Here is a 98,563-nt window from a genome sequence, read left to right as displayed (position 1 = left end):
ACTCCCATACATCGAAGGGAAGGTCGGTAGATAAAATAATTATCTACCTCCTACCCGATTTTATTCAAATGGAGTTTATTTCCAGCTGAAACGGGCATACTCTTTTTAGATTTATGAAAGGAGAACGACAGTATGCCAAAAGGAAAGAAAACAGAACCCTTTGATCCCCGCAACTTAAAACCGGAGGAGATACTTAAATTTGAAATAGCAACGGAGCTTGGTCTTGACCAAAAGGTGATAACCGGAGGCTGGCGCTGTTTAAGTGCAAAGGAGAGCGGCCGGATCGGCGGTCTGATTACCAAGAGAAAAAGAGAAATGAAGAACGACGCAATTGAGAAAAAAGAGGAAGTATAGGTAAAAAGCAGGAAATTCCTTGCACCGGAGGCAAAAATCTCTTATAATATTTTTCAAAGAGGAAGAGAAAAATGGAAAAAAGAGAATTGCGATGCGGATTTACCACTGGTACCTGTGCGGCTGTTGCTGCCAAAGCGGCGGCAGCAATGCTGCTTTCGGGTAACCCGTTACAACATATGAAGCTAATGACGCCAAAAGGGACGGAAGCCGATCTGCCCCTTTTTCATGTTGTCGTGAAGCAGGACAAGGCATCCTGTGCAGTCAGAAAAGATGCAGGTGATGATCCGGATGTTACCGACAAGGCTCTGATCTTTGCATCTGTGGAATTCTTAAATGAAGCTTTAGAAGACGGATCTGCAGCCGGCTGTTCTTTTGTAAGAGAGAAGACCGGTGAATTCGGGCAGCTGGTTTTAACAGCACTAAAAGGTGTCGGCCGGGTGACCAAACCCGGCCTTTCTTCACCTGTTGGATATCCGGCTATTAATCCGGTGCCCAGAAGCATGATCTTTGATGAAGTGGATGAAGTAAGAAGAATGGCCGGTTACAAAGGCGCGCTTCTTATCTCCGTGTGGATTCCCAAAGGCAGGGAGCTGGCAGAGAAGACTTTTAATTCAAAGCTTGGAATTACAGGGGGGCTGTCCATTCTTGGAACAACCGGAATTGTAAAGCCCATGAGTGAGGAGGCTCTGGTAGCAACCATTCGCCTGGAGCTTCATATGAAAGCAGTGGCCGGGCTGAAACGGGTGATTTTAACGCCGGGCAATTATGGAGAGTCATTTATAAAAGAGGAGTTAAACCTTCCGGAGGGGGAAGGTGTTACTGTCAGCAATTTTATCCGGGAATCCTGCAGAATGGTGAAGGAAGAAGGGTTTGAGCAGATCCTATTTGTGGGACATATCGGAAAGCTTGTAAAGGTTGCGGGCGGTGTGGAAAATACCCACTCCAGGTATGGAGACCGCCGTATGGAGGTGCTTTGGGATTGTGCCCGGGCTTTTTTGGGCAGTGAAGAGAAGGAAGCCATCCGTTCGGCCAATACCATGGAAACGGCAGCCGGTATTTTAAAGGAACTGGGAGTCTTAAAACCGGTAATGTCTGAGGTGGTGAAGAGAATAAAGGCATATATGACGGATTGGACAGGGGGAATTCCCGTGGAAGTAATTACGTTTTCAAATACTCTGGGGATTCTTTCCATGACACCGGATGCCCCGGAGATGATTAAGAAATATTTTACGGCGGATACATAAAATCAGAATAACAGACAAGCGAAAGCAGACAGGAGGTTAACATATGGCTGGAATCATGTATGGCATCGGAGTAGGCCCGGGAGATCCGGAACTGATGACCTTAAAGGCGGTCCGGAGAATCCGGGAAGTGGATGTCATTGCCATCCCGCACAGCGATAAAGATATTTGTACGGCATACCAGATTGCAAAGGCGGCAGTTCCGGAGATTGAGGAAAAGGAGTGCCTTTATCTGCCCATGCCCATGACAAAAGATAAGAAGGTTCTTTTAGAAAGCCATGAATCTGCTGCAAAAGCAGTGATGGAACGGCTGGACAGAGAGGAAAATGTGGGATTTATCACACTTGGCGATGTCTCTGTCTATTCCACCTGCAGCTATCTTTTAGACAGGCTTTGGAAGGAAGGCTATGCAACACGGCTGGAAAGCGGAATCACATCATTTTGTGCCGCTGCGGCAAGACTTGGCACTCCTTTGGTTTCAGGAGCAGAGGAACTTCACATTATTCCCGCATCTTATCAGATCAAAGAGGCGTTAAAGCTTCCCGGTGTAAAGGTTCTTATGAAGGCGGGGAGACAGATGAAGGCGGTTAAGGAAGAAATCAGAGCCAGCGGACTTGAGGCTGTTATGGTGGAGAACTGCGGTATGTCAGATGAGCGGGTCTATCATTCTCTTATGGAGATTCCCGATGAAGCAGGTTATTATTCATTGATTATAGTGAGGTAAACATGGTACATATTGTAGGAGCAGGTCCGGGAGCACCGGATTTAATAACAGTAAGAGGAAAAGAACTTTTAGAAAATGCGGACGTAATTATTTATGCAGGTTCCCTGGTAAATCCGGCTCTTCTGAATTATAAAAAGGAAGGCTGTGCTGTCTATGACAGTGCGAAGATGACACTGGAAGAAGTCATCGGAGTCATGGTACAGGCGGAGTCAAAAGGAGAAATGACAGTCCGTCTTCATACAGGAGATCCCTGTATTTACGGAGCGATCAGAGAGCAGATGGATGAGCTTGATAACAGGGCAATTCCCTATGAGGTCTGTCCTGGTGTCAGCTCCTTCTGCGGCGCGGCTTCCGCCCTTAAGATGGAGTACACCCTTCCGGATGTAACACAGAGCGTGGTGATTACCAGAATGGCAGGGCGTACACCGGTACCGGAAAGAGAATCCATTGCCTCTTTTGCCGCTCACGGCGCAACCATGGTGATTTTTTTAAGCACAGGAATGCTGAAAGAACTGTCAAAAGAACTGATTCGTGGCGGTTATTCACCGGAGACACCTGCTGCAATTTGTTATAAGGCAACGTGGCCGGAGGAAAAGACGGTGGTCTGCACCGTCCAGACGCTGGAGGAAAGTGCACAGAGGGAGCAGATACGCAAAACAGCACTGATTCTGGTAGGAGATGCTGTGTCACAAAGCAATTACCGGCGCTCCCTTCTCTATGATCCGTCATTTACCACTGAATTTCGGAAAGGGACCGGGGAGACGGTATGAAAATTGCTGTCATTTGCTTTACTGGGGCAGGAGCCAGTACCGCTCTCAGGCTGATGGAAGGACTTATAAAAGAGGGGGATCTTTGCGAAGGTTTTGGAAAGGGGCGGGGATTAAAGCCACTCACTTCGTCTTTGGCAGAGTGGACCAGGAAACAGTTTCTTGAAAAAGACGGAATTGTGTTTATCGGAGCAATGGGAATTGCGGTCCGCTCCATTGCCCCCTGTTTAAAAGGAAAAGCAGTGGATCCTGCAGTTGTGGTTTTGGATGACGAAGGAAGGTTTAGTATTTCTGTTCTTTCCGGTCACTTAGGAGGAGCGAATGAACTGACTGGGCGTGCAGCCAGAATCACAGGAGGCCAGGCTGTGATTACCACCTCTACAGATATACATGGAAAATTTGCGGTTGATCTGTTTGCAAAAAGACTGGGACTTGCCATAACAGAACTAAACAAGGTAAAGAAGGTGTCCGCGGCTGTGCTGAGGGGAGAAATGGTTGGATTTTTCAGTGACTTTCCAATAGAAGGGAAGCTGCCGGAGGAATTATGTTCAGGTGCAGATGCGGACATAAGTCTGTTTGTTACTCTTTTAAATCTGCCGGATGCAGGAAAGACGGATCATCTGCTCAGGCTTGTTCCAAAGATTCTGATTCTGGGAATCGGATGCAGGAAAGGGACACCTGTTACAGCTATCCGGGATGGGGTATCACGGGTTTTAGAAGAGCATAATTTATCTCCTCTTGCCATAGCAGGATGTGCAAGCATTGATTTAAAGAAAGAGGAAGAAGGTATCTGTGCATTTGCCGCAGAAACCGGAGTTCCTTTTTATACCTATCCGGCAGAGGTTCTTGCCGGAATAGAAGGAGAATTTACCTCTTCCCCATTTGTAAAGCGGATTACAGGTGTGGACAATGTATGCGAACGGGCAGCGCTTTGCTGTGTTAAGGAGCTGGGGGGCGGAAAACTGATTGTAAAAAAAGAAGCGGCTGCCGGCGTGACAGTTGCGGCTGCAGTCAGGGATTGGAAGGTAATGATATGAGAACAACAGGTAAATTGTATGTGGTAGGAATCGGTCCTGGTTCCTATGAGGATATGACAATCAGGGCAGTGAGTGCGTTAAAAGACAGTGAAATGATTGTGGGGTATACGGTTTATGTAGATCTTTTGCGGGAACATTTTCCGGAGAAAGAGATGCTCACCACACCCATGCGGCAGGAACAGGAGCGGTGCCAGATGGCAATTTTAGAAGCACAGAAAGGTAAACGGGTTGCCATGGTCTGCAGCGGAGATTCTGGCGTATATGGCATGAGCGGCCTCATTCTTCAGCTGGCAGAAAATGCGAAGGATCTGGAAATTGAAGTGATTCCCGGTGTCACAGCAGCACTCAGCGGCGGAGCTGTGCTTGGCGCACCTCTTGGTCATGATTTTGCCGTAATCAGCTTAAGTGATCTTCTTACGCCTATGGAACTGATAGAAGACAGGCTGAAAAATTCGGCCCTTTGTGATATGGTCATCTGTCTTTACAATCCTTCAAGCAAAAAACGGGCGGATTATCTGAAGAATGCCTGTGAAATCGTGCTGCAATACCAGAAACCGGAGACTGTCTGTGGGCTTGTGAAAAACATCGGCAGAGATGGAGAAGAGATGGAGGTTTTAACTCTTTCCCAGTTGAAAGACACCAAGGTGGATATGTTCACTACCGTTTACATAGGAAATTCCATGACCAGAGAGATAAACGGAAAGATGGTCACACCGAGAGGATATAAAAATGTGTAGAATTTTGATTTTCGGAGGAACAACAGAAGGACGGCTTCTGGCAGAATTCTGCCATGAAAACCAGATTGAGGCATGGGTCAGCGTTGCCACAGGCTATGGGAAGATGCTGCTTGTGGAAAGCCCCTTTCTCCATATTCATGATACTCCCATGGATGGGAAGGAAATGGAAGCCTTTATCAGGGAAAAAGGAATTACTCTTGTACTGGATGCCACTCACCCGTATGCTGCCGAAGTGAGCCGGAATATTCTTCATGCGTGTACGGCAACAGAGGCGAAACGTTTAAGGGTATTAAGGGAGTCGTTAAAAGACAGCGGTGAGGGAGCTCATGTGGTATGGGTGGACACCATGGAGGAGGCCATCCGCTTCTTAAACAAGAGTCCAGGCAATGTGCTGGCAACGACAGGAAGCAAGGAACTTGAATCCTATACAAAGCTTGAATGCTGGGAGGAACGGGTCTATGCAAGAGTTCTTCCCTCTGTATCCGTACTCACTGCCTGTGAGAAGATGGGATTTAGGGGAAACAGGATCATTGCTATGCAGGGACCATTTTCCCTCGAGCTTAACCAGGCGATGATCAGACAGTATGATATCCGTTTTCTCGTTACAAAGGAAGCCGGTCATGCGGGAGGCTTTTTAGAAAAACTGCAGGCTGCTGCTTCCTGTGAAATAACTGCTGTTGTAATTGGACGCCCCTTAAACGAAGAAGGGACCAGCTTAGAAGAAGCAAAGAAAATTTTAATAAAGAGGAAACCGGCAGAGACATCTTCCTGCAAAGGAGCCATTTATTTAATAGGAACCGGAATGGGCGGACCGGAGCAGATGACGGTAAAAGCTTTAAAAACTCTGCAGAGCTGCCAGGTGGTATTCGGGGCTGAGCGGATTCTTCATGATATCGGAGACTTAAGGCCGGATGTAATAAAGCTGCCTTATTATTTAAGTAAGGATATTCTTCCCTGGCTGAATGAACACAGGGATTATAAGAGGATGGCAGTTCTTTTCTCAGGAGATGCCGGTTTTTACAGTGGTGCGGAAAAAATGGCTGCTGCTCTTTTAAAGGAACCGTATTCAGAACTTTATGAAACGGAGATTCTTCCAGGGGTATCTTCCGTCTCATATTTATGCGCAAGACTTAAGACCGGCTGGGAGAATGTGCGGCTGATCAGCCTTCATGGCAGAGAATGGGATCTTATGGAAGAATTGAAAAACAATCAAAGAATATTCGCCCTGCTGGATAAGCGTAATTCGGTAAATGCTTTGTGCAGTCTTTTGGAGGAGAATGGATATGAAAATGCGTGTCTGTCTGTAGGTGAACGGTTGTCCTACGAAGACGAGCGGATCACCAGAGGAACACCAAAAACGCTTAAGGATCAGACGTTTGATATCCTGTCGGCGGTATTAATTGAGAGGTAGGAAATGAGAGATGAATTGTTTGTCCGTGGCGATGTTCCCATGACCAAAAGCGAGGTCCGGGCGGTTTGCGTATCCAAGCTGGAGCTGGCCCCGGATTCCATTCTTTATGATATTGGAGCAGGTACCGGCTCGGTATCCGTTGAGGCATCAGGGTATTTAACCAACGGAAAAGTTTATGCTGTGGAAAAAAAGCCGGAAGCACAGGTACTGATAGAAGCCAATAAAGAGAAATTTTCAGCAGATTGTATTACCGTGATAAAAGGAACCGCCCCGGAAGCCTTATCCGGTCTTGAAACCGCCACTCATGTCTTCCTGGGAGGTACTTCCGGAAATTTAGAAGAAATTTTAGATCATGTTATAAGAACGAATCCGGACGTCCGGGTTGTTGCTGATTTCATCGCTCTGGAATCCTTATCTGAAATGCTTATGTGGCTGAAAAAGCATTCCATAGAAGCAGAGATTATTCAAATGCAGGTTTCAAGGGCGAAAGCAGCAGGCAGTTATCACATGATGATGGGGCACAATCCCGTCTATATCATTTCCTTCGGAGGGGAAGGAGGAATGTCTTTTGAATCAGGGAAATAAGCGGATCATGCTTGCCGCACCAAAAAGCGGCAGCGGAAAAACCATGATAACCTGCGGGCTTTTGCAGGCGTTTTTGTTAAGAGGCATTACCTGCCGCTCCTTTAAGTGCGGTCCGGATTACATTGATCCCATGTTTCATAAGGCTGTTCTGGGAATAGACGGAGGAAATCTGGATACATTTTTTCTGGATAACGATTCTGTTAGAGAACTTTTAATCAGGGAGTCGGAGGAAGCAGAGATTTCAGTCATCGAGGGAGTCATGGGTTATTATGACGGAATGGGCGGAGACAGTACGTGGGCAAGCTCCTATGAAGTGGCCTGTACAGTGGAAGCGCCGGTGGTGCTTATCCTTGACTGCGCCGGTGCCAGTCTGTCCCTGGCCGCTGTTTTAAAAGGCTTTTTGGAGTTCAGGAGAGACAGCCATATCAAGGGAGTGATTTTAAACAGAATATCACCTGCCATGGCAGAGCGGTTAACTCCCCAATTAGAGGCAATGGGAATCCACGTTTTTGGGTATCTTCCCCAATGCGCAGAAGCAGATTTTTCCAGCCGCCATCTGGGGCTGGTACTTCCCTCAGAAGTGGAAGGGCTGAAGGATAAATTAAAAAAACTGGCTTATAAAATGGAAGAGACAGTTGACATAGACGGACTCCTTAAATTATCAGAAACTGCCCCTGTGCTTTCTTTTGAATCCGAAAAGAGCAGGAAAGAAAAATCAATCCCTTCCAGTGAGAAAGTACCGGTGGGAATCGCCGTTGATGAGGCCTTCTGTTTTTATTACCAGGAAAACAGAAAGCTGTTAGAAGAGATGGGGGCAGAACTGATTCCGTTCAGTCCGCTCAGAGACAGCCGTCTGCCGGCTGGAATCTGCGGGCTCATTCTGGGCGGAGGATACCCGGAACTTTATTTAAAACAACTGTCCGGGAATCAGGATATGCTGAGGGAAATCAGGGAGGCAAACAGGAATAAGATCCCCATTCTGGCGGAATGCGGCGGTTTTCTCTATCTTCACGAAGAACTGGAATCAGAGGAACATGAAGTCTGCCGGATGGCGGGAGTCATTCCAGGCAGGGCCTTTCCAGCAGGGAGATTAAAGCGGTTCGGATACATCGAAGCAGCTGCGAAAGATGATATGCCGTTCCTCAAAAAGGGAGAGTCTGTCAGAGGACATGAATTTCATTACTGGGACAGTACAAATAACGGAACACAGATGGAGGCGCGAAAGCCCGGACGGAATGTGAAATGGGATTGTGTGCTGGCAAAAGATAATGTAATGGCAGGTTTTCCCCATTTTTATTACCCCTCAAATCCAGGTCTTCCAGGAAGATTTTTAGAAGCATGCAGACAGGTTATGAAACGGAAGGACAAAACCCATGAAGGAATTTGAAATATTGAAGGGAAATCCAGAGGATATAGAGCAGATTGCAGAGCTATATGATGCTGTAATTGATCATTTGGAAAGTCATGTCAATTATCCGGGCTGGAGAAAAGGAATTTACCCTGTTAAAGAAGTTGCACAAGACGGTGTAGAAAAGGGAACTCTTTATGTGCTTTGGGCGGATGGCAAAGCAGCAGGTTCCGTGGTTGTCAACCAGTTTCAGGAAAAAGGATATGAAATGATAGCATGGAACCAGGAAGCGAAACCAGAGGAAGTAGCAGTCATCCATACGTTTTTAGTACATCCTGATTTTCTTGGCAGAGGATTTGGGAAAATATTGCTGGAATTTGCGGAGGAGAAAGCCAGGGAGCAGAAAAGAGCCGTAATCCGTCTTGATGTAAATGAAAAGAACATGCCTGCCATAAAGCTTTACAGGAAGCTTGGCTACTGTTTTGCAGGAAAAGCAGACTTAGGTTACGGAGAATATGGAATTCCATGGTTTGAGTTATATGAAAAAAGCTTAACTGGAAAGGCGTAAAAGATGATTGAAGAACTAAAGGATTATTTATCTTTGATACAGCCGCCTGATAAAAAGGCAATGGAGACTGCACGCCTGCGCTGGGCCCATGTAGCCAAACCGTTAAACAGCCTGGGTGTATTGGAAGATGATATTGTAAAAATTGCGGGAATCAGAAAAGATGCTCATGTATCCTTACATAAACGGGGACTTCTGATTCTCTGTGCGGATAACGGGATTGTTGAGGAAGGCGTTACCCAGACCGGAATGGAAGTTACAGCAGTGGTCACGGAAAATATGACAAAAGGCAACAGCAGTGTCTGTATTATGGCAAAACGGGCCGGTGTGGACGTTTATCCGGTTGATATGGGTGTTGCAAGGGATCTGGTATCCGGCTCCCGCTATCCTCTTTTAAACAGAAAAATTGCATATGGTACAAAGAATTTCCGAAAAACTAAGGCAATGACAAGAAATGAAGCTGTTCAGGCAATTAAAACAGGGATAGAACTCATGGGTGAGCTGTCAGAGAACGGTTATGATCTGGTGGCGACAGGAGAGATGGGAATCGGAAATACCACTACCAGCAGTGCAGCTGCCTCCCTTCTTTTAAAGCAGGACCCCGAAAAACTGACAGGAAGAGGTGCCGGATTAAATGATGCCGGATTGAAGCAGAAACGGAACGTAATCCGGGAGGCTGTGGCCGAGTATGGTCCCGGGTGTCAGGATGAAGTGGATATACTGTCAGCAGTGGGCGGTTTTGATCTGGCCGGTTTGACGGGAGTATTTTTAGGAGGAGCCATTTACCGGATTCCGGTGCTTTTAGACGGCTTTATATCAGCTGTGGCAGCACTTGCGGCAGAACGGATCTACCCGGGGTGCAGGGACTTTATGATTGCTTCCCATGTGTCCGCGGAACCGGCAGGACATATACTTCTTGAGGAACTGGGACTGCCGCCTCTCATACAGGCTGGTATGTGTCTGGGAGAAGGGACAGGGGCGGTTGCAGCAATTCCTCTGCTTGATATGGCAGCGGATGTATATGGAACCATGAGCTCCTTTGAGGATATTGAAATCGAGGCTTATAAGCCCATGGAGGATCAGTTATGACTGCCCTCATTATCGGAGGAAGCGGAAGCGGAAAATCGGAATATGCAGAAGACCTGGCAGTCTCTTTCGTTGGCAGCAGGATTTATATCGCCACTATGAAACCATGGGATGAGGAGTGCGCAAACAGAATCTTAAGGCACAGGAAAATGCGGGAGAAAAAGCAGTTTGAGACGGTGGAATGCTACCGCAGCTTAAAAAAACTGATATTTAAGAAAAGACCCTCTGTTATTCTTTTGGAATGTATGTCCAACCTGGTTTCCAATGAACTGTTTGGTTTATGGGAGGAGGGAGACATACCGGTGCTTGATAAAAATACGGCAGCGGCCGAAATTGCAGAAGGAATCATAAATTTAGAGCGCCAGACCGATCATCTGGTTATTGTGACAAATGATGTGTTTTCAGACGGAGATCATTACAGCTCCCAGACCAATGAATACAGGAAGGTTCTTGGCAGCGTCAATCAGCTTGCGGCGAAAAGAGCTCATATGGTGGTGGAAGTAGTGGCAGGAATCCCCATCAAAATGAAAGAAGGAACTAATTGAAAAAAATCCTCAAGTATGTTATATTTATCACATAGTAGCATCCTGATACCAAAAACCAGTTTTGAGGTAGAAGGTTCGGCATTTGAGGAATTGTTTGTTTGCCGCGCCTTTTTGGCGCGGCTTATCTTTTTTCAAATGATGAAGGGAAGACGGAAAGAAGGGGATAAGCATGGAAACAAGAATTGCTGTTATCGGTATTGTCGTGGAAGAGGAAGATTCTGTGGAAATTTTAAATGAAATTCTTCATGAGTACCGGCATTTCATCATCGGACGTATGGGAATCCCATATCCCAAAAAAGGAGTGAGCGTCATAAGCATTGCGGTGGATGCTCCTCAAAGTACCATTTCCGCCCTGACCGGAAAGATCGGGAAGTTAAGTGGAATCAGTTCCAAAACAGCCTATCAGAATGTGAATGCTTAGAAGTACAAAAAAACACTGACGGGAAAGCAGATGCTGACCCAAAAGAAAGGGTGAATCACTATGTATGATCCAAAATCGCCAAAAGCGGAAGAATTCATTTCTCATGAAGAAATTCTAAAAACTCTTGATTATGCGGAGCAAAACAAAAACAATGTGGAGCTGATTGACCAGATTATTACAAAAGCCAGAGAATTAAAGGGGCTTACCCACAGGGAAGCTTCGGTTCTTTTAGCCTGTGATATTCCGGAAAAGATCAATGAACTTTATGATCTGGCAGAGGAAATCAAAAAGAAATTTTACGGAACCCGCATTGTTATGTTCGCACCGCTCTATCTGTCCAATTACTGTGTAAATGGCTGTACCTATTGTCCCTATCATTTAAAAAACAAACATATTGCAAGAAAGAAACTGACTCAGGAAGAACTTGCCAGAGAAGTGATTGCTCTTCAGGACATGGGGCATAAGCGGCTTGCACTTGAGGCTGGAGAAGACCCTGTTAACAACCCGATTGAATATATTCTGGAATGCATTGATACCATTTATTCTATCAAGCATAAAAACGGAGCCATCCGCAGAGTGAATGTGAACATAGCAGCTACGACTGTGGAAAATTACCGGAAGTTAAAAGCTGCCGGAATCGGAACCTATATTTTATTCCAGGAAACTTATCATAAAGAAAGCTATGAAAGCCTTCACCCAACAGGACCAAAGCATGATTATGCTTACCATACAGAGGCCATGGACCGGGCGATGGAAGGCGGCATAGACGATGTGGGAATTGGAGTTTTGTTTGGACTGGAACGCTACAAATATGAATTCGCCGGGCTGTTAATGCATGCGGAGCATTTGGAGGCAGTTCATGGAGTAGGTCCTCATACCATCAGTGTTCCCCGTATTAAAAGTGCTGATGATATTGATCCCAATGCATTTTCCAATGGTATTGACGACGAAACGTTTGCAAAGCTCTGTGCGCTGATCCGTGTTTGTGTTCCTTACACAGGCATGATTGTATCCACGAGAGAAAGCCAGAGTGTGAGAGAAAAGGTAATCCGCCTTGGCGTGTCACAGATCAGCGGCGGTTCCAGAACCAGTGTGGGCGGATATGAGGAAGAGGTACGTCCGACGGATACCGAGCAGTTTGATGTATCGGACCAGAGAACCCTTGATGAGGTGGTGCACTGGCTGATGGATTTAGGATATATTCCTTCCTTCTGTACGGCATGCTACAGAGAAGGACGGACCGGCGACCGTTTTATGAGCCTGTGTAAAAGCGGCCAGATCCAAAACTGCTGCCAGCCCAATGCACTGATGACATTAAAGGAATATTTAATGGACTACGCTTCCGAGGAAACACGGAAAGTAGGAGAAGCGTTAATTGCAGCTGAATTAAATAATATCCCAAAAGAGAAGGTACGGCAGATCTGTGAAGATCATCTGGAGAAAATTGAAGCCGGAATTCGGGATTTCCGGTTCTGATACCACACTGACGACATGAAAAAGGAGAGTAACATGGGATTAAATGAGACGCCGTCATCTGAGAGAATTCACATCGGCTTTTTCGGCCGACGAAATGCAGGAAAATCAAGTGTAGTCAATGCAGTAACCGGACAGGAACTGTCTGTGGTATCGGATATTAAAGGAACCACAACAGATCCCGTTCATAAATCCATGGAGCTTCTTCCCATGGGACCGGTAGTAATTATCGATACACCAGGCTTCGATGATGAAGGTACCCTGGGTGAGATGCGTGTGCGAAAGACAAAACAGATCTTAAACCGCGTAGACTGTGCAGTCCTGGTGGTGGATGGAACTGCAGGAAAGACAGAAGTGGATGAGCAGCTGATCGGATTGTTTAAAGAGAAGAATATTCCTTATGTGGTTGCGTATAACAAGTCGGATCTTGTGGGAGAAGGAGATTATGAAGACGGTCTTTCCGTCAGTGCCCAGACAGGATTTTGCATCCATGAACTGAAGGAGCGGATCGGAGGTCTTGTTAATACAGGAGATATGAAGATGCAGATCGTAGGAGACTTACTAAAGCCCTGTGATCTTGTAATTCTGGTAATTCCCATTGATTCGGCGGCTCCCAAGGGCAGAATTATTCTGCCCCAGCAGCAGACCATGAGAGATATTTTAGAGGCCGGAGCGGTTGCCATATCCGTAAGGGATACGGAGTTAAAGCAGACCATTGAAAAGCTTGGAACCAAGCCTTATCTGGTTATAACAGACAGTCAGGCATTTGAACAGGTAAATAAGGATACACCGGATGATATTCTGCTGACCTCATTTTCCATTCTGATGGCAAGATACAAAGGCTTTTTAGAGGATGCAGTCAAAGGCGTGGCGGCCATCAGCACTCTAAAGGATGGGGACAAAGTTCTCATATCAGAAGGCTGTACCCATCACAGACAGTGTGATGACATCGGCACGGTGAAACTTCCACGGTGGCTGAAAGAATTTACGGGAAAAGATCTGGTGATCGAGACGTCTTCAGGCAGAGAGTTCCCGGAAGAACTTTCCGGCTACCAGCTGATCATTCACTGCGGAAGCTGTATGCTAAATGAAAGGGAGATGGTATACCGCAGAAAGACAGCAGCGGATGCAGGAGTGCCCTTTACCAACTATGGAACTGCCATTGCTTATATGAAGGGAATTTTAAAGAGAAGCTTAGAGGTGCTTCCGGATCTGAAAAAACTCATTTAGGCAGTATAATCTGTAAGGCTGCCGCATCAAAGACCCTGGTGTCTGAGAATGCGGCAGCCTGTATGTTTTAAGGAGTTGTTAAATGAGAAGTTAAAAGCTGTCTGAATGCGCAGATTTCTTCTTCTGATGTAAAAACACGTTTTGGTATTAATGTATAGGAGCGCTTTTTCTGAATAAGGTAAAAATAGTTCTTGTTTTCCCTATAGTGTTTGTAGATATCCCAGGTCATGGTGGAATGCACGGCGTGTGCGTCAAATGTGATTTTATCGTCTTCGAACAGCAGCTTATAAGGATGACGAAGTTGTTCATATTCCTTGTAAATTATGTAAGGCCGAATGATAATGACTGTAATAACCGTGATATTTATAAAATATATCACGAAGGCAAGTATGACATAAACTTCACTAAATCCGTATTGATAAAACAAATAGATCGGAATCAGTAAGGAACATACCAGGATAACCAAATCAAAATTGTTAAATACCTTTGTCAGAAATAAATAGTTTCTCCAGCCGTCTGCATATTCTTCTTTTGTATAAGTGAATTCCAATAACATACATTTCCCCCCTTTGTTTGATTATTCAAGTTTATCATAAAAAATGAAACAGGAAAAGTATAACAGTATATGGATATTATCATTAAACAGAATAGCATACGTCTCGGCATAGGACAGAGTGTTTCCTTCAATTTTATTTGAATGATATGTGCATCTGGTTTTGCTTAGTGACTGTCAATAAATAATATGTTTGAAACTGCTCCATGACATGATTGGAAATGACATTTGCCAATTTTTGTGATATTATATTTTTTAATGACTGCTAAGTGTTGGAACTAAAATGAGAGCTTTCATGATAGGAAAGGGGGCAGGACCATGAATCTTACCGGCAGTATGATGATCGCTTTCTCCATGTATTCCCGGATACCAGTGCCCCAGGTCCAGTGGACAAAAGAGCGGATGAAATATGCCATGTGCTTTTTTCCGCTGATAGGAGCAGTAATTGGTTTGCTGGAGTATGGCGCCATTCTTCTTTTTCGTACTTTTGGATTTCCTTTTTTAGAACAGATCATGCCTGTTGTCATCCCTGTGTTGGTTACAGGTGGAATTCATATGGATGGATTGCTTGATGTAATCGATGCAAAATCATCCCACGGCGAAACTGAGAAAAAGCTGGAGATACTCAAAGATCCCCATACAGGGGCATTTGCAATTATTGGCTGTGGAATTTATTTCCTTTTATACCTGGCATTTTTTATGGAAATGAGGTCTGCCATGATCCCTGCCTATTGCCTGACGTTTGTTATAACCAGAGCCTTAAGCGGACTTGCTGTTGTTACCTTCCCTATGGCGAAAAAAAGCGGACTGGCAGCGGCTTTTTCAGATGGAGCTCATAAAAGAGCGGTTGGAACTGTTATGGTTCTTTATCTTGGAATTTCCTTCCTGGGAGTCTGGATTTTAGCAGGCGCATGGGCATTATTGGTCGTTTCTGCCATATCGTTTATGGTATTTTTGTATTATTACTGCATGTCAAAACGGGAATTTGGAGGAATCACAGGAGATCTTGCAGGTTACTTTCTTCAGATCCTGGAACTGGCTCTTGTAATGGGACTGGCTGTCCTGTCACACATAAAAATATAGAAACGGCAGGAAGGAATTAATGAATATGAAGTTAATTATCGGCGGAGCATGGCAGGGAAAGCTTTCCTATGCCCTGCAGCTTGCAAATATAGAAACGTATGATAAAAAACAGGTTGCAGAAGGGGGCTCAGACTCCTATCCGGCAGCGTTTGAATCCAGAATCATTCACAATTTTCATGAGTATGTCAAAAGACTTCTGAGGGAAGAAAAGAATCCGGAAGAATTTATACGAAATATTCTGGAAAAGAATCCGGAAGTGATTATTACCATCAATGAGCTTGGATGCGGGATTGTGCCCGAAGATCCGTTTGACAGGCGGTGGAGGGAAAGTGCCGGCAGAGCGGCAGTGGAGCTGGCAAAACACAGCGGCGAAGTATACCGGCTGGTATGCGGGTTACCTGCCCGGATTAAATAGAACAGGGAAAAGGACTGACTTATGTTTAACTATCATATAACTGCGGTACTGATTGGCTGTTTTCTGGATGCGTGCTTTGGAGATCCGTTATTTTTGTGGCATCCCGTATGCGGAATTGGAAACCTGATAAGCTGGCTGGAGAAAAAATTGCGGTCTGTATTCCCGAAAGATGAAACAGGGGAAAGACAGGCAGGTGTATGTCTGGTTTTACTGGTGCTTCTTGCAGCAGGTGGTTTTTCCTTTGGTCTTTTGTCTGTTTCCTACAGCCTTTCCCCCATAGCCGGGCTCGCTGTGGAAAGCATTATGTGTTATCAGATGATGGCCTGGCATTCTTTAAGAAAAGAGAGTATGAAGGTATACCGTGCATTTTTAAAACAGGATACGGAAGAAGCGAGGCAGGCAGTATCCATGATAGTGGGCAGAGATACAAAAAATCTTACAGATATGGGTATTACAAAGGCCACAGTGGAAACCGTAGCGGAGAATACCTCCGATGGAGTGATCGCTCCTTTGATATTCATGACACTTTTTGGAGGGACCGGTGTATTTCTTTATAAGGCAGTTAACACCATGGATTCCATGGTAGGCTATAAAAATGACCGGTATCTCTGGTTTGGGCGGTGTGCAGCAAAGCTTGATGATCTGGTTAACTTTGTTCCGGCCCGATTATCAGCCTTTTTCATGCTGGCGGCAGGTTATTTATGCCAATTGTTTTATGGAGGAAAGTATAATGGAAGGAATGGACTCCGTATTTTTAAACGTGACCGTTTTAACCACAAAAGTCCTAATTCCGCGCAGACCGAATCAGCCTGTGCTGGGATTCTACAGATAGAGCTGGCTGGAAATGCATGGTATTTTGGAACCTTATATGAAAAACCTGTCATAGGAGATCCGGTGAGGGCGGTGGAGTATGAAGACATCTTAAGAGCCAACAGACTGATGACGGTTACATACATACTGGCACTTATCCCTGTTGGAATTCTGCTCTTTATCACTTTTTAGAAGATATAAAAATGGGAGAAATAAAAATGGAATATCAGCATGGCGGAGACATTTACACCAATCGCGTTACTATGGATTATTCAGCCAACATCAATCCGCTTGGCCTTCCGGAAGGCGTTAAAAAAGCACTTCTGCAGGCAGTTGATGACTGCTCCTGCTATCCGGACAGCCGCTGCGGGAAATTGAGGACAGAGCTTGGATCATTTCATGGATTTTCTAAAGAGCATATTATCTGCGGTAACGGAGCTGCGGATTTAATCTTTCAGATTGTGCAGGTTAAAAGACCCGGACGGGCTCTCTTAATCGCGCCGTCCTTTCTGGAATACCAACAGGCATTAGAGACTGTTTTTGCAGAGATTGTATGGTATGATTTAATGGAGGCTGACGGGTTTCATTTATCCGTTAAACCATTAATAGAATGGCTTAAATTAAGCGGTCAGGGAATTGAAATGATGTTTCTGTGCAATCCCAACAATCCAACCGGATTTGCACTTGAAAAAGAAGAAATGAAAGAACTTCTGGATTTTTGCGGGGAAAAAGGAATTTTCTGTGTAGTGGATGAATGCTTTAATGAATTTCTTGATGACCCTGAGGCTTATTCCGTACTGGATGTGATTTCATCTGGCGGCTATGACCATGTGTTTGTATTAAAAGCATTTACAAAAATTTATGCTATGGCAGGTCTCCGTCTTGGGTATGGCATATCCGCCGCAGAACAGACGATAGAAGCCATGAACCGGATCAGACAGCCCTGGAGTGTTTCTTCTCTCGCCCAGGCAGCCGGAGAGGCAGCCCTTGGTGAAACGCAATATGTGAAAGAAACCAGGCGGCTCATTATCTGTGAGCGGGAATACTTAAAACAAAACCTTCGTGATCTGGGTTTTCTTGTCTTTGATTCCATGGCAAATTATCTGTTTTTTAAAGATACAAGAAAGAAAGCACAGGATGAGGAAAAGCTATTATACAGGGAATTGCTTGACCGGCAGGTACTGATCCGCTCCTGTTCCAATTACAGAGGTTTAAATCATACCTATTACCGGATCTGTATCAGGCAGAGAAGAGAAAATGATGCATTTCTTGCAGTATTAAAATCCATACTGACAAAAGGAGAATGAGAGCATGGCAAAGACAATCATGATTCAGGGGACCATGTCCAATGCGGGGAAAAGCCTGATTACGGCAGGATTGTGCCGGATTTTTAAGCAGGACGGATACCGGGTTGCACCTTTCAAATCCCAGAATATGGCACTTAACTCCTTTATTACAGAGGAAGGACTGGAGATGGGCAGGGCACAGGTTGTGCAGGCTGAGGCTGCAGGCGTAACTCCTTTGGCAGCCATGAATCCGGTACTGTTAAAACCCACCAATGATACCGGTTCCCAGGTAATTGTGAATGGTGTATCCATTGGAAATATGCCTGCGAAAGAGTATTTTGCATATAAAAAGAACCTGATACCGGAGATAAAAAAAGCATTTGACAAGCTGTCAGAGGAATACGACATTATCGTAATTGAAGGGGCAGGAAGTCCTGCAGAGATCAATTTAAAACAGGAAGACATTGTCAATATGGGTATGGCAAAGATGGCAGATGCGCCGGTGCTGCTGGTGGGAGATATTGACCGAGGCGGTGTATTTGCCCAGCTTTACGGCACTGTTATGCTTTTGGAGTCGGATGAGAGGGCCAGAATCGGCGGCCTGATTGTAAATAAATTCCGCGGTGATAAAACTATTTTAGAACCAGGACTTGACATGATTAAAGAACGGCTTCACATACCGGTCGCCGGAGTGGTGCCGTACATGGATGTGGATATTGAAGACGAAGACAGCCTGGGAAATCATTTATGTAATACAGGAAAGTCAGAGCGGGCCGATGTGGAAATAGCGGTCATCCGTTTCCCCAGAATTTCAAATTTTACGGATTTTTCTGTTTTCTCTACAATTTCTTCGGTGGCGCTTCGCTATGTGGATTCTGTTTCAAGCCTGGGAAACCCGGATCTGGTAATTCTGCCGGGAAGTAAGAATACCATTGAAGATCTTCTCTGGATGCGGCAGAATGGTCTGGAGGCCGGGATATTAAAGCTGGTCTCATCAGGGGTTCCGGTATTTGGAATCTGCGGAGGGTTTCAGATGCTTGGCGAGCAGTTAAAGGATCCGCTGGCAGTGGAATCTTCTTCCGGCCGATCCTCCGTTCGCGGTATGGAACTGCTGCCTGTAAGGACTATGTTCGGAGCAGAAAAAACCAGAACAAGAGTGACAGGTGCCTGTACGGCAGTGGAAGGGATTTTTGAAGATTTATCAGGAATGAATATAGAAGGCTATGAGATTCATATGGGACAGACAGAGCGCGCACTGCCTCCTTTAGCCTATGTGATGGAGAGCCAGTCCGGCTCCCATCTGGCAAAAATGGATGGATGCCAGAGAAAGAATGTATACGGAACCTATATTCACGGTTTCTTTGACAGTGAGAACATTGCAGATACCATTGTAACGGCGCTGAGAAAGAAGAAAGGACTTGCCAGCCAGCCGGGAACGGCTGTCAGCTATCAGCAATATAAAGAAAAACAGTATGACAGACTGGCAGATCTTTTGCGGGAGAGTCTTGATATGGACCGGATTTACAGCCTTATGGGGTTGACGAAAGACAATGGAGGAAAGAATGGAGTTTAGAGAACTGGAACGGGTTCGCCCCGAGGAAATTGAGAAGAGAAGCTTTGAAATCATAACACAGGAGCTGGGAGATAAGAAACTGGATCCGGAACAGGAACTGGTAATCAAACGGGTGATTCATACAACAGCAGATTTTGACTATGCCGATCATTTGATATTTTCCCCCCATGCGGTTAAACTTGGAATAGAGGCATTAAAGGAAGGCGTTCCGGTAATCACCGATACCAATATGGGAAAAGCGGGAATCAATAAAAAGGCATTGGAACGGGCGGGAAGCAGTGTCCACTGCTTTATGGCAGATGAAGATGTGGCTGAAGATGCGAAAAACAGGCAGACCACACGGGCTCATGCCAGCATGGATAAGGCTGCCAGACTTTCAAAGGAATGCATTTTTGCCATTGGTAATGCACCTACAGCGCTGGTGCATCTTCATGAGCTGATACAGGAAGGAATTATAAAGCCCAGGTTAATCATCGGCGTTCCGGTGGGCTTTGTCAATGTGATTCAGTCCAAAGAGATGATTTTATCGCTTTCAGATGTGCCCTATATTGTGGCAAGAGGGAGAAAAGGCGGAAGTAATGTGGCAGCAGCAATTGTAAATGCAATGCTTTATCAGATTTCATAACATCATTGTTTCTTAAAGGGGTAAACAGCATGGATTTATACAGTATTATTTTGGTGGATGACGAAGAGGAAGTCCGTAAAAGCATTATTAAGAAAATTGAATGGCAGTCAGCCGGTTTTAAAGTGGTGGGTGATGCGGAAAACGGGGAAGATGCCATTGAAAAAATCGAAGTCTTGGAGCCGGACGTGGTTTTAACGGATATCCGGATGCCTTATATGGATGGACTGGCACTGGCGGAAAAAATCCGGCAGCGCTACCCTTCCATGAAGGTTGTTATATTTTCCGGATACGACGATTTTGAATATGCCCAGAAAGCAATCAAATTAAATGTGACCGAATACATTTTAAAGCCTGTAAATGTAGAGGAGCTTACTTCCATTTTAAAGAGGATTAAAAACAATCTTGACCGGGAAATTGAAGAAAAGCGGAATATAAGCCGGCTCAGGGAAAACTACAGGAAGAGCCTTCCTGTATTCCGGGAACAGTTTTTTAATGATCTGGTACACAAGAATCTTTCCAATGAAATTGCGGAGCAGAAGCTGAAAGAATATGATATCCCAATCGCAGGCGCCTGGAAATGGATTATAGCGGCGGTGGCTGTGGAAAGAGGGGAAGTGGGCGACACTCTGACGCTTCATAGGGAAGAGGAACTGATTCCGGTTTCCGTCATGCAGATTATCAGGGAGAAACTGGAAGGGTATTGCAGATTTGCAATGTTTCAGTCTGTTTTAGAGGCTGAGATGGTTGTAGTGGTAGCCCTCGATGAGGATTCCATCACCGGTCTGATCGACGTGCTTGGAGATATCTGTAAGGAAACCAGGAGAATTCTGGAGGTACCCGTCACCATAGGTATCGGCCACAGCTGCGAGGAATTATCCAATATCCCGTACGCTTATCAGTCGGCAATTGATGCTCTTGGCTATAAGGCGATAGCAGGAAAGGGCAGTACCATCTACATCAACGATATGGAGCCGGTAGCAAGCGGGAAACTGGAGTTTGACAGCGTCTCGGAGGCGGATCTTATATCAGCTGTAAAATTTGGGCCGGCTGAAAAGATTGAAGCAGCCGTGACACAGATTATACAGAAGATGGAATCTGCGAAAGTACATTTCAGACAGCAGCAGGTATATATGTTTGGTGTGCTGAACAGTGTGATACAGATGGTACAGCAGTACGATCTTGATCTGGAAGATATCATGGGCGGAGATTTAGAGTCCATGACAGTCTTTGACAAGATACAAAAAGGAGAATTTGGGTCATGGCTTTATAAGGCTGCGGAGAAAATCAACCAGGCAATTAATCAGGAACGTGATCTTACCACGAGACAGGTGATTCAGGAGGCGAGACAGTACATTATGGACCATTATCAGAATCCGGATTTATCCGTGGAGATGATCTGCCGCCATCTGCATATGAGCCCTGCTTATTTCTCAACCCTGTTTAAAAAGGAGACCGGACAGGCCTACATCGCCTATCTGACCGATCTGCGTTTGAATAAAGCGGTGGAACTGTTAAATAAAACAGAAGACAAAACCTATGTCATTGCGGCAAAGGTAGGATATCAGGAACAAAACTATTTCAGTTATGTTTTTAAAAAGAAATTTGGCGTATCACCAACTAAATTTCGCGGAGTGAGGTAATGGAAAAAAAGAATAACAGCATCCGTTATACAATTTTCGTTTATTTTACCATAACGGCACTTGCCGCAGGCCTGCTGATTACCCTGTCCTTATACCAGCGCCTTTCCTCGCAGGTCGCAGAGGTGGTCCAGGAGGAGAATCAGAGTCTGATCAATCAGGTGGCGAGATCTGTGGAATCCTATTTGCGGACAGTCATGAAGCTTTCTGATTCCCTTTATTATGGGGCCGTGAAAAATGCGGACCTTTCTTCCCAGTCCATTAATAATGAGATCACCCTTCTGTATGACAACAATAAAGACAATGTGGACAACATTGCCCTTTTTACCCAGGGCGGAGCAATGGTGGAATCCGTCCCTGCGGCAAGGCTGAAAAGCAGTCTTGACATAACGGGCGAAAAATGGTTTGCCAATGCTCTGGAAAAAACGGAAAACCAGCATTTTTCCGATCCGCACGTCCAGTATATATTTGAAAATAATGAAAACCAGTACCGCTGGGTGATCTCCTTATCAAGGGCAGTGGAGCTTACGGAAGGAACATCTACCACCCAGGGAGTCCTATTGGTGGATTTAAGCTATTCCAGTCTGGAACATTTATTTGACGGAGTCACCACAGGGAAGGGAGGCTATGTCTACTTAATTGCCAGTGATGGAGACATTCTTTATCATCCCAGAATCCAGCTCATTGATTCAGGACGGATGAAGGAAAATAACAAAATCGCCTCCGGCTATAAGGACGGAATACACCGGGAGGTTTTTGAAGGTAAAAGCAGAATCATAACGGTGAAATCCGTTGGCTATACAGGCTGGAAGATTGTGGGGGTTACTCCTAAAAGTGTGGTTTCCTTAAATACCATTAAAACCAGGCTTTTTATAGTGTTCATGATTACTCTCATATTGTTTATACTTGTACTGATCAACTCCTATATCTCATCTCGTATTACAAATCCAATCAAGGAGTTGGAAAAATCCGTAGGAATCCTGGAAGAGGGGGATTTGGAAACAGCAGTTTCCATCGGAGGCTCTTATGAAATTCAGCATTTGGGTAATTCCATTAAGAATATGGCAATCCAGATCCGCGTCCTCATGGACGATATTGTAACGGAGCATGAAGCCAAACGGAAACAGGAATTTGACACCCTGCAATCACAGATCAATCCCCATTTTTTATATAATACCCTGGACATAATTGTCTGGATGATTGAAAATGAACAGAAGAACGAAGCGGTTAAGGCAGTGACGGCACTGGCACGTTTTTTCCGGATCAGTTTAAGCAAAGGAAAAAGCGTCATTACAGTCCGGGATGAACTGGAGCATGTGAGAAGCTATTTAATGATCCAGCATATGCGTTTCAAAAATAAATTTTCCTATGAAATACAGGCAGAGGAAGAATGTATGGAATTAACCAGTTTAAAACTGATTCTGCAGCCGCTGGTGGAAAACGCCATCTATCACGGCATGGAATTCATGGATGGAGAGGGGGAGATTAAATTATCGGTGATGCGAAAGGGAGAAGATCTTATTATCAGGGTTTCCGATAATGGTCTGGGTATGACAGAGGATCAGGTACAAAGTCTCTTTTCCGATGCGGTGCATGTTACATCTGCAAAGGGGTCCGGAATCGGAGTGAAGAATGTAAACGAAAGAATCAAGCTTTATTTTGGAGAGAGATACGGTCTTACCATTGATTCGGAGCCTGATGAAGGGACGACCATCACCATTCTCCTTCCGGCAGTTCCCTATGATTCCGTCTTAGAAAGGGAGAAACGGTCATGACAAAACAGGAAAAAATTTTGTGGGTTCTTTTACCGGTGGTGCTTGTGATCCTGTTCCTTTTGTCCTCCACAGATTTGATTATTAAGGAAAAGAAAACTGAAATCTACCCTATTTCCGTCATTATCAGCGATACCTCTGATGATTATTTTGGGAATTTCAGAAAAGGTGTTGATAAGGCGGCGGAAGAATACAATGTTGACGTCAGTTTTCTTACACTCTATGAAAAGGGAGACCAGGATCAGCAGCTGGAACTTGTGAAACGGGAAATTAACGACGGAGCGTCAGCTGTCGTTTTAGTTCCGGTAAAACCGGAAGAATGCGCCAGAAAGATGGATGACATGGTTTTAAACTGTCCGGCTGTTATTGTGGGCAATCTGATCCCAAACGAGAGAGTAAAAAGCGGGATTGCCCCTGATTTCGAAGAGCAGGGACGGCTGCTTGGCCAGGCAATTGCCAGAGAAAATTCTCCTGGTAAGCCGGTATGGATCTTCATGGATGGGATAGACTATGGTTACAACCGGGAGATTTATTCAGGGGCAGAAAGTGAATTAAAGAATGCCGGTTTTACAGTAAAAATTTATAAAAAAACAATGGGAGAGACGTTCCAAAAGGCAATAGAGGGGCTGGTTTATCCAGGCGGCGAAAAAGTAATTATAGCGGCAATTGACGCGAAAAGTCTGGATGAAACAGCGGAGATTATTGCAGGAAGTCCGGTTTATGGCAGTTACGTGGACGGTCTTTACGGGGTAGGAAGTACCACCAGGCTTTTGACAGATTTAGATAACGGGGTGATAAAAGGGCTGGTGGTAAGCGACCAGTTTGATGCGGGGTACAGAAGCATTGAAAAAGCGGTTGAGTCGGTCCACAGAGGATTTGAGAAAGAACAGATTATACTGGATTCTTATTATATCCGAAGAGAAGATTTAAGAGAGAGCAAATTTGAAAAAATCTTATATCCGATTGACTGAATGGGGGAAAAGAAATGAAAAAAAAATATGGAGTGCTGGCAGCTGTTATTCTTTTATCTGTTATTGTTGTGGGATCCTTTTATCTGAATTATAAGTCAGGAAAAAAGGAGGCGAATAAGGCGGTTCGCATCGGAGTGACTTTATACCGGGGAGATGATTCCTTTATTAATACCATAAGGGGGAAACTGGAAGAACAGGCGAAGGAATATGAAAAGGATACCGGAATTAAGGTTGTTATGGAAATTGTGGATGCGAAGGGAAACCAGAATACCCAGAACAGCCAGGTAGACCGTTTTATTTCTCTGGGGTATGATGCAATCTGTGTCAATATGGTCGACCGTTCGGCTGCATCAAATATTATCGGGAAAGCAATGGAGGCAGATCTGCCGGTTGTATTTTTTAACAGAGAGCCGGTGGAAGAGGACATGCGTCGCTGGGAGAAGCTTTATTATGTGGGGGAAAATGCGAAAGAGTCCGCCACACTTCAGGGGAATATGCTGGTGGATGCTTACAAGGCTGATCCCTCTTCTCTTGACTTAAACGGAGACGGTAAGGTGAACTATGTCCTTTTGGAAGGGGAGAGCAGCCATCAGGATTCTCTCATCAGAACCGAATGGTCCATTCAGACTTTAAAGGATGGAGGCGTGCCTTTGGAAAAGATTACAGGTGCCATCGCAAACTGGGACAGAAGCCAGGCATCTGCCTGGATGGAGCAATGGCTGACCCAGTATCCGGATGAAATTGAGGTGGTAATCTGCAACAATGACGATATGGCTTTGGGAGCAGCAGATGCCATTGGGCGGAAAGGAAGTGCCAGACCGGTCAAGGTGGTTGGGATTGACGGAACTCCCCAGGGGATTGAAGGAGTGCGGGAAGGAAAACTATTTGGAACGGTACAGTGTAACAGTGATGAGTATGCCGGAGTGATCTTTAAAATTGCGGCAGCGGAGTCTCTTGGTAAAAATGTACAGGAAACAGTGGAATTAAGCAGGGATAAGTATTATGAATGCAGACAGAATACCCTGACTGCCAAATAGAAAAATGGAAATACTGTCATTTATCAATAAAAAACTATAAAAAAATCGAGTAAATCATGAAAAATCTAAAAAAATCGATACATATACCAAGAAAATTATATGGAATAGTGCACAAAATAAAGCTATAATGTGCTTGTCGATGAGGTAAAAGTACTAATCGAACACAATTATATAATGATAAGGGAGGATTTATCATGAGATTACTCAAAAAAGTAGTAGCAGTAGGTCTCGCTTCTGCAATGGTATTTTCCATGGCAGGCTGCGGATCCAGCTCAAAGGCCACAACAGCTGCATCTGAGGCAGCAACAACTGCAGCAGAAACAAAGAAGGAAGATACCAGCGCAGCAGAAACGACTGCAGCAGCCGTAAAGGATGCAGTAGGCGGGGATTTAGCTGACAAGAAAGTTGGTATTTCCATTTACAAATTTGATGATAACTTTATGACACTTTATCGTACAGAGCTTCAGCGCTACTTAACTGAAGACCTGGGCTTTAAGAAAGATAATGTAGTAATTCAGGATGGTAAGGGCGATCAGGCAGAGCAGACCAACCAGATCCAGAACTTTATTACCCAGAAATATGACGTACTTATTTTAAATCTTGTTCAGGCTTCATCAGCTCCTGAAATCACAAATATGTGTAAAGAAGCAGGAATTCCTGTTGTTTACATCAACCGTGAGCCAGATCCGGAAGAAGAGCAGAGATGGAAAGATGAAAAAATCAATGCAACTTATGTAGGATGTGATGCAAGACAGTCCGGAACCTATCAGGGAGAAGAAATTCTTGAAACATCCAACAAAGGTGATATCAACGGAGACGGCGTTGTAAACTACATCATGATCCAGGGTGACCCGGAAAACGTAGATGCACAGTACAGAACAGAATTCTCTGTAAAGGCACTGACTGACAAAGGCGTAAAAGTAAAAGAACTCTTAAAACAGCGTGGTGACTGGGATCAGGCAAAAGCACAGCAGATTGCCCAGGATGCTCTGACACAGTACGGCGATCAGATCGAAGTAATCTTCTGCAACAACGATGCTATGGCACTTGGTGCACTTCAGGCAATCGAAGCAGCAGGACGTACCGTAAACAAAGACATCTATTTAGTAGGTGTTGATGCGTTAACAGAAGCTGTTCAGAACGTTATTGATGACAAACAGACCGGTACCGTATTTAACGATCATTTCTCTCAGGCTCAGACAGCAAGCGATATGGCTGTTAAGTTCTTAAAGGGTGAATCTGTTGACAACGTTAACATGGTAGACTATATCAAGGTTACCAAGGCCAATGCCCAGGATACTCTTGACAAATTAAAAAAATAATTTCCAGCAGCCCAAATAGCGGGTGTGTCGGTAAGGCACACCCGATTTTTAAAAGTTAGAGGTATCCCTTTATGTCCCAAAAAACGGACGAATTAATGAAATACCTTAACAGGTATCCCTTTATGTCCAAAAAAACGGACGAATTAATGAAAGGAGAAGCGGGATGGCAGAGAATTACAGACTGGAAATGGTTGGAATCAGCAAATCCTTCCCTGGCGTCAAAGCGCTCGATAAAATCAATTTAAAAGTACGTCCCGGTACCGTTCACGCTCTGATGGGAGAGAACGGAGCAGGTAAGTCAACACTGATGAAATGCCTGTTTGGCATATACAAGATGGATGAAGGTGAGGTTCTGATTGATGGTGCAAAGGTGAGTATTGCCAATCCGGATGATGCACTTCATAAAGGCCTTGCCATGGTACACCAGGAACTTCAGCCGGTACCGGCTCGCTCTATTGCAGAGAACATGTATCTTGGACGGTATCCGATATTTAAATTAGGACCGCTTAAAGTTATCGATCACAAAACCATGAATTCGGAAGCGGAAAAATGGTTAAAGGATGTAAAAATGAATTTCAATCCCAAAGCGAAGCTTGGGACTTTATCAATCGGACAAATGCAGTCAGTAGAAATTGCAAAGGCAGTAAGCCAGAATGCAAAGCTGGTGATTCTGGATGAACCTACTTCATCGCTGACTGATAATGAAGTAGAAGCGCTGTTTAGCATCATCAGGGATTTAAAGTCCCGCGGAGTTTCTATGATATATATCAGCCATAAAATGGCGGAAATCAGACAGATTGCAGATGACATCACCATCATGCGGGATGGAACTTATGTCGGTTCATGGGAAGTGGCTGATATCTCTGATGAAGAAATTGTAAAACAGATGGTAGGAAGAGAACTGGGAAATGTTTATCCTCCGAAAGATGATTACCGGACGGATGAAACCGTTTTAAAGGTAAGCCATTTAAGCAGTATTCATGAACGTTCCTTTCAGGACTGCTCCTTTGAACTGAAAAAAGGAGAGATTCTGGGATTCGGAGGTCTGGTAGGCGCCCAGAGAACCGAGCTTATGGAAGCCATATTCGGAATGAGGAATATTTCCGGGGGAGAAGTTGAGGTCCTTGGAAAGAAAGTTGAGATTAAATGCCCAAAGGATGCCATTGGTGATTCCGTCGGAATGATTACGGAAGACCGGAGAGGTAACGGAATCTTCGGATGCTTAAGTATTTCTGACAATACAGCCATTGCTTCTTACCGCAACTATACAACAGCGGGAGTCATTCAAAAAAAGAAAGTAGCATCTGTTGTGAAGGACAGCATCGCTAAGCTGAGTATTAAAACTCCAAGTGACAGGACTCAGATCCAGTCCCTTTCCGGAGGTAATCAGCAAAAGGTGATTATTGCCAGATGGCTGGCAAGCAATCCTGAAATTTTAATCATGGATGAGCCGACAAGAGGTATCGATGTAGGCGCAAAGTATGAGATTTATCAGATTATGATTGAACTTGTAAAACAGGGAAAATCAATCATCATGATATCCTCTGAAATGCCGGAGTTAATCGGTATGTCAAACCGTATTATTGTTATGTGCGGCGGACGGATCACAGGAGAAGTAGAGGATAGTGAGGCAACCCAGGAGAAGATCATGGCATTTGCCACTAAATTTGACATAAACAAAACGGAAAATAATTCCAAACAGGAGGTTAAGTCATGACAGCTAAGAAGATAAATTTGAAGGATTTCCTTATAAATAATGGAATCATCGTTGTCCTCGTCCTGCTTGCCATTCTTACGGCAATTAAGCAACCATCATTCGGATCATTTGACAATCTAAAAAATATTGCCTTAAATGTGGCACCCCGTTTTATCATTGCCTGCGGTGTATCAGGCTGTCTGATTACCAGAGGTACAGACCTTTCAGCAGGACGTATTGTAGGACTTTCCGCCTGTCTGGCAGGTACACTTTTACAGAAACCAGGCTACAGCGGTAAATTTTTCCCCAATCTTCCGGACTTTGGGATCTGGTGGGTGTTTGTAGTGCTTCTGATCTGTATCTTAGTTGCTGCATTCTTCGGTCTGATCAATGGCCTGGTGATTTCCTATCTGCAGGTTCCTGCTTTTATCGGAACTCTGGGTATGCAGCTGATTGTATACGGTGCCTGTCTTGTTTATACCAATGCAACACCAATCGGCGGTTACCGTCCTGCCTATACGGAGGTAGCAAAAGGAAGACTGTTTGGTTTTATACCTTACCTGTTTTTAATTGCCCTTGCTGTGGGACTTGTGATCTGGTTCATTTATAACAAGACTCCTCATGGAAAATACATGTACGCCATTGGCGGAAATGAGCAGGCAGCTGAAGTTTCCGGTGTTAATACCAAGAAGACAAAGATTATTATCTATGTAACAGCTGCTGCACTTTACGCACTGGGTGGCTTCCTGGTAGGAGCAAAATCCGGCGGATCTTCCGTTAATATGGGTATGGGATGGGAACTGGAAGCAATTGCCGCATGTACCATCGGAGGTGTGTCGGTAAACGGAGGCATCGGTAAGGTATCCGGTGTTTTAATCGGTGTTCTTGTTTTTGAAATCTTAAAAACATGTCTCCAGTATTTGGGAGTCAACACCAACTATCAGTACATTGCCCAGGGTATCGTTATTGTAGTTGCGATTGCTCTTGATATCAGAAAATATATTGCAAAAAAATAAATACTTACTAGAAAAGCGTCCTGTCCGGCAAAAAAAACGGTCAGGGCGCTTATTTCCAGTATTAGGGCAGCTGGCTGAGCCGGCTGTTCTGGTATTCCCCTGATAAGGTGACATCTTTTCCGAACCAGGATGGCGGTGTAAAGGCATGAGCTTCCTCCAGACTGTCAAATTCAACCTCAGCCAGCATTAACCCCTCGTAGCGGCCTTCAAAGACATCAAGCTCTATGGTCAGATGCCCGGAGTGCTCCACGGGGATTAAATATCTCTTTTTTGTAAGAATACAGCCGTCTGTTTTACTGATTAAATGACGGTAGGAGTCTTCGTTTAAGGGAAGGTTGTATTCTTCTCTTGCCAGAAGCCCTTTGGATTTATAGGTCAGTATATAGGTCTCATCCTCTTTGCGGACCCGGACAACGGGATCCGTCGATAAATAACCCTGTTCAATGAGATGATGGGGAAATGATTCATAATTTTCCGGCGGACTGGTAACCAGATATTTGCGCTCGATTTCCATGAAAAAAACCTCCTGATTCCATGTGTTATACTCTAAAACAGGGTTAGTATACCACAATCGGATAAAAAATAGAAGATAGTGGCAAAAAGAAGAAAAACGTGGTAATATGGAAAATACAGTAAAAATCAGGAGATTAAAATATGAAATGCTTGATAAGGCGGACAGCCTTCTTTTTTCTGGTACTCGCAGCGGTTCTTGCAGCGGGGGCTGCAGCAGGCTGTGCAGGGGAAAAAAGCCAGTCAAAACCTGCAGAAAGTTCGGATAAAGAAGCCGGTACAGAGGGAATTGAGACAGAAGAAGGACCAAAGATCGGAATCAGCATTTACCGCTATGATGATACATTCATGAAGCTGTACCGGTCCGAACTCAAACAATATCTAGAAGAGACCTATCATGCCCAGGTCATCATGCGCAATGCAGGAGGGGACCAGAAAGAACAGGACCGACAGATCAGAGAGTTTATAGACAGCAAGTGTGCCGGAATTATCATAAATCCGGTGGAAGCTTCGGCAGCGGGAAGAATTGCAGATACTTCCAGCCAGGCAGGCATTCCGCTGGTCTTTATTAACAGCGAGCCGGATGAGTCAGAGAGAAACCGGTGGAAGGAACAGCACATGGCAGTCTCCAGCGTGGAGACAGATTCTAAGCAGGCAGGAACCTATCAGGGGGAGATTATTCTTGAGAACCCGGGAAAGGGTGACAAAAACCATGATGGTATCCTTTCTTATGTGATGATAAAGGGGGAGGCGGGCAGTGATGCCGCCCGCTACCGGACGGAATATTCCATAAAGGCATTAACGGATGCCGGAGTGAAGACGGAAGAGCTGTTTTCCGGTACCGGCAACTGGAACAGGGAAGAAGGAAAAAAGCTGGCTGCACAAGCTTTATCAACATATGGCCCCAGAATTGATGTGATATTTTGCAACAATGATGCCATGGCAAACGGAGCGCTGGAAGCGGTGGAAGAAGCCGGAATGACACCTGGTAAAGATGTTTATCTGGTGGGAGTTGATGCGCTTCAGGAAACAGTGGGCTATATAAAAGAGGGAAAGATTGCAGGAACGGTTTTAAATGACCATCAGGGCCAGTCAAAGACTGCTGCTGACACACTGATCCGGCTAATTCAGGGAGAAGATGCGGAGACGAGATATCTGGTGGATTATATAAAGGTTACGATGAACAGTACATTTCATAATTGGAAAGGAGACGATTAATATGGGTAAGGTTTATGCATTTTTGGCGGATGGGTCAGAAGAGGTGGAACTGCTTGCAGTTGTTGATGTTCTGCTGAGAGGAGGCCAGGATGTGAAAATGGTGTCGGTAACCGGCAAAAAGAATGTGACCGGCTCTCATGGAATAAAGCTTCAGGCAGACTTATTGATTTCCCAGACAGATTTAAAAGACGGGGATGTGCTCTTTCTTCCCGGAGGGATGCCTGGAACCAGAAACCTTGGTGCAAATGAGGAACTGGTCCGGGCACTGATGGAAGCACAGGAAGATAACCGCAGGATTGCTGCGATCTGTGCTGCTCCCAGTATTCTTGGCAGGCTTGGGATTCTGGAGGGAAAAAAAGCAACCTGTTTTCCGGGATTTGAGCAGGAATTAAAGGGAGCAACTGTGGTGAAACAGGGAGTGGTGACAGACGGCAACATAACGACAGCCAGAGGGCTGGGGTATGCACTTGACATGGGAATTGAGCTGTTGGCATTACTTGTTGATAAACTGCATGCACGTAAAATAAAAGAGGCGATTCAATACGACCAGATTCCCATGTAACAGGCAGGTGAACCTATGAAAAAGAGTTGGATGGTACCAATTGCTTTTGCTTCCTGCTTATTTTTGCTTACCGGATGCGAGAAAAAGGATCCCTATGGACTTTCTTCCAGGGACCCTGTTACAATCTCAATCTGGCATTATTATAATGGTGTCCAGAAGGAAGAATTTGACAGTCTGGTCAGATCATTTAATGAAAATGAGGGACGGGAAAAAGGAATTATAGTTAAGGCTTATAACAAAGGAAGCATTGATGAACTGAGCAGCACGATCAATGACAGTATTGAGCGCAGAGTTGGTTCGGACCCGCTTCCTGACGTATTTTCTGCCTATGCGGACAAGGTCTATGAAGTGGACCGTATGGGACTGGCAGCGGATTTAAGTAATTACCTTACCTCCGATGAGATATCAGAATATGTGGATGCATACATGGAAGAGGGCAGATTTGATGATGGCAGTTCTGTTAAAGTATTTCCAATTGCCAAATCTACCGAGATACTTACGGTGAATAAGACTGACTGGGAGAAGTTTGCCGCTGCAACCGGTGAAACGGAAGATGCATTTTCTACCTGGGAAGGAATTACCAGGGTATCGGAGGCCTATTACAAATGGACAGACAGCCTGACACAAAAGCCTTCTGACGGGAAAGCGTTCTTTGGCAGAGATGCATTTGCCAACTATATGATTATCGGAAGTCTGCAGCTGGGTCATGAGATTTTTTCTGTGAAAGACGGAAAAACCACGCTGGATTTTGACAAAGAGGCAATGCGAAAACTGTGGGATAATTACTACATACCCTTTGTAAACGGATATTTTGGCGCTTACGGGAGATTTCGCAGCGATGATGTAAAGACCGGGCAGCTGGTGGCATTTGTAGGAGCTACCAGTGGAATCTCGTATTTCCCAACCTCTGTGACTCTTGAGGATGGGACAAACTATGCCATTGAAAGCAAACTCTATCCCCTTCCCGGCTTTGCAGGGACGGTGCCCTGCGCTGTTTCCCAGGGGGCAGGTATGATGGTTTTTAAATCAGAAGAGAAGCGGGAATATGCAGCCGTCTGCTTTCTGAAGTGGTTTACCGACACAAAGCAGAATATGAAGTTTGCCATTGGCTCCGGGTATCTGCCGGTTAAAAAGGCGGCAGCCGAGGAATCCCTGCTGGAACCTTTTTTACAGGAAGCCGGCGAGAACAGCGGAGTATCCCAGAACCTGCTCATTGGTCTGGATACGGCAAATAAGTACAGACTTTATACTTCCAAACCTTTTAAGGGAGGAGACCGCGCCAGAGAGATTCTTCAGACTTCTATGGCTTCAAAGGCAAAAGAAGATTACCAGAAGATTGAAACGATGATAAGCCAGGGGGCTGACAGAGAGCGGGCAGTTGCAGATTTCACAACGGATGAGAATTTTAATAACTGGTATGAAGACACGAAGGGGCAATTGGAAGCAGTCATCGGAGAGTAGTTTATGAAAGAAAAGAAAAGTGAGTCCATACGAAACCATTTGCTTGGACCGCTGTTGATCCTGCTGGTTGTGCAGGCTGCAGTGATTGCCGGAACGGTGCTTTTCGGCGGTGTTTCTGTTAAATTAAAGAATAATGAAATCCACGTTTTAAGCCGGAATGCAGAGAATACCAGACTGGGCCTGGAAAAGGAGACTCTTCATCACTGGATTGTCATGCTGAATCATTCCGCTTTCGTTTCCAATGAGATTGAGCAGATTCTGAAGAAAAACCAGTGCAGTGCTCCTGACATTTCAAATGATTATATGTTAAACCGCGAAATCGTGGAACAGATAATAGAAAAATCCATTGATATGCTTCATATGAGTTATGCAACGGGAGTTTTTTTTGTTCTTAACGGGCCGGCAGCAGCCAATAGTTCCAGCGGTATGAAAGCAGGCTTTTACATACGCAGTTCCAATCCGGGAGGGTATTTAACAGATAATTCTTCCCTTTTGATGGAACGGGGGCTGCCATCTGTGGCAGAAAAATATAACATACCTTTGGACTCCTTCTGGGAAATCGGATTTGGCAAAGAGGAAGATTCAAAAAACAGTGAGTTTTACCAAAAACCCCTCAGAATGGCTTTGCAGGAAGGAACCAGTGGGGATGATGCGATGAAACAGGCTTATTTAAGCCCGCCTTTCCGCTTAAGCCCCAAAGACATGCCTGTTATTACTTATTCTGTACCGGTGATTTTAGACGATGGAACCGTTGCGGGAGTCTGGGGCCTGGAGATGACGCTGAATCAGCTGGGACAGATTTTGTCAGAGAAACAGACCAACAGCAGCTTTGAAGAATGCTGGCTCCTTGGAATCCGAAACAGGGAGACAAAAGAAATTGTTCCTGTGATTGATTCCGGCTATCTCTATAATCAGTATTTCAACGAAGCAGCGAACATAGCTTATACAGACAACAGGAAGAAATCAATCAGCGAGATTGAATCTTCCGATGGAACAAAGTGGTATGCAAGCATTAACAGCCTTGATGCATATGCAAACAACGGGGTGATGGAAAATGAAGACTGGGTACTTGTGGGGCTGGCAAGGCAAAAGGATCTGCTTGCGTTTTATAATGCAATCCGGCGCATGCTGGTCAGTACCATGCTGGTTCCCATCTTGTTCAGCATGCTTGGAGCGTTTGCCATCGGAAAGATTGTGACGGAACCGATTCGGAGACTTGCAGGTGAATTAAAGGGGAAGTCCGGTAACCGGGGGCTTGCGCTGAAACGGGTTCATATCCGTGAGATTGATGATCTTACGGAAACCATTGAACAGTTAAGCCGTGACGTGGAAATGTCCTCATCAAAGATTTCCAGTATCCTCCGCCATGCCAATGTAATGATCGGAGTTTTTGAATATGCAGACGGTGCAGACCAGGTTTTCTGCAGCCAGTCTCTCTTTGAGATGCTTGGCTGGGGAACGATAGAGGAACCATACCGGTATCTGGAGGTTGAAAAATTTGAAGTGCTGATGGACCAGACATTTACCGGCGTGCGGATTAAGGGAGACCGTGTGTTTCAGAGCCTGGAATTGGAAGGCCGGACACGGTGGGTACAGGTGATCATAGATGAGTCCAAGGCGGGAACTACTCTTGGCGTATGCTCTGATGTGACTGCAGATGTGCAGGAGAAGGAAAAGCTGGAAAGGGAACGTAATTTTGATCTGCTGACAGAGCTGTATAACCGGAGGGCGTTTCGGGAGCAGGTGGAGTTTGTGATGAGAACCCAGAAGGAGAAATATGGGGCAGTCATCATGTGGGATCTTGATAATTTAAAGTATATCAATGATACATATGGGCATGATGAAGGAGACCGTTATCTGATACTGTTTGCGGACTGTTTAAAGAACAGCTTTGCCGGAAGGGGCATTTTAGCCCGTTATTCCGGCGATGAATTTGTGACGTACTTACATGGAGACAGCAAGGAGAAAATACGAAAGGATGTCTGTGATTTTATAAAGTATATTCAGAAGGCAGCTCTCAATATGGAAGGCGGATACATGCTTCCTGTCCGGGTTTCAGGGGGTATGTCCTGGTACCCTGATGATGCAGCGGAATTTGAAACTCTGTTTAATTATGCGGATTTTGCCATGTATATGGTAAAGCATAGCGTGAAGGGCAATGTAAGGGAATTTGACCTTGATGAGTATACCCATAATTCCTATATGCTGACAGGAAGTGAAGAATTGAACCGAATGCTGGAAACAAGAGATGTAAGCTTTGTTTTTCAGCCGATTGTGACACGGGAAGGCAGTATCTATGGATACGAACTTCTGATGCGGCCTCATTTTACAAATTTAAGGGGGATCGGTGAAGTTTTAAACCTTGCAAGGTCCCAGGCGAAGCTGCCCCAGATTGAGTCACTGACCTGGTTTGCAGGCTTAAAGGCAGCAGCAGCTGAACTGGAGAAGGGCCATCTGGGAGAGATGGAAAAGCTGTTTATTAACTCCATTGCATCTGTGTGCATCACCGAGGATGAACAGGCAGAGCTGGAGCGTAATTTTAGCGGTCTCTTAAGCCGGATTGTCATTGAGATGACTGAGGGGGAACCTGCCAGCAGGGAACTCATGGAGAGAAAGATGGCTATGGCCAGAAAATGGCGGGGACAGACGGCTGTGGATGATTTTGGTACCGGATATAACAGCGAATCCGTTCTTCTGCATATGAGGCCGGAGATTGTTAAAGTGGATATGAGTCTGGTAAGGCAGATACACAAGGATACAAAAAGGCAGATGATATTAAAAAATCTGCTTGATTTTGCTTCCAGCAACGAAATCTGTGTATTGGCAGAAGGTGTGGAAACGGAAGAGGAACTGGTATTTTTACTAAATTCCGGCATCTGTTTATTCCAGGGATATTACATTGCCAGACCCCAGATCGAGATTCGTCCTCTTGATCCGTATATCGCCGGAAAAATGAAGGAGTTCGCAGGAAAAACCTGATTTTATCATAAATAATACTGGAATTTAGGGGACGAGTATGGTATAATGCTAAATTGAAGTGTAACGCCCTGTCGGTAAGGCGGTTCACATATATCTCAAGGAGGAACCCATTAATGAGTTTACAAGTGGAAAAATTAGAAAAGAACATGGCAAAATTAACGGTAGAAGTGCCGGCTGAGGAGTTTGAGAAGGCTCTTACCGCAGCTTACAATAAGAATAAGGGCAGATTTAATATCCCTGGTTTCAGAAAAGGCAAAGCACCACGTGCCATGGTAGAAAAGATGTATGGAGCAGGTGTCTTATATGAGGACGCTGTAAATGAAGCTCTTGATGCGACATATGGAGATGCGGCAGAGGAAAGCGGACTGGAGATCGTATCCAGACCGGAAATCAGCGTTGTTCAGGTTGAAAAAGGCCAGAACTTAATCTATACTGCTACTGTAGCCGTAAAACCGGAAGTGACTTTAGGCGAATATAAAGGAATTGAAGTAACCAAAGCATCCGCTGAAGTTACAGAAGAAGATATTGAAGCAGAATTAAAGAGAGTCCAGGAACAGAATTCCAGACTTGTTACCGTAGAAGACAGAGCAGTAGAAGACGGCGACCAGACAGTAATCGACTTTGAAGGCTTCGTTGACGGAAAGTCTTTCGAAGGCGGTAAGGGCGAGGATTATCCGCTTACCATCGGTTCCCATTCCTTTATCGATACATTTGAAGAACAGCTCATTGGAAAGAACATTGGAGAATCCTGTGAAGTAAACGTAACCTTCCCAAATGAATATCATTCCACGGAACTTGCTGGAAAACCGGCTATGTTCAAGGTTACCGTTAAGGAAATCAAGAGAAAAGAGCTTCCTGAGTTAAATGATGAATTCGCTGGCGAAGTTTCAGAATATGATACTTTGGAAGAATACAAAAACGACATCAAGGAAAAAGTTGCTGAGAGAAAGCAGAAGGCAGCAGCTACTGAGAATGAAGATCATGTGGTAGAGAAGGTTGTGGAGAACGCAGCTATGGATATTCCAGAGCCGATGATTGACAGCCAGGTGAGCAACATGGTGAATGACTATGCAAGAAGAATGCAGAGCCAGGGACTTTCTCTTGACCAGTATATGAAGTTTACAGGCATGACAATTGAAACATTAAGAGAGCAGATGAAGCCTCAGGCATTAAAGAGAATCCAGACAAGACTGGTTCTTGAGGCAGTTGCAAAGGCAGAGAATATCACTGTTTCTGATGAAGCAGTAGAAAAAGAAATTGCAACTATGGCTGAAAGCTACAAGATGGAAGTTGGACAGATTAAAGAATATCTTGGCGAAAGCGGCATTGCACAGATGAAAGAAGATCTGGCAGTACAGGAAGCTGTTGATTTCCTGGTAGCAGAAGCAAAATTAGTTTAAGAAGTTTTATTCCCGGTAGATTCCAGACATCCTGTCCGGAGTCTATTCGGTTTTGAGTGAGCAAGAACAGACAGGAGGAAGAAAGATGAGTTTAGTACCTTATGTCATTGAATCAACCAGTAAGGGGGAACGCTCTTACGATATTTATTCCAGACTTTTAAAAGAGAGAATTATTTTTCTCGGTGAAGAAGTGTCTGATGTTTCAGCAAGCCTTATTGTGGCACAGCTGTTGTTTTTAGAGGCAGAGGATCCCACGAAGGACATCAATCTTTATATTAACAGCCCGGGCGGATCTGTGACTGCCGGCATGGCGATCTATGATACCATGAACTATATCAAATGCGATGTTTCTACTGTCTGCATGGGTATGGCTGCAAGTATGGGGGCATTTCTTTTAGCAGGCGGTGCAAAGGGCAAGCGTTTTGCACTTCCCAATGCGGAAGTCATGATTCACCAGCCTTCCGGCGGAGCGAAAGGTCAGGCAACTGAAATTCGCATCGTTGCAGAGAATATACTGAAGATAAAGAAACGCTTGAATGAAATTATGGCGGCAAACACTGGTCAGCCTTATGAAGTAATTGAACGTGATACAGAACGTGATAATTACATGACTGCTGATGAAGCAAAGGCTTATGGGCTGATTGATAATATTCTCTACAGCCACGACCGCTGATAATGAGCCATTAACAAGGAGCCCCCTTCGGGTATCCCTTTATGCTCAAAAAACGTGAGCCATTAACAAGGAAAGTATGAGGTGTGTATATGCCGGTCAGAACAGACGACAAGATCCGATGCTCTTTTTGCGGGAAAACCCAGGATCAGGTAAAGAAACTGATAGCCGGTTCCAATAATGTCTACATCTGTGATGAGTGCATTGATTTATGTGCGGAGATATTAGAGGAAGAATTCGACGGTCATGATGATGAGGCACCTGATTTCAGTAACATTAATCTGATGAAGCCCAAAGAAATGAAGGCATTTTTGGATGAGTACGTGATTGGTCAGGACGAAGCAAAAAAGGTGTTGTCCGTAGCAGTATATAACCATTATAAGAGAATCACATCCGGTAAAAAAATGGATGTGGATATACAGAAGAGCAATATTCTGATGTTGGGGCCTACCGGTTCCGGTAAAACTTATCTTGCGCAGACTCTGGCTAAGGTTCTTAATGTTCCCTTTGCCATTGCAGATGCCACCGCCCTTACAGAAGCCGGTTATGTTGGTGAAGACGTAGAAAACATCCTTTTAAAATTGATCCAGGCAGCTGAATATGATATCAGCAGAGCTGAATTCGGAATCATTTATATTGATGAGATTGATAAGATCACCAAGAAATCGGAGAATGTGTCAATCACCAGAGATGTTTCAGGTGAAGGTGTTCAGCAGGCTTTGTTAAAGATTCTGGAAGGCACGGTTGCAAGCGTTCCGCCCCAGGGAGGAAGAAAGCATCCCCACCAGGAACTTTTACAGATCAATACCACCAATATTCTGTTTATCTGCGGCGGAGCTTTTGATGGTCTGGAGAAAATCATTGAACGCCGTTTAAGCGCAGGATCCATTGGATTTAATGCGGAAATTGTAGATAAGAACAAAACGGATATTGACGATCTCTTAAAGAAGACCCTGCCACAGGATCTGGTTAAGTTCGGGCTGATTCCTGAATTTATCGGACGCGTTCCCATCACCGTATCGCTGGAACTTTTAGACCGGGAGGCTCTGGTTAAGATTTTATCCGAGCCGAAGAATGCGCTGATTAAGCAATACCAGAAATTGTTTGAGCTGGACGACGTAAAACTGGAACTGACCAGTGAAGCAGTGGAACGGATTGCGGAACTGGCTGTTGAAAGAAAAACCGGTGCCAGAGGTTTACGCTCCATTATGGAAAGCGTTATGATGGATTTGATGTATGAGATACCATCAGACAGCAGCATCGGAATCTGCAGAATCACCAAAGAGGTTGTGGATAAAAACGGAGAGCCGGAGCTGGTTTATCGGGATACGGCAGTTCCCAGAAAATCACTGGCTCAGAAATTGAGAAAAGATAAGACAGGCGAGATCGCATAGATCCCTGCATGAGTCGGGAAGGTGTTACAGCGAATCAATCTGCTGGAACACCTTTTTGAATGCAAAGGAGAGAACCATATGGTAGATAAGACAATTACAATGCCGGTTATTGCCTTAAGGGGTATGACTATTCTACCCAAAATGATGCTGCATTTTGATATCAGCCGGGAGAAATCCATCGCAGCAGTTGAAAAAGCGATGGTAGGAGATCAGAAGGTGTGTCTGGTGACCCAGAGAAATCCTGAAGAATCCGACCCGGGAATGGATGACTTATATCAGGTAGGAACGGTAGCTTTAATCAAACAGCTGGTGAAGCTTCCCAACAACGTCATACGTGTCATGGTGGAAGGACTGGAAAGGACAGAGCTGCTGGCTCTTGATAATGAAGGACCGCTTCTTGTGGGAGAAATCGAAGAATTGCAGGTGCCGGATGATATACTGGATCCGATTACCATACAGGCGATGGCCGAGATCGTAAAAGAAAAGCTGGAAGCCTATGGCAGGGAAAACCAGAGGATTGCCAAGGAAGTGGTGCCTGGGCTGCTGGTTATTCTGGATTTAGGGGAACTTTTAGACCAGGTGGCGGTTCAGCTGTCATGGGATTACCGTATCCGCCAGCAGGTGCTTGAAAGCGTGCTTCTGGAAGAACGATATGCTCTTGTTATGAAACACCTGATTACTGAAATTGAAGTGACTAAGGTAAAAAAAGAATTGCAGTCCCATGTAAAGGAACGGATTGACAAAAATCAGAAGGACTACATTTTAAGAGAGCAGATGAAAGTGATCCGGGAAGAACTGGGCGAGGACAATCCCCTCACTGACAGCGATGAATATGCAAAACGTTTAAAGGCTTTAAAAGCGGATAAAGAGATAAAGGAAAAGATTCAAAAAGAGATTGACCGTTTTAAATCCATGCCAGGAGGAAGTCAGGAAGCCAATGTAGTCCGGATGTATCTGGATACCGTCCTTGATTTCCCGTGGAAGAAGATGTCAAAAGACAATAACAGCATCGTTCATGCGCAGCAGGTACTTGACGAAGAACATTATGGTCTGGAAAAGGTAAAGGAACGGATTCTGGAATACCTTGCAGTCCGCATTCTTACAAAAAAGGGAACCAGTCCTATTATATGTCTGGTTGGACCTCCCGGAACGGGAAAAACTTCAATTGCAAGATCTGTGGCGAAAGCGCTGAATAAAGAATATGTAAGAATCAGTCTGGGTGGAATCCGGGATGAAGCCGAGATCCGGGGACATAGAAAAACCTATGTAGGCGCAATGCCGGGCCGGATTGCAGAGGCCGTCAAACAGGCGGGAGTCAGCAATCCCCTGATGCTTCTTGATGAGATAGACAAGGTCAGCAGTGACTACAGAGGTGATACTTCTTCCGCACTTTTGGAGGTGCTTGACAGCGAGCAGAATGTAAAATTCAGGGATCATTATATTGAACTTCCCATTGATTTATCCAATGTGCTCTTTATTGCAACAGCCAATACCATAACAACGATCCCCGGTCCTCTTCTTGACCGTATGGAAGTAATTGAAATAAACAGCTATACGGAGAATGAAAAATTCCATATTGCCAAAAACTATCTGGTGAAAAAGCAGCAGGAAAGAAACGGTCTCATGGGAAAACCGGTTACCATAACGGATCATGCCCTTGAAAAGGTCATTCACAACTATACAAGAGAAGCCGGAGTCAGAAATTTAGAGAGGCGGATCGGTGCCGTTTTCAGAAAAGCAGCAAGAGAATTCCTGGAAGATAAAAACCGGATAATTGAAATAACAGAAAATGAGCTGGAGAAATACTTAGGGAAAGAAAAAGTATCCTATGACAATGTCAATGAAGAAGACCAGGTGGGGATTGTAAGAGGCCTTGCATGGACCAGTGTAGGGGGAGATACCCTGCAGATTGAAGTAAATGTAATGCCTGGGAAAGGCACTCTTCAGATGACAGGGCAGATGGGAGACGTTATGAAGGAGTCTGCACAGACTGCTTTAAGCTATGTCAGATCCGTAGGACCGGAGTATAAAGTACCGGACGACTATTTTGAGAAGCACGATATTCATCTGCATATACCGGAGGGAGCAGTACCAAAGGATGGGCCGTCTGCAGGAATTACCATGGCAACTGCCATGCTTTCTGCCGCTACAAACCAGAAGGTAAGTGCAACAGTCGCCATGACAGGGGAAATAACCTTAAGAGGCAGGGTTCTTCCAGTCGGAGGCTTAAAGGAGAAAATACTGGCAGCACGCATGGCTCGTGTAAAAAAGGTTCTGGTTCCGGATAAAAACCGCCCGGACATTGCAGAATTATCGGAAGAGATAACAGAAGGCCTTACAATTGTGTTCGTAAAGGAAATGCCGGAAGTATTAAAAGAGGCTTTCGTCCAGGAATAGAAAGGAAATCATATGATTATTAAAACCGTGGAACTGGAGACTGTATGCGGCATTACCAGCAAACTCCCGGAAAACACAAAACCGGAATTTGCATTTGCCGGCAAGTCCAATGTTGGGAAATCCTCTCTCATCAATGCCCTTATGAACCGGAAGTCCTTTGCAAGGACCTCATCTCAACCAGGTAAAACACAGACCATTAATTTCTATAACATGAATGACTCATTCTACTATGTGGATCTTCCCGGCTACGGTTATGCAAAGGTAGCCGTGGAAGTAAAAGCAAAATGGGGAAAGATGATTGAAAATTATCTTCATAAATCCCCGATGTTAAAATGTGTATTTTTACTGATTGATATCCGTCACGAGCCTTCCGACAATGACAAAACCATGTATGACTGGATTGTTAACAATGGGTATCAGCCGGTTATTATTGCCACGAAGCTGGATAAGCTGAAGCGGAGCCAGGTAGCAAAAGCATTAAAGGTGGTGCGTACCGGGCTGGGGATCGGACCGGAAGTAACCGTAATTCCATTTTCTGCAGAGACCAAACAGGGCAGAGAAGAAATCTGGGACTTGATTGAGGATTCTGTAAATAGTCTTGACAAGGAGTAAAAATCTTTTTATAATGAACCTATTTATTACATAGAGTTCATTAAGGAAGAAAGAGGAGAAAACAGTTATGAAAAAAACTATGAAGAAAATTGTATCAACTCTCATGGCGGCAGCTCTGGCAGCGGCGGCATTAACTGCCTGTTCAGGCGGAAACTCCACAGCAGGCACTTCTGGTGCAGGAAAAGAAGCAGGAGACAAGAAAGTATTAAAAGTTGCCATGGAGTGCAGCTATGCCCCTTACAACTGGACTCAGCCAACCGATGCCAACGGAGCGGTGAAGATTTCAGGAAGCTCTGATTTTGCATACGGTTACGATGTAATGATGGCGAAAAAGATTGCGGACGAGCTTGGCTATAGTCTGGAAATTGTGAAGCTGGACTGGGATTCATTAGTACCTGCTGTACAGTCGGGTAAGGTTGACTGTGTTATCGCAGGTCAATCCATCACTGCAGAACGTATGCAGTCCGTTGATTTTACAGATCCATACTATTTCGCTACCATCGTAGCTTTAGTAAAAGCCGGCGGCAAGTATGAGAATGCAAAAAGTGTTGCTGACTTAAAGGGCGCAGTTGCGACCTCCCAGTTAAACACCATCTGGTATGATAACTGTCTTCCCCAGATTCCGGAAGCAGACATTCAGCCGGCACAGGAATCCGCTCCGGCCATGCTTGTTTCTTTAAATTCCGGAAGATGTGACGTAGTAGTAACAGATAAGCCAACCGGTCAGGCTGCACTGATTGCATATCCTGATTTCAAACTTCTTGATTTCACCGGTACAGACGGGGAGTTCAAGGTATCTGATGAAGACATTAACATCGGTGTTTCTGTTAAAAAAGGCAATGCTGAATTAAAGGATGCCATCAACGGAGTGCTGAAAAAAATGACCAAGGATGATTTTAATAAGATGATGGAAGAGGCGATCAGTGTTCAGCCGCTTTCAAAGTAATAAAGGATAAAAAGAATCAGGGCTTGCAGGCACGGGATAAGCGTTTTTCCGTGCCCCTTGTTCTGTTTTAACGAAGCTGTGAAAGGGAGAAGGTAGTATATGTCTTTGCCGTCAGATTTTTTTGGAAGAATCGTATTTATACTGCAAAATTATGGCCCGTCCTTTTTAGCAGGGGCCGGCAAAACAATGGCAATCGCCGTTTTAGGTACATTGATCGGCTGTGTGATTGGCTTTGCTGTGGGAATTATTCAGACAACCCCGGAATCAAAGCAGGATAACCTGTTAAAAAAGGTACTGGTTAAAGGAATCAAATTTATTTTAAATGTCTATGTGGAAGTATTCCGCGGAACCCCTATGATGGTTCAGGCCATGTTTATTTTTTATGGATCCTCCGCCCTCTTTGGAATTAATATGTCCATTGTATTTGCCTCCTATTTTATTGTCTCCATCAATACCGGAGCCTATATGGCAGAGACTGTCAGAGGAGGAATTCTTTCCATTGATCCCGGTCAGACAGAAGGAGCGAAGGCCATTGGTATGACCCATTACCAGACGATGTTGAATGTTATCATGCCACAGGCGCTGCGTAACATCATGCCACAGATCGGCAATAACTTAATCATCAATATTAAGGATACGTGTGTGCTTTCTGTCATCGGCGTCGTGGAGCTGTTTTACGCGACTAAGGGTGTGGCAGGAGCTTACTATACCTATTTTGAAGCATTTACCATTACCATGGTAATTTACTTTGTCCTGACCTTTACCTGTTCCAGAATTCTCCGCCACTGGGAGAAAAAGATGGATGGACCCGACAGCTACGATCTGGCGACCACAGATACGTTAGCTTATACCAGCGGAATGGTGAAATTTCCGGATCCGAAAGAGAAGGAGGGTAAATAAATGGCTGATAGCAATGTGTTGAAAATTCGTCATTTAAGTAAGACATTTGGAACCAATGTGGTTTTAAGGGATATTGATTTCAATGTAAATGCAGGAGATGTGACCTGCATTATCGGAGCATCCGGCTCCGGAAAGTCCACTCTTTTACGCTGTATCAATCTTTTGGAAACCCCAACTACCGGTGAGATTTTATATCATGATGTGGATATTACTGACAGGAAGATGAACGTGCCTGAATACCGGACCAAAGTCGGTATGGTGTTTCAGAACTTTAATCTCTTTAATAACATGACCGTACTGGACAACTGTATGGTAGGCCAGGTGAAGGTTTTAAAGAAGGATAAGGAAGAAGCGAAAAAGACGGCGATGATGTTTTTGGAGAAGGTTGGAATGGCTCCTTATATCAACGCCAAACCAAGGCAGCTCTCAGGCGGACAGAAGCAGAGAGTGGCAATTGCCAGAGCGCTTGCCATGGAACCGGAGGTTCTTTTGTTTGATGAGCCGACTTCCGCTCTGGATCCCCAGATGGTTGGAGAGGTTCTTGCAGTTATGAGAACACTTGCAAAAGAAGGTCTTACCATGATCATTGTAACGCATGAGATGGCATTTGCAAGAGATGTGTCCAACCACGTGGTTTATATGGCAGGAGGCGTGATTGAAGAAGAGGGTGCACCGGCCGATATATTCGGAAATCCCCGGAAAAACTCAACAAAGGAATTCTTAACCCGGTTTATGCAGGGATAGAAGAAGACGGAGCTGTTGCAAAATGACTGAAAGATCAGTTGTGGAGCAGGCTCCTTTTTGATATACTGGTAGATAAAAAAAGAAGGATTGACTGAAAGGAGGTTCTTATGAAACTGGTATTTATGGAAACCGATACTCTGGGAGATGATGTGGACTATTCCCCGTTTTATGCTCTTGGAGAAGTGGTGAAATATAACAAATCGGAGCCTGAGTACAATCAGGAACGGGTCAGGGATGCGGATATCATTATAGTAAATAAGATCCCCATGAATGAAGAAACACTGAAATATGCAGAACATGTGAAGCTGATCTGCCTCACAGCCACCGGGACCAATACCGTTGATTTTGATTATGTGAGAAGTAGAAACATAGCAGTCACCAATGTGAAGGGCTATTCCACCCGGTCTGTCGTTCAGCACACCTTTGCATTGCTGTTTTATGTCTATGAGAAGCTTGCATATTATGATCAGTTTGTAAAATCAGGTGAATATGCAGTCAGTGATATATTCAGCAGATTTGATATGAAATTCAATGAACTTTACGGAAAGACCTGGGGAATAATCGGACTTGGAGAGATTGGCAGAGGGGTGGCCCGGGTGGCAGAAGCCTTCGGATGCAGAGTGGTTTATTACTCCACCTCCGGTAAAAATACCAATTCCAGCTGGGAACGTGTGGATTTTGATGTATTGTTAAATGAGTCGGATATTATATCCATTCATGCCCCGTTAAATTCTGCTACAGAATATTTAATTGATGAAGATGCGTTAAAAAAGATGAAAAAATCTGCGGTACTGCTGAATCTGGGCAGGGGAAATATCATCAGGGAAGAGGCTCTTTTAAAAGCTCTGGAAACCGGAGAGATCGGGGGAGCAGGGCTGGATGTAATCAGTGCAGAGCCCATGCTGCCGGATAATCCTCTTTTGGGAATGAAAGACAGTACAAAACTGATTATTACTCCCCATATCGCATGGGCCACGGTAGAGGCCAGAAGACGGTGTCTTTGTGAGGTATACGAAAACATCGTCTCTTACCTGCGGGGAGAGGAAAGAAATATTGTATAACACAAAAAAAGGCGGCTTAAAAGGCCGCCTTATGTGATCAGTCTTTCGGAAGCGGACGGGTAAAAAGTTTCCTTATCTTGATCTGTATGAAGGTACGGAGAACTTCGGCACCCAGCACCAGAATTAAAAATGGAAGAATAACAGTGAGAAACAATTTTGCTTTTAACCGGAACATCTTCTTTTTGTGCTGCAGCTTCAAAGACTTATAATGGTCAGAAACAGAGTGATACCATGTTTTTTTAACCGGAACTTTCTTCAAACGAATTCCCCCTTAATCATATCTGCTGACAGGAATTTTACGATCCGCTCATTAATGATTTCATGGCAAATGCATAAATTTCCTGGCTTTTTAATTTCCAGTGGTCACACATGATTTCTGCCTGATCCTTATCGGGAACGGACAGTTCCAGATTAATGAGACAGTTCTTGCCTTCTCTTACCTCGCAGTGAACAATGTAATCCTGGCTTGTGGATTTATAGTAATCTGCTGTCACGCCCACTTCATTGCGGAGACGGAACTTGTTTTCTTTCAAATATTCATCCATGTCATGGACAATAGCAGGTGAAATCTTATTGCCGAAGAATGAGAGAGTCTCCTCCCCTTCTCTTGTAATATCGTACCGGCTGCTGTTGTGATTGGTCTCCACATGCAGCAGTCTTGCCTCTAACAGTTCATTCAATGCCTGATTCAATGTAAAATATGTGGTATATTCATGCTCCAGAAAAAAGTTAGATAATTGTGCACTGGTCAGGGGGAAGTTAACCTGCTTCAACATGTATAGAATCATCAGCTTATATAGTGTCATGGGTTCTGAGAGCATTGGATAACCTCCATCTTTTTATTACCGGATATGGTCTTTCACCGCCCGGCTGACAACATCTGCCACACGGGGATCAAAAGCCTCAGGCAGGATATTGTCTTCATTTATTGCGGAAGGTGCTACCAGGCCTGCGATGGCCTCTGCAGCAGCAAGCTTCATCTCTTCTGTAATGGCAGCAGCTCTTCTCTCCAGCGCACCTTTAAAAATACCTGGGAAGACAACTACGTTATTCACCTGATTCGGGAAATCAGATCTTCCTGTACCAACGACCCTGGCTCCTGCCTTTTTCGCCAGATCCGGCATGATCTCCGGGACCGGATTAGCCATGGCAAAGAGAATGGAATCAGAATTCATGGAAGAAACCATCTCCTCTGTTACAATTCCGGGAGCTGAGACTCCGATGAAGATATCGGCATCTTTCATGGCGTCGGCAAGACTTCCTGTCTGGCCTTCTAAATTAGTGGAATCCATCATCTTTTCCTGCATCCAGTTTAAACCTTCCATTCCCTTAAAAAGAATTCCTGCCCGGTCACAGAGGACGATATGCAAAAATCCGTAAGACAGCAGAAGTCTGGTGATGGCAATGCCGGCGGAGCCTGCACCGTTTACTACCACGCGGCAGTCCTCTTTCTTTTTCCCTGTCACTTTCAGCGCATTGATGACTCCTGCAAGGACTACGATTGCAGTACCATGCTGGTCATCATGAAAGACTGGAATGGTAAGGAGCTTCTTTAACCGCTCTTCAATCTCAAAGCATCTGGGTGCAGATATGTCTTCAAGATTAATTCCGCCAAAAGCAGGGGCAATGGCAGTGACGGTCTTAATAATCTCTTCCGTATCCTGGGTGTCCAGGCAGATGGGAATGGCATTGACCCCGCCGAATTCTTTAAATAATACTGCTTTGCCTTCCATCACAGGCATGGCGGCAAGAGGGCCGATGTTTCCAAGGCCTAAAACAGCGCTGCCGTCGGATACAACAGCGATGGTGTTGGATTTGATGGTATATTGATAGGCGGCTTCAGGATTATCCGCGATTACCCTGCAGGGCTCCGCTACTCCGGGGGTATATGCAAGGGCTAAATCTTCCCTGCTTTTTACTGCTGCCTTGGAAGTTATTTCCAGCTTTCCGCCCCATTTCTCATGTAGCAATAATGCTTTCTCGTTGGTCGTCATAATGAGTTTGTCCTTTTTTTCAACAGTTTTTATTTATCATACCAATTTTAGGGTTTTAAATCAATAGAAAATATGTTAGAATATAGAGTAATTCAAATGAAGCATACGAAAAACATAAGGAAATTGAAGATACAGGTGGTACTATGAGAGAACGAATCAACAGGCTGGCAAAGGGCATCATTGATTCAGAGATTCCAAAGATAAAGGTTACCCCATCAGGAATTGATGATGTGGTGCGTTCGGGCGGAGCCACGAGACGGGAACTTGTCGTTACCAGTGAGAATAACCTGCACATAAAAGGACTTGCATATTCCTCTAACTACCGCGTTCGGATGATAAGCGGATCGTTTGGGGGTACATACAATCATCTTGTCTATGAGATTAACGGAAGTTTCATGGAAGACGGAGATGTGATTAAGGGATCTTTTTATCTGGTTACCAATGGCGGCGAGAAAGAAGTCCCTTATTCGTTTCGTGTAGAGCTTGGCACGTCAGGGAAGGCACTGAGTGATTTAACGACAGCAGAGAATTTTGCAGATACTGCAAAAAAAGATATGGATACGGCTCTTCGTTTGTTTGAGTACCGCGATTTTGTTACGGCTCCGTTTATGAATGATCTTCATGTAAGAGCAATTTATGACGGATTAAAGGGCAGGCCTGACAGAAGAAAGGAACTGGAAGAGTTTCTTGTGGCTTTAAAGGTAAAAAAGCCGGTGGAGTTGTCGGTGGATACCGGAGAGCGCAGATATGGAGAACTGGAGGAGGCTGCCAGGGACTGGATCGAGATCAGACGAAGCTGCTGGGGCTGCATCAGCCTGGAAGTGACAACAGACTGTGATTTTATAGAACTGCCAAAGAAAACCATTGGCGAACAGGATTTTGAAGATGATATATGTAAGCTGCCTTTTGTGGTACACCCGGAGCGTATGCACCAGGGAGAAAATTATGGCAGAATTCAGATAAACGGAGTGGAAGAGTGTTTCCTGGTACCGGTCATATCGGTAAGCAACCCGGGAGGAGGAATATCGGCGGAGGACGCCTTTGCAAAAGAGGCATTCGGCCGATTTTTGCGGCTTCGCCTGGAGGCGGAGACAGGGAAAGAACGTGCAGAGTCTCTGTGCAGAGAGATGGAGAAGGCACTTGATGAAATCGAACTGATGAAAGGGGAGTCAGGCCTTATAAAGCTGCTTCGTGCAGAATGCTGCCTGTTTGCCGGAGAGAAGTCGAAAGCAGCGCTTTTCCTTGATGAAAGCAGGGATGAGATCCTTTCAGAAAGACAGGAGAAGAAGGAGATCTACTGCTATTACCAGTATCTGCGGCTGGAGATTCAGCCTGATGAGTACCAGCGGGAATCTCTCGTCCGTCTGATGAAAAAATATCTGGAAGAGGATCATCACCTGTTTTATATATTTGGACTTCTTCTAAAAACAGACAGCCGGCTGCTTGAAAATCCGCCGGCATTACTGGCAACACTCAGGCGTCAATACGAAGCAGGGGTAAGAAGCCCATTTTTCTATGTATGGGGCTGCAACGTATTAAACAGTGCGCCGGAGTTAGTGCGGGTTATTGGTCCTGTGGAACTTCAGATCCTGTTTTCTGCTGCGGGGAAAGGGCTCATAGAGAAAAGACTGGCATCACAGATTTGCAGACTTACTCTCGCAGCCAGGCATTATAACCGGCTGCATTACCGGATGCTTTGCAGACTTTATAAAGAGACATCTGAAAAAGAGGTATTAGAGGCCATCTGTTCCCTGCTGATCAAAGGAGAGTGCCGTAATTCAGAAGCTTTTTCCTGGTATGAGAAGGGAATCAGGGCGGGAATCAGCCTGACCAGGCTTTATGAATATTATATTTACGCGCTTCCTAAGAACTACTGCTATCTGCTTCCCAAAGAAGTGCTTCTTTATTTTTCCTACGGAGGCAGTGAACTTGATCTTTACAGCAGAAGTGTTCTTTATAAGAATGTTCTTGTATATTTAGAGCCTTCCGATCCTCTTTATCAGGCTTATGAACGGATAATTGAGAAGTTTGCGACGGAACAGCTCTTTGAATCCAGGATTGACAATTACCTGGCTGCAATCTATGAGCGGATGGTGTTAAAGGAAGTTGTGGATTTATCCATGGCGAAAGTGCTTCCTTCCATTCTGCGTTCCTACCGGGTGGAATGCAGCAATAAAAAAATGAAGTATGTCATTGTCTGTTATGAAGAAATGACGCAGGAAGATGCGTTCCTTTTAGATGACGGCGTAGCCTATGTTCCTCTGTTTTCGGAACACAGCATTCTGCTTTTTCAGGATGCATATGGAAACCGGTACGCCAATATTCCATACAAAAAGGATCCGGTAATGGAGCGGAATGAGCTGGAGGAGAGATGCTTTGAACTGTATCCGGAGCATTCCATGCTTCGCCTTCGTGTCTGTGATGAGATTCTGGCCCGCGGTGCGAAAGATGCCAAAGAGGTGGGGATTCTGGAAAGCACACTGGAGGATCCAAATCTGCGTCCCTATTATCAGAAGCTTTTGTTATCCAGAGTCATTGAATATTATCAAAAGCAGGCAGAAACTGCGCCGGGAGAGGGAGCCGGAGCCGGTTACTTACTGAAACTTGATAAGAAGGTTCTTACCAGGCAGGAGCGGGCAGGTGTCTGTGATACGCTGATTCACAACAATTACATGGAAGAAGCTTACCGGATGATCCGGGATTTCGGCGGGGAAGGAATCAGTTCCAGGCAGCTTCATAAGCTGTGCACGGAGATGATTCTTAAGAATTTATTCCGCGAGGATCCGCTTTTACTGCATCTGGCATATACCGCCTTTTTAGAAGAAGAAAGCGACAGCGTTCTCCTGGATTATCTGTGTGAACATTACAATGGTCTCAGCAGCCAGATGTACCGTATTTTGCTGCAGGGAGTTTCCCTTCATGTGGAGACCTATGATTTAGAAGAGCGGCTGACTGCCCAGATGATGTTCAGCGGCGATATTTCCAGACTGGATAAGGTTTTTCATTTATACCAGAGCAGGAAAGAGCCTGGTGAGAGCATCGTAAAGGCATATTTTACCTTAAAGTGCACGGACTATTTTATGAATGGGAAAGAACCGGAAGAAAAGGTCTTTTCTTATCTGGAAGGAATCCTGCAGGCGGCGTCTCAAAAAGGCCGTTTTCCTACCATCTATTTACTGGCACTGACCAGATATTATTCGGAACTTCCTGCCATTGATGAGAAGCAGGAAGAACTGTTGAAAAGCATGGTATCCCTGCTGATGGAAGAACGCCTGGTATTCCCGTACTACAAAAAGCTGGCTAAGTATATTCCCATGCCTGAGGATGTCATGGATAAGGCGATGATTCAGTACTGCGCAGAACGGGATTCGAAAATTGAACTGGAAATCAGAATACTACCCGATGAGGAAGAGTATCACAGTGAGGATATTACCCGTATGTATCAGGGTGTTTTCGTGAAACAGAAAATATTGTTTGAAGGCGAAATCATGGAATACCGGGTAAAAGAACTGATTGATGAAGAATGGGTATTAAAGGAAGAGGGGAGCGTCGGCTGCGAGGCAGGCGTTGCACCCAAAGATTCGGACAGCAGATATGCCTGCTTAAACGAAATGAGCCTGTCTCTCAATTTAAAGGATGAGACCGGGCTTAAAAAACGGATGCAGGAGTATTTAAAGAAAAATGCTGCTGCGGAAGAAATATTTTCACTGATGTAAGATAAGGGGATGTCAATGGACGGACTGATAATAGGGCTTGATCTGTGTGATGCCTATACCCGGATCTGCTGCCATGACAGAGAAAAATCATGGAGCATTCCTACGGTTATCTGCAAGAAAAAGGATGAAGAAGCCTGGTACATAGGAGAAGAAGCTTATGCCTATACTCTTGTGGGAGAAGGCATCATTGTGGACAAGCTGATAAAGATGGTAAGAAAAGACGGGACTGCAACGCTTGGCGGTACGAAATATGAAGGTCTTGACTTACTAAAATTATTTTTGAAAAAAATCATAAAACTACCCATGGAAGAATTCTTCTGTGAGGAGATTAAACAGCTGGTGATTACCATGCAGAAAGTGGATGGAAAGCTGATGGATGCCCTGATGTATTGTGCAGACTCTCTGGGAATTGAACGGGAGCGGGTTCATATTATCAGCCATACGGAAAGCTTTGTTTACTATGCTCTCAGCCAGAAAAAAGAAGTATGGGGAAACCAGGTGGGAGTATTTGATTTATCTGAGGACTCCTTTCATTACCATGAGCTTAAAGTCCAGAGAGGACTTCGGAAAATGATGGTGATTGCAGAGCATGAGGATTTGGAAGAAAGCTTTAATCTGGATATTCTGGATACGCCTTCCGGCGGAAAGCTGGCGGATAAAATTTTAAGCTCCTGTGCGGACCGGCTATTGCAGAAAAAACTCTTTTCTTCTGTATTTTTAACAGGAAAGGGGTTTGAACGCCATGACTGGGCAAAGGATTCCATGAAAGTGCTCTGTTCCAGAAGAAAGGTTTATATGGAGCCGGAGCTGTTTGCCAGAGGCGCCGCTTTTAAAGGAATGGATTATTTACAGGATAACTCCGCTTATCCATTTATCTGTATCTGCGAAGGCCATCTTCATTCCACTGTTTCCCTGTGTGTGCTTCATAAGGAACGGGAGAGCCAGCTCATAGTGGCAGCAGCAGGTGATAACTGGTATGAGGCGAAAAGCAGCGTGGACTTAATTGTGGACAAACAGGATTATGTGGAATTTATGGTAACACCCATGGATCCCAAGCAAAAGAGACTGGTGAAGATACCTCTGGAGGGATTTCCCAATCGCCCCGACCGGACAACCCGCCTGGGGATCAGTTTTGGATTCCTGGATGAGAAAACCATGGCCGTTGTTTTAAGGGATAAGGGATTTGGAGAACTGTTTCCGGCTACCGATGCAGTCATCAGGCAGGAGGTTATGTTATGAGCCTCATACTGTGCCGGCAGGAACCGGTAAAGCGGCCCTTTTACTTTGAATATCTGGGAATACGGATTTTTTCTTCCCAGGAACTTTGCTATGTGATTTATAATCATCCCCTTCTTGTAATAGACGGATTTATAGATGAAAGTCTTGTGGAATTTATCCGGGAAGATTTAGATATGGCCTTTTTTGCGGCAAAACTTGAAAAATGGCAAAAAAGCGGGGAAGATGAGGATGAGCTTCTGGCTATGATCCTCCATGAATGTGATTATTACAGTGCTGCGGAAGTGGGACGGTTCCGTCAGCAGCTGGCGGCATTTCGCAGGCTGCCGCAGTCAGAACTGTTAAAGGAGAAGGCTGATTTTCTATTCCTGAAAAAACAATACGGAAAAGCAGTATCCATTTATTTAAGAATTCTTGACATGGCAAGAGCAGACAGAGGCAGTGACGGATTTACGGCAAAAGTCTATCATAACTTAGGGGCTGCCTATGCCCGTCTGTTTCTCATGGATAAGGCCTGTAAAGCTTATGAAAAATCATATGACCTTGTTAAAAACGAGGAGGTGCTTAAAAAAATCTGCCACTTAAGCCAGTGGAACCCTTCTGTGACACCGGGAGAGCGCTTTTTAACTCTTATGACGGAAGAATTGAAGCAGATATGCATCAAAGAGCGGGAAATGGCAAATGAAACGGCAGGTAAGGCAAAGAGCCTGCTTGAACTGGAAGACTTATTCCAGAAAGATCCCATTAAGCGTTTCCAGGGAGCGGGAGAGCTGGTTTCTAAGTGGAAGAAGGAATACCGCAATATTATGTCTTGACAAAACGGTGAAAAGCCTCTATCATATACTAGATAACAGGAAAAGGTATGGAAGAAGAGGAGTACGCACATAACCCTGAAAGAGAAAACCGTCCGCTGGCTGAAAGGCGGTTAAGGCAGTGTATGCGGAAGGTAGCTTCGGAACCGGAAGGCTGAATTTTATCATACAGTAAGCTTTCACGCATGGCCCCGTTAAAGGCTCTAAAGATATGGCTGAATCTGCCATAATAAAGGTGGTACCGCGTTTATTCGCCCTTTGTATCTTCGGATGCAGAGGGCTTTTTGTTTTTCCAAAATACTGAACTGATATAAAGGAGAAGATTATGAAAGAGTTGGAGAAAACCTATGATCCTTCAGGGATTGAAGGCAAACTTTATCAGAAGTGGCTGGACAAAAAGTATTTCCATGCCAAACCAAATAAGGATAAAAAACCGTTTACCATTGTGATGCCCCCGCCCAATATTACCGGTCATCTTCATATGGGGCATGCCCTTGATAATACCATGCAGGATATTCTGATCCGCTATAAGAGGATGCAGGGCTTTGAGGCTTTATGGCAGCCGGGTACGGATCATGCAGCCATTGCGACAGAAGTAAAAGTAATTGAAAGCTTAAGAGCCCAGGGGATTGAAAAGGCAGATTTAGGACGGGACGGCTTTTTGGAAAAATGCTGGGACTGGAGAAAAGATTACGGAAGCCGGATCATTAATCAGCTTCACAAGATGGGATCCTCTGCTGACTGGGACAGAGAGCGTTTTACCATGGATGAAGGCTGTTCCGAGGCAGTACAGGAAGTTTTCATCAGATTGTATAAAAAAGGCTATATCTATAAAGGTTCCAGGATTGTAAACTGGTGTCCTGTCTGTCAGACCTCTATTTCCGATGCTGAGGTAGAACATGAAGACCAGAATGGATTTTTCTGGCATATTAACTACCCCATTGCAGGTGAGGAAGGAAGATTCGTGGAAATAGCAACCACAAGACCGGAAACGCTCTTAGGTGATACGGCAGTAGCGGTAAATCCCGATGACGAGCGTTACCAGGATTTAATCGGTAAGATGTTAATCCTTCCGCTTACCGGCCGGGAGATTCCTGTCATTGCGGATTCCTATGTAGACAAGGAATTTGGAACCGGCTGCGTTAAGATCACCCCGGCTCATGACCCCAATGACTTTGAAGTGGGAAGAAGACATCAGCTGCCTGAGCTTACAATCATGAATGATGATGCCACCATTTGTCTTGCAGGCAGTAAATATAACGGTATGGAGCGTTACGAAGCCAGAAAGGCCATTGTTAAAGACTTAGAGGATTCAGGACTTCTGGTTAAAGTGGTTCCCCATTCTCATGCAGTCGGTACCCATGACCGCTGTAAAACCACGGTAGAGCCTATGGTGAAACAGCAGTGGTTTGTTAAGATGGAAGAGATGGCAAAACCGGCTATCGAGGCATTAAAGACCGGAAAGCTGAAGTTCGTTCCGGAGCGTTTTGATAAGATCTACCTTCACTGGCTGGAGAATATCAGGGACTGGTGTATTTCCAGACAGCTCTGGTGGGGACACCGGATTCCGGCATATTATTGTGATAAGTGTCATGAAATTATTGTTTCCAAAGATTCTCCTGATGTTTGTCCCAAGTGCGGCGGTACTCACTTCACGCAGGATGAAGATACCCTTGATACCTGGTTTTCCTCTGCTCTCTGGCCATTCTCAACCCTTGGCTGGCCGGAAAATACAGAAGATTTAAAATATTTCTATCCCACCAGCGTTCTTGTAACCGGTTATGATATTATTTTCTTCTGGGTAATCCGCATGGTATTCTCCGGAATTGAGCAGACAGGGGAGCTTCCCTTCCATACTGTGCTGATTCATGGACTGGTTAGAGATTCCGAAGGAAGGAAAATGAGCAAATCCTTAGGAAACGGCATTGATCCTCTGGAAGTTATCGATAAATACGGCGCAGATGCCCTTAGAATGACACTGATTACCGGTAATGCACCGGGCAATGATATGCGCTTTTACTGGGAGCGGGTAGAGGCAAGCAGAAATTTTGCCAATAAAGTATGGAATGCATCCCGGTTTATCATGATGAATATTGAAAAGGCTCCTGATGCAAAAGCACAGCTTACTGAGCTCACCATGGCGGATAAGTGGATTTTATCAAAAGCCAATACTCTTGCCAGGGATGTAACAGAAAATCTGGATAAATATGAGCTTGGAATCGCTCTTTCCAAGGTATATGATTTTATCTGGGAAGAATTCTGCGACTGGTACATCGAGATGGTGAAACCAAGGCTGTGGAACGAAGAAGATACCACAAAGAATGCAGCCGTATGGACATTAAAAACTGTTTTAATCAATTCCTTAAAGCTGCTTCACCCCTATATGCCATTCCTGACTGAGGAGATTTTCTGCAATCTTTCGGAGGAAGAAGAGTCAATTATGATATCAAAATGGCCGGAATACAGGGAAGAATTTGCATTTGAGGCGGATGAGCTGGCGGTAGAAACCATAAAGGAAGCAGTACGGGGTATCAGAAATGTGAGAACCTCCATGAATGTTCCCCCCAGCAAAAAAGCAAAGGTATACGTAGTTTCTGAAAATCAGGACGTTCTGGATATTTTTGAGAGAAGCAAAGTATTTTTTGCTGCTCTTGGATATGCAGGTGAGGTATGCATACAGAAGGATAAGGCAGGGATCGGTGAAGACGCGGTTTCAGCAGTGATTCACCAGGCTGTCATCTATATGCCGTTTGCAGAGCTGGTTGATGTTGAGAAAGAAATTGAACGCCTGAAGAAGGAAGAGGAACGCCTTAATAAGGAACTGGAGCGTGTGCGCACCATGTTAAGCAATGAGAAGTTCGTAAGCAAGGCGCCTGAGGCCAAGATCGAAGAAGAAAAGGCAAAGCTTGAGAAGTATGCTCAGATGATGGAGCAGGTGAAAGAACGGCTTTCACAGCTTTCTTAATCCTTTTATAAAAAATCGACAATATAATATTGTATGAAAAAACAGTCGAACACGGAAAAAACCACTGTGTCCGGCTGTTTTTTTGCTGTCCGGGATTGGAAGCCCCAATCTCCAGATAAGAGAGAGTAAGACAAAAATATCGGATCCGGACTGTAAAATACTGTCGGGAACTGACACAGCAGGTTGGAAAAAGACGATGAAAAAGTGGAATTTTTTCCGTGGTTTTGACAAATTCTGAATGGATAACTGGCTATAATGTTCCTACAGGGCGGGAGGTGAACGCAGCAACGGAACTTAACCTGTACATAGATGTGTTGTTCTTTATTAATTTTACCATGGATTTTCTGGTATTGTCCATCGTAAGACGGGGGATGAAGTACCGTCTGATCCGGTGGAGGCTGATTCTGGGGGCAGCTTTGGGAGCAGCGTGGGCCGTGTTTGCCGCTGCTTTTCCATATTTGCCTGTTTTGCCTGAGATGGCAGTTACTTATCTGGGAGTCAGTACCCTGATGGTAGTGACGGCTTTCGACTTAAAAAGACCCAAAGATATCGGAAAAGGAGTAATAGCCCTTTATCTGGCTTCCGTGGCTGTAGGAGGAATTATGGAGTTCCTATATCAGCATACGAAGGCCGGCTATTATATAGAACAGATTCTTAGAGGAAATACAGGCAAGGCCATTCCTTTTTACCAGTTGATTTTTTTGGGAGCCGGATCCTATTTTGGAATTCGCGTTTTGCTTCGATGGCTTCCGGGGCTGTGGAAAGCAAAGAGCAATCTATATGAAGTCACCATGCATTACAGAGGAAAGGAAAAGAGGGTGACTGCTCTTCTTGATACAGGAAACCGCCTTTATGAGCCGGTAAGCCGCCGTCCCGTCCACGTTGTGACCTATGAAGCCGTCCGGGAACTCTGTGAAAGTGTTTCTGAAGTGGTTTATATCCCTTTCGGAAGTGTGGGGAAATCAAACGGAGTCATGCCCGGTATTTTTTTAGACGAGATGGAGGTACGCCAGGGGGATGATGTAAAAATAATTGAAAAGCCTCTGATTGCTGTCTGCAAAAAGGCGCTGTCCTCAAGCGGAGATTATCAGATGCTGCTGCACGATGAGTAATTGTATGATGTAAAGGAGAGAGTGTCGACATGATTATAAAAGTATCTGTACCAAATCGTTTTCAGTTTAAAGCAATTCCTACATTCAGAACATTGATGATGCCGTCTCAGGGGGAGATCCATTACATCGGAGGTGCGGATATTCTGCCTGCACCCCTGGATAATGAGAAAGAGGCCCAGATTATTGCACTTCTTGGAGGAGACGAGGACCAGAGAGCGAAATCAGAATTGATTGAACACAATCTCCGCCTGGTCGTTTATATCGCTAAAAAATTTGATAATACCAGTGTTGGCGTGGAAGATCTAATCTCCATAGGTACCATCGGGCTGATAAAGGCAATCAATACCTTTAATCCAACAAAAAATATAAAACTGGCAACTTATGCTTCCCGCTGCATTGAAAACGAGATACTCATGTATTTAAGAAGAAATAATAAGACAAAAATGGAAGTGTCCATTGATGAGCCTTTAAACGTGGATTGGGATGGAAATGAGCTTCTTTTGTCAGATATCCTTGGTACGGATGAGGATGTAATTTATAAAGATTTGGAAACAGAGGTTGAAAGAAATCTCCTGAACACCGCAATCAGCCGGTTAAGTCCCAGGGAACGCAAGATCGTGGAGCTGCGGTTTGGCCTTTCCGATGAGGATGGGGAAGAGATGACGCAGAAGGAAGTGGCGGATTTACTTGGCATTTCCCAATCTTACATATCAAGGCTTGAGAAAAAGATTATGAAGAGGCTGAAAAAAGAAATTGTCAGGTTCGAATAAAAGATTATGTAGCTAAGCCTGCCTTTGAAAAAAGGTGGGCTTATGCTATGTGAGTTTCACATAAAGCTGTTTATGAAAGATAATTTTTCATGGTTTTAAGAGCGTTCTTTTCCAGCCTGCTGACCTGAGCCTGACTGATATGGATCTCTTCCGCGACTTCCGTCTGTGTTTTGCCTTCAAAGAAACGCATATCGATAATATGACGTTCCCGTTCCGGAAGTCTTCTCATGGCCTCGTTTAAAGAGATGTCCTCAACCCAGTTTTCTTCCAGGTTTTTCTTGTCACTGATCTGGTCCATGACAAACAGAGGATCTCCCCCATCTGAGTAAACCGGTTCATATAAACTTACCGGGCTCTGAATCGCATCAAGTGCATAGGTAATATCTTCCTTGCTGACACCGATTTCATCCGCTATTTCCATGAGTGTGGGTTCTTTTAAGTTCTTTTTCATCAGGTTTTCTTTTGCGTAAATTGCTTTATAAGCAGTATCACGCAGGGAACGGCTGACACGGATGGAGTTATTATCCCGAAGATAACGCCGTACCTCGCCCAGTATCATGGGCACTGCATAAGTGGAGAACCGGACATTCTGCGTAATGTCAAAATTATCGATGGCCTTGATCAGACCGATGCAGCCGATCTGAAACAAATCGTCCACATTCTCGCTGCTGCCGGAAAAACGCTGTATGACACTGAGAACCAGTCTTAAGTTTCCCCTGATGTAATCTTCTCTGGCTTTTTTATCTCCGTTAAGTATCCGCTTGAAAAGAACTTCCTTCTCCTCATTGCTCAGAAGAGGCAGTTTGGAAGTATTGACGCCGCAAATCTCTACTTTGTATCCAGACATATCTTTCCCTCCGCATCATTTTAATCTCTTACATAGAAATGATGTACTTATTCGAGGGCTTTTATACGATTGCCGAATTAAAATTTATTTCCAGTTTTTGGGCGCTTTTATTTTACCTGTTTTTTTCATATAAAATCTGCAGACCTTTTAACAGCAGAGCATCGTCATAGTGTATTTTATGACGGCAGAGGGAAATGACCGATGATGCCAGACCACCTGTTGCCACAAGGCTGGCTTTCATCTGTATCTCATCCTGCATTCGGTCAATGATACCGTCAATCATGGCCGCATTGCCGTACAGAATGCCGTTTTTCATGCTGTCAATGGTGTTTTTACCAATAATTCTGCCGGGTTTATCTAAGCCGATATAAGGAAGCTGGGCAGCGCGGCTGCTTAAGGAATCCAGAGAAACCCTGAGACCGGGAAAGATGATACCTCCTGTAAAATTCCCCTGCTGGTCAATCACGGACACGGTAGTTGCAGTTCCCATATCTATTACAATAATAGGAGGGGTAAAATTCTTAAGTGCGGCAACGGCATCTACGATTAAGTCGCTTCCCACTGTCTTTGGGTTATCCATTTTAATGTTCAGGCCCGTTTTCATTCCTGAGCCCACAAGGAGAGGTGTATTGCCCGTCAGTTTTCTGACTGCAGAGAGGATAACCTCAGTGAGGGGAGGGACAACCGAGGATACGATTGATCCTTCAATGGAGGAAAGCGAAAAACTGTTAAGATCCATAATGTCCTTTATATTTACGGCATATTCCAGTTCTGTTTTTCTGTGATTGGTGTTCACCCGTTCAACAAAATAAGTTTTGCTGCTGTCTATGCCGCCTATGACGATATTACTGTTTCCGATATCGATGGCTAAAATCATGGAGAGAACTCCTTTCCAACTTTTTTTTCTTGTGCTATACTGTAGAGTATCATATTTTTAATGGAAAAACAACGGAGGCTTTTATGCTGAAAGGAAAAAATATAATTCTGGGCGTTACAGGAAGCATCGCTGCTTATAAAACAGCCGGGCTTGCCAGCATGCTGGTGAAAAAAGGCTGCAACGTCCATGTAATCATGACTGAGAGTGCCACTAATTTTATAAATCCCATAACGTTTGAATCCCTGACCGGCAATAAATGCCTGGTTGATACCTTTGACCGTAATTTTCAGTTTCAGGTAGAGCATGTTTCCATCGCTAAATTAGCGGATGTGGTGATGATAGCTCCCGCCAGTGCCAATGTAATTGCAAAGCTTGCCCATGGACTGGCAGATGATATGCTTTCTACCACGGTGTTGGCATGTAAGTGTAAAAAGATCATTGCGCCTGCCATGAACACAAACATGTATGAGAACCCCATTGTACAGGATAATATAAAGATCTGCCAGTCCTATGGAATGGAAGTCATCACTCCTGCAGTGGGATATTTAGCCTGCGGAGACGTGGGTGCAGGTAAGATGCCGGAACCGGAAACGCTGTTTGAATACATCGAAAAAGAAGCAGGATATGAAAAAGATCTGGAAGGAAAGAGGATTCTCGTTACAGCAGGACCAACCAGGGAAGCCCTTGATCCGGTCCGCTATATCACTAATTTTTCCACTGGAAAAATGGGATATGCAATAGCCAGGGCTGCAGCTTTAAGGGGAGCTTTCGTCACGCTTGTAACCGGAAAAACAGAGATTAAAAAACCTTCCTTTGTGAAGGTCATTGAGGTGGAAAGCGCCGCAGACATGTTTGAAGCTGTGAAAAAAGAAGCAATGGACCAGGATGCGGTGATCAAAGCGGCAGCCGTTGCAGATTATCGTCCAAAACATGTGAATGCAGAGAAAACCAAGAAAAAAGACGGGGACTTATCTCTGGAACTGGAACGGACGGAAGATATTTTAAAATGGCTTGGAGAGCACAAGCCGGAAGGGCAATTCCTCTGCGGTTTCTCCATGGAAACAGAGAATATGCTGGAAAATTCCAGGGAAAAGCTGAAACGGAAAAAAATCGATATGATTGTGGCAAATAATTTAAAGGTGGAAGGCGCCGGATTCGGGACGGATACCAATGTGGTTACCATTATTACGAAAGACCGGGAGACCGCTCTTGAAAAGATGACAAAAGAAGAAGTGGCACACCGTCTCTTATCTGAGATTTTTCATGCGTAGCAGGAAAAATTCCATATTCCAACTGCCAGAGTGAATCTTGACTTATGGTTGGAATCATACTACAATAGACAGGACTCAGACGTATAATTGGAGGAATTATTTTTGTGAATATTGCAGAAGAAATAAAGAAGAGAAGAACATTTGCCATCATTTCCCATCCAGATGCGGGAAAGACCACGCTGACAGAGAAGTTTCTTCTATATGGAGGAGCCATTAATTTAGCCGGCTCTGTAAAAGGAAGAAAATCATCAAGACATGCGGTTTCCGACTGGATGGAGATCGAAAAGGAAAGAGGTATTTCCGTAACCTCCTCCGTATTACAGTTTAACTACGACGGATTTTGCATTAATATTTTAGACACCCCGGGCCACCAGGATTTCTCTGAGGACACGTACCGTACGTTGATGGCGGCAGACTCTGCTGTCATGGTCATTGATGGTTCCAAAGGTGTGGAAGCGCAGACGATTAAGCTTTTTAAAGTTTGTGTGATGAGACATATACCTATTTTTACCTTTATAAATAAGATGGACCGGGAGGCGAGAGATCCCTTTGAACTGATGGACGAGATTGAGTCCGTTCTTGGAATCAGAACCTGTCCGGTGAACTGGCCCATTGGCTGCGGAAGAGATTTTAAAGGGGTTTATGACCGTTTTAAGGGTACCATTACCACCTTTAAGGCAGCCATGAACGGTCAAAAGGAAGTGGAATCCACGGAGGTTCAGTTAGGCGATGACCAGGTGGACGCTTTAATCGGGGAATCCTTCCACAGACAGCTGATGGACGAGATCGAGCTACTTGACGGAGCCAGTGACGAACTGGATATGGAACGGGTCAGCAGAGGAGATTTATCCCCCGTTTTTTTCGGCTCTGCACTGACCAATTTCGGTGTTGAGACATTTTTACAGCATTTTCTTCAGATGACCACCTCACCTCTTCCCAGACTGACAACAACCGGAGTGATTGATCCTTTTGACGAGGATTTTTCTGCTTTTGTCTTTAAGATTCAGGCAAATATGAATAAGGCTCACAGAGACCGGATTGCTTTCATGAGGATTGTTTCCGGAAAGTTTGATGCCGGTATGGAAGTGAATCACGTGCAGGGAGGGAAAAAACTTCGTTTATCCCAGCCCCAGCAGATGATGGCGCAGGACAGAAAGATTGTGGAAGAGGCGTACGGCGGAGACATCATCGGTGTATTTGATCCCGGAATTTTCTCCATTGGAGACACCCTCTGTAAATCAAATGAAAAATTCCAATTCGAAGGTATTCCCACCTTCGCACCGGAGCATTTTGCCAGAGTGCGCCAGATTGATACCATGAAGAGGAAACAGTTTATAAAAGGTGTGAATCAGATCGCCCAGGAAGGTGCCATTCAGATCTTCCAGGAGTTTAATACAGGAATGGAAGAGATTATTGTAGGCGTCGTGGGAGAACTGCAGTTTGAAGTGCTGACCTACCGCCTGGAGAATGAATACAACGTGGAAGTGAAGCTTGAAAAGCTGCCATATGAATATATCCGCTGGGTAGAAAACAGCGCTGAGGTGGATGTAGCAAAGATTCAGGGCACATCCGATATGAAACGTATTAAGGACTTAAAAGACAACCCGCTTCTGCTTTTTGTTAACAGCTGGAGCGTGGGAATGGTACTGGACCGCAATCCAGGCCTCAGACTTTCTGAATTCGGACATAACTAATCAGGAAGAGAAGGACCTGGGAATGTATAAAAACAAGGAGGCAGCAGACAATGAGTAGAATTGATGAAGTAAGACAGGCAATGGTAGAAGCGATGAAGGCTAAGGATAAGCCAAGAAAAGATGCGTTATCCATGCTTCTTTCCGCTCTTAAGAATTTTGAGATTGATAAGAAGGATCATACTCCTATTACGGAAGAAGAAGCAGATGCAGTTGTGAAAAAAGAACTGAGACAGACTCAGGAGACACTTGAACAGGCACCGGCAGACCGTACCGACATAAAAGAAGAAGCTTCATTCCGGATTGCAGTATATAAAGAGTTCGCACCGGAGGACATGGGAGTAGACCAGATTAAGGAGATCATCGGCGGCGTGCTGGCGGAACTGGGAATTGAAACACCCACTGCTGCAGACAAAGGAAAGATCATGAAGGTGCTCATGCCTAAGGTAAAAGGAAAAGCAGACGGCAAGGTAGTAAATGATACACTTGCAGCCATGATGAAATAGTAAATAGTTATAAAAGCAGAAAGGGGTGCGGATTTATGTATAAGAAAGAGATTGGCCAGTACATCGATTCTCATAAGGAGGAGATGATTGAAGATATCTGCAGGCTCTGCAGAATCAACAGTGAGAAAATGCCTTACAAAGAGGGAATGCCTTACGGTCCTGGCGCATTTCATGCACTGGAGGAAGCCCTTGATATGGCGGACTCTTATGGATTTACCATTACCAATTATGATAATTATGTGGGAACAGCCGATTTAAATGATCAGGAACATCAGCTTGATATTCTGGCTCATCTCGATGTGGTACCGGCAGGAGAGGGCTGGAAAGAGACGGAACCCTTTGAGCCGGTTGTAAAAGGAGATAAATTATTCGGAAGAGGAACTTCCGATGATAAGGGACCTGCTGTAGCGGCACTTTATGCCATGAGGGCAGTGAAGGAGTTAAACATTCCTTTAAAGAAGAATGTGCGCCTGATCCTTGGCACAGATGAAGAATGCGGCAGTTCCGATATTGCCCATTATTACTCCATTGAAAAGGAAGCACCCATGACGTTTTCACCAGATGGTGCATTTCCTGTAGTGAATACGGAAAAAGGCGGACTGAATGGTCATTTCACTGCAGACTGGGAGCCGTCCGATGCCCTTCCAAAGCTGGTGAGCATCAAAGCAGGCCTTAAGGTAAATGTTGTACCGGGCAAGGCGAATGCTGTAGTTGCCGGTTTTGACAAAGAAATATTAAGCCGTACAGCAGCTGAATGTGAGAATGAAACCGGAGTCCGTTACGAACTGGCTTTTGATGGTGATAAAGCTCACATAACCGCAGTAGGGGAGAGTGCACATGCATCCACACCAAAAGAGGGCAATAATGCATTAACCGGTCTTTTGGTTTATCTAACCAGACTTCCTTTTGCAAAATGTCCCCAGATCACCATGCTCGGCCGTCTATTGGAGCTGATTCCTCATGGAGATACAGAAGGGAAAGCCCTGGGCATTGCCATGAGCGATGAAATCTCAGGTGAATTAACTCTGGCTTTCAGTCTTTTGGAAGTAATAGAGACCGGCCTTTCCGGAACCTTTGACAGCCGCTGCCCCATCTGTGCAACAAAGGAAAGCGTGCTTGAGGTAGTAAGAAAGAATATGGAAGATAAGGGATTTACCCTGCATAATGATTCCATGCGCCCGCCTCATCACGTTGACGGAAATTCAGTATTTGTAAAAACACTGCTGAATGCATATGAATCCTATACCGGTTTAAAGGGAGAGTGCGTTTCTATGGGAGGTGGCACCTATGTTCACGAACTTAAGAACGGTGTTGCATTCGGAGCATCTTTGCCGGGAACGGACAACCGCATGCATGGTGCCGACGAGTTCGCTGTGATTGATGAACTTCTGGTGAGTGCAAAGATATTTGCCCAGGTAATCGTGGATCTCTGTTCATAAGTAAAGTTTTCCGCATATTAAAAAAACTATTGACAAATCGGATAAGAGAGCGTAAAATACGCCTCATAAAGATATACCTACTATATCCGTAGGATTTAGGGAAAGGAGCGGCTGCCATGAGACGGTTAACAGCTATGCAGATGAATATGGATCAGATGAACGGCATGTGTATGATGATGTGTTGTTTCGCCGGATGCGTAAAAAACCGATAAAGGAATTCATTTGTATAGAATGTGATTGGAGTTTTCTGGAAACCGCATATGCGGAAGTTTCAGGTCGCAGGTCTGTGCATGGCTTGCGGCCTTTTTGTACATAAAAAGAAAGGAATTGACACATGCAGTCAGTAGAGCCTATTATTCAGCTGGTCGGACTGGGGAAAGAGTTTCAAACCTCAAACGGTCCCATTAAAGCATTAGATGATATCAATCTATCCATTGAACGGGGGGAGATATTTGGAATTATCGGTTTAAGCGGAGCCGGTAAAAGCACCCTCGTCCGTTGTATCAATTATTTAGAGGTTCCCACATCCGGCGATGTGCTTTTTGAAAACCAGAGTCTTTCAGCCATGAGTTCCAGGCAGCAGAGGCTGGCAAGACAATCCATGGGCATGATTTTTCAGCAGTTTAATTTACTTGCCCAGAGAAATGTGCTTCAGAATGTATGCTTCCCTCTGGAAATTGCCAATGTTTCGAAAAAGGAAGCAGTGGAAAGAGCCATGGAACTGCTGGAGCTGGTTGGTCTGAAGGAAAGGGCGAAAGCCTATCCCTCCCAGCTTTCCGGAGGCCAGAAGCAGAGAGTTGCCATAGCAAGAGCGCTGGCCACAAACCCCAAGATTCTGCTTTGCGATGAGGCCACCAGTGCGCTGGATCCCAATACCACAAAGTCCATACTGGGGCTTTTAAAAGAAATCAATAAAAACATGGGAGTTACCGTTGTGGTGATCACTCATGAGATGACGGTTATAGAAGCGATCTGTGACCGGGTTGCAATCATTGATCAGAGTCATATCGCAGAAGTTGGCTGCGTCACTGACATCTTTTCCGGACCCAAATCCAAAATCGGAAGACAGCTGATTCTTGGAGATGCGGCGGAACAGGTAATTGGGTTTGGAAATAACAGAAGAATCCGCATTTCCTTTGACGGACGTTCGTCCTTTGAACCGGTTCTTTCCAATATGATACTTGCCTGCAAGGTGCCGGTGAATATTATGCATGCGGAAACAAGGGATATTGGAGGCACCGCCATGGGGCAGATGGTGATTCAGCTTCCCGAAGAAGAGATTGACCAGAACCGTATTTTAAATTATTTGAAGACTGCAAAGATTAATTTTGAGGAGGTGAAGGATTATGACCTTTGATGCTGCGACGATAGAGATGCTGAAATTAGGAATATGGGAAACTTTATTCATGACATTTACCTCTTCCTTTTTTGCCTATTTAATCGGAATTCCGTTAGGAATTGTTCTCATTGTCATGGATAAAGATGGAATTTATCCCATTCCCTGGCTGCAGAAAACGCTGGGGCTGATTATTAATCTGCTTCGTTCCGTACCTTTTATTATTCTTCTGATTATGGTAATCCCCATTACCAAAGCGATTGTGGGAACCACTCTCGGGGCAAAAGCGGTAATTCCGCCTCTGGTGATCGCTTCTGCGCCCTATGTTGCAAGAGTAGTGGAGTCCTCTTTTAAAGAAGTGGATGCAGGGGTGATTGAGGCTGCCAAGTCCATGGGAGCATCTGCCATGCAGATTATCTGGAAGGTTCTTCTGCCGGAGGCAAAGCCTTCTCTTTTAGTAGGAGCAGCTTTATCCATCACAACCATTCTTTCCTATTCTGCCATGTCAGGCTTTGTAGGCGGAGGCGGTCTGGGCGATATTGCCATCAAATACGGATACTACCGTTATCAGACACAGATGATGTTTATAACAGTAGCCATCCTTGTCCTCATTGTCCAGGTTATTCAGGAGGCAGGCATGAAGCTTTCCAGAGTGAGCGACAAGCGAATAAAATAGTAACTGCCACAGGCGTTATTAAATAAATTTTCAGGAGGAAATCATTATGAAAAAATCTTTTTATGCTTTAACCGCAACCCTGCTTTTGGCAGGAGCACTGACCGGCTGCGCAGGAAGCAAAGAAGCACCGGCTACCACGGCTGCAGCAGATTCAAAAACAGAAACTACGGCTGCTGAGACAAAGGCAGAAGCAGAAAGCAAGACAGAGGCTTCAGGCAAGCTGGAGAAAATCGTAGTAGGAGCCACACCCGCTCCACATGCAGAGATTTTAAATGCTGCAAAAGATATCTTAAAGGAAAAGGGATATGAGCTGGTTGTAAAGGAATATACCGATTATGTACAGCCAAACGTAGCACTTGACTCCGGCGATTTAGACGCAAACTACTTCCAGCATCAGCCTTATTTAGATCAGTTCAATGCAGAAAAAGGAACCGATTTAGTCAGTGCCGGATCCATACATTATGAGCCATACGGAATCTATGCAGGAAAGAGCAAATCTCTTAACGATCTTGCAGAAGGCGCACAGATCGCGGTACCTAATGATGTATCCAATGAAGCAAGAGCGTTAAATCTTCTGGCTGACAAAGGTCTTATACAGCTGAAAGAAGGCGTTGGTCTGGAAGCAACCAAGAATGATATTGTAAAAAATGACAAGAACTTTAAAATTGTTGAGGTAGAGGCAGCCCAGCTTCCCCGTTCTCTCGGTGATGTGGATGTAGCGGTTATCAACGGAAACTATGCCATTGATGCAGGTTTAAAGGTTTCAGATGCACTTGCCGTTGAAGATGCATCCTCTGCAGCAGCGACCCGTTACAGCAATATTATTGCAGTCCGCAAGGGAGATGAAGCAAACGATAAGACAAAAGCTCTTGTAGAAGCTTTAACCAGTGATACCGTTAAAAAGTTTATTGAAGATACCTATGACGGAGCGGTTGTTCCTTCATTTTAATCAGTGAATAGTGGTAAGAATTATTATGCAGCGGGGATGAATAAACCTGCTGCATTTTTTTTGGTTAAAATTCAAATGAAATTGAAAGAAAAACTTCATTTTACATATAATGGAAAATAATGTATAATGCCTTTATTATGACTTAAAGGAGATGATAATTCATGGATCAGGATAATCAGATGAATTTAGATGATCCTTCTGTTACGCAGAAGAATGAGATACAGCCTGTTTTAGAAAATTCCGGCGGTGAACAGAATAACAGTAGTTACAACACGGTATACCAGCAGCCTCAGCAGAAAAAGCAGAATAATATGGCACTTGCCTCTCTTATTATGGGAATCATCGGCATTGTAACCTTCTGCAGCTGTTACGGTGGCCTTATTTTTGGCAGTTTGGGTATTGTGTTCGCCCTGCTTTCCAAAACAGAGGATCATTTCGAAGGGAATGCGATAGCGGGTTTAATTACTTCAATAATTGCCCTGGTACTTACAGTGATTGTGTTTATCCTATTTGTGGCATTTGGATTGCCGGATAAATTAACTGCAGGAGGTGTATTTTATTGAAGGTAACATCAAAAGAGCTGAAAAAGCGCGCAAAGCAAAAATTGAAGGGCAACTATGGAATCTGCGTAGGTGTTCAGTTAATTGTAGGCGCAGTAATGTCAATTATTATGATAATGGTATTTTTTGCAACCTTAATAGGGGTGATACTGAGTACTGGCGGTAAGCCCGGATCAGGCGGCAATATGACAGAATATATCATCATCATAACAGTCGTGGGAATTGCAGTGGTACTTATGCTTGTTCTGATATCCTTATTTACACCGGGCATGATAAAGATGTTTTTAAACATCAGTGACAAGGAGCCGGCGAAGATTGCAGATCTGCTATTTGGATTTAAAAATAAACCGCATAAGTTTATTGGCCTGAATTTTATTATATTTCTGCTTATGATTGTCTGGGCAATTCCATATTATGTAGTACTGGCAGTGGCTGCTATTACGAATTTTATTCCCGTTATGGTAGTTCTGCTGATCATTACCTATCTGCTTCTTCTGGCCGGTATTATGATTACATCCTTATATGTGTCCCAGGCCATATTTATATTTGTAGAGGAACCGGATAAAGGTGTTTTCCAGTGCATCAGAGAGAGTGCAGAGCTGATGAAAGGGAACAAGGGAAGTCTTTTTTACATTAATTTAAGTTTTATGGGAATGATAATTCTTGGGTATTTATCTTTTGGAATCGGATATCTTTGGATTATACCGTATATGTATGCCACATTAACAGAATACTATAAAGAACTGAAACCAAAGAAAGTGTTACACCCTGAAGGCTATCTTTATGATTCTTCTTATGAAGCGTTACAGAAACAGGAATTTTAATTTGAAACCGTGTCACCGTGTTTGCATGCGCATAGAATACACTATAGGAGGTGTGTCTTATGCGCATTTGCGATCTGAAACAAAAAGAAGTGATTAATATCTGTGACTGCAGGCGTCTTGGTTTTGTAGGAGATGTGGATTTTGATATGGAAACAGGCTGTCTGCTGGCTATCATTGTGCCAGGTCCCGGATGCTTTTGCGGCTTTCTGGTGCGGGAAAAAGAATATATCATTCCGTTCTGTGATATCAGACAGGTAGGTCCTGATATTATTCTGGTTAACGTGGATTTGGAAAAAGCGACGGAAAAATGCGGTATTTAATGGAAGATGGGCTTGCGCATCTATGGATTGTAAGTTATGATATACATAATAAAAGTTACAGTCCCAAAGACAGGAGGATCCCAGGCGTGAAATGTCCATTTTGCAACGAGGCAGATACAAAGGTCATTGATTCCAGACCGGCAGACGACAACAGTTCCATCAGACGCCGCAGACAATGTGAAAAGTGCGGGAAGCGGTTTACCACTTATGAAAAGCTGGAAACCATGCCGCTTATGGTTATAAAAAAAGATAATTCCAGAGAGGTTTATGACCGCTCCAAGATTGAATCAGGAATTCTTCACTCCTGCCACAAAAGGCCGGTTTCTTCCCAGCAGATCGCCGCTATGGTAGATGAGATTGAAACCCAGGTTTTTAACCGGGAGGAGAAAGAAGTGGAGAGCACCGTCATCGGTGAGCTTGTTATGAAAAAACTTCAGGAAGTGGATGAGGTGGCATATGTGCGGTTCGCTTCCGTATACAGGGAATTCAAGGATGTAAATACCTTTATGGAAGAGATAGGAAAATTATTAAAGAAGTAGGAGAGCTATGTTTCAGAAATTTTATCCAGATGAAGACGTAAATTCCACGTACGAAATACCTTTTGAGGAATTTTATAAAAAAGGAATCAGGGGTGTAATTTTTGATATTGACAATACACTTGTACCTCATGGGGCACCGGCAGATAACCGGGCAAAAAAACTGTTTTCCGCCCTTCATAAACTTGGGATGGAAACCTGTCTTTTGTCCAATAACAAGGAGCCGAGAGTTTCAGCATTTGCCCAGGATGCAGGGAGCCTTAAGTACATTTATAAAGGAAGAAAACCCGGAATCAGAGGGTATCAGCAGGCTATGAAGCTTATGGGAACCGATTCATCTAATACGATTTTTGTAGGTGACCAGCTTTTTACTGACGTGCTCGGTGCAAAGAGAGCAGGAATCCACAGCATTTTTGTCAAACGGATTCATCCCAAAGAGGAAATTCAGATCAGAATGAAACGGGCCCTGGAGTCTGTTGTTCTGCATTATTACCACAAGAACAAAAAAATCAGACATGGAAAGTGCCGCTGACCGGCGGCGGGTATATATGATCTATTCGGTTATAATATCAGGGGAGAGGATTGTTTTCCTGGACAAGCAGATCTCTTTTTTAATCATTTATGATTGAGCTGTTACAAGAAAAAAGGAGATATTTGCAAAAAACGGTTGAAAATGAATTTATTTTAGTATAGAATATAAAAGGTTAAGAAGAGAATTCAAGGAGGAATATCATTTATGATATCAGCGGGTGATTTTAGAAACGGTATCACATTGGAGATCGATGGTACTGTATATCAGATTATGGAGTTTCAGCACGTGAAACCTGGTAAAGGTGCTGCTTTCGTAAGAACTAAGATTAAAGATGTGGTAAACGGCGGCGTTGTAGAGCGCACATTCCGCCCGACAGAGAAGTTTCCCCAGGCAAGAATCGACAGAGTAGACATGCAGTATCTGTATGCCGATGGAGATCTTCATAACTTTATGGATACCAGCAGTTATGAGCAGGTTGCATTAAGCAATGATGTCATTGGAGATGCATTAAAGTTTGTGAAAGAGAATGATACAGTAAAGGTATGCTCTTACAATGGTAAGGTATATTCTATAGAGCCTCCGTTATTTGTGGAACTGGTTATTACTGATACAGAACCAGGATTCAAGGGTGATACTGCTCAGGGAGCAACCAAACCGGCTACCGTGGAAACCGGCGCAGTGGTTTATGTACCTTTATTTGTTGAACAGGGTGATAAGATTAAGATTGATACACGTACAGGTGAATACCTGTCCAGAGTTTAATCAGTTAAAAAGGGCCGGGAGATCCGGTCTTTTTTTCTTTCTGCCTTAAATGATTTGATTTTTTATGGCAGTTGTAATATAATTGTTATTTAGCTTAGAAATTTCTGGAATAGAAAAAGGAGATCATAAAACCGATGAAGAAGATTCTTGATTTGATTACGGCAGAGATGAAGACAGCTTTTGCAGACAGCGGATACGATGAAATTTATGCAAAGGTGACTTTATCCAACCGTCCGGATCTTTGCGAGTACCAGTGCAACGGAGCCATGGCGGCAGCCAAAGCTTATAAAAAGAAACCGTTTGATATCGCATCGGAAGTGGTGTCAAAACTTGCCGGAAGTCACGTTTTCGCTTCTGTGGATGTTGTGATGCCTGGATTTATTAATTTAAAAATTGATGCCGGTTATCTGGCAGAATATATGAATGGAATGGCAGGAGACGACCGGTGCGGCTGTGACATGGCGAAAGAGCCCATGACCATCGTTGTGGATTACGGCGGTGCCAATGTAGCGAAACCTCTTCATGTGGGACACCTCCGCTCTGCAGTCATCGGAGAGAGCTTAAAGCGTATGGGACGTTTCCTTGGACATAATATGATCGGTGATGTACATCTGGGAGACTGGGGTCTTCAGATGGGTCTGATTATAGAAGAATTAAAAGACAGAAAGCCGGATCTTCCTTATTTTGATGAGTCATTTGAAGGAGAATATCCAAAAGAAGCCCCTTTTACAATCGGAGAATTAGAGGAGATTTATCCTGCAGCCAGTTTAAAGTCCAAAGAGGATGAATCATTCAGCAAAAGAGCTCATGATGCAACCTTAAAACTGCAGAACGGATATCGCCCTTACCGCGCGATCTGGGAGCACATTATTCACGTTTCCGTTGCTGATTTGAAGATGAATTACGGCAGTCTTAACGTCACTTTTGAATTGTGGAAGGGTGAAAGTGATGCAGAACCTTATATCCCGGAAGTGATAAAAGAACTGACAGAAAAGGGACTTGCCTATGAGAGTCAGGGAGCCTTAGTGGTGGATATCGCTTCAGAAGGAGATTCCAAAGAACTGCCTCCATGTATAATAAGAAAATCTGACGGAGCAGCTCTTTATTCCACCTCTGATTTAGGAACCATCATTGAAAGAGAGAAAGATATCAGGCCGGACTGGTATATTTATGTAACAGACAAACGCCAGGAGCTCCATTTTGTACAGGTGTTCCGTGTGGCGAAAAAAGCCGGTTTTGTAAGCGCTGATAAAAAAATGTCCCATCTTGCCTTCGGAACCATGAACGGGAAAGACGGAAAGCCGTTTAAAACAAGAGACGGCGGAGTGCTGCGTCTGGAAACCCTTATTTCTGACATCAGCCAGGCCGCCTATGAAAAGATTATGGAGAATCGTTCCGTTTCGGAAGACGAAGCCAGAGAAACTTCTAAAATTGTTGGAATGGCTGCTTTAAAATATGGCGACCTCTCCAATCAGGCAGCGAAAGATTATATTTTTGATATGGACCGGTTCGTGTCCTTCGAAGGAAACACAGGTCCCTACATCCTTTATACCATTGTGCGTATTAAGTCCATTCTGGCGAAATATCAGACTCTGGAGGATAAGTACCAGGGAGCGGAAACCATTCTTACTCCTTCCTCAGATGCGGAAAAGGATTTAATGCTCCAGCTGTCTAAGTACAATGAAGTGGCAGAGAGTGCTTTCCTGGAGCTGGCTCCTCATAAGATATGCCAGTATGTTTACGAATTAGCTAATGCATTTAACCGCTTCTATCATGAGACAAAGATCATTTCAGAAGAAAACAAAGAACAGCAGGCCTCATGGATCGGACTCCTCCGCCTGGCAAAGGATGTACTGAACGGCTGCATCGGAGTATTAGGCATAGAGGCACCGGAACGAATGTAAAGTGAACGGATGTGAGGGGTTATGAAAGTATCACAGATAACTGCCAATGCTTTTTGGAAGGGCGAAACAGGAGTTAAGGCATTGGTGGAAGATCAGGGAAAAGAATATAGAGCAAGTCTTCATCTCAAGGGTAGTCAGGTTTTTGACTACTCTTGTTCCTGTGCCCAGGGAAATTCCTACCGTGGGATGTGCCCTCATTGTAAGGCTCTTTTTAAGGCTTATGAGGAACAGGAAGCAGGAAATCAGGGAAAAACGGTTACTACTTCTGCCCAGGCGAGAGCCATGATCCGGGAGTATACCAACGGGGAAGTTGCCAGAATTATGAGTGAAGGCCAGGAAGAACAGATTTATCTTTCGGTATCGGTGCTGGTAAACCGCAGAGAGGTGATGCTGGAAGTAAAGCTGGGCAGAGACCGCCTTTACCTTGTTAAGGATTTAGCCGCCTTTGCAGATGCCATGGATCATGGAACCTATGTGGAATATGGGAAAAATCTGGCTTTTTACCATAACCGGTCTGTTTTTGTGAAGGAAAGCCGGCCGCTTTTGGATTTTATGCTGGAGGTTATCAATTCCTACTGTGAGCAGTATGAACAGATGCAGAAAAGTTCCTTTTCTGCACGTCCGGTGATGCGGTATTTAAATCTGAGCAAAACAGCCAGAGACAGGTTCTTTCAGATTATGAAAGGGAAGACTCTGGAGTTTGAGGATCACAGAGGAGAGAAAAGACATCTGGAGATCTCCTGGCGCAATCCGGATCTGTCTGTAGCGGCGGCCCGTGAAGGAAGAGACGGAGTCCGTGTATCCATCGATAAAAACCTTTTGGTGCTGAAGGGTGAGACCCATCTTTATCTTGGTGATTTAAAGCGCCTTTATTGCTGTGACCAGCCCTGCAGCGAGACGCTTGGAGTTTTTTTAAGCCACATGATGAGCGGTTATGGTGCGGATTATCAGACGGTAATCAATAACAAGGATATGCCCCTTTTTTATGAACGCGTATTAAAACGCATTGCCGCTTACTGTACCATTGATTCAGGCAGTCTTAATCTGGAGTCTTTTAAACCGGAAGAATTAAAAGCCAGGTTTGATTTCGATTCCGATGGTTTCAATAAGCTGGTCCTGCGGCCTACTCTTTCTTACGGAAGCTATTCCTTTCAGCCGGTTGAGGATGAAAAGCTGCCCCGAACCGTATGCAGGGATGTTCCGGGGGAATTCCGTATCAGCCAGCTGATCACCAGATATTTTAAATACAGGGAATATGAATCCGATTATCCGGCAATTAAGGATGACGAGGAAGCCGTATACCGTCTTTTGACAGAAGGGGTAAGAGAATTTATGGCTGTGGGAGAGGTCTATTTTTCCGAGTCATTTAAAAAACTGAAGGTGCTTCCCCCTCCTAAAATTTCTGTCGGTGTAAAAAGTACGGGAAACTGGCTTGAGCTCAATGTGGATGCAGGAGAATTAACCGGTCAGGATTTGGCCAGGCTTTTATCCGAATACAGCAGAAAAAAGAAGTATTACCGGTTAAGAAGCGGGGAATTTGTAAATCTTGAGGATAATGGTCTGATTACCATCGCAAAGCTGGTTGAGGGGCTTGGGATGAATCCGGATGAGATGGAGAACAAAAATTTCCGTCTGCCAAAATACAGAGCTCTTTATCTCGATGGTCTTTTTAAAGAAGAAAGCGGCATAACATTATACAGGGATCAGTTGTACAAAGCGGTTGTACGCGGTATGAAATCCATAGAGGACAGCGATTTCGAGATACCCCAGCCTTTAAAATCTGTACTCAGAGGATACCAGAAGACTGGATACCGCTGGCTTAAGACTCTTGATAAATATGGATTCGGCGGAATTCTTGCGGATGATATGGGGCTTGGCAAGACCATTCAGGTCATCGCCTTAATTCTTGATGAAGCCCAGAATAATCCGGATGCCAGCTTTCTTGTGGTCTGCCCGGCTTCTCTTGTCTATAACTGGGAGAATGAGATTCATCTGTTTGCACCGGCTTTACATGTGAAAACAGTCACAGGTTCGGCGGCAGAGAGAGAAGAACAGTTAAAGAATCTGGAGAAAGGGAGTGTTGTCGTCACTTCCTACGATCTGCTGAAAAGAGATGCAGACCTTTATGAAGGCAGAACATTCCGTTTTCAGATCATCGATGAAGCCCAGTATATCAAGAATGCATCCACGCAGAGTGCCAAAGCCGTTAAATCGGTTGATGCTGTCTGCAGGTTTGCATTGACAGGTACCCCCATAGAAAACCGCCTTTCAGAGCTGTGGAGTATTTTTGATTTTCTGATGCCTGGTTTTCTTTTTCATTATCAGAAGTTTAAAAAAGAATATGAGATGCCCATTGTTAAGAATCAGGAGCAATGGGTGTTAGAGAGCCTTCACCGCCTGATCGGCCCGTTTATTTTAAGAAGACTGAAAAAAGACGTATTAAAGGAACTGCCGGATAAACTGGAAACAGTTGTATACTCCGCGTTTGACAAAGAGCAAAAGGATTTATATACGGCTAATGCGTACCGCTTAAAGACAGAACTGGAAAGCGGAGAGAACAGAACCGGAAGAGACAGTATCCAGATACTGGCAGAGCTTACAAGGCTGCGCCAGATCTGCTGTGACCCCCATTTATGCTACGATAATTACAGGGGAGATTCTGCAAAACTTGAGACCTGCGTTGATTTAATTAAAAATGGTGTGGAGGGAGGACATAAGATCCTGTTGTTTTCCCAGTTCACCTCCATGCTGGAGATTATCGGGAACAGGCTGAATGGGGAAGGGATTTCCTACTATATGCTGACCGGGGGTACGCCTAAGGAAGAGAGGCTTCATATGGTTAATTCTTTTAAAAAAGATGAGATACCCCTGTTTCTTATATCTCTGAAAGCCGGGGGAACCGGTCTCAACTTAACCGCAGCAGATATGGTAATTCATTTTGACCCGTGGTGGAATGTTGCAGCCCAGAATCAGGCCACAGACCGCGCTCACAGAATCGGACAGGACAAACAGGTAACTGTATTTAAGTTAATCACCAAGGGAACCATTGAAGAAAATATTTTGAAGCTTCAGGAATCAAAAAAGGATCTGGCAGAGCAGATTATAACAGAGGGTACTGTTTCCTTAAGCAATCTGACGAAGGAAGATTTGCTGGGGCTTCTGGATTAAAGAAAGGATAGGGAGTGTCATGAAAGTATTGATGTTAAACGGAAGTCCTCATAAAGAGGGCTGCACCAACAGGGCCCTTCTTGAAGTGGCAGGGTCATTAAAAGCAGAGGGAATTGATACAGAACTGGTTTATTTGGGAAATAGAGCCATTCATGGATGCATTGCATGCGGAACATGCATGAAAAAGGGAGCCTGTGTATTTGAGGATGATCCGGTAAATGAGTTTATTGAAAAGATGAAACAGGCAGATGGTCTTATTGTAGGTTCTCCGGTTTATTATGCGTCCGCCAATGGAGCCCTGTTTTCGTTCCTTGACCGTCTTTTTTATGCAGGGGGGAGTAATTTTGCCCATAAGCCGGGAGCTGCCATAGCATCTGCACGGAGAGCGGGTACTACCGCCACCCTTGATGCCTTAAATAAGTATTTTACCATTGCCCAGATGCCCCTTGTTTCCTCCTCCTATTGGAATATGGTACACGGAAGAACTCCGCAGGAGGTGGAACAGGATCTGGAAGGACTTTACACAATGAGGACTCTTGGTAAAAATATGGCATGGCTTTTAAAATGTATTGAGGCCGGAAAGGCAGCAGGAATCGGCCTTCCCAAGAAAGAAGAGAAAGTCTGGACTAACTTTATCCGATAAAATTCCAAAAATCTCCTTTACATTTTTGCTGGGTAGTGTATAATTAAAAAGCACTATATGTAGTGAAGATTTAAATTAATATACAAAATATTGAATAGGTTAGGGTGACAGAAATGATAAAAGTACAAAAGCGCGACGGCAGAATTGTGGAGTATGACAGAGATAAAATCGTCAAGGCGATTCGCAAGGCGAATGCTGAGGTGGATCTTGCTGAGCAGGCTGGTGAGGACATGATAGATGCCATTTTAGATCATGTGGAGAGCCGTTCAGAAGATGTGATGAATGTGGAAACCATTCAGGACATGATCGAAAGCGGTCTTGTAAATAACAACAAATATACATTATCCAAAAAATATATCATTTACCGTTACCAGAGAGCTCTGCTTCGCAAAGCCAATACAACGGATGAATCCATTTTAAAGCTGATTAAGAATGAGAATAAAGAACTGGCAGAGGAAAACTCCAATAAGAATACCATTCTTGCATCCACGCAGAGAGATTATATTGCGGGAGAGGTTTCCAGGGACTTAACTAAGAGAATGCTTCTGCCGGAGAGGATATCTCTTGCCCATGAACAGGGAGCCATCCATTTTCATGATGCGGATTATTTCGTGCAGCCGATTTTTAACTGCTGTCTGATCAACATCGGTGACATGCTGGATCATGGCACCGTGATGAATGAGAAGATGATTGAAAGCCCCAGGAGCTTTCAGGTAGCCTGTACAGTTATGACCCAGATAATTGCGGCGGTTGCCAGCAATCAGTACGGAGGCCAGTCTGTAGACATCCGTCATCTTGGAAAATATTTAAGAAAAAGCAGCAATAAATTTCATAAGCAGATCAAAGATGAGTTCGGCGATACAATATCAGAAGAGATGGTAGAAAAGATGGCTTCCATCCGTTTAAGGGATGAATTGAAGTCTGGTGTCCAGACCATTCAGTATCAGATCAATACGCTGATGACGACCAATGGCCAGGCACCCTTTGTTACGCTGTTTTTATGCCTGGACGATCAGGATGAATATATTGAAGAAAATGCCATGATTGTGGAAGAGGTTCTCCGTCAGAGACTGGAAGGCATTAAGAACGAATCCGGTGTCTATGTAACGCCTGCATTTCCAAAGCTGATCTATGTTCTTGATGAGAATAACTGCTTAAAGGGCGGAAAATATGATTATATAACAAAACTTGCAGTTAAGTGCTCATCCAAGCGCATGTATCCGGATTATATTTCAGCAAAAAAGATGCGGGAAAATTATGAGGGCAATGTATTCAGCTGTATGGGCTGCCGCAGCTTTCTTTCGACCTGGAAGGATGAGAACGGGGACTATAAGTTCGAGGGAAGATTTAATCAGGGAGTCGTAAGCTTAAACCTTCCTCAGATTGGAATCATAGCAAAGGGCGATGAAGACACGTTCTGGAGCCTTCTGGACGAACGGTTAGATCTTTGTTTTGAAGCTCTGATGTGCAGGCATAAATCACTGGAAGGAACCCTGTCTGACGTAAGCCCGATTCACTGGCAGTACGGAGCCATTGCAAGGCTGAAAAAGGGAGAGCCCATCGATGCTCTGCTTCATGGCGGATATTCCACAATTTCACTGGGATATATCGGTTTGTATGAAACCACCAGGCTCATGAAAGGAGTCAGCCATACCACTCCTGAAGGAGAGGAATTTGCCCTTCGTGTTATGAACCACATGAGGCAGGTGGTAGACAAGTGGAAGGAAGAGACAGGTCTTGGCTTTGGACTGTACGGGACTCCGGCAGAATCTCTTTGCTACCGTTTTGCAAAGATTGACAGAGAGCGTTTTGGCAGCATTCCTGATGTAACGGATAAGGGGTATTATACCAATTCCTATCATGTGGACGTCAGAGAGCATATTGATGCCTTTACCAAATTTAACTTTGAAAGCCAGTTCCAGAAGATTTCTTCCGGAGGAGCCATTTCCTATGTGGAAGTTCCCAATATGAAGCATAATTTACAGGCAATGGAAGACGTAGTTAAATATATCTATGACAATATTCAGTATGCAGAATTTAATACAAAGTCCGACTACTGCCAGGTATGCGGATTTGACGGTGAGATTATAATCAATGACAATATGGAATGGGAATGTCCACAGTGCCATAATAAAGATAAAAACCGTATGAATGTAACCAGAAGAACCTGCGGTTATTTAGGAGAAAATTTCTGGAATACAGGTAAGACAAAAGAAATTAAATCCAGAGTACTGCATCTTTAGGAGGCAGCCATGTATTATGCGACAATAAAACCCACCGATGTTGCCAACGGACCCGGTGTGAGGGTATCCCTGTTTGTCAGCGGCTGCACCCATTGCTGTAAGGGCTGCTTTAACGCAGAAGCCTGGGATTTTCACTATGGAGAAGAGTTCACAAAGAATACGGAGGAGCTGATAACCGGATACCTCGGACACAGCTATATTGCAGGGCTTACCCTTCTTGGAGGGGAACCCATGCATCCGGAAAACCAGAAAGGAATCCTCCATCTGGTGGAAGACGTCCGGCGCCGTTTTCCTGATAAAACCATCTGGTGTTATACAGGATATGATTTTGAAAAAGATATCCTGGGAGATATGATTGAAAGCGTTCCGCAGACCCGCCGGATATTAGCCTGCCTGGATGTTTTGGTAGATGGTAAATTTGTAGAAGAAAAAAAGGATTTAAAACTTCGGTTTAAAGGATCTTCCAATCAGAGAATTATAAAGGTTCCTGAATCTCTGGCTTTGGGGGAAGTCCTATTATGGGAATAAAAAAGCAGGGTGCCATCCAATGCCGTAAGGCGGGAGGATGTCACTCTGTTTTTTGTTATGAATCAGCTTTTGGCTGCGGACTTTTCTTTAAAACAGGGAAAAAGCTGTTTGCAATATGATACTGCAGGCATACTCTGCGGATTTCGATGATACCGATGGCCAGAGCAAATAATCCGGTGCAGATATTGCTGACAGCCATAACTACGCCGACGCTGGTACTTCCCATCTGTGTATAGTTCTGCAGATACCACAGAACCGGTATGCGAAATACGAATACCCGGCAGAAATTGATGGTCAGGGTAATTTTTGTTCTGCCAAATCCATACAGCAGTGCAAGAACGGATGCATTAATTCCCAGAGGAATGGCTCCATAAGCCTCATAACGGTAAATCGATGCGATCATATCAGCGAATTCCCTGTTTTGGCCTGCAAAAAGCCTGCTGATCTGTCCTAAAAAGAGCAGGGATAAGGACATCAGGACGGCTCCCAGAAAAATATTGATTACCAGGATGCAGCCGAATGCCTTCATGGCACGGCCGGGCTTACCAGCTCCCATATTCTGACTGATGATGGCAGAACCGCCCTCCTGAAAACCATTTTGCGGCATCGTAGTAATACCGCCGATATTATTGGAGATTCCAAGGGCACCAACCGTCAGCGCACTGTAAATCGTGCTCATGGAATTAATAACTACTTTTCCAAGAGAAAAGGCAATTTTCTCGATAATAACCGGTATGGACAGGGTGATCATCGGCGCAATTACAGCAGATTTTAAACGGATGCTGTGTAAGGAGCAGCCAAATGCATTGTCCTTCTGGTTTAAGTTTTTAATTGCAGCAGCCAGAATAAAAATCTGGGAGATGATTGTTGCAACGGAAATCATATTGATTCCAGCCCCCATCACATAGACAAACAGAGCAGTTAAGGAAAGTTTAATGACAATAACACCCATGTTCAGGTGAAGGATTCTGCGGGAATTGCCTCTGGCTCTTTCAATGGCAATATAGACGTTGTTAAAAAAACTGATGACCATACCGATCAGCTCCAGACGGAAATACTGGGTGCCTTCTGCAATAAAACTGTCCGGCGTTTTGGCAAATTTAAGGAACTGGGGAGCAGCAGGCATGAGAACAAGAAGAATCGCTGCCCCCAATAAACCGCACATGGCAAAAAGGCTGCTCACCCGTTTTTTTACAAGATTAAAATCTCCGGCACCGTAAGCTTCACTGATTTTTAAACTGGATCCAATGGCAAGCCCTCCTCCCAGAGCGGACAGCGTTAAGTTGATCTGGGAAAGATAGGCAACTGCGGAAACGGAAGAAGCGCTGATATGGGCCGCCATCATGGAGTCAAATATTTTAAAAAGCTGATTTAAGCTTTGGTAAAGTGCTAACGGTGTTCCGACGTAGAGAACCACCTTCCACATATTGGCATGCAGTGCAAAATTACGGAATTTTTCATCTTTGGCAGATAATGTCGCTTTCTCTGACATGGTATTTCTCCTCTTTCTGGGCAATGTTTTTTCGTGCTCAATAAGCATAAGGCAAAGAAGAAATAAATTCTACTAATTTTATGTTGAATTTGGCAGATACTACAGATTTTTTGTTCACTTTCAGCAGCCCTTTGTTTCCAACCAGAAAAAGATGTGGTATAGTAGGCTTTGGAAAGGCAGGTGATGGAAAATGATCTGGAAAAGAATTGAGGGGCAGATGTCAGAAGCGATGTCAACGGGAGTAATCCTCACGTTATCCGGAGGCTTACAGGATGCCTATACCTACTTTTACAGAGGTAAGGTATATGCCAATGCCCAGACTGGCAATATCATTATTTTTGCCCACAGTATTATGAACAGAAGCTGGCAGACAGCCTTCCGCTATCTGATGCCGATTCTGGCCTTTGCTGCAGGAATCTATGTTTCTGAAATAATCAGGGGAAGATATAAAGATAATGAAAGAATACACTGGCGGCAGATTGTAGTGGTTATGGAAATGGTCCTTTTGTTTGCGGTAGGATTTTTGCCCAGATCCGTCGATCTGGCCGCCAATGCCATGGTATCCTTTGTCTGTGCCATGCAGGTGGAAGCATTTAGAAAAATGAAGGGCAGTGCTTTTGCAAGCACCATGTGTATCGGGAATCTGAGAAGTGCGACCGAAATGCTGTACCGGTACCGCCAGACCAGGGACAGGGAAAGCCTTGAAAAATGCCTTCGCTATTATGGAGTGATCCTGTTTTTTGCCGTGGGTGCAGCAGCTGGCAGTTTTCTGGTACCTTTGTTTGCGGAAAAAACCATCTGGTTTTCCTGTATGTTTTTAGCACTGGCTTTTGGCATCATGTTTGTGAAAGAGAATCAGGAAGCAGTTGAAAAAGATTAATGAACAGGAGGCGAATCTATATGGAATACAGAAAATTTGAACATACATTTGTCATACGGCTGGATCCGGGAGAGGAGATTTTAACCAGTTTGATACAGATCTGTAAAAAAGAAAAGATCAGGCTGGCGTCCGTAAACGGTCTGGGCGCAGCAGGTACCGTTCAGCTTGGAGTTTATGATACAAAAAAGAAAGAGTATTACAGCCATGAGTATAAAGGACTTTATGAAATTGCATCTCTCATGGGCAGCATTACGGAAAAAGACGGAGAACCATATCTCCATCTTCACATGGTAATAGGAAATCCCCATAACGGAGAATGCCACAGCGGTCATCTGGGACGTGCAGTCATCAGTGCTACGGGAGAGATCATTGTTACGGAGATCCCGGGTGCAGTTGGCAGAAGAGCAGATGAGACGGTAGGATTAAATCTGTTTGAGTTTTCAAAAGAGGATTAATAGTTCCAATATTCCGCAGCAAGCCTGATAAAGTATTTGGCAGCACGGGTTAAATAGCTGTTCTTGCGGTATGAAGCCACCACATCCCACGTAGGGTGGGAAGGAAGGGAAAAGCATGCAATCCCTTCCGGCTTCGTCCGGAAATAGGACATGGGAATCAGGCCGCAGCAAAGGCCGGCCTGAATCATGGTAATGATCGCGCTGGTGCTGGATGTCTCAAATAATACATTCGGGGCGAAATCTGCTTCAAGAAAGATCCGGTCCACGAGATAGCGAATGGTAGATTCCTGGTACATTAAAACAAAGGGGTCCTCTGCCAGAGCTTTGATATCCTGTTCCGGATAAATCTCCCCACTGTTTTCTTTCTGGCTGCTTAAAGGGTGCTTTGAGGGAAGAGCAAGAAGAATTTCCTCTTTTCCCAGTTCCACATATTCGTCTAAAGTGCGCTGACTGGGGCATAGTGTCTGAAAGCCAATATCCAGTTCCCCTTTTAAAATCATCTCCTGCTGGTTTATCACACTGCGTTCCACAGGAATGATATGAATGCCCGGAAAATTCTGATGAAATTTGGGATAGACCGCGGAAAACATGGCAATTCCTCTCCCTGGCGTGAGGCCAACCGACAGCGTTCCCTTTTTATCAGAGACCATATCGCCGATGGTGCGGTAGGTTTCCTGTTTAATCAGCAGTATTTTCCTGGCATTTTCAAGATATACCTCTCCAGCCTGGGTAGGTCTCCAATTTGTCCGTGAACGATGAAAAAGCTGGGTACCCAGTTCCTTTTCCAGACGAAGAAGCTGCTGGTTTAAAGCGGGCTGTGTGAGAAAAAGCTTTTCTGCAGCTTTTGTGATGTTATTTTCTTCTGCAATCTTTAATATATATTCAATCTGTTTGGTATCCAAGATATTTCCCCCTGTATGAATCATGTACTGTCAGTATAGATCAATTAACTAAAAAGTACAACAAGTACTCAAAGAAAAAGTTAGAGAATTCTTAAAAGTATGAATTTTACAAATGCATCCCATGTATTTATAATAAAAACAAACAGAATTTGCATGATTTTTGTGTATTATCACTTGGAAAGGATCAGTAAGAAATGAGTAAACCGCTGTTTGTTAAAATCAAGGAAGAAGATAATGTGGCAATTGCAGTCGATGAGATCAAAGCAGGCCAGGAAATTATGCCCGGCGTCACTGCCAGATATGACATTCCCCAGGCCCACAAGATTGCGCTTAAGGATATTGAAAAGGGTGGATCTGTGATCCGCTATGGTGTGGTGCTGGGTTACGCAACAGAGGCTGTTAAAAGGGGGGACTGGATTAATGAATATATGCTGGAGCTTCCCGAACCGCCGGATGTGGATCATATGGTATTTTCAACCAGTCTTGTAACAGACTTGCCAGAGCCGCCGGTAACAACATGGGAAGGCTATGTAAATCCATGGGGCGGCCCCGCCGGGACCCGTAATATTCTGGGAATCAGTACAACGGTTCAGTGTGTGACCGGTGTATTAAATGTAGCGGTGGAGCGAATGAAACGGGAACTGCTTCATAAATATCCCAATGTCGATGATATTGTTCCCATTAACCATGCCTACGGCTGCGGAGTTGCCATCCATGCGCCGGAGGCGAAAATCCCGATCCGTGCCCTTAGAAATTTATCGAAGCACCCCAATTTTGGCGGGCAGCTTATGGTGGTGGCGCTTGGCTGTGAAAAGTTTACGGTGGAGATGCTTTGCGATTCTGCAGATATTAATCCGGACAATGTAATCATACTTCAGGAAAAAGAGGGGTTTGAAGATATGATCAGTGCCTTGATGGAAATGGCAGAAAAGAAGCTTAAGATTTTAAATGATAGAAAACGTGTGACGCTTCCCCTTTCTGATTTACTCATTGGAATGCAGTGCGGCGGAAGCGATGCATTTTCCGGTGTTACCGCCAATCCGGCGGCAGGCTATGCCTCCGACATGCTGGTAAAAGGCGGAGCAACCGTTTTGTTTTCCGAGGTGACAGAGGTCAGGGACGGAGTCTATCTTTTGGCCAAGCGGTGCATCAATGAAGAGGTGGGGAAAAAACTGGCCAGTGAAATGAAATGGTACGACCGCTACCTTCAGGAAGGAGAGGTTGACCGCAGTGCGAATCCGACTCCCGGCAATAAAAAGGGAGGGCTTGCAAACATCGTGGAAAAAGCCATGGGTTCCATAGCAAAATCCGGAACATCTCCCATTGTGGAAGTGCTGTCGCCTGCTGAAAAACCAAGCAAAAAAGGGCTTATCTATGCTGCAACACCGGCGAGTGATATTGTCTGCGGTCCCTGTCAGCTGGCAAGCGGTATCGGGCTTCAGGTATTTATGACAGGAAGAGGAACACCTTATGGTCTGGCAATCGCCCCTGTCATAAAAGTCTGTTCAAGAAATGATATGAAGGCACAGTGGCAGGACTTAATTGATATCAATGCAGGGACCATTGCCACAGGAGAATCCACAATTGAAGAAATCGGGACTCTGCTGTTTCATGAGATCATTGATACAGCCAGCGGGCGGAAACAGACATGGGCTGAAAAATACCGTCTACACAATGATTTGTGTATTTTTAATCCTGCCCCAATCACTTAATAAGAAGTTTTTATCAGCAATATTCACAAAAAGCGCCTGCTGTGTTAAAATAGATATCAAATATACGTGACAGGAGCGGAACATGGCTGATTATCCCAATAAGAGTGAAAAGACAAAATACCGGCTTGCTGATTCCATAAAAGACTGTATGAAAACCAGACCGGTGGATAAAATCACGGTACAGAATATTGTAGACGGCTGTCAGATGACAAGGCAGACATTCTATCGTAATTTTAAGGATAAGTATGATTTGATAAACTGGTATTTTGATAAGCTGGTGCTGGAATCATTTGCCCAGATCGGTGTGGACAAGACTGTCTGCCAGAGCCTGAATGAAAAGTTCCAGTTCATTTTGAAGGAGTCGGTTTTCTTTACCGGTGCATTCCGTACTGATGATTATAATTCATTAAAGGAGCATGATTTCGAACTGATCATGGGATTCTATACGGATCTGTTGATTCATAGAAGGAAGGAACCTTTATCAGAAGAGATTCAGTTTCTGCTGGAGATGTATTGCCGCGGATCCGTGTATATGACGGTGAAATGGGTTCTTTCCGGAATGCCGAAGTCACCAAAGGAGATGGCAGAAAGTCTTGTGGAAGCCATGCCGCCTAAGCTGTCTCAAGTTTTTTCGGAAGCAGGACTGGTTTAAAATCTGGTATTTATGCACATAATTGGAGTTACAGTTTAGGGAAGATGTAACATTTGTTACAAAAACCGTAAACTGTAACTTTCTTTTTTATTGCCTGGTTGTTAAAATTATAACAGGACCAAACGGTTTCTTAATGGAAGAAAAGAAAAGGAGAGATTACCATGGCAAACAGAATTGTTTTAAATGAGACATCCTATCACGGTGCGGGTGCCATTCTTGAGATTCCCGGCGAAGTAGCAAAAAGAGGATTTAAGAAGGCATTTGTTGCATCAGATCCTGATTTAATTAAATTCCAGGTTACATCGAAAGTAACAAAAATACTGGAAGAAAACGGTCTGGAATATGAAATTTATTCTGATATTAAGCCGAATCCCACAATTGAGAATGTTCAGACCGGAGTAGAAGCCTACAAAAAATCCGGTGCTGATTATATCATTGCCATTGGGGGCGGCTCCTCTATGGATACCTCCAAAGCAATCGGCATTATCATAGCAAATCCGGAATACGCAGATGTAAGAAGTTTAGAAGGTGTTGCGCCTACAAAGAATCCGTCAGTCCCGATCATTGCAGTACCAACCACGGCTGGAACTGCAGCAGAAGTAACGATCAATTACGTCATTACTGATGTGGAGAAAAAACGTAAATTTGTATGTGTAGATCCTCACGACATTCCTGTTGTGGCAATTGTTGATCCGGACATGATGTCCAGCATGCCGAAGGGGCTGACTGCAGCTACCGGTATGGATGCGCTCACACATGCAATCGAAGGATATATCACAAAAGGTGCCAATCCCATTACAGACATGTTTAATTTAAAAGCGGTTGAACTGATTGGCAAAAGCTTAAGAGGTGCTGTGGACAATACCCCGGAAGGCAGAGAGGGTATGGCATTGGGACAATATATGACTGGTATGGGATTTTCAAACTGCGGTCTCGGAATCGTGCATTCTATGGCCCATGCTCTGGGCGCAGTCTATGATACTCCTCATGGAGTGGCTAATGCGATCCTCCTTCCGACGATCATGGAGTTTAACGCGGAAGCAACTGGAGAGAAGTATCGTGATATAGCAAAAGCCATGGGAGTGGAAGGAACAGATTCCATGAGCCCGGAGGAATACAGAATGGCTGCAGTTACTGCAGTTAAAAAGCTTTCAGCAGATGTAGGAATTCCTGCTGATTTAAAAAGCATTGCAAAAGAAGAGGATATTGCATTTCTGGCCAAATCAGCAGCAGCAGATGCCTGTGCTCCCGGCAATCCCAAAGAAGCCAGTCTGGATGACATTATATGGTTATATCAATCCCTTATGTAAGAATTTTTATTATATTCCTGCCGGTTCCTGATAATGGAACCGGCTTTTTTTACAGGGGAACGGCGGGAATCCTGCGGAAGACTTAAAAACTGGATGCAAAATGGAAATATTCATGCTATGATTAAGAATGTGCTGTATTGGGAGCATAATATAAACGAATGGCGGGAAACGAATGGCTGATACAAAAAATGACTTTTCAAAGGGAAATATTATAGGGAATATATTAAAATTGGCGGTTCCTATGACCCTTGCCCAGCTGATTAATGTACTTTATAATATCATCGATAGAATTTACATAGGAAGGATTCCAGAGAATGCAACACTGGCTTTGACCGGTCTGGGGCTCTGCCTTCCCATTATTTCCATGGTAATCGCTTTTGCCAATTTATTCGGTATGGGAGGAGCTCCCCTGTGCTCCATTGAAAGAGGCAGGGGCAATACGGAAGAAGCTGAAAAAATTATGGGAAACTCCTTTGTGCTGCTAATTATATTTGGAATCATTCTTACTGCTTTGGGACTTGTTTTAAAAAAGCCCATGCTGTATCTTTTTGGTGCCAGTGATAAGACTTATCCGTTTGCAGATCAGTATATCAGCATCTATCTTCTTGGCAGTATTTTCGTAATGACCGGACTTGGGATGAACAGCTTTATCAATTCCCAGGGGTTTGGAACCATAGGGATGATTACGGTTCTGGTTGGGGCGGCAGCTAATATTTTGCTGGACCCCATCTTTATTTTTGTCATGGATATGGGGGTAAGAGGAGCGGCTCTCGCGACAATTATATCCCAGTTTCTCTCAGCGCTTTGGATTGTGCTGTTTTTAAGAGGGAAAAAAACCATACTGAAGCTGAAACTTTCTGCACTGCGCTTAAGAAAAAACCGGGTTAAATCCATCACAGCCCTTGGAATGTCCGGCTTCACCATGTCCATAACCAACAGTCTGGTGCAGATCATGTACAATTCCTCTCTTCAGCACTATGGTGGTGATTTATATGTAGGAATTATGACCGTGATTAATTCTGTCAGAGAAGTGATCTCCATGCCGGTAAATGGCCTGACCAATGGCTCTCAGCCAGTTATTGGATTCAATTACGGCGCTGGTGAATACAAACGGGTGAAGCAGGCCATCAAATTCATTTCTGTAGTAGCTATTTTGTACACAACGGTCATGTGGGTGCTTGTCCACAGCTTTCCGGAATTTTTTATCCGTATTTTCAATCAGGATGGGGAGCTTCTGGAAGCAGGAATTCCTTCCATGCGGATTTATTATTTTGGATTCTTTCTCATGTCTCTTCAATTTGCCGGGCAGTCGGTTTTTGTGGCACTGGGAAAGGCCAGAAGAGCAGTGTTTTTTTCCATTTTCAGAAAAGTTGTTATAGTTGTTCCGCTCATCTTACTCCTTCCTGCCATTTTAGGGAATGGAGCAAATGGAATTCTAATGGCAGAGCCAATCTCCAATTTGATCGGAGGAGGCGCCTGTTTTATCACCATGTTAGTTACGGTATGGCCGGAACTTAGCGGAAAGACCAGACCACAGAAAGGACTGAAAAGATGAAAACCATAACCAGAAATTATATTACCCATACACTGTCAAACGATAATCCTCCCTGTGAACGGATCAAAGCGGGAGAGACGGTGGTTTTTGAAACTTATGACTGCTTTACCAATCAGTTTCTTCCCGAAGAGGCAACCTTTGAAAATGTTGTGCGAAAGCCTGGAAATCCGGCTACAGGACCACTTTATATAGAAGGCGCCATGCCTGGAGATATGTTAAAGATTGATATACTGGATATCATACTGGGGCCAGTGGGAGTAGTTATGCTGGGACCGGGAAGCGGCAGTGAGAAGGAATTTTTTCCAGGAAAAGTGCTGAAGCGGATTCCTGTAATCGACGGATATGCCCATTACAGTGAACAGCTGAAACTGCCCCTTACACCAATGATCGGAGTGATCGGTGTGGCTCCGGACGGAGATGGTGTCTCCACCATTACTCCCATGGATCATGGCGGAAATATGGACTGCACACAGATCAGAAAAGGGGTTACACTTTATCTCCCGGTTTTTGCGGAGGGAGCACTTTTATCCCTGGGCGATATTCATGGAATTATGGGCGACGGAGAGGTGGAAGACTGCGGTCTGGAGATAGAAGGAAAAGCCGTTCTGCGGGTTGATGTGGTGAAAAATAAAAACTGCGTTCCATATCCTGTGATTGAGACCGGTGAAAAGCTGATTACCATTGCTTCAGCAGACGATGTGGAGACTGCATGGAGAAAGGCGGTCAGACAGATGTATCGTTTTCTGAAAGAAAAAATCGGCCTGGATGATGAGGATGCCGGAATGCTTCTGACCCTGGCAGGAGACCTTGTGATTTGCCAGACAGTGAACCCCATGAAGACGGTGAGAATGGAATTTCCCCGTTATATAACCAGAAGTTATGGATTTGATTCCATTTCGGCAGACTAAAACAGGCTGAAAATTCTTGACATCAGCAGTTTTTTGGAAGATAATGATAAACAAATTATAAAAGCTGACGATATGCCGGTATGGGAAAGGAAGAGTATAACATGCAGACTATAAGAATTGAGAGAACCGCTTGCCCGAAAGAAAAACCGGGTAAAGAAAATCCTTTGACATTTGGTACCATATTTACGGATCATATGTTTGAGGTGGATTATGAGGAAGGAAAGGGCTGGTACGACCCAAGAGTTGTACCTTACCACAAGCTGGAACTGGAACCCTCATCCATGGTGTTCCATTACGGTCAGGAGATGTTTGAAGGCTTAAAAGCGTATAAAACCGAAGAGGGAAAGATCCTTTTATTCCGTCCTGACAAGAACATTGAGAGAGCCAACAGAAGCAATGACAGACTCTGCATTCCAGAGATTCCGGAAGAACTCTTTTTAGAGGCGTTAAAGACAGTTGTAAGCGTGGATCAGGACTGGATTCCCACAAAGCCGGGAACCTCTCTTTATATCAGACCATTTGTGATTGCCACTGATCCGTTTCTGGGAGTGAGACCATCTCATACTTATAAGTTCATGATTATTCTTTCTCCTGTAGGAGCTTATTACGCAAGCGGACTTGACCCGGTTAAGATCTGGATCGAAGATGATTATGTAAGAGCGGTAAAAGGCGGAATCGGTGAAGCAAAGACCGGCGGAAACTATGTTGCTTCCCTGGCTGCGCAGGTGAAAGCCCATGATGAAGGATACTCCCAGGTGCTGTGGCTTGACGGTGTTCACCGCAAGTACATTGAAGAAGTAGGCGCTATGAATATTTTCTTTAAGATAAACGGCGTCGTTATCACTCCTGAACTAAACGGCAGCATTCTTCCAGGCGTTACAAGAGATTCTGTTCTTTCCCTGTGCAGAGAATGGGGAATTAAGGTTGAAGAGCGGAAGATTTCTGTAGATGAAGTGGTGGCTGCAGCCAGATCAGGAGAGATGGAAGAGTGCTTTGGAACCGGTACGGCAGCAGTCGTTTCACCGGTTGGGGAGCTTCGGTTTGAGGAAGAGAGAATGTCGATCGGCGGAGGAAAGATCGGCGAACTCACACAGAGATGCTATGATACCATTACCGGCATACAGCTTGGCAGGCTGACAGGACCTGCAGGCTGGAGCGTAGAGGTAAAATAATATAAGAAAGAACTTACCGGCGGGGCCTTAAAGCACCGCCGGCAGTTTTGCCTGGAGACTTAAAGAGGAGTTTTTATGACAGCAGTACTAGTGAGGGCAGCAGCCTTTGTGGCGATTATTATAATGGGCTATTTACTGAAACGGGCAGGTTTTTTTCAGGCAAAAGATTTTTATCTGTTTTCCAGAATAGTGATAAAGATCACCCTTCCGGCTGCCATTGTTTCCAATTTCAGCAAAATCACTATGGAGCGTTCCCTCCTTGCCATGTGTGTTATTGGGATTTTTTGTAATTTTATAACGATAGGGACCGGATATATCACCAATATTTCCCGCTCCGGAGACAGCAAAGCCTTCGCCATGCTTAATATGTCCGGCTATAATATAGGGACTTTCACAATGCCTTTTGTGCAGAGCTTCTTAAGTCCTGTAGGTTTTGCGGCAACCAGTCTTTTTGATGCCGGGAATTCAGTGATGTGTACAGGACTGACCTATTCTCTTGCCAGTATGGCGGCAGGAGGAGAGGATAAGCCTTCTTTTAACAAGGTTGTGAAAAAGCTTTTTTCTTCTGTACCATTTGATTCCTATGTGGTCATGACAATTTTAGGCCTCCTAAATATCAAGCTTCCAGGTATCATAATCAGCTTTGCAGATACTGCAGGAGCAGCCAATGCATTTCTGGCTCTGCTTATGCTTGGAATTGGATTTGAAATCCGTATGGATAAAGAAAAAATCAAAAAAATTATCCAGATACTTGGGTTGAGGTATACAATTGCAATCGCAATGGCCGTGGGTTTTTACTTTTTTGCCCCCTTTAGTCTGGAGATCCGTCAGACGCTTGCAATAGTCACTCTTGGCCCGGTTGCGGGCATTTCACCAGCATTCACAGCGGAATTAAAAGGCGATATTGAAATGGCAAGTGCCATTAATTCCCTTTCAATTATAATCAGCATTGTGGCAATAACAGCGTCACTTCTTCTCCTTTTGTAAGAAAATATTTCATGACGCTTGACAAAACGTTTTTGAGTGTTATAATTTAGGCATAGAAAAGCAATAAAGATAAAGCGGTGACAAGACCAGTATCCTGACAGGAGAGCTCAGAGAGAGGCATATACGGTGAAAGTGCCTTGCCGGAATATCAGGAGAAGACCAGCTTGGAGCGTCCCTTAATCGGGAACGGTGATTCCGTTATCATCAGTATAAGTGGTTTGAATGAGTGAATCATTCTTTCAAGTAGGGTGGAACCGCGATTTATTAAGTTAGAATCGTCCCTTTCTGTATGGAAACATATGGAAAGGGGCTTTTTTTATTTGATCCATGATTCAAAATAATTGGTAAAGGAGATTAGAACAATGAAGATTACGTTAAAAGACGGTTCGGTCAAAGAGTATGATCATGCAATGTCAGTCATTGATATCGCTTCTGATATCAGTGAAGGACTTGCCAGAAATGCCTGTGCAGGCGAGATAGATGGAGAGGTTGTGGATTTACGAACTACAGTAAATAAGGATTGCAGTTTAAGCATTTTAACAGTCAGCGATCCTGCAGGTCTTGCGGCTTACCGTCATACAACCAGCCATATCCTGGCTCAGGCAGTGAAAAGACTTTATCCTCAGGCCAAACTTGCTATTGGACCTTCTATTGAGAATGGATTTTATTATGATTTTGACAATCCTTCTTTTTCCAGAGAAGATCTGGATAAAATTGAAGCAGAAATGAAAAAGATCATCAAAGAAGGGGAAGCCATTGAGCGTTTTACTCTTCCAAGAGAAGAAGCAGTTAAATTTATGGAAGAAAAGGGTGAGCCTTATAAGGTGGAACTGATTTTAGACCTGCCTGAAGGAGAAGAGATCTCTTTTTATAAGCAGGGAGATTTTACCGATCTTTGCGCAGGACCTCACCTTATGAGCACAAAGCCGATCAAGGCATTTAAACTGACTTCATCCTCCGGTGCATACTGGAGAGGAAGCGAAAAGAATGCCATGCTTGCCCGCATTTACGGAACAGCATTCTCAAAGAAAGACGAGTTAAATGAATATCTGGAATATTTAGCCAATATCAAAAACCGTGATCACAACAAGCTTGGCCGTGATTTAGAACTGTTTGCCACTGTTGATGTCATTGGTCAGGGTCTGCCCCTTTTAATGCCCAAGGGTGCTAAGATCGTTCAGACCATGCAGCGATGGATTGAGGATGAAGAGGAGAGACGCGGTTATATGAGAACCAAGACACCTCTTATGGCAAAGCGGGATTTGTATATTATCTCTGACCACTGGGATCATTACAAAGAAGGCATGTTTGTTCTTGGGGATGAAGAAAAAGATGATGAAGTGTTTGCTCTTCGCCCCATGACATGTCCATTCCAGTATTATGTGTACAAACAGAGCCAGAAATCTTACCGCGATCTTCCATGCAGATATGGTGAAACATCAACTCTGTTTAGAAATGAAGATTCCGGAGAGATGCATGGACTTACCCGGGTACGCCAGTTTACTATTTCCGAAGGCCATTTAATCGTCCGTCCGGATCAGATTGAGGAAGAGTTTAAGGGCTGTGTGGATCTTGCAAAATACTGCTTAACAACTCTTGGTCTGGAAGGGGATGTGACTTACCGGATGTCCAAATGGGATCCTGACAATGCCAGCCACTACCTTGGAACTCCCGAGATGTGGGATGAAGTACAGGACATGATGCGTAAAATCCTGGATCACATTGGAATTGAGTATACGGAAGCAGTGGGAGAAGCAGCATTCTATGGTCCGAAGCTGGATATCCAGGCTAAGAATGTATATGGCAAGGAAGACACGATGATCACCATCCAGCTGGATATGTTCCTGGCAGAACGTTTTGACATGAGCTTTGTAGATAAGGATGGAACAAAGAAACGTCCATATATTATTCACAGAACATCCATTGGCTGCTATGAAAGAACTCTTGCATGGCTGATTGAAAAATACGAAGGTGCCTTCCCGACCTGGTTGTGTCCGGAACAGGTCCGCGTTCTCCCAATTTCCGAAAAGTATCATGAGTATGCAGCGAAAGTGGCTGACCAGCTGAAAGCAAACGGAATTCTTGCAACAGTAGATGAGCGTTCCGAAAAAATCGGTTATAAAATCCGCGAAGCCCGTCTTTCAAAACTGCCGTATATGCTGGTAGTGGGACAGAAAGAAGAGGAAGATGGTGTGGTTTCCGTACGCAGCCGCTTTAACGGAGATGAAGGACAGCGGCCGGTTGCAGACTTTATTGATGAGATCTGCCGGGAGATCCGTACCAAAGAAATTAAGAAGATCAATGTAACAGAAGAGTCTAAATAATATCATATGATTCCGAGGGAGAGGAACGATTCGTGAGAATATTTTCCTCTCCCTCGGAGCATAATACCTCCTGAAAGAAAATCTCAATAAGAATTCCAGGAGGAAATGAATATGACAAAATTGGACTGCAATGTAACCAGTTGTTTGCATAATTCTGATAATTGCTGTTGCAAGTCTGCAATTATTGTGGAAGGATCTCAGGCCAAGGATACGGCTGATACCTGCTGCGGAAGCTTTGATGAGAACAAAGACGGTTCTTTTCATAACTTATTCAAAACGCCAGAGAGCAGACTGGAAGTAGATTGTGAAGCGGTTAACTGTATATACAATGAGGGCCGTCACTGTTCGGCAGAGCACATCGGCATTGCAGGTGATGGTGCCAGAGAAGCGGGGCATACGGAGTGTGCAACATTTAGGACCAGATAAAGGTAAAAGAAAGACAAAGACATACCGGCAGAAATCCGGCAGGTTTTTGTCTTTCTTCTATATTATTTACAAAATCATAAAAAAGGTGCCGGCTGTAATTTCAGTCATAAATTAAAGCGGAAAAACATTGACATATCACAAATTGTGTAGTATTATAATAAAAGTTGTGGAAACAACAGACAGGAAAGTAGGTATCCGCCTCACCACGGCACGAGTAAGTGTCCCTGGTTCATAGCCTTTGATACATAGGTATACTGTGTAGAGACTTTGGTGGTGGATAGCGTTTGTCTATCTACTTTTTTTTATGCCTAAAGGCAGCAATGTGATTCCGACCAATACACACACAATATAATGGAGGTGCACGACAATTAGCGATTTAATGATTAATGAACAGATCAGAGATAAAGAAATTCTGTTGATTGGTGAAAACGGAGAAAAGCTTGGAGTTATGTCAACCAAAGATGCCATGCAGATGGCAAAAGAAGCAGAGCTTGATTTGGTTAAAATTGCTCCTACCGCGAAACCACCGGTTTGCAAGATCATCGATTACGGTAAGTATCGTTATGAGCTGGCAAGAAAAGAAAAAGAAGCTAAAAAGAAACAGAAGGTAATCGAAATAAAAGAAGTTCGTTTATCTCCCAACATTGATACGAATGATTTGAATACAAAGATGGGCGCCGCAAGGAAGTTCCTCGAAAAAGGAGATAAAGTTAAGGTAACCTTACGTTTCAGAGGTCGTGAGATGGCGCATATGTCAAAGTCAAGATATATTTTAGATGATTTCGCTGAGAAGTTATCCGATATTGCGACAATCGACAAACCATCGAAAGTGGAAGGAAGAAGCATGGTTATGTTTTTAACCGCAAAACGCTAAAAGAACATTATCAAGGAGGAAAATACAATGCCTAAATTAAAAACAAGCAAATCAGCTGCAAAACGTTTCAAAGTTACAGGTACAGGAAAGCTTGTAAGAAATAAAGCTTACAAATCTCACATCTTAACTAAGAAATCTACTAAGAGAAAAAGAAATCTTAGAAAAGATATTGTTACTGATGCAACCAATGCAAAAGTAATGAAAAAGATTTTACCATATTTATAGAATTCTAAGTTGAGAAGGAGGAAAGACCGATGGCAAGAATTAAAGGCGGTATGAACGCTAAGAAAAGACATAACAGAGTGTTAAAGATGGCTAAAGGCTACAGAGGCGCTCGTTCCAAACAGTATAGAGTAGCAAAACAGTCCGTAATGAGAGCTTTAACAAGTTCTTATGCAGGCAGAAAAGAAAGAAAGAGACAGTTCAGACAGTTATGGATTGCCCGTATCAATGCAGCTGCCCGTATCAACGGCGTATCCTACAGCGTATTTATGCATGGATTAAAGCTGGCTGGTGTTGATTTAAACAGAAAAGTATTAGCTGACATGGCTGTTAATGATGCAGAAGGCTTCGCAAAATTAGCTGAGCTTGCAAAATCCAAGGTGGCTTAATCGCAGATTCAAACCTCGAAAACCTCGTGTTTACGGGGTTTTTTTATTTTCAAAATCCGTTTAAATAGACTTAATCGTATATTTGAACCTAATTTAAACAAAATTGGTAATAAAAAAAGCAACCACCATTTTAGATAGTTGCTTCAATAATAACCGCTATTTCATCTGTTTCCAGTATTTCGATAGAAAACCAAATGTAACGATAGGATTAATAATACCGGCTAATGAGGCAATACCCACATCGTGTATTACCACATTCAGAATCATGATAATTATTGTACAAACCGCAATGGCATAAAATGCAATCTTATTTTTCTTAACTAACAAAAGAATATAAGCTGCACAGACAACTACACCTATAACAGCCATATCATAAAACCCTATTGCACAATTAACAATTAAAGCAAGTGCACTTAAAACAATGCAAATAATGCTCCAAATTTTAATACCTTTACCAAATACCAATGTTTCTTCGTTCATCTCATTCCCTCACCTTTTTTTATAATATTACTTATGTATAATCGACCTTACTTATAAATTCTTAAGTTTCTAAAAGAAAAAGAGCCGCAATTTAGAAGATAAGGCTATTTCCTGATATGCCAATGTATAATCCGTACCAGGTTATCTCCTCTTAAATAAGGGATTTCAGAACAGAAAGGAAGCAAAAATAAAATTCTTGCTTCCTTTCTGTATTAATCCTGTCATACGATACAAGTATCATAAATGCTTTCTTCCCACCAGCCGAAGGCTATTCTGCCAGAGGCAGAAGCTGTTGGAGCTTCTGGCGTAGACAGGAATATCAATAAAGAACCTCCCGGCGGGAATATTAGTTTACCGTTTTCGCTCTCTACCAGGGTTGTTTCCGGTTGGGCCCTGCGAACAAATGCTTTTACGCCTCCCGATGGATCCCCTTCAACATTTGAAGCATATTGTAACTTTATTTTTGGCTCTGGCAAAGGAATGAGGGCAGTATTGGCAGGCGATACCAAATCTGAGTCCGTCGGTGTCCCAGGCGGAGTTGCATTAAACCAAAATTGGGCGCGGTAAGGAGCTTGCGAAATATCTGAGACAGTCCAAACATTTACATATAAGTTTACCTGTGAGCGGCTGGGATTATATAATCTGGCCCAGGCGCTGGTATTGTTGCCAAAAGACAAGTTATCTGCATAGCCGATAAAATATTCCCCTTGCAGCGACTTGTAAAGTTCTATTGGTACATCTACTTTTTTGGGTAATATGCACGTTTCGTAACGGCATATATATTTATCCATATTACCACATCACCTTTCTGAATTGTTGCCGTATAACGGTCTGGCTGCGTGGGTGACTTTCTTTGTCAGGAGCAGGTGAACATATCTATCCGGTTTAACGATATTCCTGCATATGACCAGCCGAATCTTCTGTCCCAGCGGAAGCCTGAGACGCTGTTCCGCCATATTTGAATTGGGAAGAACCAGAACTCCTGTCCGTTGCTCATCCATATATAGGTAAAGCGTCCGATACAATTTTTCATTGAACCAGGGCTCACCATTTTTGTAGCAGATCTGGACTGGACTGGTTTAGGCGGTGCGGCTGATGGCGGAGGGCCCATAGGTACTGGTCCGCCTGGAGGGGTGCCGTAAGGTGGGAATGGGGGCATATTCTACACCCTTTCGTTTTATGTTAATATTATTATATGTAATATAAGAATTGCAGTTAACAAATACGGAAAAAGAACGCAGAGGGGCGGAAGTCTACAGGAGATTGAGACTTCCGCCCGGAAATGCGGGTGCTGGGGAAAGCACCTAAGTACTACCTTAACAGGTATGTACATTTATATATATGATTCAATATGAAACTTTATGTGCTTATTTTAAACAATAAAAAAATCACACATTATGTGTGATTTAAAAACTCCCCGAGTAGGACTTGA

General features: G+C 44.2%; 91 protein-coding genes and 1 other annotated feature. Of the genes, 79 read left to right on the top strand and 12 right to left on the bottom strand.

Annotated features, from left to right (window positions below; genetic code table 11):
* Window positions 1–132 precede the first annotated feature (132 nt).
* From DS742_RS17050 to hydF, 15 genes are all read left to right on the top strand, one after another.
* Entirely contained in the window at window positions 133–354 is a 222-nt protein-coding gene (locus DS742_RS17050) for an alpha/beta-type small acid-soluble spore protein (RefSeq protein WP_117418183.1), read from the top strand.
* A gap of 71 nt (window positions 355–425) precedes the next feature.
* Window positions 426–1,598: a cobalt-precorrin-5B (C(1))-methyltransferase CbiD gene (gene cbiD, locus DS742_RS17045; protein ID WP_117418182.1), complete on the top strand. Its 1,173-nt coding sequence runs from the start codon at window positions 426–428 to the stop codon at window positions 1,596–1,598.
* 43 nt (window positions 1,599–1,641) lie between these two features.
* Window positions 1,642–2,319: a precorrin-2 C(20)-methyltransferase gene (cobI, locus tag DS742_RS17040; RefSeq protein WP_117418181.1), complete on the top strand. Its 678-nt coding sequence runs from the start codon at window positions 1,642–1,644 to the stop codon at window positions 2,317–2,319.
* Between the two features lie 2 nt (window positions 2,320–2,321).
* Window positions 2,322–3,089, top strand: coding sequence for a precorrin-4 C(11)-methyltransferase (gene cobM, locus DS742_RS17035; RefSeq protein WP_117418180.1), 768 nt, complete (start codon window positions 2,322–2,324; stop codon window positions 3,087–3,089).
* Entirely contained in the window at window positions 3,086–4,123 is a 1,038-nt protein-coding gene (locus DS742_RS17030) for a cobalt-precorrin 5A hydrolase (RefSeq protein ID WP_117418179.1), read from the top strand. Before cobM ends, DS742_RS17030 begins: the two co-directional genes overlap by 4 nt.
* A complete protein-coding gene (gene cobJ, locus DS742_RS17025) occupies window positions 4,120–4,860 on the top strand; it encodes a precorrin-3B C(17)-methyltransferase (RefSeq protein ID WP_117418178.1) in 741 nt (246 codons plus the stop codon). The genes DS742_RS17030 and cobJ overlap by 4 nt, the downstream gene beginning before the upstream one ends.
* Window positions 4,853–6,271, top strand: a complete 1,419-nt coding sequence (cobK, locus tag DS742_RS17020; protein WP_117418177.1) for a precorrin-6A reductase — start codon at window positions 4,853–4,855, stop codon at window positions 6,269–6,271. The genes cobJ and cobK overlap by 8 nt, the downstream gene beginning before the upstream one ends.
* 3 nt (window positions 6,272–6,274) lie before the next feature.
* On the top strand, window positions 6,275–6,856 hold the full coding sequence (gene cbiT / locus DS742_RS17015; RefSeq protein WP_117418176.1) for a precorrin-6Y C5,15-methyltransferase (decarboxylating) subunit CbiT: 582 nt from the start codon (window positions 6,275–6,277) through the stop codon (window positions 6,854–6,856).
* Window positions 6,840–8,243 (top strand): cobyrinic acid a,c-diamide synthase CobB, encoded by a 1,404-nt coding sequence (locus DS742_RS17010; protein ID WP_242996549.1) that lies wholly within the window; start codon window positions 6,840–6,842, stop codon window positions 8,241–8,243. The genes cbiT and DS742_RS17010 overlap by 17 nt, the downstream gene beginning before the upstream one ends.
* A complete protein-coding gene (locus DS742_RS17005) occupies window positions 8,230–8,772 on the top strand; it encodes a GNAT family N-acetyltransferase (RefSeq protein WP_117418175.1) in 543 nt (180 codons plus the stop codon). Before DS742_RS17010 ends, DS742_RS17005 begins: the two co-directional genes overlap by 14 nt.
* A gap of 3 nt (window positions 8,773–8,775) precedes the next feature.
* A complete protein-coding gene (gene cobT / locus DS742_RS17000) occupies window positions 8,776–9,858 on the top strand; it encodes a nicotinate-nucleotide--dimethylbenzimidazole phosphoribosyltransferase (protein WP_117418174.1) in 1,083 nt (360 codons plus the stop codon).
* Entirely contained in the window at window positions 9,855–10,400 is a 546-nt protein-coding gene (locus DS742_RS16995; RefSeq protein WP_117418173.1) for a bifunctional adenosylcobinamide kinase/adenosylcobinamide-phosphate guanylyltransferase, read from the top strand. Before cobT ends, DS742_RS16995 begins: the two co-directional genes overlap by 4 nt.
* Window positions 10,401–10,569: 169 nt before the next feature.
* Window positions 10,570–10,821 (top strand): TM1266 family iron-only hydrogenase system putative regulator, encoded by a 252-nt coding sequence (locus tag DS742_RS16990; RefSeq protein WP_117418172.1) that lies wholly within the window; start codon window positions 10,570–10,572, stop codon window positions 10,819–10,821.
* Between the two features lie 60 nt (window positions 10,822–10,881).
* Window positions 10,882–12,297 carry a [FeFe] hydrogenase H-cluster radical SAM maturase HydG gene (hydG, locus tag DS742_RS16985; protein WP_117418171.1) on the top strand — a complete coding sequence of 472 codons (1,416 nt, stop codon included), beginning with the start codon at window positions 10,882–10,884 and terminating at the stop codon, window positions 12,295–12,297.
* 33 nt (window positions 12,298–12,330) lie between these two features.
* On the top strand, window positions 12,331–13,524 hold the full coding sequence (gene hydF / locus DS742_RS16980) for a [FeFe] hydrogenase H-cluster maturation GTPase HydF (protein WP_117418170.1): 1,194 nt from the start codon (window positions 12,331–12,333) through the stop codon (window positions 13,522–13,524).
* A gap of 67 nt (window positions 13,525–13,591) precedes the next feature.
* On the opposite strand, the gene DS742_RS16975 is transcribed toward hydF, so the two are convergent.
* Window positions 13,592–14,080 carry a YcxB family protein gene (locus DS742_RS16975; RefSeq protein WP_117418169.1) on the bottom strand — a complete coding sequence of 163 codons (489 nt, stop codon included), beginning with the start codon at window positions 14,078–14,080 and terminating at the stop codon, window positions 13,592–13,594.
* Between the two features lie 315 nt (window positions 14,081–14,395).
* Between DS742_RS16975 and DS742_RS16965 the strand changes: the two genes are divergently transcribed.
* From DS742_RS16965 to DS742_RS16905, 13 genes are all read left to right on the top strand, one after another.
* Window positions 14,396–15,160 carry an adenosylcobinamide-GDP ribazoletransferase gene (locus tag DS742_RS16965; protein ID WP_117418168.1) on the top strand — a complete coding sequence of 255 codons (765 nt, stop codon included), beginning with the start codon at window positions 14,396–14,398 and terminating at the stop codon, window positions 15,158–15,160.
* A 19-nt stretch (window positions 15,161–15,179) separates the two neighbouring features.
* The gene (locus DS742_RS16960) at window positions 15,180–15,575 is read left to right on the top strand and encodes a bifunctional adenosylcobinamide kinase/adenosylcobinamide-phosphate guanylyltransferase (RefSeq protein WP_242996547.1); all 396 of its coding nucleotides are present in this window, start codon (window positions 15,180–15,182) and stop codon (window positions 15,573–15,575) included.
* Window positions 15,576–15,596: 21 nt separating this feature from the next.
* Complete coding sequence (gene cbiB, locus DS742_RS16955; RefSeq protein WP_117418167.1) at window positions 15,597–16,577, top strand: adenosylcobinamide-phosphate synthase CbiB; 981 nt, start codon at window positions 15,597–15,599, stop codon at window positions 16,575–16,577.
* Window positions 16,578–16,603: 26 nt separating this feature from the next.
* Window positions 16,604–17,692 (top strand): pyridoxal phosphate-dependent aminotransferase, encoded by a 1,089-nt coding sequence (locus DS742_RS16950; RefSeq protein ID WP_117418185.1) that lies wholly within the window; start codon window positions 16,604–16,606, stop codon window positions 17,690–17,692.
* Window positions 17,693–17,696: 4 nt separating this feature from the next.
* Window positions 17,697–19,244, top strand: coding sequence for a cobyric acid synthase (locus tag DS742_RS16945; protein ID WP_117418166.1), 1,548 nt, complete (start codon window positions 17,697–17,699; stop codon window positions 19,242–19,244).
* Window positions 19,234–19,869, top strand: a complete 636-nt coding sequence (locus tag DS742_RS16940; RefSeq protein WP_170313496.1) for a precorrin-8X methylmutase — start codon at window positions 19,234–19,236, stop codon at window positions 19,867–19,869. The genes DS742_RS16945 and DS742_RS16940 overlap by 11 nt, the downstream gene beginning before the upstream one ends.
* Window positions 19,870–19,898: 29 nt before the next feature.
* Entirely contained in the window at window positions 19,899–21,509 is a 1,611-nt protein-coding gene (locus tag DS742_RS16935) for a response regulator transcription factor (protein ID WP_117418164.1), read from the top strand.
* The gene (locus DS742_RS16930) at window positions 21,509–23,281 is read left to right on the top strand and encodes a sensor histidine kinase (RefSeq protein WP_117418163.1); all 1,773 of its coding nucleotides are present in this window, start codon (window positions 21,509–21,511) and stop codon (window positions 23,279–23,281) included. The genes DS742_RS16935 and DS742_RS16930 overlap by 1 nt, the downstream gene beginning before the upstream one ends.
* Window positions 23,278–24,249 carry a substrate-binding domain-containing protein gene (locus tag DS742_RS16925; protein WP_117418162.1) on the top strand — a complete coding sequence of 324 codons (972 nt, stop codon included), beginning with the start codon at window positions 23,278–23,280 and terminating at the stop codon, window positions 24,247–24,249. Before DS742_RS16930 ends, DS742_RS16925 begins: the two co-directional genes overlap by 4 nt.
* 14 nt (window positions 24,250–24,263) lie before the next feature.
* Window positions 24,264–25,286: a galactose ABC transporter substrate-binding protein gene (locus DS742_RS16920; protein WP_117418161.1), complete on the top strand. Its 1,023-nt coding sequence runs from the start codon at window positions 24,264–24,266 to the stop codon at window positions 25,284–25,286.
* 194 nt (window positions 25,287–25,480) lie between these two features.
* Complete coding sequence (locus DS742_RS16915) at window positions 25,481–26,608, top strand: galactose ABC transporter substrate-binding protein (protein ID WP_117418160.1); 1,128 nt, start codon at window positions 25,481–25,483, stop codon at window positions 26,606–26,608.
* A gap of 163 nt (window positions 26,609–26,771) precedes the next feature.
* A complete protein-coding gene (locus DS742_RS16910; protein ID WP_117418159.1) occupies window positions 26,772–28,325 on the top strand; it encodes a sugar ABC transporter ATP-binding protein in 1,554 nt (517 codons plus the stop codon).
* Window positions 28,322–29,320 carry a galactose/methyl galactoside ABC transporter permease MglC gene (locus tag DS742_RS16905; RefSeq protein WP_117418158.1) on the top strand — a complete coding sequence of 333 codons (999 nt, stop codon included), beginning with the start codon at window positions 28,322–28,324 and terminating at the stop codon, window positions 29,318–29,320. Before DS742_RS16910 ends, DS742_RS16905 begins: the two co-directional genes overlap by 4 nt.
* Window positions 29,321–29,381: 61 nt before the next feature.
* Here DS742_RS16905 and DS742_RS16900 read toward each other — a convergent pair whose 3' ends face one another.
* The gene (locus tag DS742_RS16900; RefSeq protein WP_117418157.1) at window positions 29,382–29,834 is read right to left on the bottom strand and encodes a CYTH domain-containing protein; all 453 of its coding nucleotides are present in this window, start codon (window positions 29,832–29,834) and stop codon (window positions 29,382–29,384) included.
* 140 nt (window positions 29,835–29,974) lie between these two features.
* Between DS742_RS16900 and DS742_RS16895 the strand changes: the two genes are divergently transcribed.
* The 13 genes from DS742_RS16895 to DS742_RS16835 all read left to right on the top strand — a co-directional run bounded on the left by DS742_RS16895 (window position 29,975) and on the right by DS742_RS16835 (window position 46,174).
* Entirely contained in the window at window positions 29,975–31,048 is a 1,074-nt protein-coding gene (locus DS742_RS16895) for a galactose ABC transporter substrate-binding protein (protein WP_117418156.1), read from the top strand.
* A gap of 1 nt (window position 31,049) precedes the next feature.
* Entirely contained in the window at window positions 31,050–31,610 is a 561-nt protein-coding gene (locus tag DS742_RS16890; RefSeq protein ID WP_117418155.1) for a DJ-1 family glyoxalase III, read from the top strand.
* A gap of 15 nt (window positions 31,611–31,625) precedes the next feature.
* Entirely contained in the window at window positions 31,626–33,071 is a 1,446-nt protein-coding gene (locus DS742_RS16885; RefSeq protein WP_117418154.1) for an extracellular solute-binding protein, read from the top strand.
* A gap of 3 nt (window positions 33,072–33,074) precedes the next feature.
* Window positions 33,075–36,050, top strand: coding sequence for an EAL domain-containing protein (locus DS742_RS16880; protein ID WP_117418153.1), 2,976 nt, complete (start codon window positions 33,075–33,077; stop codon window positions 36,048–36,050).
* Between the two features lie 113 nt (window positions 36,051–36,163).
* A complete protein-coding gene (gene tig / locus DS742_RS16875) occupies window positions 36,164–37,450 on the top strand; it encodes a trigger factor (RefSeq protein WP_117418152.1) in 1,287 nt (428 codons plus the stop codon).
* A gap of 52 nt (window positions 37,451–37,502) precedes the next feature.
* Window positions 37,503–38,123: an ATP-dependent Clp endopeptidase proteolytic subunit ClpP gene (clpP, locus tag DS742_RS16870; RefSeq protein ID WP_278336074.1), complete on the top strand. Its 621-nt coding sequence runs from the start codon at window positions 37,503–37,505 to the stop codon at window positions 38,121–38,123.
* A gap of 89 nt (window positions 38,124–38,212) precedes the next feature.
* On the top strand, window positions 38,213–39,514 hold the full coding sequence (clpX, locus tag DS742_RS16865) for an ATP-dependent Clp protease ATP-binding subunit ClpX (RefSeq protein ID WP_117418151.1): 1,302 nt from the start codon (window positions 38,213–38,215) through the stop codon (window positions 39,512–39,514).
* A gap of 78 nt (window positions 39,515–39,592) precedes the next feature.
* A complete protein-coding gene (lon, locus tag DS742_RS16860; RefSeq protein WP_117418150.1) occupies window positions 39,593–41,911 on the top strand; it encodes an endopeptidase La in 2,319 nt (772 codons plus the stop codon).
* A 12-nt stretch (window positions 41,912–41,923) separates the two neighbouring features.
* Window positions 41,924–42,523, top strand: a complete 600-nt coding sequence (gene yihA, locus DS742_RS16855; protein ID WP_117418149.1) for a ribosome biogenesis GTP-binding protein YihA/YsxC — start codon at window positions 41,924–41,926, stop codon at window positions 42,521–42,523.
* Between the two features lie 67 nt (window positions 42,524–42,590).
* A complete protein-coding gene (locus DS742_RS16850) occupies window positions 42,591–43,469 on the top strand; it encodes a transporter substrate-binding domain-containing protein (RefSeq protein WP_117418148.1) in 879 nt (292 codons plus the stop codon).
* 105 nt (window positions 43,470–43,574) lie between these two features.
* Window positions 43,575–44,369 (top strand): amino acid ABC transporter permease, encoded by a 795-nt coding sequence (locus DS742_RS16845; RefSeq protein WP_170313497.1) that lies wholly within the window; start codon window positions 43,575–43,577, stop codon window positions 44,367–44,369.
* The gene (locus DS742_RS16840) at window positions 44,370–45,113 is read left to right on the top strand and encodes an amino acid ABC transporter ATP-binding protein (protein ID WP_117418146.1); all 744 of its coding nucleotides are present in this window, start codon (window positions 44,370–44,372) and stop codon (window positions 45,111–45,113) included.
* A 107-nt stretch (window positions 45,114–45,220) separates the two neighbouring features.
* A complete protein-coding gene (locus DS742_RS16835) occupies window positions 45,221–46,174 on the top strand; it encodes a D-2-hydroxyacid dehydrogenase (RefSeq protein WP_117418145.1) in 954 nt (317 codons plus the stop codon).
* A 37-nt stretch (window positions 46,175–46,211) separates the two neighbouring features.
* Here the strand turns inward: DS742_RS16835 and DS742_RS16830 are convergent, their stop codons facing one another.
* Genes DS742_RS16830 through DS742_RS16820 form a run of 3 tightly spaced genes read right to left on the bottom strand, consistent with a single transcriptional unit; the run spans window position 46,212 to window position 48,168 of the window.
* Window positions 46,212–46,433, bottom strand: a complete 222-nt coding sequence (locus DS742_RS16830; RefSeq protein ID WP_117418144.1) for a hypothetical protein — start codon at window positions 46,431–46,433, stop codon at window positions 46,212–46,214.
* 37 nt (window positions 46,434–46,470) lie between these two features.
* Window positions 46,471–46,995: a DUF4364 family protein gene (locus tag DS742_RS16825; protein WP_117418143.1), complete on the bottom strand. Its 525-nt coding sequence runs from the start codon at window positions 46,993–46,995 to the stop codon at window positions 46,471–46,473.
* Window positions 46,996–47,016: 21 nt separating this feature from the next.
* On the bottom strand, window positions 47,017–48,168 hold the full coding sequence (locus DS742_RS16820; protein WP_117418142.1) for an NAD(P)-dependent malic enzyme: 1,152 nt from the start codon (window positions 48,166–48,168) through the stop codon (window positions 47,017–47,019).
* Window positions 48,169–48,311: 143 nt separating this feature from the next.
* Here DS742_RS16820 and DS742_RS16815 point away from each other — a divergent pair, with 143 nt between their 5' ends.
* The 6 genes from DS742_RS16815 (at window position 48,312) to sigE (ending at window position 58,779) form a co-directional block, all read left to right on the top strand.
* Window positions 48,312–51,884: a DUF5717 family protein gene (locus DS742_RS16815; RefSeq protein WP_117418141.1), complete on the top strand. Its 3,573-nt coding sequence runs from the start codon at window positions 48,312–48,314 to the stop codon at window positions 51,882–51,884.
* Window positions 51,885–51,899: 15 nt separating this feature from the next.
* The gene (locus tag DS742_RS16810) at window positions 51,900–53,123 is read left to right on the top strand and encodes a DUF5716 family protein (protein WP_117418140.1); all 1,224 of its coding nucleotides are present in this window, start codon (window positions 51,900–51,902) and stop codon (window positions 53,121–53,123) included.
* Complete coding sequence (locus DS742_RS16805; protein ID WP_117418139.1) at window positions 53,120–53,935, top strand: tetratricopeptide repeat protein; 816 nt, start codon at window positions 53,120–53,122, stop codon at window positions 53,933–53,935. The genes DS742_RS16810 and DS742_RS16805 overlap by 4 nt, the downstream gene beginning before the upstream one ends.
* Before the next feature lie 39 nt (window positions 53,936–53,974).
* Window positions 53,975–54,194: a binding site (T-box leader), on the top strand.
* 63 nt (window positions 54,195–54,257) lie between these two features.
* Window positions 54,258–56,897 (top strand): valine--tRNA ligase, encoded by a 2,640-nt coding sequence (locus tag DS742_RS16800; protein WP_117418138.1) that lies wholly within the window; start codon window positions 54,258–54,260, stop codon window positions 56,895–56,897.
* Between the two features lie 275 nt (window positions 56,898–57,172).
* Complete coding sequence (locus DS742_RS16795) at window positions 57,173–58,009, top strand: sigma-E processing peptidase SpoIIGA (RefSeq protein ID WP_242996545.1); 837 nt, start codon at window positions 57,173–57,175, stop codon at window positions 58,007–58,009.
* A gap of 29 nt (window positions 58,010–58,038) precedes the next feature.
* A complete protein-coding gene (gene sigE, locus DS742_RS16790; protein ID WP_117418136.1) occupies window positions 58,039–58,779 on the top strand; it encodes an RNA polymerase sporulation sigma factor SigE in 741 nt (246 codons plus the stop codon).
* A 70-nt stretch (window positions 58,780–58,849) separates the two neighbouring features.
* Here sigE and sigG read toward each other — a convergent pair whose 3' ends face one another.
* Window positions 58,850–59,626 (bottom strand): RNA polymerase sporulation sigma factor SigG, encoded by a 777-nt coding sequence (gene sigG, locus DS742_RS16785; RefSeq protein ID WP_104439381.1) that lies wholly within the window; start codon window positions 59,624–59,626, stop codon window positions 58,850–58,852.
* A gap of 112 nt (window positions 59,627–59,738) precedes the next feature.
* On the bottom strand, window positions 59,739–60,503 hold the full coding sequence (locus DS742_RS16780) for a type III pantothenate kinase (protein ID WP_117418135.1): 765 nt from the start codon (window positions 60,501–60,503) through the stop codon (window positions 59,739–59,741).
* 83 nt (window positions 60,504–60,586) lie between these two features.
* On the opposite strand from DS742_RS16780, the gene coaBC reads away from it, so the two are divergent.
* From coaBC to nrdG, 18 genes are all read left to right on the top strand, one after another.
* On the top strand, window positions 60,587–61,774 hold the full coding sequence (gene coaBC, locus DS742_RS16775; protein ID WP_117418134.1) for a bifunctional phosphopantothenoylcysteine decarboxylase/phosphopantothenate--cysteine ligase CoaBC: 1,188 nt from the start codon (window positions 60,587–60,589) through the stop codon (window positions 61,772–61,774).
* Between the two features lie 104 nt (window positions 61,775–61,878).
* Entirely contained in the window at window positions 61,879–63,468 is a 1,590-nt protein-coding gene (locus DS742_RS16770) for a peptide chain release factor 3 (RefSeq protein WP_117418133.1), read from the top strand.
* Between the two features lie 50 nt (window positions 63,469–63,518).
* Window positions 63,519–63,971, top strand: a complete 453-nt coding sequence (locus DS742_RS16765) for a GatB/YqeY domain-containing protein (RefSeq protein WP_117418132.1) — start codon at window positions 63,519–63,521, stop codon at window positions 63,969–63,971.
* A 35-nt stretch (window positions 63,972–64,006) separates the two neighbouring features.
* Window positions 64,007–65,410: a dipeptidase PepV gene (gene pepV, locus DS742_RS16760; RefSeq protein ID WP_117418131.1), complete on the top strand. Its 1,404-nt coding sequence runs from the start codon at window positions 64,007–64,009 to the stop codon at window positions 65,408–65,410.
* 334 nt (window positions 65,411–65,744) lie between these two features.
* Entirely contained in the window at window positions 65,745–66,767 is a 1,023-nt protein-coding gene (locus DS742_RS16755) for a methionine ABC transporter ATP-binding protein (RefSeq protein WP_117418130.1), read from the top strand.
* Window positions 66,757–67,422 (top strand): methionine ABC transporter permease, encoded by a 666-nt coding sequence (locus tag DS742_RS16750; RefSeq protein ID WP_117418129.1) that lies wholly within the window; start codon window positions 66,757–66,759, stop codon window positions 67,420–67,422. Before DS742_RS16755 ends, DS742_RS16750 begins: the two co-directional genes overlap by 11 nt.
* Before the next feature lie 46 nt (window positions 67,423–67,468).
* Window positions 67,469–68,371: a MetQ/NlpA family ABC transporter substrate-binding protein gene (locus DS742_RS16745; RefSeq protein ID WP_117418128.1), complete on the top strand. Its 903-nt coding sequence runs from the start codon at window positions 67,469–67,471 to the stop codon at window positions 68,369–68,371.
* Window positions 68,372–68,532: 161 nt separating this feature from the next.
* Window positions 68,533–68,934 (top strand): DUF4190 domain-containing protein, encoded by a 402-nt coding sequence (locus DS742_RS29250; RefSeq protein ID WP_205692770.1) that lies wholly within the window; start codon window positions 68,533–68,535, stop codon window positions 68,932–68,934.
* Window positions 68,931–69,755 carry a DUF975 family protein gene (locus DS742_RS16735; protein ID WP_170313495.1) on the top strand — a complete coding sequence of 275 codons (825 nt, stop codon included), beginning with the start codon at window positions 68,931–68,933 and terminating at the stop codon, window positions 69,753–69,755. Before DS742_RS29250 ends, DS742_RS16735 begins: the two co-directional genes overlap by 4 nt.
* 59 nt (window positions 69,756–69,814) lie before the next feature.
* Window positions 69,815–70,075, top strand: a complete 261-nt coding sequence (locus tag DS742_RS16730) for a PRC-barrel domain-containing protein (protein WP_117418126.1) — start codon at window positions 69,815–69,817, stop codon at window positions 70,073–70,075.
* Window positions 70,076–70,161: 86 nt separating this feature from the next.
* Entirely contained in the window at window positions 70,162–70,614 is a 453-nt protein-coding gene (gene nrdR / locus DS742_RS16725; RefSeq protein ID WP_104439371.1) for a transcriptional regulator NrdR, read from the top strand.
* A gap of 7 nt (window positions 70,615–70,621) precedes the next feature.
* On the top strand, window positions 70,622–71,143 hold the full coding sequence (locus DS742_RS16720) for a YqeG family HAD IIIA-type phosphatase (RefSeq protein WP_117418125.1): 522 nt from the start codon (window positions 70,622–70,624) through the stop codon (window positions 71,141–71,143).
* Window positions 71,144–71,347: 204 nt separating this feature from the next.
* Complete coding sequence (efp, locus tag DS742_RS16715) at window positions 71,348–71,905, top strand: elongation factor P (protein ID WP_117418124.1); 558 nt, start codon at window positions 71,348–71,350, stop codon at window positions 71,903–71,905.
* A gap of 134 nt (window positions 71,906–72,039) precedes the next feature.
* A complete protein-coding gene (argS, locus tag DS742_RS16710) occupies window positions 72,040–73,809 on the top strand; it encodes an arginine--tRNA ligase (protein ID WP_117418123.1) in 1,770 nt (589 codons plus the stop codon).
* Window positions 73,810–73,830: 21 nt separating this feature from the next.
* The gene (locus DS742_RS16705; RefSeq protein ID WP_117418122.1) at window positions 73,831–76,977 is read left to right on the top strand and encodes a DEAD/DEAH box helicase; all 3,147 of its coding nucleotides are present in this window, start codon (window positions 73,831–73,833) and stop codon (window positions 76,975–76,977) included.
* Window positions 76,978–76,996: 19 nt separating this feature from the next.
* Window positions 76,997–77,620: a flavodoxin family protein gene (locus DS742_RS16700; protein ID WP_117418121.1), complete on the top strand. Its 624-nt coding sequence runs from the start codon at window positions 76,997–76,999 to the stop codon at window positions 77,618–77,620.
* Window positions 77,621–77,733: 113 nt separating this feature from the next.
* Window positions 77,734–79,863 (top strand): anaerobic ribonucleoside-triphosphate reductase, encoded by a 2,130-nt coding sequence (nrdD, locus tag DS742_RS16695; RefSeq protein ID WP_117418120.1) that lies wholly within the window; start codon window positions 77,734–77,736, stop codon window positions 79,861–79,863.
* A gap of 9 nt (window positions 79,864–79,872) precedes the next feature.
* Window positions 79,873–80,391, top strand: a complete 519-nt coding sequence (gene nrdG / locus DS742_RS16690; protein ID WP_117418119.1) for an anaerobic ribonucleoside-triphosphate reductase activating protein — start codon at window positions 79,873–79,875, stop codon at window positions 80,389–80,391.
* A gap of 55 nt (window positions 80,392–80,446) precedes the next feature.
* On the opposite strand, the gene DS742_RS16685 is transcribed toward nrdG, so the two are convergent.
* The gene (locus DS742_RS16685) at window positions 80,447–81,883 is read right to left on the bottom strand and encodes an MATE family efflux transporter (RefSeq protein WP_117418118.1); all 1,437 of its coding nucleotides are present in this window, start codon (window positions 81,881–81,883) and stop codon (window positions 80,447–80,449) included.
* Between the two features lie 190 nt (window positions 81,884–82,073).
* Between DS742_RS16685 and DS742_RS16680 the strand changes: the two genes are divergently transcribed.
* Both DS742_RS16680 and DS742_RS16675 read left to right on the top strand, forming a co-directional pair.
* Window positions 82,074–82,763, top strand: coding sequence for a YoaK family protein (locus DS742_RS16680; protein ID WP_242996543.1), 690 nt, complete (start codon window positions 82,074–82,076; stop codon window positions 82,761–82,763).
* 20 nt (window positions 82,764–82,783) lie between these two features.
* The gene (locus tag DS742_RS16675; protein ID WP_117418117.1) at window positions 82,784–83,218 is read left to right on the top strand and encodes a PPC domain-containing DNA-binding protein; all 435 of its coding nucleotides are present in this window, start codon (window positions 82,784–82,786) and stop codon (window positions 83,216–83,218) included.
* Here the strand turns inward: DS742_RS16675 and DS742_RS16670 are convergent.
* Entirely contained in the window at window positions 83,215–84,120 is a 906-nt protein-coding gene (locus tag DS742_RS16670; RefSeq protein WP_117418116.1) for a LysR family transcriptional regulator, read from the bottom strand. The genes DS742_RS16675 and DS742_RS16670 overlap by 4 nt on opposite strands.
* A gap of 194 nt (window positions 84,121–84,314) precedes the next feature.
* On the opposite strand from DS742_RS16670, the gene garD reads away from it, so the two are divergent.
* The 12 genes from garD to rplT all read left to right on the top strand — a co-directional run bounded on the left by garD (window position 84,315) and on the right by rplT (window position 96,651).
* Window positions 84,315–85,832, top strand: a complete 1,518-nt coding sequence (gene garD, locus DS742_RS16665; RefSeq protein ID WP_117418115.1) for a galactarate dehydratase — start codon at window positions 84,315–84,317, stop codon at window positions 85,830–85,832.
* A gap of 82 nt (window positions 85,833–85,914) precedes the next feature.
* Window positions 85,915–86,484, top strand: a complete 570-nt coding sequence (locus DS742_RS16660; protein WP_117418114.1) for a TetR/AcrR family transcriptional regulator C-terminal domain-containing protein — start codon at window positions 85,915–85,917, stop codon at window positions 86,482–86,484.
* Window positions 86,485–86,645: 161 nt separating this feature from the next.
* Window positions 86,646–87,794: a lactaldehyde reductase gene (gene fucO / locus DS742_RS16655; protein ID WP_117418113.1), complete on the top strand. Its 1,149-nt coding sequence runs from the start codon at window positions 86,646–86,648 to the stop codon at window positions 87,792–87,794.
* 172 nt (window positions 87,795–87,966) lie between these two features.
* Window positions 87,967–89,349: an MATE family efflux transporter gene (locus DS742_RS16650; protein WP_117418112.1), complete on the top strand. Its 1,383-nt coding sequence runs from the start codon at window positions 87,967–87,969 to the stop codon at window positions 89,347–89,349.
* Window positions 89,346–90,257, top strand: coding sequence for an acetamidase/formamidase family protein (locus DS742_RS16645; protein ID WP_117418111.1), 912 nt, complete (start codon window positions 89,346–89,348; stop codon window positions 90,255–90,257). Before DS742_RS16650 ends, DS742_RS16645 begins: the two co-directional genes overlap by 4 nt.
* 101 nt (window positions 90,258–90,358) lie before the next feature.
* Window positions 90,359–91,429 carry a branched-chain amino acid aminotransferase gene (locus tag DS742_RS16640; RefSeq protein ID WP_117418110.1) on the top strand — a complete coding sequence of 357 codons (1,071 nt, stop codon included), beginning with the start codon at window positions 90,359–90,361 and terminating at the stop codon, window positions 91,427–91,429.
* A gap of 75 nt (window positions 91,430–91,504) precedes the next feature.
* Window positions 91,505–92,416: an AEC family transporter gene (locus DS742_RS16635; RefSeq protein WP_117418109.1), complete on the top strand. Its 912-nt coding sequence runs from the start codon at window positions 91,505–91,507 to the stop codon at window positions 92,414–92,416.
* 362 nt (window positions 92,417–92,778) lie between these two features.
* The gene (gene thrS, locus DS742_RS16630; protein ID WP_117418108.1) at window positions 92,779–94,740 is read left to right on the top strand and encodes a threonine--tRNA ligase; all 1,962 of its coding nucleotides are present in this window, start codon (window positions 92,779–92,781) and stop codon (window positions 94,738–94,740) included.
* A 111-nt stretch (window positions 94,741–94,851) separates the two neighbouring features.
* Window positions 94,852–95,166: a DUF1540 domain-containing protein gene (locus DS742_RS16625; RefSeq protein ID WP_117418107.1), complete on the top strand. Its 315-nt coding sequence runs from the start codon at window positions 94,852–94,854 to the stop codon at window positions 95,164–95,166.
* 379 nt (window positions 95,167–95,545) lie between these two features.
* Window positions 95,546–96,040 (top strand): translation initiation factor IF-3, encoded by a 495-nt coding sequence (infC, locus tag DS742_RS16620; RefSeq protein ID WP_117418106.1) that lies wholly within the window; start codon window positions 95,546–95,548, stop codon window positions 96,038–96,040.
* A 27-nt stretch (window positions 96,041–96,067) separates the two neighbouring features.
* The gene (gene rpmI, locus DS742_RS16615) at window positions 96,068–96,265 is read left to right on the top strand and encodes a 50S ribosomal protein L35 (protein WP_013272956.1); all 198 of its coding nucleotides are present in this window, start codon (window positions 96,068–96,070) and stop codon (window positions 96,263–96,265) included.
* Between the two features lie 29 nt (window positions 96,266–96,294).
* On the top strand, window positions 96,295–96,651 hold the full coding sequence (rplT, locus tag DS742_RS16610; RefSeq protein ID WP_104439346.1) for a 50S ribosomal protein L20: 357 nt from the start codon (window positions 96,295–96,297) through the stop codon (window positions 96,649–96,651).
* Window positions 96,652–96,807: 156 nt separating this feature from the next.
* Here rplT and DS742_RS16605 read toward each other — a convergent pair whose 3' ends face one another.
* The 3 genes from DS742_RS16605 to DS742_RS28915 form a co-directional block, all read right to left on the bottom strand.
* Complete coding sequence (locus tag DS742_RS16605; RefSeq protein ID WP_117418105.1) at window positions 96,808–97,131, bottom strand: hypothetical protein; 324 nt, start codon at window positions 97,129–97,131, stop codon at window positions 96,808–96,810.
* Window positions 97,132–97,352: 221 nt separating this feature from the next.
* Entirely contained in the window at window positions 97,353–97,922 is a 570-nt protein-coding gene (locus DS742_RS16600; RefSeq protein ID WP_117418104.1) for a DUF6143 family protein, read from the bottom strand.
* A gap of 9 nt (window positions 97,923–97,931) precedes the next feature.
* The gene (locus DS742_RS28915) at window positions 97,932–98,132 is read right to left on the bottom strand and encodes a hypothetical protein (RefSeq protein WP_170313494.1); all 201 of its coding nucleotides are present in this window, start codon (window positions 98,130–98,132) and stop codon (window positions 97,932–97,934) included.
* Between the last annotated feature and the right edge of the window lie 431 nt (window positions 98,133–98,563).

This window comes from Lacrimispora amygdalina (assembly GCF_003432035.1).
Lineage (GTDB): Bacteria > Bacillota > Clostridia > Lachnospirales > Lachnospiraceae > Lacrimispora > Lacrimispora amygdalina.
The sequence above is the reverse complement of the archived record's forward strand: the minus strand, read 5'-3'. Positions and strand labels throughout refer to the sequence as shown.

Coding starts and splice junctions, on each gene's coding strand:
- yihA (WP_117418149.1), top strand. CDS start 41,924: ATGATTATTAAAACCGTGGAACTGGAGACTGTATGCGGCATTACCAGC.
- infC (WP_117418106.1), top strand. CDS start 95,546: ATGATTAATGAACAGATCAGAGATAAAGAAATTCTGTTGATTGGTGAA.
- DS742_RS16750 (WP_117418129.1), top strand. CDS start 66,757: ATGACCTTTGATGCTGCGACGATAGAGATGCTGAAATTAGGAATATGG.
- DS742_RS16700 (WP_117418121.1), top strand. CDS start 76,997: ATGAAAGTATTGATGTTAAACGGAAGTCCTCATAAAGAGGGCTGCACC.
- rplT (WP_104439346.1), top strand. CDS start 96,295: ATGGCAAGAATTAAAGGCGGTATGAACGCTAAGAAAAGACATAACAGA.
- DS742_RS16625 (WP_117418107.1), top strand. CDS start 94,852: ATGACAAAATTGGACTGCAATGTAACCAGTTGTTTGCATAATTCTGAT.
- cbiD (WP_117418182.1), top strand. CDS start 426: ATGGAAAAAAGAGAATTGCGATGCGGATTTACCACTGGTACCTGTGCG.
- DS742_RS16905 (WP_117418158.1), top strand. CDS start 28,322: ATGACAGCTAAGAAGATAAATTTGAAGGATTTCCTTATAAATAATGGA.
- DS742_RS16945 (WP_117418166.1), top strand. CDS start 17,697: ATGGCAAAGACAATCATGATTCAGGGGACCATGTCCAATGCGGGGAAA.
- DS742_RS16780 (WP_117418135.1), bottom strand. CDS start 60,503: ATGATTTTAGCCATCGATATCGGAAACAGTAATATCGTCATAGGCGGC.
- cobM (WP_117418180.1), top strand. CDS start 2,322: ATGGTACATATTGTAGGAGCAGGTCCGGGAGCACCGGATTTAATAACA.
- DS742_RS16840 (WP_117418146.1), top strand. CDS start 44,370: ATGGCTGATAGCAATGTGTTGAAAATTCGTCATTTAAGTAAGACATTT.
- DS742_RS16645 (WP_117418111.1), top strand. CDS start 89,346: ATGAAAACCATAACCAGAAATTATATTACCCATACACTGTCAAACGAT.
- thrS (WP_117418108.1), top strand. CDS start 92,779: ATGAAGATTACGTTAAAAGACGGTTCGGTCAAAGAGTATGATCATGCA.
- cobK (WP_117418177.1), top strand. CDS start 4,853: ATGTGTAGAATTTTGATTTTCGGAGGAACAACAGAAGGACGGCTTCTG.
- DS742_RS16930 (WP_117418163.1), top strand. CDS start 21,509: ATGGAAAAAAAGAATAACAGCATCCGTTATACAATTTTCGTTTATTTT.
- efp (WP_117418124.1), top strand. CDS start 71,348: ATGATATCAGCGGGTGATTTTAGAAACGGTATCACATTGGAGATCGAT.
- DS742_RS16950 (WP_117418185.1), top strand. CDS start 16,604: ATGGAATATCAGCATGGCGGAGACATTTACACCAATCGCGTTACTATG.
- nrdD (WP_117418120.1), top strand. CDS start 77,734: ATGATAAAAGTACAAAAGCGCGACGGCAGAATTGTGGAGTATGACAGA.
- clpX (WP_117418151.1), top strand. CDS start 38,213: ATGCCGGTCAGAACAGACGACAAGATCCGATGCTCTTTTTGCGGGAAA.
- rpmI (WP_013272956.1), top strand. CDS start 96,068: ATGCCTAAATTAAAAACAAGCAAATCAGCTGCAAAACGTTTCAAAGTT.
- DS742_RS16995 (WP_117418173.1), top strand. CDS start 9,855: ATGACTGCCCTCATTATCGGAGGAAGCGGAAGCGGAAAATCGGAATAT.
- DS742_RS16850 (WP_117418148.1), top strand. CDS start 42,591: ATGAAAAAAACTATGAAGAAAATTGTATCAACTCTCATGGCGGCAGCT.
- DS742_RS28915 (WP_170313494.1), bottom strand. CDS start 98,132: ATGGATGAGCAACGGACAGGAGTTCTGGTTCTTCCCAATTCAAATATG.
- DS742_RS16810 (WP_117418140.1), top strand. CDS start 51,900: ATGGACGGACTGATAATAGGGCTTGATCTGTGTGATGCCTATACCCGG.
- tig (WP_117418152.1), top strand. CDS start 36,164: ATGAGTTTACAAGTGGAAAAATTAGAAAAGAACATGGCAAAATTAACG.
- DS742_RS16705 (WP_117418122.1), top strand. CDS start 73,831: ATGAAAGTATCACAGATAACTGCCAATGCTTTTTGGAAGGGCGAAACA.
- DS742_RS16920 (WP_117418161.1), top strand. CDS start 24,264: ATGAAAAAAAAATATGGAGTGCTGGCAGCTGTTATTCTTTTATCTGTT.
- DS742_RS16680 (WP_242996543.1), top strand. CDS start 82,074: ATGATCTGGAAAAGAATTGAGGGGCAGATGTCAGAAGCGATGTCAACG.
- DS742_RS16940 (WP_170313496.1), top strand. CDS start 19,234: ATGGAGTTTAGAGAACTGGAACGGGTTCGCCCCGAGGAAATTGAGAAG.
- cobI (WP_117418181.1), top strand. CDS start 1,642: ATGGCTGGAATCATGTATGGCATCGGAGTAGGCCCGGGAGATCCGGAA.
- argS (WP_117418123.1), top strand. CDS start 72,040: ATGAAGAAGATTCTTGATTTGATTACGGCAGAGATGAAGACAGCTTTT.
- DS742_RS16960 (WP_242996547.1), top strand. CDS start 15,180: ATGAATATGAAGTTAATTATCGGCGGAGCATGGCAGGGAAAGCTTTCC.
- DS742_RS16640 (WP_117418110.1), top strand. CDS start 90,359: ATGCAGACTATAAGAATTGAGAGAACCGCTTGCCCGAAAGAAAAACCG.
- DS742_RS16805 (WP_117418139.1), top strand. CDS start 53,120: ATGAGCCTCATACTGTGCCGGCAGGAACCGGTAAAGCGGCCCTTTTAC.
- lon (WP_117418150.1), top strand. CDS start 39,593: ATGGTAGATAAGACAATTACAATGCCGGTTATTGCCTTAAGGGGTATG.
- DS742_RS16765 (WP_117418132.1), top strand. CDS start 63,519: ATGAGTAGAATTGATGAAGTAAGACAGGCAATGGTAGAAGCGATGAAG.
- hydG (WP_117418171.1), top strand. CDS start 10,882: ATGTATGATCCAAAATCGCCAAAAGCGGAAGAATTCATTTCTCATGAA.
- cobT (WP_117418174.1), top strand. CDS start 8,776: ATGATTGAAGAACTAAAGGATTATTTATCTTTGATACAGCCGCCTGAT.
- DS742_RS17005 (WP_117418175.1), top strand. CDS start 8,230: ATGAAGGAATTTGAAATATTGAAGGGAAATCCAGAGGATATAGAGCAG.
- DS742_RS16800 (WP_117418138.1), top strand. CDS start 54,258: ATGAAAGAGTTGGAGAAAACCTATGATCCTTCAGGGATTGAAGGCAAA.
- DS742_RS16835 (WP_117418145.1), top strand. CDS start 45,221: ATGAAACTGGTATTTATGGAAACCGATACTCTGGGAGATGATGTGGAC.
- DS742_RS17030 (WP_117418179.1), top strand. CDS start 3,086: ATGAAAATTGCTGTCATTTGCTTTACTGGGGCAGGAGCCAGTACCGCT.
- DS742_RS16730 (WP_117418126.1), top strand. CDS start 69,815: ATGCGCATTTGCGATCTGAAACAAAAAGAAGTGATTAATATCTGTGAC.
- DS742_RS16635 (WP_117418109.1), top strand. CDS start 91,505: ATGACAGCAGTACTAGTGAGGGCAGCAGCCTTTGTGGCGATTATTATA.
- DS742_RS16820 (WP_117418142.1), bottom strand. CDS start 48,168: ATGACGACCAACGAGAAAGCATTATTGCTACATGAGAAATGGGGCGGA.
- DS742_RS17050 (WP_117418183.1), top strand. CDS start 133: ATGCCAAAAGGAAAGAAAACAGAACCCTTTGATCCCCGCAACTTAAAA.
- DS742_RS29250 (WP_205692770.1), top strand. CDS start 68,533: ATGGATCAGGATAATCAGATGAATTTAGATGATCCTTCTGTTACGCAG.
- DS742_RS16900 (WP_117418157.1), bottom strand. CDS start 29,834: ATGGAAATCGAGCGCAAATATCTGGTTACCAGTCCGCCGGAAAATTAT.
- DS742_RS16755 (WP_117418130.1), top strand. CDS start 65,745: ATGCAGTCAGTAGAGCCTATTATTCAGCTGGTCGGACTGGGGAAAGAG.
- DS742_RS16880 (WP_117418153.1), top strand. CDS start 33,075: ATGAAAGAAAAGAAAAGTGAGTCCATACGAAACCATTTGCTTGGACCG.
- DS742_RS16605 (WP_117418105.1), bottom strand. CDS start 97,131: ATGAACGAAGAAACATTGGTATTTGGTAAAGGTATTAAAATTTGGAGC.
- DS742_RS16815 (WP_117418141.1), top strand. CDS start 48,312: ATGAGAGAACGAATCAACAGGCTGGCAAAGGGCATCATTGATTCAGAG.
- DS742_RS16600 (WP_117418104.1), bottom strand. CDS start 97,922: ATGGATAAATATATATGCCGTTACGAAACGTGCATATTACCCAAAAAA.
- pepV (WP_117418131.1), top strand. CDS start 64,007: ATGTATAAGAAAGAGATTGGCCAGTACATCGATTCTCATAAGGAGGAG.
- DS742_RS16915 (WP_117418160.1), top strand. CDS start 25,481: ATGAGATTACTCAAAAAAGTAGTAGCAGTAGGTCTCGCTTCTGCAATG.
- DS742_RS16675 (WP_117418117.1), top strand. CDS start 82,784: ATGGAATACAGAAAATTTGAACATACATTTGTCATACGGCTGGATCCG.
- hydF (WP_117418170.1), top strand. CDS start 12,331: ATGGGATTAAATGAGACGCCGTCATCTGAGAGAATTCACATCGGCTTT.
- cobJ (WP_117418178.1), top strand. CDS start 4,120: ATGAGAACAACAGGTAAATTGTATGTGGTAGGAATCGGTCCTGGTTCC.
- garD (WP_117418115.1), top strand. CDS start 84,315: ATGAGTAAACCGCTGTTTGTTAAAATCAAGGAAGAAGATAATGTGGCA.
- DS742_RS16745 (WP_117418128.1), top strand. CDS start 67,469: ATGAAAAAATCTTTTTATGCTTTAACCGCAACCCTGCTTTTGGCAGGA.
- DS742_RS16895 (WP_117418156.1), top strand. CDS start 29,975: ATGAAATGCTTGATAAGGCGGACAGCCTTCTTTTTTCTGGTACTCGCA.
- DS742_RS16890 (WP_117418155.1), top strand. CDS start 31,050: ATGGGTAAGGTTTATGCATTTTTGGCGGATGGGTCAGAAGAGGTGGAA.
- cbiT (WP_117418176.1), top strand. CDS start 6,275: ATGAGAGATGAATTGTTTGTCCGTGGCGATGTTCCCATGACCAAAAGC.
- fucO (WP_117418113.1), top strand. CDS start 86,646: ATGGCAAACAGAATTGTTTTAAATGAGACATCCTATCACGGTGCGGGT.
- DS742_RS16885 (WP_117418154.1), top strand. CDS start 31,626: ATGAAAAAGAGTTGGATGGTACCAATTGCTTTTGCTTCCTGCTTATTT.
- DS742_RS16965 (WP_117418168.1), top strand. CDS start 14,396: ATGAATCTTACCGGCAGTATGATGATCGCTTTCTCCATGTATTCCCGG.
- coaBC (WP_117418134.1), top strand. CDS start 60,587: ATGCTGAAAGGAAAAAATATAATTCTGGGCGTTACAGGAAGCATCGCT.
- DS742_RS16720 (WP_117418125.1), top strand. CDS start 70,622: ATGTTTCAGAAATTTTATCCAGATGAAGACGTAAATTCCACGTACGAA.
- DS742_RS16650 (WP_117418112.1), top strand. CDS start 87,967: ATGGCTGATACAAAAAATGACTTTTCAAAGGGAAATATTATAGGGAAT.
- DS742_RS16685 (WP_117418118.1), bottom strand. CDS start 81,883: ATGTCAGAGAAAGCGACATTATCTGCCAAAGATGAAAAATTCCGTAAT.
- nrdG (WP_117418119.1), top strand. CDS start 79,873: ATGTATTATGCGACAATAAAACCCACCGATGTTGCCAACGGACCCGGT.
- DS742_RS16825 (WP_117418143.1), bottom strand. CDS start 46,995: ATGCTCTCAGAACCCATGACACTATATAAGCTGATGATTCTATACATG.
- DS742_RS16925 (WP_117418162.1), top strand. CDS start 23,278: ATGACAAAACAGGAAAAAATTTTGTGGGTTCTTTTACCGGTGGTGCTT.
- cbiB (WP_117418167.1), top strand. CDS start 15,597: ATGTTTAACTATCATATAACTGCGGTACTGATTGGCTGTTTTCTGGAT.
- sigG (WP_104439381.1), bottom strand. CDS start 59,626: ATGTCTGGATACAAAGTAGAGATTTGCGGCGTCAATACTTCCAAACTG.
- DS742_RS16660 (WP_117418114.1), top strand. CDS start 85,915: ATGGCTGATTATCCCAATAAGAGTGAAAAGACAAAATACCGGCTTGCT.
- DS742_RS16935 (WP_117418164.1), top strand. CDS start 19,899: ATGGATTTATACAGTATTATTTTGGTGGATGACGAAGAGGAAGTCCGT.
- DS742_RS16910 (WP_117418159.1), top strand. CDS start 26,772: ATGGCAGAGAATTACAGACTGGAAATGGTTGGAATCAGCAAATCCTTC.
- DS742_RS16990 (WP_117418172.1), top strand. CDS start 10,570: ATGGAAACAAGAATTGCTGTTATCGGTATTGTCGTGGAAGAGGAAGAT.
- DS742_RS16975 (WP_117418169.1), bottom strand. CDS start 14,080: ATGTTATTGGAATTCACTTATACAAAAGAAGAATATGCAGACGGCTGG.
- sigE (WP_117418136.1), top strand. CDS start 58,039: ATGATTATAAAAGTATCTGTACCAAATCGTTTTCAGTTTAAAGCAATT.